The sequence below is a fragment of the Streptomyces sp. AP-93 genome, from assembly GCF_022808175.1.
Taxonomy (GTDB): domain Bacteria; phylum Actinomycetota; class Actinomycetes; order Streptomycetales; family Streptomycetaceae; genus Streptomyces.
Map to the genome: position 1 here is coordinate 145,446 of NZ_JALGBX010000004.1, position 113,415 is coordinate 258,860.

At 72.3% G+C, this 113,415-nt stretch carries 98 protein-coding genes, 1 tRNA gene, 3 pseudogenes and 1 riboswitch (1 of these 103 cut by a window edge); of the genes and pseudogenes, 50 read left to right on the forward strand and 52 right to left on the reverse strand.

Annotation, left to right across the window (positions count from 1 at the left end; translation table 11 throughout):
- The first annotated feature begins 110 nt into the window (after positions 1-110).
- Positions 111-983 (forward strand): ABC transporter permease, encoded by an 873-nt coding sequence (locus MTF69_RS08445; protein WP_243332640.1) that lies wholly within the window; start codon positions 111-113, stop codon positions 981-983.
- A gap of 153 nt (positions 984-1,136) precedes the next feature.
- A complete protein-coding gene (locus MTF69_RS08450) occupies positions 1,137-1,988 on the forward strand; it encodes a carbonic anhydrase (protein WP_243332144.1) in 852 nt (283 codons plus the stop codon).
- A 13-nt stretch (positions 1,989-2,001) separates the two neighbouring features.
- On the opposite strand, the gene MTF69_RS08455 is transcribed toward MTF69_RS08450, so the two are convergent.
- Positions 2,002-2,952, reverse strand: coding sequence for an aldo/keto reductase (locus tag MTF69_RS08455; RefSeq protein WP_243332145.1), 951 nt, complete (start codon positions 2,950-2,952; stop codon positions 2,002-2,004).
- A gap of 188 nt (positions 2,953-3,140) precedes the next feature.
- On the opposite strand from MTF69_RS08455, the gene MTF69_RS08460 reads away from it, so the two are divergent.
- From MTF69_RS08460 to MTF69_RS43695, 3 genes and pseudogenes are all read left to right on the forward strand, one after another.
- On the forward strand, positions 3,141-4,241 hold the full coding sequence (locus MTF69_RS08460; protein WP_243332146.1) for a substrate-binding domain-containing protein: 1,101 nt from the start codon (positions 3,141-3,143) through the stop codon (positions 4,239-4,241).
- A gap of 403 nt (positions 4,242-4,644) precedes the next feature.
- Positions 4,645-5,613 (forward strand): annotated as a pseudogene (locus MTF69_RS08465) (hydroxyacid dehydrogenase); the annotation flags it as partial.
- A 218-nt stretch (positions 5,614-5,831) separates the two neighbouring features.
- Positions 5,832-5,939: pseudogene (locus MTF69_RS43695) on the forward strand (IS481 family transposase); the annotation flags it as partial.
- Positions 5,940-5,986: 47 nt separating this feature from the next.
- Here MTF69_RS43695 and MTF69_RS08470 read toward each other — a convergent pair.
- Entirely contained in the window at positions 5,987-6,775 is a 789-nt protein-coding gene (locus tag MTF69_RS08470; protein ID WP_243332148.1) for a sugar phosphate isomerase/epimerase, read from the reverse strand.
- Positions 6,772-7,899 carry a LacI family DNA-binding transcriptional regulator gene (locus MTF69_RS08475; RefSeq protein WP_243332150.1) on the reverse strand — a complete coding sequence of 376 codons (1,128 nt, stop codon included), beginning with the start codon at positions 7,897-7,899 and terminating at the stop codon, positions 6,772-6,774. Before MTF69_RS08475 ends, MTF69_RS08470 begins: the two co-directional genes overlap by 4 nt.
- A gap of 240 nt (positions 7,900-8,139) precedes the next feature.
- On the opposite strand from MTF69_RS08475, the gene MTF69_RS08480 reads away from it, so the two are divergent.
- The 6 genes from MTF69_RS08480 to MTF69_RS08505 all read left to right on the forward strand — a co-directional run bounded on the left by MTF69_RS08480 (position 8,140) and on the right by MTF69_RS08505 (position 15,990).
- Positions 8,140-9,264, forward strand: coding sequence for a Gfo/Idh/MocA family oxidoreductase (locus tag MTF69_RS08480; RefSeq protein ID WP_279345554.1), 1,125 nt, complete (start codon positions 8,140-8,142; stop codon positions 9,262-9,264).
- A complete protein-coding gene (locus MTF69_RS08485) occupies positions 9,261-10,418 on the forward strand; it encodes a dihydrodipicolinate synthase family protein (RefSeq protein ID WP_243332153.1) in 1,158 nt (385 codons plus the stop codon). Before MTF69_RS08480 ends, MTF69_RS08485 begins: the two co-directional genes overlap by 4 nt.
- The gene (locus MTF69_RS08490) at positions 10,415-11,269 is read left to right on the forward strand and encodes a sugar phosphate isomerase/epimerase (RefSeq protein ID WP_243332156.1); all 855 of its coding nucleotides are present in this window, start codon (positions 10,415-10,417) and stop codon (positions 11,267-11,269) included. Before MTF69_RS08485 ends, MTF69_RS08490 begins: the two co-directional genes overlap by 4 nt.
- Positions 11,270-11,376: 107 nt before the next feature.
- Positions 11,377-13,770 carry a polysaccharide lyase 8 family protein gene (locus MTF69_RS08495; protein ID WP_243332158.1) on the forward strand — a complete coding sequence of 798 codons (2,394 nt, stop codon included), beginning with the start codon at positions 11,377-11,379 and terminating at the stop codon, positions 13,768-13,770.
- 76 nt (positions 13,771-13,846) lie between these two features.
- Positions 13,847-15,472 (forward strand): N,N-dimethylformamidase beta subunit family domain-containing protein, encoded by a 1,626-nt coding sequence (locus tag MTF69_RS08500; RefSeq protein WP_243332161.1) that lies wholly within the window; start codon positions 13,847-13,849, stop codon positions 15,470-15,472.
- A 128-nt stretch (positions 15,473-15,600) separates the two neighbouring features.
- Positions 15,601-15,990, forward strand: a complete 390-nt coding sequence (locus tag MTF69_RS08505; RefSeq protein WP_243332163.1) for a VOC family protein — start codon at positions 15,601-15,603, stop codon at positions 15,988-15,990.
- Positions 15,991-16,055: 65 nt separating this feature from the next.
- On the opposite strand, the gene MTF69_RS08510 is transcribed toward MTF69_RS08505, so the two are convergent.
- The 5 genes from MTF69_RS08510 to MTF69_RS08530 form a co-directional block, all read right to left on the reverse strand.
- Positions 16,056-17,594, reverse strand: a complete 1,539-nt coding sequence (locus MTF69_RS08510) for a PE-PGRS family protein (protein ID WP_243332165.1) — start codon at positions 17,592-17,594, stop codon at positions 16,056-16,058.
- Positions 17,575-18,372 (reverse strand): ABC transporter ATP-binding protein, encoded by a 798-nt coding sequence (locus MTF69_RS08515; protein ID WP_243332167.1) that lies wholly within the window; start codon positions 18,370-18,372, stop codon positions 17,575-17,577. The genes MTF69_RS08510 and MTF69_RS08515 overlap by 20 nt, the downstream gene beginning before the upstream one ends.
- The gene (locus MTF69_RS08520; protein ID WP_374322473.1) at positions 18,369-19,424 is read right to left on the reverse strand and encodes a FecCD family ABC transporter permease; all 1,056 of its coding nucleotides are present in this window, start codon (positions 19,422-19,424) and stop codon (positions 18,369-18,371) included. The genes MTF69_RS08515 and MTF69_RS08520 overlap by 4 nt, the downstream gene beginning before the upstream one ends.
- On the reverse strand, positions 19,421-20,410 hold the full coding sequence (locus MTF69_RS08525; protein ID WP_243332169.1) for an ABC transporter substrate-binding protein: 990 nt from the start codon (positions 20,408-20,410) through the stop codon (positions 19,421-19,423). The genes MTF69_RS08520 and MTF69_RS08525 overlap by 4 nt, the downstream gene beginning before the upstream one ends.
- A gap of 36 nt (positions 20,411-20,446) precedes the next feature.
- Positions 20,447-20,584: riboswitch (cobalamin riboswitch) on the reverse strand.
- Between the two features lie 9 nt (positions 20,585-20,593).
- The gene (locus MTF69_RS08530) at positions 20,594-21,634 is read right to left on the reverse strand and encodes a helix-turn-helix domain-containing protein (RefSeq protein ID WP_243332172.1); all 1,041 of its coding nucleotides are present in this window, start codon (positions 21,632-21,634) and stop codon (positions 20,594-20,596) included.
- A gap of 263 nt (positions 21,635-21,897) precedes the next feature.
- Between MTF69_RS08530 and MTF69_RS08535 the strand changes: the two genes are divergently transcribed.
- The gene (locus MTF69_RS08535) at positions 21,898-22,356 is read left to right on the forward strand and encodes a hypothetical protein (RefSeq protein ID WP_243332174.1); all 459 of its coding nucleotides are present in this window, start codon (positions 21,898-21,900) and stop codon (positions 22,354-22,356) included.
- A 209-nt stretch (positions 22,357-22,565) separates the two neighbouring features.
- Here MTF69_RS08535 and MTF69_RS08540 read toward each other — a convergent pair whose 3' ends face one another.
- The 3 genes from MTF69_RS08540 to MTF69_RS08550 all read right to left on the reverse strand — a co-directional run bounded on the left by MTF69_RS08540 (position 22,566) and on the right by MTF69_RS08550 (position 24,030).
- Entirely contained in the window at positions 22,566-23,075 is a 510-nt protein-coding gene (locus tag MTF69_RS08540) for a GNAT family N-acetyltransferase (RefSeq protein ID WP_243332176.1), read from the reverse strand.
- A gap of 90 nt (positions 23,076-23,165) precedes the next feature.
- Positions 23,166-23,241 (reverse strand) — tRNA-Trp (locus MTF69_RS08545).
- 54 nt (positions 23,242-23,295) lie between these two features.
- Positions 23,296-24,030, reverse strand: coding sequence for an ankyrin repeat domain-containing protein (locus MTF69_RS08550; RefSeq protein ID WP_243332178.1), 735 nt, complete (start codon positions 24,028-24,030; stop codon positions 23,296-23,298).
- Positions 24,031-24,295: 265 nt separating this feature from the next.
- On the opposite strand from MTF69_RS08550, the gene MTF69_RS08555 reads away from it, so the two are divergent.
- The 4 genes from MTF69_RS08555 to MTF69_RS08570 all read left to right on the forward strand — a co-directional run bounded on the left by MTF69_RS08555 (position 24,296) and on the right by MTF69_RS08570 (position 31,323).
- Positions 24,296-27,646, forward strand: a complete 3,351-nt coding sequence (locus tag MTF69_RS08555) for a S8 family serine peptidase (protein ID WP_243332180.1) — start codon at positions 24,296-24,298, stop codon at positions 27,644-27,646.
- 196 nt (positions 27,647-27,842) lie between these two features.
- Positions 27,843-29,174: a glycoside hydrolase family 18 protein gene (locus MTF69_RS08560; protein ID WP_243332181.1), complete on the forward strand. Its 1,332-nt coding sequence runs from the start codon at positions 27,843-27,845 to the stop codon at positions 29,172-29,174.
- Between the two features lie 80 nt (positions 29,175-29,254).
- On the forward strand, positions 29,255-30,439 hold the full coding sequence (locus tag MTF69_RS08565; RefSeq protein ID WP_243332184.1) for a serpin family protein: 1,185 nt from the start codon (positions 29,255-29,257) through the stop codon (positions 30,437-30,439).
- Positions 30,439-31,323, forward strand: coding sequence for an aldo/keto reductase (locus MTF69_RS08570; protein ID WP_243332186.1), 885 nt, complete (start codon positions 30,439-30,441; stop codon positions 31,321-31,323). Before MTF69_RS08565 ends, MTF69_RS08570 begins: the two co-directional genes overlap by 1 nt.
- A 22-nt stretch (positions 31,324-31,345) precedes the next feature.
- Here MTF69_RS08570 and manD read toward each other — a convergent pair whose 3' ends face one another.
- The 4 genes from manD to MTF69_RS08590 form a co-directional block, all read right to left on the reverse strand.
- Positions 31,346-32,584 carry a D-mannonate dehydratase ManD gene (gene manD / locus MTF69_RS08575; RefSeq protein ID WP_243332189.1) on the reverse strand — a complete coding sequence of 413 codons (1,239 nt, stop codon included), beginning with the start codon at positions 32,582-32,584 and terminating at the stop codon, positions 31,346-31,348.
- A gap of 38 nt (positions 32,585-32,622) precedes the next feature.
- The gene (locus MTF69_RS08580) at positions 32,623-33,639 is read right to left on the reverse strand and encodes an MFS transporter (RefSeq protein ID WP_243332191.1); all 1,017 of its coding nucleotides are present in this window, start codon (positions 33,637-33,639) and stop codon (positions 32,623-32,625) included.
- Between the two features lie 279 nt (positions 33,640-33,918).
- Positions 33,919-35,079, reverse strand: coding sequence for a PfkB family carbohydrate kinase (locus MTF69_RS08585; RefSeq protein WP_243332193.1), 1,161 nt, complete (start codon positions 35,077-35,079; stop codon positions 33,919-33,921).
- Entirely contained in the window at positions 35,076-35,720 is a 645-nt protein-coding gene (locus MTF69_RS08590) for a bifunctional 4-hydroxy-2-oxoglutarate aldolase/2-dehydro-3-deoxy-phosphogluconate aldolase (protein WP_243332194.1), read from the reverse strand. Before MTF69_RS08590 ends, MTF69_RS08585 begins: the two co-directional genes overlap by 4 nt.
- Before the next feature lie 86 nt (positions 35,721-35,806).
- On the opposite strand from MTF69_RS08590, the gene MTF69_RS08595 reads away from it, so the two are divergent.
- Positions 35,807-36,607, forward strand: coding sequence for an IclR family transcriptional regulator (locus MTF69_RS08595; protein ID WP_243332196.1), 801 nt, complete (start codon positions 35,807-35,809; stop codon positions 36,605-36,607).
- 25 nt (positions 36,608-36,632) lie between these two features.
- On the opposite strand, the gene MTF69_RS08600 is transcribed toward MTF69_RS08595, so the two are convergent.
- Positions 36,633-38,765 (reverse strand): tetratricopeptide repeat protein, encoded by a 2,133-nt coding sequence (locus MTF69_RS08600; protein WP_243332197.1) that lies wholly within the window; start codon positions 38,763-38,765, stop codon positions 36,633-36,635.
- Between the two features lie 173 nt (positions 38,766-38,938).
- Positions 38,939-39,982 carry a S66 peptidase family protein gene (locus tag MTF69_RS08605; RefSeq protein ID WP_243332200.1) on the reverse strand — a complete coding sequence of 348 codons (1,044 nt, stop codon included), beginning with the start codon at positions 39,980-39,982 and terminating at the stop codon, positions 38,939-38,941.
- Positions 39,983-40,097: 115 nt separating this feature from the next.
- On the opposite strand from MTF69_RS08605, the gene MTF69_RS08610 reads away from it, so the two are divergent.
- From MTF69_RS08610 to MTF69_RS08625, 4 genes are all read left to right on the forward strand, one after another.
- Positions 40,098-40,601, forward strand: a complete 504-nt coding sequence (locus MTF69_RS08610; RefSeq protein WP_243332202.1) for a helix-turn-helix domain-containing protein — start codon at positions 40,098-40,100, stop codon at positions 40,599-40,601.
- Positions 40,594-41,004, forward strand: a complete 411-nt coding sequence (locus MTF69_RS08615; protein WP_243332203.1) for a DUF4180 domain-containing protein — start codon at positions 40,594-40,596, stop codon at positions 41,002-41,004. The genes MTF69_RS08610 and MTF69_RS08615 overlap by 8 nt, the downstream gene beginning before the upstream one ends.
- Before the next feature lie 76 nt (positions 41,005-41,080).
- On the forward strand, positions 41,081-42,781 hold the full coding sequence (locus MTF69_RS08620; RefSeq protein ID WP_243332206.1) for a sigma-70 family RNA polymerase sigma factor: 1,701 nt from the start codon (positions 41,081-41,083) through the stop codon (positions 42,779-42,781).
- Between the two features lie 170 nt (positions 42,782-42,951).
- Complete coding sequence (locus MTF69_RS08625) at positions 42,952-45,495, forward strand: Helicase associated domain protein (protein ID WP_374322480.1); 2,544 nt, start codon at positions 42,952-42,954, stop codon at positions 45,493-45,495.
- Between the two features lie 66 nt (positions 45,496-45,561).
- Here the strand turns inward: MTF69_RS08625 and MTF69_RS08630 are convergent, their stop codons facing one another.
- Positions 45,562-46,953, reverse strand: a complete 1,392-nt coding sequence (locus MTF69_RS08630; RefSeq protein WP_243332208.1) for a glutamate decarboxylase — start codon at positions 46,951-46,953, stop codon at positions 45,562-45,564.
- On the opposite strand from MTF69_RS08630, the gene MTF69_RS43700 reads away from it, so the two are divergent.
- The 3 genes from MTF69_RS43700 to MTF69_RS08645 are packed head-to-tail and all read left to right on the forward strand — an operon-like array spanning position 46,942 to position 48,689.
- Positions 46,942-47,382, forward strand: a complete 441-nt coding sequence (locus MTF69_RS43700) for an ATP-binding protein (protein WP_374322481.1) — start codon at positions 46,942-46,944, stop codon at positions 47,380-47,382. The two genes, MTF69_RS08630 and MTF69_RS43700, sit on opposite strands and share 12 nt — an antisense overlap.
- A gap of 39 nt (positions 47,383-47,421) precedes the next feature.
- On the forward strand, positions 47,422-47,826 hold the full coding sequence (locus MTF69_RS08640; protein WP_243332210.1) for a tyrosinase cofactor: 405 nt from the start codon (positions 47,422-47,424) through the stop codon (positions 47,824-47,826).
- A complete protein-coding gene (locus MTF69_RS08645) occupies positions 47,826-48,689 on the forward strand; it encodes a tyrosinase family protein (protein ID WP_243332212.1) in 864 nt (287 codons plus the stop codon). The genes MTF69_RS08640 and MTF69_RS08645 overlap by 1 nt, the downstream gene beginning before the upstream one ends.
- On the opposite strand, the gene MTF69_RS08650 is transcribed toward MTF69_RS08645, so the two are convergent.
- Positions 48,629-49,351 (reverse strand): response regulator, encoded by a 723-nt coding sequence (locus MTF69_RS08650; RefSeq protein WP_243332215.1) that lies wholly within the window; start codon positions 49,349-49,351, stop codon positions 48,629-48,631. The genes MTF69_RS08645 and MTF69_RS08650 overlap by 61 nt on opposite strands.
- Positions 49,348-50,949: a sensor histidine kinase gene (locus tag MTF69_RS08655; protein WP_243332217.1), complete on the reverse strand. Its 1,602-nt coding sequence runs from the start codon at positions 50,947-50,949 to the stop codon at positions 49,348-49,350. The genes MTF69_RS08650 and MTF69_RS08655 overlap by 4 nt, the downstream gene beginning before the upstream one ends.
- A 31-nt stretch (positions 50,950-50,980) precedes the next feature.
- On the opposite strand from MTF69_RS08655, the gene MTF69_RS08660 reads away from it, so the two are divergent.
- Positions 50,981-52,429, forward strand: a complete 1,449-nt coding sequence (locus MTF69_RS08660) for a cation:dicarboxylate symporter family transporter (protein WP_374322485.1) — start codon at positions 50,981-50,983, stop codon at positions 52,427-52,429.
- A gap of 228 nt (positions 52,430-52,657) precedes the next feature.
- Positions 52,658-54,469: a S8 family serine peptidase gene (locus tag MTF69_RS08665; protein ID WP_243332221.1), complete on the forward strand. Its 1,812-nt coding sequence runs from the start codon at positions 52,658-52,660 to the stop codon at positions 54,467-54,469.
- Between the two features lie 67 nt (positions 54,470-54,536).
- Here MTF69_RS08665 and MTF69_RS08670 read toward each other — a convergent pair whose 3' ends face one another.
- The 4 genes from MTF69_RS08670 to MTF69_RS08685 form a co-directional block, all read right to left on the reverse strand.
- Positions 54,537-55,217, reverse strand: coding sequence for a (2Fe-2S)-binding protein (locus MTF69_RS08670; RefSeq protein WP_243332222.1), 681 nt, complete (start codon positions 55,215-55,217; stop codon positions 54,537-54,539).
- A gap of 1 nt (position 55,218) precedes the next feature.
- Positions 55,219-55,791, reverse strand: coding sequence for a hypothetical protein (locus MTF69_RS08675; protein WP_243332224.1), 573 nt, complete (start codon positions 55,789-55,791; stop codon positions 55,219-55,221).
- Between the two features lie 107 nt (positions 55,792-55,898).
- Positions 55,899-56,951, reverse strand: coding sequence for an SIS domain-containing protein (locus MTF69_RS42820; RefSeq protein ID WP_279345533.1), 1,053 nt, complete (start codon positions 56,949-56,951; stop codon positions 55,899-55,901).
- Between the two features lie 79 nt (positions 56,952-57,030).
- Positions 57,031-58,287 carry a PTS transporter subunit EIIC gene (locus MTF69_RS08685; protein ID WP_243332226.1) on the reverse strand — a complete coding sequence of 419 codons (1,257 nt, stop codon included), beginning with the start codon at positions 58,285-58,287 and terminating at the stop codon, positions 57,031-57,033.
- A 176-nt stretch (positions 58,288-58,463) separates the two neighbouring features.
- Here MTF69_RS08685 and MTF69_RS08690 point away from each other — a divergent pair, with 176 nt between their 5' ends.
- Positions 58,464-59,255, forward strand: a complete 792-nt coding sequence (locus MTF69_RS08690) for a GntR family transcriptional regulator (RefSeq protein ID WP_243332229.1) — start codon at positions 58,464-58,466, stop codon at positions 59,253-59,255.
- Positions 59,256-59,428: 173 nt separating this feature from the next.
- Here the strand turns inward: MTF69_RS08690 and MTF69_RS08695 are convergent, their stop codons facing one another.
- Complete coding sequence (locus MTF69_RS08695) at positions 59,429-60,235, reverse strand: alpha/beta fold hydrolase (protein ID WP_243332230.1); 807 nt, start codon at positions 60,233-60,235, stop codon at positions 59,429-59,431.
- A gap of 140 nt (positions 60,236-60,375) precedes the next feature.
- Here MTF69_RS08695 and MTF69_RS08700 point away from each other — a divergent pair, with 140 nt between their 5' ends.
- Complete coding sequence (locus tag MTF69_RS08700) at positions 60,376-61,062, forward strand: GNAT family N-acetyltransferase (RefSeq protein ID WP_243332231.1); 687 nt, start codon at positions 60,376-60,378, stop codon at positions 61,060-61,062.
- A gap of 95 nt (positions 61,063-61,157) precedes the next feature.
- On the opposite strand, the gene MTF69_RS08705 is transcribed toward MTF69_RS08700, so the two are convergent.
- A complete protein-coding gene (locus tag MTF69_RS08705) occupies positions 61,158-62,186 on the reverse strand; it encodes a TolB-like translocation protein (RefSeq protein ID WP_243332645.1) in 1,029 nt (342 codons plus the stop codon).
- 260 nt (positions 62,187-62,446) lie between these two features.
- Here MTF69_RS08705 and MTF69_RS08710 point away from each other — a divergent pair, with 260 nt between their 5' ends.
- Positions 62,447-63,673 carry an alpha/beta hydrolase-fold protein gene (locus MTF69_RS08710; RefSeq protein ID WP_243332232.1) on the forward strand — a complete coding sequence of 409 codons (1,227 nt, stop codon included), beginning with the start codon at positions 62,447-62,449 and terminating at the stop codon, positions 63,671-63,673.
- On the opposite strand, the gene MTF69_RS08715 is transcribed toward MTF69_RS08710, so the two are convergent.
- On the reverse strand, positions 63,651-65,198 hold the full coding sequence (locus MTF69_RS08715; RefSeq protein WP_243332234.1) for a carboxylesterase/lipase family protein: 1,548 nt from the start codon (positions 65,196-65,198) through the stop codon (positions 63,651-63,653). The two genes, MTF69_RS08710 and MTF69_RS08715, sit on opposite strands and share 23 nt — an antisense overlap.
- A 121-nt stretch (positions 65,199-65,319) precedes the next feature.
- Between MTF69_RS08715 and MTF69_RS08720 the strand changes: the two genes are divergently transcribed.
- A complete protein-coding gene (locus MTF69_RS08720) occupies positions 65,320-65,718 on the forward strand; it encodes a hypothetical protein (RefSeq protein WP_243332235.1) in 399 nt (132 codons plus the stop codon).
- Positions 65,719-65,873: 155 nt separating this feature from the next.
- On the forward strand, positions 65,874-66,158 hold the full coding sequence (locus tag MTF69_RS08725; protein WP_243332236.1) for a chaplin: 285 nt from the start codon (positions 65,874-65,876) through the stop codon (positions 66,156-66,158).
- Between the two features lie 119 nt (positions 66,159-66,277).
- Here MTF69_RS08725 and MTF69_RS08730 read toward each other — a convergent pair whose 3' ends face one another.
- Together MTF69_RS08730 and MTF69_RS08735 are read right to left on the reverse strand one after the other, a co-directional pair.
- Complete coding sequence (locus MTF69_RS08730; protein ID WP_243332237.1) at positions 66,278-67,141, reverse strand: tyrosinase family protein; 864 nt, start codon at positions 67,139-67,141, stop codon at positions 66,278-66,280.
- 6 nt (positions 67,142-67,147) lie between these two features.
- A complete protein-coding gene (locus MTF69_RS08735; RefSeq protein ID WP_243332240.1) occupies positions 67,148-67,534 on the reverse strand; it encodes a tyrosinase cofactor in 387 nt (128 codons plus the stop codon).
- Between the two features lie 221 nt (positions 67,535-67,755).
- Between MTF69_RS08735 and MTF69_RS08740 the strand changes: the two genes are divergently transcribed.
- Positions 67,756-69,039, forward strand: coding sequence for a hypothetical protein (locus MTF69_RS08740; protein ID WP_243332241.1), 1,284 nt, complete (start codon positions 67,756-67,758; stop codon positions 69,037-69,039).
- A 10-nt stretch (positions 69,040-69,049) separates the two neighbouring features.
- On the opposite strand, the gene MTF69_RS08745 is transcribed toward MTF69_RS08740, so the two are convergent.
- The 3 genes from MTF69_RS08745 to MTF69_RS08755 form a co-directional block, all read right to left on the reverse strand.
- Positions 69,050-69,874 (reverse strand): YhjD/YihY/BrkB family envelope integrity protein, encoded by an 825-nt coding sequence (locus MTF69_RS08745; RefSeq protein WP_243332243.1) that lies wholly within the window; start codon positions 69,872-69,874, stop codon positions 69,050-69,052.
- A 129-nt stretch (positions 69,875-70,003) separates the two neighbouring features.
- Positions 70,004-70,615 (reverse strand): trimeric intracellular cation channel family protein, encoded by a 612-nt coding sequence (locus tag MTF69_RS08750; RefSeq protein ID WP_243332245.1) that lies wholly within the window; start codon positions 70,613-70,615, stop codon positions 70,004-70,006.
- A 167-nt stretch (positions 70,616-70,782) separates the two neighbouring features.
- Positions 70,783-71,385, reverse strand: a complete 603-nt coding sequence (locus MTF69_RS08755; RefSeq protein WP_243332247.1) for a sigma-70 family RNA polymerase sigma factor — start codon at positions 71,383-71,385, stop codon at positions 70,783-70,785.
- Between the two features lie 100 nt (positions 71,386-71,485).
- On the opposite strand from MTF69_RS08755, the gene MTF69_RS08760 reads away from it, so the two are divergent.
- The gene (locus tag MTF69_RS08760; protein ID WP_243332249.1) at positions 71,486-72,313 is read left to right on the forward strand and encodes an alpha/beta fold hydrolase; all 828 of its coding nucleotides are present in this window, start codon (positions 71,486-71,488) and stop codon (positions 72,311-72,313) included.
- A 14-nt stretch (positions 72,314-72,327) separates the two neighbouring features.
- Here MTF69_RS08760 and MTF69_RS08765 read toward each other — a convergent pair whose 3' ends face one another.
- Genes MTF69_RS08765 through MTF69_RS08775 form a run of 3 tightly spaced genes read right to left on the reverse strand, consistent with a single transcriptional unit; the run spans position 72,328 to position 75,670 of the window.
- On the reverse strand, positions 72,328-73,452 hold the full coding sequence (locus MTF69_RS08765; protein ID WP_243332251.1) for an acyl-CoA dehydrogenase family protein: 1,125 nt from the start codon (positions 73,450-73,452) through the stop codon (positions 72,328-72,330).
- A complete protein-coding gene (locus MTF69_RS08770; RefSeq protein ID WP_243332253.1) occupies positions 73,449-74,675 on the reverse strand; it encodes an acyl-CoA dehydrogenase family protein in 1,227 nt (408 codons plus the stop codon). Before MTF69_RS08770 ends, MTF69_RS08765 begins: the two co-directional genes overlap by 4 nt.
- Positions 74,672-75,670, reverse strand: coding sequence for an NADPH:quinone oxidoreductase family protein (locus MTF69_RS08775; protein WP_243332256.1), 999 nt, complete (start codon positions 75,668-75,670; stop codon positions 74,672-74,674). The genes MTF69_RS08770 and MTF69_RS08775 overlap by 4 nt, the downstream gene beginning before the upstream one ends.
- A gap of 245 nt (positions 75,671-75,915) precedes the next feature.
- On the opposite strand from MTF69_RS08775, the gene MTF69_RS08780 reads away from it, so the two are divergent.
- From MTF69_RS08780 to MTF69_RS08790, 3 genes are all read left to right on the forward strand, one after another.
- Positions 75,916-77,079 (forward strand): hypothetical protein, encoded by a 1,164-nt coding sequence (locus tag MTF69_RS08780; protein WP_243332259.1) that lies wholly within the window; start codon positions 75,916-75,918, stop codon positions 77,077-77,079.
- A gap of 64 nt (positions 77,080-77,143) precedes the next feature.
- On the forward strand, positions 77,144-78,043 hold the full coding sequence (locus MTF69_RS08785) for an SDR family oxidoreductase (protein WP_243332261.1): 900 nt from the start codon (positions 77,144-77,146) through the stop codon (positions 78,041-78,043).
- A gap of 149 nt (positions 78,044-78,192) precedes the next feature.
- On the forward strand, positions 78,193-78,795 hold the full coding sequence (locus MTF69_RS08790; RefSeq protein ID WP_243332263.1) for a TetR family transcriptional regulator: 603 nt from the start codon (positions 78,193-78,195) through the stop codon (positions 78,793-78,795).
- 147 nt (positions 78,796-78,942) lie between these two features.
- Here MTF69_RS08790 and MTF69_RS08795 read toward each other — a convergent pair whose 3' ends face one another.
- Positions 78,943-79,776 (reverse strand): enoyl-CoA hydratase/isomerase family protein, encoded by an 834-nt coding sequence (locus MTF69_RS08795; protein ID WP_243332265.1) that lies wholly within the window; start codon positions 79,774-79,776, stop codon positions 78,943-78,945.
- A gap of 23 nt (positions 79,777-79,799) precedes the next feature.
- Positions 79,800-80,564 carry a PIG-L deacetylase family protein gene (locus MTF69_RS08800; RefSeq protein ID WP_243332267.1) on the reverse strand — a complete coding sequence of 255 codons (765 nt, stop codon included), beginning with the start codon at positions 80,562-80,564 and terminating at the stop codon, positions 79,800-79,802.
- Positions 80,565-80,582: 18 nt separating this feature from the next.
- On the opposite strand from MTF69_RS08800, the gene MTF69_RS08805 reads away from it, so the two are divergent.
- Both MTF69_RS08805 and MTF69_RS08810 read left to right on the forward strand, forming a co-directional pair.
- Positions 80,583-81,404 carry an MBL fold metallo-hydrolase gene (locus MTF69_RS08805; protein ID WP_243332269.1) on the forward strand — a complete coding sequence of 274 codons (822 nt, stop codon included), beginning with the start codon at positions 80,583-80,585 and terminating at the stop codon, positions 81,402-81,404.
- A gap of 84 nt (positions 81,405-81,488) precedes the next feature.
- Positions 81,489-81,977 carry a DUF3887 domain-containing protein gene (locus MTF69_RS08810; protein ID WP_243332271.1) on the forward strand — a complete coding sequence of 163 codons (489 nt, stop codon included), beginning with the start codon at positions 81,489-81,491 and terminating at the stop codon, positions 81,975-81,977.
- A gap of 53 nt (positions 81,978-82,030) precedes the next feature.
- Here the strand turns inward: MTF69_RS08810 and MTF69_RS08815 are convergent, their stop codons facing one another.
- The gene (locus MTF69_RS08815) at positions 82,031-83,362 is read right to left on the reverse strand and encodes an alpha/beta fold hydrolase (RefSeq protein WP_243332274.1); all 1,332 of its coding nucleotides are present in this window, start codon (positions 83,360-83,362) and stop codon (positions 82,031-82,033) included.
- Positions 83,363-83,586: 224 nt separating this feature from the next.
- On the reverse strand, positions 83,587-84,495 hold the full coding sequence (locus MTF69_RS08820) for a TetR/AcrR family transcriptional regulator C-terminal domain-containing protein (protein ID WP_243332276.1): 909 nt from the start codon (positions 84,493-84,495) through the stop codon (positions 83,587-83,589).
- 115 nt (positions 84,496-84,610) lie between these two features.
- On the opposite strand from MTF69_RS08820, the gene MTF69_RS08825 reads away from it, so the two are divergent.
- Positions 84,611-86,173 (forward strand): MFS transporter, encoded by a 1,563-nt coding sequence (locus tag MTF69_RS08825; protein WP_243332278.1) that lies wholly within the window; start codon positions 84,611-84,613, stop codon positions 86,171-86,173.
- Between the two features lie 9 nt (positions 86,174-86,182).
- Here MTF69_RS08825 and MTF69_RS08830 read toward each other — a convergent pair whose 3' ends face one another.
- From MTF69_RS08830 to MTF69_RS08840, 3 genes are all read right to left on the reverse strand, one after another.
- Positions 86,183-87,109 carry a hypothetical protein gene (locus MTF69_RS08830; RefSeq protein ID WP_243332280.1) on the reverse strand — a complete coding sequence of 309 codons (927 nt, stop codon included), beginning with the start codon at positions 87,107-87,109 and terminating at the stop codon, positions 86,183-86,185.
- 14 nt (positions 87,110-87,123) lie between these two features.
- Positions 87,124-88,209: an S-(hydroxymethyl)mycothiol dehydrogenase gene (locus tag MTF69_RS08835; protein WP_243332282.1), complete on the reverse strand. Its 1,086-nt coding sequence runs from the start codon at positions 88,207-88,209 to the stop codon at positions 87,124-87,126.
- 330 nt (positions 88,210-88,539) lie between these two features.
- Positions 88,540-89,556, reverse strand: a complete 1,017-nt coding sequence (locus MTF69_RS08840; RefSeq protein ID WP_243332284.1) for a LysR substrate-binding domain-containing protein — start codon at positions 89,554-89,556, stop codon at positions 88,540-88,542.
- 70 nt (positions 89,557-89,626) lie between these two features.
- Here MTF69_RS08840 and MTF69_RS08845 point away from each other — a divergent pair, with 70 nt between their 5' ends.
- Entirely contained in the window at positions 89,627-90,667 is a 1,041-nt protein-coding gene (locus MTF69_RS08845) for a dihydrodipicolinate synthase family protein (RefSeq protein ID WP_243332286.1), read from the forward strand.
- A gap of 806 nt (positions 90,668-91,473) precedes the next feature.
- Positions 91,474-92,163 carry a LysM peptidoglycan-binding domain-containing protein gene (locus MTF69_RS08850; RefSeq protein WP_243332288.1) on the forward strand — a complete coding sequence of 230 codons (690 nt, stop codon included), beginning with the start codon at positions 91,474-91,476 and terminating at the stop codon, positions 92,161-92,163.
- A gap of 74 nt (positions 92,164-92,237) precedes the next feature.
- Here the strand turns inward: MTF69_RS08850 and MTF69_RS08855 are convergent, their stop codons facing one another.
- Positions 92,238-92,882, reverse strand: a complete 645-nt coding sequence (locus MTF69_RS08855; RefSeq protein WP_243332290.1) for a MerR family transcriptional regulator — start codon at positions 92,880-92,882, stop codon at positions 92,238-92,240.
- A 98-nt stretch (positions 92,883-92,980) separates the two neighbouring features.
- On the opposite strand from MTF69_RS08855, the gene MTF69_RS08860 reads away from it, so the two are divergent.
- Entirely contained in the window at positions 92,981-93,514 is a 534-nt protein-coding gene (locus MTF69_RS08860; RefSeq protein WP_243332292.1) for a DUF4188 domain-containing protein, read from the forward strand.
- Here MTF69_RS08860 and MTF69_RS08865 read toward each other — a convergent pair.
- Complete coding sequence (locus MTF69_RS08865; protein ID WP_243332294.1) at positions 93,502-95,175, reverse strand: serine/threonine-protein kinase; 1,674 nt, start codon at positions 95,173-95,175, stop codon at positions 93,502-93,504. The two genes, MTF69_RS08860 and MTF69_RS08865, sit on opposite strands and share 13 nt — an antisense overlap.
- A gap of 200 nt (positions 95,176-95,375) precedes the next feature.
- On the opposite strand from MTF69_RS08865, the gene MTF69_RS08870 reads away from it, so the two are divergent.
- Complete coding sequence (locus tag MTF69_RS08870) at positions 95,376-95,528, forward strand: hypothetical protein (RefSeq protein WP_243332296.1); 153 nt, start codon at positions 95,376-95,378, stop codon at positions 95,526-95,528.
- Positions 95,529-95,899: 371 nt separating this feature from the next.
- On the opposite strand, the gene MTF69_RS08875 is transcribed toward MTF69_RS08870, so the two are convergent.
- Positions 95,900-96,349: a hypothetical protein gene (locus tag MTF69_RS08875; RefSeq protein WP_243332297.1), complete on the reverse strand. Its 450-nt coding sequence runs from the start codon at positions 96,347-96,349 to the stop codon at positions 95,900-95,902.
- 76 nt (positions 96,350-96,425) lie between these two features.
- A complete protein-coding gene (locus MTF69_RS08880) occupies positions 96,426-102,602 on the reverse strand; it encodes an RHS repeat-associated core domain-containing protein (RefSeq protein WP_243332646.1) in 6,177 nt (2,058 codons plus the stop codon).
- Positions 102,603-103,113: 511 nt separating this feature from the next.
- Here MTF69_RS08880 and MTF69_RS42825 point away from each other — a divergent pair.
- The 6 genes and pseudogenes from MTF69_RS42825 to MTF69_RS08910 all read left to right on the forward strand — a co-directional run.
- A pseudogene (locus MTF69_RS42825) lies at positions 103,114-103,182 on the forward strand (proprotein convertase P-domain-containing protein); the annotation flags it as partial.
- A gap of 46 nt (positions 103,183-103,228) precedes the next feature.
- Complete coding sequence (locus MTF69_RS08890; protein WP_243332299.1) at positions 103,229-103,756, forward strand: proprotein convertase P-domain-containing protein; 528 nt, start codon at positions 103,229-103,231, stop codon at positions 103,754-103,756.
- A complete protein-coding gene (locus MTF69_RS08895) occupies positions 103,753-104,256 on the forward strand; it encodes a hypothetical protein (protein WP_243332301.1) in 504 nt (167 codons plus the stop codon). The genes MTF69_RS08890 and MTF69_RS08895 overlap by 4 nt, the downstream gene beginning before the upstream one ends.
- Positions 104,257-104,278: 22 nt before the next feature.
- Positions 104,279-105,274: a hypothetical protein gene (locus tag MTF69_RS08900; RefSeq protein ID WP_243332303.1), complete on the forward strand. Its 996-nt coding sequence runs from the start codon at positions 104,279-104,281 to the stop codon at positions 105,272-105,274.
- A 2-nt stretch (positions 105,275-105,276) separates the two neighbouring features.
- Positions 105,277-105,789, forward strand: a complete 513-nt coding sequence (locus MTF69_RS08905; RefSeq protein WP_243332305.1) for a hypothetical protein — start codon at positions 105,277-105,279, stop codon at positions 105,787-105,789.
- Positions 105,790-106,078: 289 nt separating this feature from the next.
- Positions 106,079-106,252: a hypothetical protein gene (locus MTF69_RS08910; RefSeq protein ID WP_243332306.1), complete on the forward strand. Its 174-nt coding sequence runs from the start codon at positions 106,079-106,081 to the stop codon at positions 106,250-106,252.
- 31 nt (positions 106,253-106,283) lie between these two features.
- On the opposite strand, the gene MTF69_RS08915 is transcribed toward MTF69_RS08910, so the two are convergent.
- From MTF69_RS08915 to MTF69_RS08930, 4 genes are all read right to left on the reverse strand, one after another.
- Positions 106,284-106,721, reverse strand: coding sequence for a hypothetical protein (locus MTF69_RS08915; protein ID WP_243332308.1), 438 nt, complete (start codon positions 106,719-106,721; stop codon positions 106,284-106,286).
- Complete coding sequence (locus tag MTF69_RS08920; RefSeq protein ID WP_243332310.1) at positions 106,718-108,877, reverse strand: integrase; 2,160 nt, start codon at positions 108,875-108,877, stop codon at positions 106,718-106,720. The genes MTF69_RS08915 and MTF69_RS08920 overlap by 4 nt, the downstream gene beginning before the upstream one ends.
- Entirely contained in the window at positions 108,874-110,664 is a 1,791-nt protein-coding gene (locus tag MTF69_RS08925) for a hypothetical protein (RefSeq protein WP_243332312.1), read from the reverse strand. Before MTF69_RS08925 ends, MTF69_RS08920 begins: the two co-directional genes overlap by 4 nt.
- 86 nt (positions 110,665-110,750) lie before the next feature.
- Positions 110,751-112,382: a site-specific integrase gene (locus MTF69_RS08930; RefSeq protein ID WP_243332315.1), complete on the reverse strand. Its 1,632-nt coding sequence runs from the start codon at positions 112,380-112,382 to the stop codon at positions 110,751-110,753.
- A 68-nt stretch (positions 112,383-112,450) separates the two neighbouring features.
- On the opposite strand from MTF69_RS08930, the gene MTF69_RS08935 reads away from it, so the two are divergent.
- Positions 112,451-112,786 (forward strand): NUDIX domain-containing protein, encoded by a 336-nt coding sequence (locus MTF69_RS08935; protein ID WP_243332318.1) that lies wholly within the window; start codon positions 112,451-112,453, stop codon positions 112,784-112,786.
- A 90-nt stretch (positions 112,787-112,876) separates the two neighbouring features.
- On the opposite strand, the gene MTF69_RS08940 is transcribed toward MTF69_RS08935, so the two are convergent.
- The gene (locus MTF69_RS08940) at positions 112,877-113,197 is read right to left on the reverse strand and encodes a hypothetical protein (protein ID WP_374322506.1); all 321 of its coding nucleotides are present in this window, start codon (positions 113,195-113,197) and stop codon (positions 112,877-112,879) included.
- A gap of 5 nt (positions 113,198-113,202) precedes the next feature.
- Positions 113,203-113,415, reverse strand: the end of a protein-coding gene (locus tag MTF69_RS08945) for a hypothetical protein (RefSeq protein WP_243332322.1). It continues 660 nt past the right edge of the window; only the last 213 of its 873 coding nucleotides appear in the window; its start codon lies beyond the right edge, outside the window; the stop codon is at positions 113,203-113,205.

Sequence of the window (113,415 nt, forward strand, 5' to 3'; positions counted from 1 at the left end):
GCTCGGGCTCGGGCTCGGGCTCGGGCTCGGGCTCGGGCTCGGGCTCGGGCTCGGGCTCGGGCTCGGGCTCGGGCTCGGGCTCGCCCGCGGCTTCGCACACGAGCGGCGACGTGACGCCGGACGGCATCGGCCGCGAGGTCGCCCACGGCTACCGGGCGAACCGGACGCTGCCGCTGCGCGTGGAGGCGCTGCGGCAGTGGCGCCGGCGGCGGACGCTGGTGATGGGCGGGATCCTGGCCGCGCTGCCCTTCATCCTGATGATCGCCTTCGCGGTCGGCGGCGGCCCGGGCAGCCGGAGCGGCGGCGACGGCCGGATCACCCTCATCGACACGGCGACGGCCTCGGGCGCGAACTTCGCGGCCACCTGCCTGTTCGTGTCGGCCGGGTTCCTGCTGGTGGTGCCGGTGGCGCTGTTCTGCGGGGACACGGTGGCCTCGGAGGCCAGCTGGTCTTCGCTGCGCTATCTGCTGGCCTCGCCCGTGCCCCGGGCGCGGCTGCTGTGGAGCAAGCTGGTGGTGGCGCTCGGGTTCAGCCTGGCCGCGATGGTCCTGCTGCCGCTGGTGGCGCTCGCGGCGGGCACGGCGGCCTACGGGTGGGGCCCGCTGGAGCTCCCCGCGGGCGGCTCGCTGCCGGCCGGGGACACGGTCGGGCGGCTCGCCATCGCCGTGGGGTTCGTCTTCGTATCGCAGCTGGTCACGGCCGGTCTGGCGTTCTGGCTGTCGACGCGGACGGACGCGCCGCTGGGCGCGGTGGGCGGAGCGGTCGGACTGACGATCGTCGGCAACGTGCTGGACGCGGTGACCGCGCTGGGGTCCTGGCGGGAGTTCCTGCCGGCGCACTGGCAGTTCGCGTGGGCCGACGCCTTGCAGCCGCAGCTCGAATGGGGCGGGATGATCAAGGGGACGGTGGTGTCGGTGTCGTACGCGGTGGTGCTGTTCGCGCTCGCGTTCCGCGGGTTCGCGCGCAAGGACATCGTGTCGTGAGGTCCGGGGTCCTCTGAACGGTCCCCGTTCGGCCGTCGGGGGCCAACCGGGTCGGGCCTGCGTGTGCCTGCCGTCCCGGCGGCCCGTACCCCCCAACAATCGCCTCGGTCAGGACGTACGGACGCGTCCGAACGGCACCGAGGGGTACGACGGATGGACAGAGCAGGACTTCCGCCTCGCAGGTTCGTGCTGACGGGCGGCCTCACGGCCGCCGCGGCCCTGCTCACGGGGTGCTCGGCGAAGACCGCCCCGAAGGCGACGACCGCCGCGCCGGAACCTCGGCCGAGCACCCCCGAAGGCGCGTACAGCCGCCTGATGGAGGGCAACAAGCGCTGGGTGAGCGGCAGCCTCAACCACCCCGACCGGGATCCGGACCGGCGCGAGCTGGTGGCGCAGGCGCAGGATCCGTACGGCGTGATCCTGGCGTGCATCGACTCCCGGGTGCCGCCGGAGCTGCTCTTCGACACCGGGCTCGGCGACCTGTTCGTGCTGCGCACGGGCGGGCAGGCGGTCGGTCCGGTGGTGACCGGGTCGGTGGAGTTCGGGCCGATGACGGCGGGCACCCCGCTGGTCATGGTCCTCGGGCACCAGCGCTGCGGGGCCATTGACGCCTCGTACAAGGCGTTGCGGGACGGCGAACCGCTGCCCGGCAACCTGCAGGCGATCGCCAAGGCGCTGGTGCCGGCGTACGAGCTGACGGTCAAGGACCCGGGCGCCGACCCGGTCGACACGATGATCCGCAATCAGATCAAGGTGACGGCGGAGGAGCTGCGGGCCAACAGGGATCTGGCGCCCCTGGTGCGGAAGGGCTCGCTGTCCGTGGTCGGCGCGTACTACTCGCTGGACACCGGCCAGGTGGAGGTCCTGACCGGGGCGCCGACGGGCAGCGCTTCCGCCGGCCCGTCGCCATCGGCGTCCGCGTCCCCATCCGGATCCGCGTCCCCGTCCGGATCCGCGTCCCCGTCGGAGTCTGCTTCCGTCAGTCCGTCGCCCGACGCCTCCTGACGGTCGGATCCGGTCAGCCGGCGGCAGCTGTCGCGACGGCGTCGACCTCCGCCAGGAGTTCGGCGTCGAGCGGCCGGTCGGCGACGGCCGCGTTGGCCCGTACCTGCTCGGCCGAGGTGGCGCCCGCGATGACGGAGGCGCAGCCGGGCTGGGCGGAGAGCCAGCCGATGGCGAGTTCCAGGACGGTGCGCCCGTGCTTGTCGGCGAGCGCCGCCAGGGCTTCCACGATGTCGAGGCGCTCGTCGGTGAGGTAGGCGTCGCGCCCTTCGAGGCGGGAGCCCGCGGGGACGGGGGCGCCCCGGCGGATCTTTCCGGTCAACAGCCCGTTGGCCAGCGGGAAGTACGGCAGCACGCCGACTCCGTAGTGGAGGGCGGCCGGGACGAGCTCGCGCTCCGCCGACCGCTGGAGCAGCGACCATTCGTTCTGGGCCGATACGAAGGGTGCCGCGCCGGTCTCGCGGGCCACGTGGGCGGCTTCGGCGAGCTGCCAGCCGCTGAAGTTGGAGTGGCCGATGTAGCGGATCTTGCCCTCGGTGACGAGTTCGGTGAGCGCGGCGAGCGTCTCGGCCACGGGAACGGCCGGGTCGGGGCTGTGGAGTTGGTAGAGGTCGATGTAGTCGGTGCCCAGGCGGGTCAGGGACGCTTCGACCGCGCGCCGGATGTAGGCGCGGCCGGCACGGGAGCCCGCGGCGGGACCGTAGCCCATGTCCACGCCGTCGTAGCCGAACTTGGTGGCGAGGACGACGTGGTCCCGGCGTCCCTTGAGGGCCTCGCCGAGGTGGGTCTCGGAGCCCCCGGCGCCCCCGTAGATGTCGGCGGTGTCGAGGAGGGTGATGCCCGCGTCGAGGGCGGCGTCCACGACGGTGCGGGTGGCCCGGGCGTCGAGGCGGCCGCCGAAGTTGTTGCAGCCGAGCCCGATCGCCGAGACCTGAAGACCTGAACTGCCCAGGGAGAGATGGCGCATCCTTTTCGTTCCTCCGCACTCGTCCGGCACATGATCGACCGAACGGCAGTCTAGGTCGTCCTGGATCGCCGCAGGCCTCCTGGAGCGAGCGGGCTGGTTGCCTGATGCGATCGAATCGATCGTTTCGGTTTCTGTGGTGAAATCGAGCCGCACGCGCACCACGGACCACGCAGACCGCAGGGGGATCCTTGAGACCGCATGTCGACCAGCGCCAGGCCCGGGTGCTCGCCCTCGTCCGAGCCCGGGGCAGTGCGCGTGTCGTGGACCTCGCCGGGGAGCTGGGCATCTCCCCCGTGACCCTGCGGCGGGACGTCGAGGCGATGGCGGCACGGGGCGAGATCCGGCGGATGCACGGGGTGATCAGCCGGCTGGAGTCCGTCCCGGCGGACGCGGCACCCGGCGCCACGGGCCCGGACCCGGCCACGGGCCGGGGCGCTGGCGCTCTGGTGATCGGGATGGTCGTGCCGACCACCGAGTACTACTACGCCGATGTCGTACGGGGTGCCCGCGAGGTGGTCGAGGCGCGGGGCGCGCGGCTCACCGTGGGGCTGACCCGGTACCTGGCGGGCGAGGACCGCACCCAGGCGGACCGGTTGCTCTCCACGGGGGCCGACGGACTGCTGCTGACCCCGAACTGGGAGGCCGGAGCGCCCGGACCCGGCGAAGGCGCGTGGACGGCCGAACTCCCGGTGCCGACCGTCCTGGTGGAGCGGTGGGCACCGCCGGGGCATCCGGCGGCCTCCCTGGACCGGGTGGCCTCCGACCACGCGGACGGCGCGGCGCAAGCGGTGCGGCACCTGGCGGAACTGGGGCACAAGCGGATCGCACTGGCCAGCCGGGAGACCCCCACGTCGGGGCGGCTGCGGACCGGCTTCGCGGCGGCCGTGGCCTCGCTCGGGCTGGAGCCGGCGCCTGCGTGGCCTGCGGCCGGGGCGGCGTCGCTCGCGGAGGCGGAGGCTTTCGCGCGGACCCTGGACTACTTGTGCGCGGCGGTGGCCGACGGGGGTGTGACCGCCGCCTTGATCCACAGCGACACGGACGCGATCATGCTGATCCCGCGGCTCCAGGCGCGGGGAGTGCGCGTGCCCGAGGACCTGGCGGTGATCACGTACGACGACGAGGTGGCCGAGTTGGCCGACGTACCCCTGTCGGCGGTGGCGCCGGCCAAGCACGAGGTGGGCGCGCGGGCGGCCGGAATGCTGCTGGACCGGCTGCACGACCGCGGGGCGGGCCGCGACGGGCCGCGGCAGCATCTGGATCTGCTTCCCCGGCTGACCGTCCGGCCGTAGCCGGGGATACGAGCCCGGGACGCGAGCCCGGGATACGAGGCGCGGGATGCGTACCCAAGCGCCCGTTCCTCGTGTGCGTTTCGATCGGATTGCGCATTCACCCTTGACTACATGATCGTCCGCACAAAAGGATGAGTTTCGCGAACACCTCAGGGGCCGCCTCTTTGGGGAGCGGCGGCCCCGGGACAATCCACCCCGTGGGGACCGGCTCGCTCCCGCCCACGCCGCACCGTTGCCGACCGCCCACCGTTCACGACCCCGTGTCGTTCCCGGCGCCGCGGCCGGGGTTTGTGACCATCGGGACTCCGGATCTCACCGCAGGAGCCGTCAAGTGACCCACCCCGTCTCCCACTCCGCCCCCTCCCCTCTCACACCGCCCCGCCGGCCGGTCACCGTGCTCGCCATGAGCTCCGGGACCCGGGATGCCGTCCTCGGCGACCGGATCCTTCCGGAGCTGGTCCGGGTCGCCGATGTGGACCCCGGGTTTCTCGTCACCGACTTCGGCGCCGCCTGCTCCGAGGAGGCCCTGCGGCAGCGACTGGCCGTGGCCGAGGTCCTGTTCACCGGGTGGGGCTGCCCTCCGCTGGACGCGCGGGCGCTGGAGCTGATGCCGGACCTCCGCGCGGTCGTGCATGCGGCCGGCAGCGTCAAACACCATGTCACCCCGGCCTGTTGGGAGCGGGGCCTGCTGGTCTCCAGCTCCGCCGCCGTGAACGCGCTGCCGGTCGCCGAGTACACGCTCGCCGCCATCCTGTTCGCCAACAAGCGGGTCCTGGACTCCGCGCACGCCTACCGGGCCGCCCGCGGCCACGTCGACCCGCTGCGGCACTATCCCGCCGTCGGCAACTACCGCCGTACCGTCGGCCTGGTCGGCGCCTCCCTCATCGGCCGGCGCGTACTGGAGCTGCTGCGCCCCTTCGACCTGCGGGTGCTCGTGCACGATCCGTACGCCGATCCGGCCGAGCTCGCCGCCCTCGGTGCCGAGGCCGTCACCCTGGACGAACTGCTCTCCCGCAGCGACGTGGTGAGCCTGCACGCTCCCGAGCTGCCGCAGACCCGCCGGATGCTGGACGCGTCCCGACTGGCCCTGATGCCGGACGGGGCCACCCTCGTGAACACCGCGCGCGGCTCGCTCGTCGACACCGCGGCGCTGACCGAGGAGTTGGTCTCGGGGCGGCTGCACGCCGTGCTCGACCACACCGAGCCTGAGCTGCTGCCCGCCGGCTCCCCGCTGTACGACCTGCCCAACGTGCTGCTCACCCCGCACGTGGCCGGCTCCCTGGGCGGGGAGCTGGACCGGCTGGCGGCCTCGGCCGTCGAGGAACTGGAGCGCTACGCCCGGGGCCTCGGCTTCCGCCACACCGTCGGACCGGGCCCAGCTCGGCTACTCGGCCTAGGGTCTGCTGCGAAGGCCTGGTCCTCGAAGGGGACGAATCCGGCAAGCGACGTCCAGTCCAGGGGATGCACGATCGTGGCTAGGCGTGCGGGAAGGGATGCTGCTGGCGTCCCTTCCCGCATGCCTTCACGGTCGTCACTTAACGCGCGCGCCCGAAGCCCGGCGCGCACTGGTCCCACCCGATCAGCCACGCAATGCGCCGTCGGCGGCCGTTGGTCGAACGAGTCCGTTCCGGACGTCCGGTCGCCCGTGTCACGGCCGGGAGGGGCATATCGCGGGCCACCGCCCATCGGGCCTGTCGTCACACTCCCGTCTGCCTCGGGCGACGACGGGAGCGTGACGACGGGCCTTAGGCCGCCGCGCGGATCAGCCGCTCCAAGTGCTCCCGGCCCGGGCCGAGCCGCTCCGGCAGGTCGCTGGCGCCGGGATACCAGCGTTTCTCGTACTCCCAGCAGAGCCAGCCCCGCGAGGGCAGCAGGGCCACCGCCTCGGCGAGGGGCAGCGCTCCTCCGCCGAGCCCGAGCGGGGTCAGCTCGTGCGCGGACGCCACGTCCTTGACCTGCGTGTACCCCAGGTGCCCGGCGAGTGCCCGGCTCGACTCGGCCGGCGACTCTCCCCCGAGCCAGGTGTGCAGTACGTCCCACAGCGCGCCCGCGCCCGGATGCGCGACCCGGTCGAGGACCCGGGCCGTGGCGGTCGCGGTGCGGTGCGAATCGTGGGTCTCCAGCAGGATCCGCACCCCGTGCCGCTCGGCGAAGGGGGCTGCGGCCCGGAGCCTGCGGACCGCCTGCTCGTCGGCTTCGGCCGGGGGCAGGTCACCGCCACCGGGGAAGACCCGTACGTAGGGGGCTTCGAGGTCGGCGGCGAGCCGGATCAGGGCCTGCACCTCGGCGAGGACAGGCTCGTCGGGGCCGGGCGCGGCCACCCGGGCGTAGCCCGCGACTCCCAGGACGGCGACGCCGGCGGAGGTCAGGGTGCGCAGTCCGGCCGTGCGGTCGCCGGCGGGGCTGTCGGGGTGCAGGGGTTCCTCGGGGTGGGCCCGTAGTTCGAGGCCCTCGTAGCCGTGCGTGGCGGCGAGCTCCGCGCTGCGCTCCAGCGGGGTGCCGGGCAGGCCGAGGGTGGAGAAGGCGAACCTCACGGACGGCCCCCTTCGGTGGCGGCGGACGGTCCGGCGGCGGACGGTCCCGCGGCGGGCCGTCCGGCGGCGGGCGGCGGCGCGGTGGAGGCGCGCACCGTCAGCTCGGCCGGCAGCGTGGTGATGCCGCCGGGGGGCAACGCTCTGCGGCCCGTGACGAGCTGGGCCGCGAGCACCCCGGCCTCCCGCAGCGGCACCCGGACGGTGGTGAGGGCGGGGGCCGTGTCGACACAGACGGGCAGGTCGTCGAAGCCGGCGACGGAGACGTCCTCGGGTATCCGCAGGCCCGCCTCGCGCAGGGCCGCGGCGACCCCGGTGGCGACGGTGTCGTTGGCGGCGGCCACGGCGGTGAAGGGCGCTCCGCGGCGGAGCAGTTCACGGGTGGCGTCGTATCCGGCGGAGCGCTCGAACCCCGCGTGCACGGTGAGGCCGGCACAGAGCGCGGGCAGTGCGGGGTCGTGGTCGCGCAGGGCGTCCTGGTGTCCGGCGAGGCGCTCCCGGGTGGTGCTCAGTCCGGGCGGGCCCGCCACGTAGGCGATGTGCCGGTGGCCGAGCGTCAGCAGGTGCTCGGTGAGCCGGAAGGCGCCGCCCCGGTCGTCGAACATGACGGTGGCGACGGGGAGTCCGGCGGGCATGGGCAGCGGGGGCCGCCCGCACAGCACCACCGGGGCTCCGGTGGCCGCGATGCGGGCGAGGCGGGCGGCGAGCGCCCGGGTGTGCTCCGGCTCCTCCACGGCGCCGCCGGTCAGGACGACCCCGCCGGCCCGCTGGCCCTCCAGGAGGGCAAGGTAGTCGAGCTCGGCGGCCGGGACCCCCTCGGTGTTGCAGACGACGGCGAGCCGGCGCGCACCGGCGTGTCCGCCGGGGGCCAGGGCGCTCTGCAGGGATCCGGCGAGGATGCCGAAGAAGCTGTCCGCGACATCGTGCACGAGGACGCCGATCAGGTCCGAGGTCGCGGCGGCGAGGGCCCGCGCGGGGCCGTTGGCGATGTAGCCGAGGTCCTCGACCGCTTGCTCCACGCGGGTCCTGGTGCCGCCCGCCACCGGGTATCCGCCGTTCAGTACGCGCGAGACCGTGGCGGGCGATACGCCCGCGTGCGCCGCCACTTCGGCGAGTGTGACCGCCATCATCCCCTCCTTCCGATCCGTCCCGGGTCATCGTCTCACCCGGTGTGTGGATCTCCATACTCGCCGATGAAGAAAGCGCTTTCTATCACTCGTTAGAGTCTTGCACCGCGGCATCGGGCGGCCCTAGCCTGATCGAAGAGAAAGCGCTTTCTATCCGGCCTTCTCGGTCACTCGGCACAAGGAACACGCAACAAGACGAAGGAGGGGGACACCGTGCAGCGCAGGACGATCAAGATCGCCATGAACGGCATCACCGGGCGGATGGGATATCGCCAGCACCTGGTCCGCTCCCTGCTCGCACTGCGCGAGCAGGGCGGGCTCGACCTCGGCGACGGCACGGTGCTGTGGCCGGAGCCGGTGCTGGTCGGACGCCGCGAGGAGGCCCTGCGGGCCATCGCGGAGCGGCACGGCCTGGAGCACGTGAGCACGGACTTGGCGGCGGTGCTGGCCGATCCCGAGGTCGAGGTCTACTTCGACGCCCAGGTCACCAGCGCCCGCGAGGCGGCCGTGCGGCAGGCAGTGGCGGCCGGAAAGCACGTGTACTGCGAGAAGCCCACCGCCCTCACCTTCGAGTCCTCGCTGGAGATCGCGCGCCTGGCCGACGCGGCCGGAGTCAAGCACGGGGTGGTGCAGGACAAGCTGTTCCTGCCGGGCCTGCTGAAGCTCAAGCGGCTCATCGACGGCGGCTTCTTCGGCGAGATCCTGTCCGTCCGCGGGGAGTTCGGATACTGGGTCTTCGAAGGCGACTGGCAGTCCGCCCAGCGCCCGTCGTGGAACTACCGCTCCCAGGACGGCGGCGGCATCGTCGCCGACATGTTCCCGCACTGGGAGTACCTGCTGCACGAGCTGTTCGGCCGGGTCCGCACCGTGCAGGCGCTGACGCGCACCCACATCGGCCGCCGCTGGGACGAGGACGGCAAGCCGTACGAGGCCACCGCGGACGACGCGGCGTACGGGATCTTCGAGCTGGAGGGGGGCGCCGTCGCGCAGATCAACTCTTCCTGGGCGGTACGGGTCAACCGCGACGAGCTCGTGGAGTTCCAGGTGGACGGGACGCACGGCTCGGCGGTCGCCGGGCTGCGCGGCTGCCGGATCCAGCACCGCGCGGCGACGCCGAAGCCGGTGTGGAATCCGGACCTGCCCCTGACCGAGAAGTTCCGCGACCAGTGGCAGGAGGTCCCGGACAACAATCCCGCCGACAACGGCTTCAAGGCCCAGTGGGAGCTGTTCCTGCGCCATGTCGTCCGGGACGAGCCCTGGCAGTGGGACCTGCTGGCCGGGGCCCGCGGGGTGCAGCTCGCCGACCTCGGACTGCGCTCCTCGGCGGAGGGCCGGCGGCTCGTGGTCCCGGAGGTGGCGCTGTGAGCATCCGGCTCCCCTCCGCGGACGGCGGGCTGCGCCTCCACACGCCGGCCACCGCTCCGCTGGCGCCGTTCACCTGCGGCCCGGCCCGCAGCCGCACCTTCTACTCGGCCGCGCACGTGGTCGCCGATCCCCTCCGCGCCTCGGCCGATTCCGGCGCGGTGATCGACTGGGAGAGCACGCTGGCCTTCCGGCACACGCTGTGGGCGCAGGGCCTCGGGGTCGCCGAGGCCATGGACACGGCACAGCGCGGGATGGGGCTGGACTGGCCGGGCGCGGCGGAACTGATCCGCCGTTCGACCGCCGAAGCCCGGTCGGTGGGCGGCCGGATCGTCTGCGGGGCGGGCACCGACCAGCTGGCTCCGGACACCACGCACTCTCTGGCCACCGTCACCGCGGCGTACGAGGAGCAGCTGGAGCTGGTCGAGGAGTGCGGGGCGACGCCCGTGCTGATGGCCTCGCGCGCCCTGGCCTCGTCGGCGCGCGCCCCGGAGGACTATCCGGAGGTGTACGGGAGGCTGCTGCGGCAGAGTTCCCGGCCGGTGGTGCTGCACTGGCTGGGGCCGATGTTCGACCCGGCGCTGGAGGGGTACTGGGGTCACGCGGACCTGGACGAGGCCACGGACGTCTTCTTGAAGATCATTTCCGAGCATCCGGAGAAGGTCGACGGCATCAAGGTCTCGCTGCTCGACGCGGGGCGCGAGGTGGACATCCGGCGGCGGCTGCCGGCGGGTGTGCGCTGCTACACGGGCGACGACTACCACTATCCGGAGCTGATCGCCGGTGACGGCGAGCTGGCCAGCGACGCCCTTCTGGGCATCTTCGATCCGATCGCCCCGATCGCGGCGCGGGCGGCGCTCGCCCTCGACCAGGACGACACGGCCGGGTTCCGGGAGCTGCTGGATCCGACGGTGGCGCTGTCCCGGCACCTGTTCGCGCCGCCCACCCGCTACTACAAGACGGGTGTCGTGCTCCTGGCCTGGCTGGCAGGGCACCAGGAGCACTTCGCGATGGTGGGCGGACTGCACTCGGCCCGCTCGCTCCCCCATCTGGCCACCGCGTACGAACTGGCCGACAACCTGGGTCTGTTCCCGGACCCGGAGCTCGCCGAGGCCCGGATGCGACAGCTGCTCGCGCTGCACGGGGTGGCGTCATGAGCCCGGCAACGCCGCCGGCGGCGCCGGCGCCGGCCCGGTTCAGCCTGAACCAGGAGACCATCCGCCAGTGGTCGATCCCCGAGCTGGTGGCCGGGTGCACCGCCGCCGGGGTCGGCGCGGTCGGTCTGTGGCGCGATCCCGTGCAGCGGTTGGGCGTGCGGGAGACCGCGAAGCTGGTCGCCGGTGCCGGACTGCGGGTCAGCTCGCTGTGCCGGGGCGGCTTCTTCACCGCCGCCGATCCCGTGGGGCGCGCGAGCGCCCTCGAGGACAACCGCCGTGCCGTGGAGGAGGCCGCCGAGCTGGGGGCCGACACCCTGGTCCTGGTCTCGGGCGGCCTGCCTGACGGAGACCGGGACCTGGCGGGAGCCCGGCGACGGATCGTCGACATCCTGGGCGACCTTGTCCCGTACGCCGCCGGGCACGGGGTGCGCCTGGGCATCGAGCCGCTGCACCCGATGTACGCGGCGGACCGCTGTGTGGTCTCCACCCTCGGTCAGGCCCTGGACATCGCCGAGGAGTTCCCGGCGTCGCGGGTGGGGGTGGTCGCCGACTCCTACCACCTGTGGTGGGACGAGCGGCTGCCTTCCGAAGTGCGGCGGGCCGGTGAGGCCGGCCGGATCGTGTCCGTCCAGGTCGCCGACTGGGTGACACCGCTCCCCGAGGGCGTGCTGCTGGGGCGGGGACAGCTGGGCGCCGGCTCGATCGACCTGCGGGCCTTCCGGGAGCTGACCGACTCGGCTGGGTACCTGGGGCCGGTCGAGGTGGAGATCTTCCATCCCGGGCTGTGGGCCCGCGACGGCGAAGAGGTACTGCGGGAGGTGATCGACCGCTACCGCGAGCACGTCGCATGAGGTGAAGGGGGGAAGAGGGAGGGGGAGGGGGGAGGGGGGTGCGTGAAGCGAAAACACGGGGCCGCAGCGTTTCAGGCGAAGCAGCGTTTCAGTCAAAGGAGACTGTGATGACAGATGTGTGGAGCCGCCGTGCCTTCCTCACGGCGGCCGGTGGCAGCGTGGTGCTGCTCGGAACCCCCGCCTTCCCGGCGACCGCCGGGACGGTGACCTCGGTGCACGCCGCCATGCGGGCGGTGTGGCAGGGCCTCGTCCTGGGGACCGTCTCCTCCCCCACGGCGGAGCCGTTCCGCACCCGGCTGGCCGCGCTGGGCGCACAGGCCGGCCAGTGGCGCTCTTCGATGGCCCCCGCGACCGGTTCGCTCTGGCCCGACCAGGTCTTTACCACCAACCCCGAGTGGATGGCGCAGAGCTACTACCGGCTGCGGAGCATGGCGGAGGCCTACGTCAGGCCGGGGACGGGGCTCACCGGCGACGCCGCGCTGCGCACGGCCGTGCTGACGGGGCTGGACCATCTCCACGCCCAGGTCTACAACGCCGGCCAGGCGCGGTACGGAAACTGGTGGTGCTGGCAGATCGGCGCACCCCAGGCGCTGCTCGACACCGTCGTCCTGATGTACGGCCAGCTGTCGGCGGCCCAGCTCGCCGGATACTGCGCCGCCGTCGACCACTTCGTACCGGATTCGTCCGTCGGCTCGTACACCGGGACCAGTACCGGAGCGAACCGCGTGGACCTGTGCCGGGTGCTCGCGCTGCGCGGCGTGGCGGGAGGTGACGACGCGAAGATCGCCCTGGCCCGGGACGCGCTCACTCCGGTGTTCCCGTACGTCACTTCCGGCGACGGGCTCTACCGGGACGGCTCCTTCATCCAGCACACCTACGTCGCGTACACCGGTTCGTACGGTTCGGTCATGCTCGGCGGACTGGGCATGCTGTTCGGCCTGTTGAAGGGGACGGCCTGGGAGGTCACCGACCCCGGCGCGCAGATCGTCTTCGACGCGGTGGAGCACGCGTGGGCGCCGTTCCTCTACAACGGGCTGATGATGGACGCCGTATCGGGCCGGGCCCCCAGCCGGGGGGTCCAGGTCGCCGATCCCCTCCAGGCGCAACTGGACGACCACACCCGCGGGCACTCGGTCCTCGCCGCGATCCTGCTCCTCGCCGAGGGTGCGAGCACAGCCGAACGGACTCGCTGGCGTGGCCTGGTGAAGGGCTGGACGGCGCGGGACTACTACGGCCCGCCGCTGGCGGACGCCACCCAGAGCTTGTCGGCCCTGGCCCGCCTCTCCGAGGTCTCGGCGGACACCGCGGTCACGGCCGCGCCCGAGCCGGTGGCGCACCGGCTGTTCCCCTCGATGGACCGGGCCACGCACCGCAGACCGGCGTGGGCGGCCTCCTTGTCCATGGCCTCGAAGCGGATCACGCACTACGAGACGGGCAACGGCGAGAACCTGCGCGGCTGGCACACGGGCAGCGGCATGCTCTCCTGGTGGGGCTCCACCTACGGGAACGGCCAGTACTCGGACGCGTTCTGGCCCACGGTCAATCCGTACCGGCTGCCCGGGACCACCGCCTCCCGCAAGGCGCTGGCCGACGGAGCCGGGGGCGACTGGGGCGCTTCCCGGCCGGACGTCACCTGGGTGGGCGGCACCACCGACGGGGAGTTCGCCTCGGTGGGCCAGCACCTCAAGGGACTGGGCAGCACCCTCACGGCCCGCAAGTCCTGGTTCTTCCTCGACGACACGGTGGTCTGCCTGGGCGCCGGGATCAGCTCCACCGACGGCGCCGCGGTCGACACGGTCATCGACAACCGGAACCTGGGCGCGACCGGCGCCCACGCCCTGACCGTGGGCGGCACGGTCCAGCCGGCCACGCTGGGCTGGACCGCCTCCTTCCCCGGGCCAGGCTGGGCGCACCTGGCGGGCTTCGGCGGCTATGTGATGTCGGGTCCGGGCACCTTCCGGGCGCTGCGGGAGGCCCGCACCGGCCGGTGGAGCGATATCAACCGGAGCGCTTCCACCACGGTCCTCACCCGGCGCTATCTGACCCTCTGGTACGACCACGGGACGAATCCGGCCGCCGGCAGCTACGTCTACCAGCTGTTGCCGGGCGCCTCGGCCGCCCAGACCTCGGCGCGGTCCGCCGCCACCGGATGGCTCACGGTGCTCGCCAACAACCCGGCCGCCCAGGGGGTCACGGTGGGCTCGCTCGGCTTCACCGGGGTGAACTTCTGGCAGTCCGCGACGATCGGCGCCCTGCAGGCGAGCGCACCGTGTTCGGTCACGGTGCGGGAGCCCGGCGACGGCACGGCCGTGGTCTGCGTCTCGGACCCGACCCGCACCCTGCCGGGACTGACCCTCGTGTGGAACCGGCCCGTCACCCAGGTGCTGTCCCAGCCGCCGAGCGTGGTCTCGGCGAGCACCGGGAGCACGCTCCGGCTCGGCTTCGGCAGCCTCACCGCCCTGGAGAGGGCGAGCCAGGTGGTGAAGGTCAAGCTGGGGTGATTTCCGGGCAAGCCGATCCCGGACATCCCGCGGGGCGGTAAAAGCGGAGCCCACAGGCTGACATAGCGTGACCTGCATGGATCAGGAGCACATATCCGGGGACGGCGAAGGCGCGGGCAGGCGGCGGTTCCTCGCCCTGGCGACGGGGGCGGCGGCCACCGCCGCCGGGCTGGGAGCCGTGGCCGGCTGCGCGAGCGGGGACGCCGGGGACGCGGACGGGGCGGACGGGGCGGGGCCCGGCGGGAGCCGGGAGCCGTCCGGTCACCCGGAGAAGCAGGAGGGGCCGCGCGGCTTCGACGTCCGGGCCGAGAACGCCCGCCCGGGGAACGCCGACTGGCAGGTCGCCAAGGCCGGCCCGGCCCGCGCCATCGAGGGCTTCGCCGACCGGGTCAGCGTGCTGCCCGGCGAGTCCTTCGGCCTGCACGTCTCCACCACCGCGCCCCGGTTCACCGTCTCCGCCTACCGCATGGGCTGGTACGGCGGCGCCCGGGCCCGCCTGGTCTGGCGCTCCGAGGCCCTGCCCGGGGTGCGCCAGCCCGACCACACGGTGGACACCGCGACCCGTACGGTGCACACCCGGTGGGCCCGTAGCACCACCGTCGAGACCAAGGACTGGCCCGAGGGCTGCTACCTGCTGCGCCTCGACGCGCAGGGCGGCGAGGGCCAGCGGTTCGTCCCCGTCACCGTACGGTCCGCCGCCACGGCCGGACGTACCGTCGTGGTCAACGCGGTGGCGACCTGGCAGGCCTACAACCGCTGGGGCGGATACGGCAGTTACGACGGCCCCAGCGGCGGATACGCCTCGCGCTCGCTCGCCGTGACCTTCGACCGGCCCTACGAGTACGACGACGGCGCGGGCCTCTTCCTCGTGTACGAGGCTCCGCTGCTCGCGCTCGCCGAGCGGCTCGGCATCCCCCTGGCGTACACGACGACCACCGACGTGGCCCGGGAGAAGCGCCTGCTGGAGGGCGCGTCGGCGGTCCTCTCCCTCGGCCACGACGAGTACTGGTCGCCCGAGCAGCGCGCACACGTCACGGCGGCCCGGGACGCGGGCACCAACATCGCGGTCCTGGGCGCGAACTGCTGCTACCGCCGGATCCGGCTGGAGGCCTCCGAGCTCGGACCGGACCGTACGCTGGTCTGCTACAAGTCCTCCTACGAGCAGGATCCCGGCTTCAAGCGCGGCCACCCCGCCACCGTCGACTTCCGTTCCCCACCGGCCGCCGACCCGGAGAGCACGCTGCTCGGCGTGATCTACGACGGCTACCCGGTGGACGCCCCCTACGTGGTGACGAACCCGGGCCACTGGCTCTTCGAGGGCACCGGCGCGAAGGCCGGCGACAGCTTCCCGCACCTGGTCGGCGTGGAGTACGACAAGGTCAACACCGGTTTCACGACCCCGCGCCCGATCGAGATCCTGGCCCACTCCCCCGTGGTCTGCGAGGGCCGTCCCAGCCACCAGGACACGGCGTACTACACGACCCCGAGCGGCGCCGCCGTCTTCGCGACGGGGACGATGCGCTGGGTGGAGGCCCTCGACGCCAAGGGCGACGGCCGCAGCCGGGCCAACCACGGCCTGGACGCACGCTCGGGCGCCCTGACCACCCGGGTGACGGAGAACCTGCTCCGCACCTTCGCGGCCGGCCCGGCGGGGCGGACGCATCCGGCGCAGGACAACGTGAAGGCGGTGTACGGGGGTTGAACCCCACCTCAAAGGGGCTGGACTCCACCCGTAAGGGGTGTTTAGGATCATGTCGCGGCATCGCGTGTCGGTCACCGACCGGGTGAGACATGGAGGTGCCGGGACGTGCCTTTCGGAGGCATCCACTCATGACGGTTCAGCTCAACCACACGATCATCCACTCCCGTGACCGCCGGGAGTCGGCCGAGTTCCTGGCGTACTTCCTCGGCCTGGAAGTCGGAGCCCCCTGGGGCCCCTTCATCCCCGTCGAGGTCGCGAACGGCGTCACCCTGGACTTCGCGACCATCCCCGCCGAGTCCATCACCGCACAGCACTACGCGTTCCTCGTCTCCGAGGCCGAGTTCGACGAGGCCTTCGAGAAGATCAAGCGGGCGAAGATCACCTACTTCGCCGACCCGCACGGGCAGCGCCCCGGCGAGATCAACCACAACGACGGCGGTCGCGGCGTCTACTTCGAGGACCCCTCGGGCCACGGCATGGAACTGATCACGGTTCCGTACGGCGGCTTCAAGGAGTAGGACCGGCCCGGCAGCGGGGGCTCGCGCGCCCCCGCTGCCGGATCCCGTGCACACCGCGGTGGCGTTCAGTCGAGCATGCGCCGCATGACCCACACCGGCAGCGCCGGGTTCCGGGCCGCCGCCCCCGCCGTCTCCTCGTCGCCGAGGAGCGCGACCAGCGCGGGCACCGGAAGCCGCGGATGTTCCGCGGCTTCCCGGCGTACCAATGGGGACGGGTCGCCGAGCAGCCGCCGCGCCGACTCCCCGGACAGCCGGGGGTCGGTCGCCGCCCGGGCCCGAACCTCCTCGTCCTCGTCCCGGCTGAAGCGTTCCACCAGCTCCGCCGTGGAGTGCGGGTCGTCCAGTGCGAGCTGACGCAGCCGCCGGTCAGGGTCTTCGGCGTAGCGGAGCAGGTCGCGGCCGGGGAAGTTCGGATGGCCGTAGGGGCGGTTCGGCGTGGACAGGCTGCCGGTCCACCAGGTGAAGACCTCCAGCAGCATGTCCGCCGGGGCGTCGTCGCAGCGCTCCGCGAGGAACAGCCGCACGGTCCGGTCCTCGTCCCGGGCCAGCCGCTCCACGACATCGGCCGGCAGCCGCCGGGCCATCGCCACGCTGCTGCGCAGCACCGGGTGCACGGAGCCGGCGAGCCGCCGCAGCGCCTCGGGATCGCCGTGCAGGGCCGTCACCCACGGAGCGGGGCGGCGCATGCCGTCCAGTTCCAGGCCGGGCAGGAACTCCGCCCGCTGCTCCTCCGTCAGCTCGGGCCGCAGTGATACGGCGAGTCGTACGGAGTGTTCGGGATCGGCGGCGAGCGCGGCGACCTGATCGGGTTCCAGGTACGGGTTCTCCGCGAGGAACCTCCGCCAGGTGGGGTCCGGGCTCCCGGTCAGGCGCAGCACGAGGTCCCGGTCCAGCCGCCGGGTCTCCACGAGGTCGTACGTCGCCCTCACCCGGTCGAAGAGCTCGCACGTGACCGGGATCTCCTCGTGCCGGGCCAGCGCGACCGCCGTCCGCACCGCTTCGGCGGGGTCCTCGGCGAGTCGCTCCCGGATCCCGTCGTCGAGACGCGCCCAGGCCGCCTCGGCCGCCGCCGCGCGCACGGTGGCCGCCGGGTCTGCGGCCAGGGCCCGGAGCAGCCGCTCCGGCATGCCGGGCAGGCTCGCGGCGTCCGCCCGGGCCGCGTCGGAGCGGGCCGCGGCCAGCGCTTCGTACACGTCCTCCGTCAACAGGCCCCCGGCGGCGTCCGCCCAGTACGCCAACTGGTAGCGGCGCCGGTCGGCCGGTTCTCCCCGCACGAGCCGGGACCACTGTTCGGTGGTCAGCGCGACACAGGTCCGGGTGCCGGTCCTGGAGAACGCAAGCGTGACGCCCCGATGCTCGGCCAGGCTGCCGCGCACGTTCCAGTCCGGGTGCGCGATCGCCGCCTCCACCACCGCCTGCGGCAGGTCGGCCCGGTACAGGAGCTGGTCACTGATGCCGAGCATCGCCACCAGGATCCCGTCGGGCGCGGCACGGTTCATGCTCAGGCCCTCCAGGCGCTCCTGGCGCAGGCGCCGGCCCACCGCCTCCCCGAACTCCAGCCCGTCCCAGCCCGCCGTCACGCCACTACCCCGTTCGCTCCCCATCCTCCGGAAGGTAGACGATGTTGGGCACGCCCGTCGTCGGGTGGGTGCCGATGCGGGTGCGGACCCCGTAGACCTCGGCCAGCAAGGACTCCGTCAGCACCTGGGCCGGGGTGCCCGAGGCGGCCACCCGGCCGCCCGCCAGGACGTACAGGCGGTCGCAGTACATCGCCGCCAGGTTGAGGTCGTGCAGGACCAGCAGCGCGGTGGCGGGCAGGGCGCGGACCAGGCCGAGGATCTCCAGTTGGTAGCGGATGTCCAGGTGGTTGGTCGGTTCGTCCAGGGCGAGCAGGCCGGGGTCCTGGACGAGGGCGCGGGCCACCAGGGCGCGCTGGCGCTCGCCGCCCGAGAGCCCGTCGAAGCGGCGGCCGGCGAGGGCGCCCGCGCCGACGGTGTCCAGGGCCTGCGTGACGCGGCGTACGTCGTCGGGTCCGTCCTGCTCCCAGAACCGTTTGTGCGGGCTGCGCCCCATGGCCACCACCTCGCGCACGGTCAGCCCGAAGGTGCCGGCCGCGTCCTGGGGCACCACCGCCACCCGCCGGGCACGGTCCTTGACGCCCAGCGAGGCCGCGTCCACACCGTCCAGCAGGACACGCCCGCCGGTCGGGCGCAGGGTGCCGTAGACGCAGCGCAGCAGTGTCGTCTTGCCGCTGCCGTTGGGGCCGACGACTCCGACCGTCTCGCCGGGGCGGGCGGTGAGGTCGATCCCGTGCAGAAGCGGCTGCCCGTCGATCTCGTAACGCACGGCCTCGACGGCGAGTTCCGTTGCCCCGGCCGTCATCCCACGACCCCTTCGGTACGGGTGGACCTGCGCAGCATCCACAGGAAGAACGGCCCGCCGACGAGCGCCGTGACCACGCCCACGGGGATCTCCTCCGGCGCGGCGGCGGTACGGGCGATCAGGTCGGCCAGGGTCAGGAACACCGCCCCGCCCAGCGCGGCCACGGGCAGCAGCGCCCGGTGCCCGGCGCCGACGACCATCCGGGCGGCGTGCGGCACCATCAGCCCCACGAAGCCGATCGCCCCGCTGTAGGCCACCAGTACGCCGATGACGAGCGAGGTGAGGACGAACACGGCGGCCCGGAACCGGCTCGTGTCCAGGCCGAGCGTCTGGGCGCCCTCCTCCCCCGCGAGCAGCAGGTCGAGCGGCCGGGCCAGGGCGACGAGCAGCCCGGTGCCCAGGAGCAGGGCCCCTGCGGGCAGGGCCAGTTCGCCCCAGCGGGCCCCGCCGAGCCCGCCGAGGGTCCAGAAGAGCACGCTGCGGATCTGGTCCGGATGGGCGGCCAGCACCAGGATCAGGCTGGTCAGGGCGGACAGCACGTACTGGACGGCGACTCCGGCGAGGATCAGCCGGCCGGTGGTCATGGCGCCGCCGCGCCGGGCCATCGCGTAGACGGCGACGAGTGCGCCCATCGACCCGGCGAACGCGGCGAGCGGTATCGCGGCGCCGCCCGCGAAGCCGAGGAACCCGGCGCCGAAGACGATCACCAGCACGGCTCCGGCGGAGGCCCCGGAGGAGGCTCCGAGCAGGAACGGGTCGGCGAGCGGATTGCGCACGAGGGCCTGGAGCACGGTTCCCGCGACGGCGAGTCCCGCGCCGACGACGGCCCCGAGCAGGACGCGCGGCATCCGGACGTCCCACACGATCGCCCCGAAGGCGCCTGCTCCCCCGCCGGGTCGCGGCCCCGCGAGCACGATGTCGAGCACCTGGCCCGGAGGGATCCGTACCGGTCCCAGGGCCAGCCCCGCCAGGGCCGACGCGGCCAGCGCGGCGGCGAGCAGGGCCAGTACGACCGGCGTACGGGTGAACGCGCGGGCGGCCCGGAGGCTCACGCGGCGTCGGGGTGGAGCTGGCCGCCCAGCGATTCGACGGCGTCGGCGACGCGTACGCCGAGCACGGCGGAGGACAGCGGCAGCACGACGAACCGCCGGTTCTTGATCGCGGGTACCTGGGCCAGCGCCGGATCGTTCAACAGGCGCTGCTTCTTGGCTTCGACGGTGGTGCCGCCGTAGTCGTAGATGAGGACGACCTCGGGCCCCCGCTCGATGACCTTCTCCCACGACACGTCGCCGAAGGTGTCGTCGAGGTCGGCGAACACGTTCGTCCCGCCCGCCAGCGCGACGATCTCGTTGCCGATGCCCTTGCCGCCCGAGGTGAAGGCCGATGCCTCGCCCGAGTCGTAGACGAAGACGGCGGGCTTGGCCTTGTCCTTCACGCGTGCGCTGACGGCTTCGATGCGGCGCTGTTCGTCCGCGAGGAGCCGCTCGCCGCGCTCGGGCACGCCGAAGGTCCGTGCCACCTCGGTGATTTCGGTCCTGAGCTGGTCGAGGCCGACTTTGCCCTCGGTACAGTACTCCACGCTGAGGCGGGAGTTGATGCCGGACTTCGCGAGTGCCTCGCGGTCGCGGCCCTGTGCCTTGTCGAAGGCGCTGGAGTAACCCCCGTACACGAAGTCGGGGTTGGCGCCGAGGAGGATCTCCTTGGCGGGGTACTCCTTCGCCAGCACCTTGATCTTGTCGTACGCGGGCCGGTACGCGGGCAGCACGGCGTCGTCCAGGTAGGCCGTCCCGACCGTCTTCCCCTCCAGCCCGAGGGCCAGGAGGATCTCGGTGGCGTGCTGGTTCATGGCGACCGCACGCTGAGGCGGCGCCTGATAGGTGCTGGTGACACCGCAGTTGGTGACCGTGTACGGGAAGCCGGGCGCGGCTCCCGCCGCCTTCGCGTCCTGCGGTCCGGGAGATCCCCCGCACGCGGCCAGCGGTATCAGGAGGGGGACGGGCAGGAGCGCGCGCAGCAGCGCACGGGAGTACGAAGACATGGCGAAGCCTCTCCGGGGGATCCGCGTCCCCTGGTCGAACCGAAAAGGCGGTGCGTCAGTGTCTGACTCCCGGGTCCCCTCGCGGGGGCGTCCGGTCACAGTGGCGGGACCGCACCGGATTCGCACCGGTTTCCTGTCCTGCACCGCCTGGATAACCCGGCCAGTCTGCCAGAAGGCGGGGCGTCAGCGTCCCGGACGCCCCGTGCCGGCCGCCCGGGACGCCCGCGGCGCCCGGGACGCGAGGGTCCGCAGCGCCTCGTCGGAGGGTGATCCCGGCTCGGCCGTGTAGAGGTAGAGGGTCTGGTCGGGGTCGTCCGGGAAGGTGAGGGACTCGTACTCCAGGGCCAGTTCGCCGACGGCGGGGTGCCGGAAGCGCTTGGTGCCGTGGGTGTGCTCGAGCACGTCGTGCCCGGCCCACCAGCGCCGGAAGTCCCCGTCGAACGCGGCCAGTTCATCGACGAGGGGCCTCATCCCCGGATCGTACGGGTGCCTGCCCGCGTAGAACCGCAGCGCGGCGACGGCTCCGCGCGCGGCGCTCTCCCAGTCGGCGAAGAGCGTGCGGGCGGCGGGATCCAGGAAGAGGAACCGGGCCAGATTGCGGCGGCGTTGATCCGGTGTGCCCAACACCACTGCGCCCGAACCCGCCGTGCCCGACGCCACCGCCTCCGGCACCGCCGTGCCCGAACCCACCGTGCCCGGCACCGCCACCTCTGGCACCACCGTGCCGAAGCCGGCGTAGAGGGCCTCCGCGAGCCGGTTCGCGGCCAGGACGTCGAGCCGGCGCCCCATGATCATCGCCGGGGTGCCGTCGTCCAGGGCGTCCAGTACCCGGCAGAGGCCCGCCCGGACCCGCTGCGGGCCGGCGGTCTCCACGGGGCCGGGGGCGCCGGCCGCCGTGTCGGTGGCCCGCCCGGGCCCGGGGGCCCGCTGCGGCCGGGCCAGGTCGAAGAGGTGGGACCGCTCGGTGGCATCGAGCCGCAGCGCCCGGGCCACGGCGTCGAGGACCTCGGCGGACACGTGCAGGGTGCGCCCCTGCTCCAGCCGGGTGTAGTAGTCCACGCTGACCCCAGCGAGCTGCGCGACCTCCTCGCGCCGCAGCCCGGGCACGCGGCGCCTTCCCGGATGAGCGGCGACGCCCACCTCCTCGGGACCGATCCGGGCGCGGCGGGAACGCAGGAAGTCCCGCAGGTCGGACTGGGGCACGCGCCCGGCGGTGGCGGTCATCCCCCCAGGCTAGGCCCTGTCGTCACACTCCCGTCTGCCTCGCCCTTCGGGCGACGACGGGAGTGTGACGACAGGCCCTGGCCATCTCTTCCGGATCTTGCCCGGCCCGCGCCGCCCGGCAAGGTCCGAAAGGGCGCCTGTCGCCACGGTCCGGAAGGGCGCCCGCAAGGTCCGGAAGGGCCGGCCCGGGCGCTTCGGGATGCCGTGTCGCAGCCCCGTCACAGCGGCCCCCGTAGGTGCCGGACCCGGGCTTCCATGGCCCGATGCGCAGACACCACGTGATCATCGCCCTCACCGGCGCCGGACTCCTCGCCCTCACGGGGTGCGGCAGCGACTCCGACGCGCCGGCTCCCGGCAAGACCTCCGGCCCGGCCCCGGCCTCGACCGTGCCGAGCGCCGATCCGAGCAGCAGGCCCAGCGCCGATCCGAGTGCGGCCCGTCCCGACAGCGGCCTCCCGCCGAGCCCCGCACCCGCGCAGCGCGCCGCCTACCCGGCCGCGCTGAACCCGATCGACCCCGAGATCGTCAACGGCAAGGACGACAAGGCCGTCTCGCGCGGCCTCGACCAGTGCCAGTCGATGAAGGGCGGGAAGGACCCGGCCAAGCGAGTGGCCGGTGCGAACCAGCGCTTCATCGAACCCAACCACCCCGAGGGCTTCGGCCCCGTCAAGTCCGCCCTGATCGTCGCGGCCGTCCAGGCCAACCTCTGCCCGGCCTACTGAGTCCCTCCGAGCGTGAGGGCAGGGCCGGCCCGGCCGGCGCCTCATGCCGCCCCGTCCTCGGCGGTGGCCAGGGTGGTGAGTTCGCCATCGGACGGGCGCAGGCAGCCGGCGGCGACGTTCTCGCCGAGGTGGCTTCTGCACGCAGACCCACCGGCGCGATGCCCTGCGCCTCGGCGAGCTGGTGAGGGCGGACGTTGGACAGGCCCAGGCTAAGGCATGCCCGAATCCGATGCGCCTTTCCCGGTCTTGAAGGTGCGGAACCCGCGGCGGTGGTAGTTGGGCAGCGCGTTGGGGTTGTCGGCCGACGAGGTGTGCAGCCATACCCGGCGCACGCCCGGCACCAGTTTCCAGCCCTGCCGGATCGCGAGCGTCAGCGCATGACCGCCGAGCCCCTTCCCGGTGAACTCCGGCAGGAGCCCGAAGGTCCTGATCTCGACGTCGGCGCCCGGGTGGAGGTCGTAGCAGACCATGCCGGCGGGCTCGTCCGCCAAGGTGAGCAGCCAGCACGTCCGGTCCGGATGCGCGGCGAACCATGCCTGCCACTCCTCGGGGCCTCGGCGGGCGCTGCGCCACTGGTACGGCGCGCCGATCCTGGCCATCAGGCCGGGAACCGGCGACAGGTCCTCGCCAACGGCGACGAGCTCCAGTCCCGGGACCGGAGCACCGGGAACGAGCTGACTCGGGTCGGTCATCTCCACATACGTCACGGTCTTCGCCACCCGAGGAAGGCTACGCCCCGGGGGCAAGCGAAAAGGGACTCCGGGAGAGTTCTCCCGGAGTCCCTTTTCAGTGAAGTACCTGGTCACGTTTGGCAGGGGTGGCAGGGCTCGAACCTACGACAACCGGTTTTGGAGACCGGTGCTCTACCAACTGAGCTACACCCCTTCGGTGAGACCAACCATGTCACGGCGCACGCCGAAGATCCACTGAATTCGGGGATCAACCGCGAGGAATTTCATCCCGGGTCCGGGCTCCGGCCGACCCGAGCCAGTCGATGAGCGGGCCGTCGCCGCTGGTCAGGGCGATGTCGAGAGGGGTCAGGCCGCCGTGGCCGATCCGGTTGATGTCCGCCCCTCGAGACAACAAGTATTGAGCTGTGGACAGTTGACCCCCGTGGCAGGCCCCCCAGAAGGCTCTGGTGACCTCCTCCGGGTCCGCCCCCGCGGCGACGGATCCCTCGACCGCGGCGAGCAGTCCGAGAGCGGCCGCCTCCTGGAGGGAGGGGCGGGCGCCGAGTTCGAGGAGCCTGCGCGCCGCCCTCCACTGCCCGAAGCCGGTCGCGTCGGCCAGGGGGCCGCCGCCGCCGAGCACCGAACCCGGGGCCTCGATGTCGGCCCCGGCCTCGACGAGGGCGTCGATCGCGGTGACGTCGTCGTTGCTCGCGGCCCAGTGCAGCGGGGTTTCCCGGTGCGAGCCGACGAAGCGGGCCCCCGGATCGGCTCCGGCGGCGACGAGGGTACGGATCACCTGCGCGGTCCGCGGGTAGTGCCCGGGCCAGTCCACGGCGATGTGCAGCAGGCTCCGTTCGCCCGCCGCTTCGCCCCGCTTCAGGATCCGGCCCCCCGCCAGCCCGGGGTGCCGGGCCAGCAGCCGCCGGAGTCCGGCCAGGTCACCGTCCCGGATCGCGGCCGTGACGGCTACGGCGAGCGGGTCGTCCGATGCGAGGGAGAGCATGCGCCCAGGCTAGTACGAGGCCGAGGTCCGGAAGCACCGGTTCCTCCCACCAGGGGAGGCGGCCCCGACGGCCGTCCGGCCCCACCCCGGCTGCATTACTCCGGAACGCGCCCTCCCTCTTGCGGCCGTGGAGAACCGGATCCCGTCATGGATGCGTGGTACCGGCGAACGCGCTGGCGCTCACGCCGAATTGGGGGAAACGGTGGCATCCAGGACAAGGGCGGGAACGGCGGCACTCACAGCCGCTGTGGCCGGGACGCTGATCATGGGGACGGCCGCGGCCGGCATCCAGCCGGCACTGGCCGCGAACTCCACCGCGCAGGACACGCAGCAGGACACGTATCAGGACACGCAGGATACCCAGGACACCCAGGACACCATGGGGAGTTCGACCGGCGCGAAGCCGACGGCCGACGCGACGGTGACGCTGATCACCGGTGACCGCGTGGTCGTCGGCGGCACCGACGGCGCCGTCGTCGTCCGGATCACGCGTGGTGCGGGCCGCGAGAAGACCACCTTCTCGGTTCGGCGCGAGGCCGGGCACACGTACGTCATTCCGATGGACGCCCTGCGCCTGGTCGGCGACGGCGTCCTGGACCGGCGGCTGTTCGATGTCGCCCAGCTGGCCAGGGACGGGTACGACGACGCGCGCCGCGGCGCGCTGCCCCTGATCGTCGGCTACCGGAAGGGCGGCGCCCCGGTGGGCGCCTTCGCGACCGGTGACCCGCTCGCCCGGGTCGCGCGCGAGCGCCGTCCGCTGCCCTCCGTGGACGGCGAGGCCTTCGAGGTGCCCAAGGCCGAGACCGCGGCCCTGTGGTCGGCGGTCGTCGCCGGCACGGACGCCCGTACGCGGGGAGCCGCTCCCACCACGCCCATCGCCCACGTGTGGCTGGACGGCAAGGTCCGCGCCGCCCTCGACACGAGCGTGCCGCAGATCGGCGCGCCCGTCATGTGGAAGGCGGGCTACACCGGCAAGGGCGTCAAGGTGGCGGTCCTGGACACGGGCGTCGACCAGGACCACCCCGACCTCAAGGGCGTCGAGGTCGCCGAGAAGAACTTCAGCGACTCCCCCGACTCCCTCGACCGGTTCGGGCACGGCACCCACGTGGCCTCCACCGTCGCCGGGACCGGCGCGCGCTCGGGCGGCCGGTACAAGGGCGTGGCGCCCGGGGTGCGGCTCCTGGACGGCAAGGTCATCAACGACGACGGCTGGGGATCCGAGTCGGGCATCATCAGCGGCATGCAGTGGGCCGTCGACCAGGGCGCGAAGATCGTCAACATGAGCCTCGGGGGCCAGGACGACCCGGGCGTGGACCCGAAGGAGGCGGCGGTCGCCCGCCTCTCCGCCAAGGCCCTCTTCGTGATCAGCGCGGGCAACAGCGGCGACCGGCCCGGGACCATCGGCTCGCCCGGAAGCTCCCCGGCGGCGCTCACGGTCGGCGCGGTCGACAAGCAGGACCGGATCGCGGACTTCTCCAGCCGCGGCCCGACGGCCGACGGGGTGTCCAAGCCGGACATCACCGCTCCGGGCGTCGACATCATGGCCGCCCTGAGCACGCACGGCTGGAACCCCGACGACAAGAGCTACACCACCCTGTCGGGCACGTCGATGGCCGCCCCGCACGTCGCGGGCGCCGCCGCCCTGGTGCTCCAGCAGCACCCCACCTGGAGCGGCGCCCAGCTCAAGGCGCTGCTCACCGGATCCGCCCGGCCCGACCCGGCGCTGGGCGCCTCCGACCAGGGCTCCGGCCGGGTCGACCTGGCACGGGCCGCCACGGCCGTCGTCGTCTCCGAGTCCGGCTCGCTCGACTTCGGTACGCGGCTCTGGCCGCACACCGACGACAAGCCGGTCGGCAGGTCCCTCACCTACCGCAACTACGGCACCAAGCCCGTCACCCTCAAGCTGAGCACGACCACGACCGGCCCCGGGGGCGGCCCGGCCCCGGCGGGGATGTTCACCGTCAAGGACGCCCAGCTCACCGTCCCCGCCGGGGGCACCGCGACCACCACCGTCACCGTCGACACCCGCAAGGGCACGGCCGACGGCACGTTCGGCGGCAGCGTACGGGCCGATGGCGGCGGCCAGTCGGTGCGCACCGGCATGGTGGTCGTCCGCGAGGTGGAGTCGTACGACGTCGTCCTGCGGCACACCGATGTCGACGGCGCGGCTCCGTCGGGCTACGCCAGCGTGCTCACCAAGATCGACCGGGAGGTGCCGGGACGCATCGAGTTCCCGGTCGTGCCGGGCGGGACCGTGGTGAAGCGGATACCCAAGGGCGACTACCAGTTGGAGAGCGTCGTCTACGGCGCGGGCGGCCGGATGGCCGTCTTCGTCCAGCCGGTCGTGAAGGTGACCGCGAAGACCACGATCGCGCTCGACGCCCGCAAGGCCAAGCCGTTGGCCGTCACCACCCCGGATCCGGCAGCACGGCTGGTCGGCGGCACCCTCGGGTACACCGATCCGAACGCGCGGGTGGGCAGCTCCTGGACCTTCGACGGACAGACACAGGTCCGCACCGCCGCGCTCGGCACGACGAGCACCCGCATGCAGGCGCAGTTCAACGGGTTGTGGAAGAACCCCGGTGCGGCCGGCAAGAACGTCGACTACCGGCTCGCCTTCAACCGCACGGGCAGCCTGTTCACCGGCCTCACCAAGACCGTCACCCGGGCCGAGGTCGCCGAGTTGAAGCTCGGCTTCGCGGCGTCCGTCACCGGGGCGAAGGGCCTGATCTGGATGACGCCCTACGACGTGACCGGCACGTCCGCCTTCGGCATGCGCGACCCCATCGAGCAGGACCTGCCGATGTCCGGCACCCAGTACGTCAGCGCCATCGGGGTCCGCTGGACCTGGAACGTGTACCAGCTCAACGCCCAGGGTGACTCGCGCCTGGGCTACGACACCGACCTCGTCACCTACAAGCCGGGCGGCAGCAAGGCCGTGAAGTTCAACTTCGGCGTGGTCGGCCCCAGCATGGAGAGCGGGTTCCAGGGGGTCGGCGTCCACCGGACCGGCGACAACATCTACGCCAACCTCCGGCTGTTCAACGACGGCAGCGGCCACGTGGGCGGCTCGTACGTCACCGGGGGCTTCACCCGGCTGGAGTCCGGCGGCAAGGTCATCGCCGAGGGGGCGGACAGCGGCCAGGTCAACGCAGACGTTCCGGCCGGCTCGGCGGCCTACCGCCTGAGCGCGGAGTCGAGCCGCTCCCCCCTGGACACCACGACGAGTACGAAGGTGGCCGCGGCCTGGACGTTCACCTCGGCCCGGCCTCCCACGGACGAGTCGGTCCGGCTGCCGCTGTCCACGGTGCGGCTCTCCCCGACGCTGAGCCTGCGCGGGACGGCGCGGGTGGGCGCCGCCCTGAAGGTTCCGCTGCACCTGGGCGGGCCGGCCGCGGGGGCCGGGCAGGTCGCCGCACTGACCGTCCGGGTCTCCTTCGACGAGGGGAAGACCTGGAGGCTCCTCGCGGTGGCGACCGACGCGAAGGGGGCCAGCTCGGTGGTCGTGCAGCACCCGGCGACGGCCAAGTCCGTGTCCTTCCGGGTGTACCTGAGGGACAAGGCCGGCAACACCGTGTGCGAGACGATCACGAACGCCTACCGGCTCGTGCCGTGAGGTGACCGCAGCACCGGTCCGTCCAGCCTGACGTGACCGTGGCGAACACGGTGGGCCCCGCCGGCGGCGGGGCCCACCCGCGTTTGCCCACCACGTTTCACCCCGCCCCCTTGACCCGCTGTGGTCCAGACCAATAGTTTCCGCATGCACAGCGCACGCGCCCCGGCACCACTCACCGCATCCGCAAAGGAAGCCCATGCGCCGCAGCATGCTCGGCAGGCTGGCCATTGCCGCCTGCTCCCTCTCCCTGCTGACCGCCTTCGCCCCCGCCCACGACGGGGGCGGCCACGACGGCTCCGACCGGGGCCGCTCGTACAAGAGGGTCGGTTACTTCACCCAATGGGGCGTCTACGGACGGGACTTCCAGGTCCAGGACCTGGAGAAGAACGGCAGCGCGAGCAAGCTCACGCACATCAACTACGCCTTCGGCAACATCAGCGCGGACGGCAAGTGCTTCACCGGCAACGTCCCCGGTGAAGCCGACGCCTGGGCGGACTACGTCCGTCCGCTGGACGCCGAGAACTCGGTGGACGGCGTCGCCGACGACTGGGTGCAGCCGCTCGCCGGCAACTTCAACCAGCTCCGCGAGCTCAAGGCCAAGCACCCGGACCTCAAGGTCCTGATCTCCCTGGGTGGTTGGAGCTGGTCCACGCACTTCTCGGACGCCGCGCTCACCCCGGCCTCGCGCAAGGCCCTCGTGTCCTCCTGCATCGACCTGTACATCAAGGGCAACCTCCCGCAGGACGGCAGCCGCGGCGGCGCCGGTTCGGCCGCCGGGATCTTCGACGGGATCGACCTCGACTGGGAGTGGCCCGGCTCCTCGGGCGACGCCGACACCACCTTCCGCCCCGAGGACAAGAAGAACTTCACGGCGCTGGTGAGCGAGTTCCGCACGCAGCTCGACGACTACGCCCGCAGCCAGAAGCGGAAGGCGAAGTACGAGCTGTCCGCCTTCGTCCCGACCGCCCCCGCCAAGATCGACGCGGGCTTCGACGTCCGCCGGATCATGCGCGACCTCGACTTCGTGACCCTCCAGGGCTACGACTTCCACGTCTCCGGCGAGGCGACCACCGCCCAGCAGTCCGCGCTGTACGCGAGGAACGACTTCAGCGTCGACGGCACCGTGGACGCCTGGGAGCGGCGCGGCGCGCCCGCGCACAAGCTCGTGATGGGCATGCCGTTCTACGGGCAGGGCTGGACCGGCGTCAGCGGCGGCGGGGACGGCATGGGGCAGCCCGCGACGGGCCCGGCTCCGGCCGCCTGGGCAAACGGGTACGCGGACTACAAGGAGCTCAAGCAGCTCGCGGCGTCCGGCAGTTACAAGCTCCACCGGGACCGTCGCAACGGCAGCGCCTGGCTCTTCGACGGCACCACCCTGTGGACGTACGACGACCCGCAGGTGCTGCGCACCAAGACCCGGTACATCCGCGAAGAGGGCCTCGGCGGCGCGATGTTCTGGTCACTGGACGCGGACACCGCCGACGGTGAGCTGATGACCGCGGTCGACGAGGGCCTGCGCGGCCGCTGACGGCCCCGCCCCCGAACAGCGCCGCCGGGCCGCGGAAAACGACCCGTCCCGGCGGCGCCCCAACCCTTACGCTCCCCCGCATGAAGACGAAGACGGTACGGGCGGTCAACGCGCTCACTTCCCGCTGGGCCGGGCAGGCGGCGGCTGACGGCACGGGCACGGTGTTCACGGCGGCCGGGCTCTGGCCGCTGCTGGCCCTCCTCGCGGACGGCGCCGACGGCCCGGCCCGCACCGAACTGGCCGACGCCCTCGGCATACCCGCCGACACCGCGGCCGAAGCCGCCCGGGAGCTGCTGACCGCCCTGGACGGCGTACGGGGCCTGCGCGCCGCCACCGGCGTGTGGGCGCGGCGGGACCTCCCGCTGGAGGAGGCGTGGTCGGCCCGGCTCCCCGCCGGGACCCGGTCGGTCCTGACCGGAGACGAGGACGCCGACCGCAAGGCCCTGGACGCCTGGGCGGCCGAGCGCACCGGCGGCCTCGTCGAGCAGATGCCGGTGGAGGTCGGTCCGCACGTCGACCTGGTCCTCGCCTCCGCGCTCGCGCTGAACCTGACCTGGGAGCAGCCCTTCTCCGAGCGGCGGGTGCAGCCGCCCCACGGCCCGTGGACCGGCCGCTCCCTGCGCGGACTGGCCGTCACCCACGCCCTCCCCGAGCGGATCCGGGTGGCCCGGGGACCCTCCGGCCCGGTCACCCTGCTGTCCGTACCCGGTGCGCCGGGCGCCCACGGCGTGGACGTGCACCTGCTGCTCGGCGAGCCCGGGACCGCGCCGGGAGACGTCCTGACCACCGGGATCGCCGAGGTCACCGGCGCGCTGGCCTCCTCGACCGCGAGCGGGCTTCCCGACGGCGCCGCCGGTCCCGGGCTGTCGCTCCGCACAGTGGACTCGACCAGCCCCGACCCCGTGGTCCGGATCGGCACGGTGGCCTTCGACATCCGCGCCGAGCACGACCTGCTGCGGCACTGCGGGCTGTTCGGGCTCACCTCCGCGGCCGCCCGGCCCGGCCACTTCCCCGGCATCTCCCGCGTCCCGCTGGCCGTCGGCTCGGCCCGCCAGTCGGCCGTGGCCCGCTTCCACGCCGAGGGGTTCGAGGCCGCGGCCGTCACCGCCGTCGGCATGTTCCGCGGGGCCGCGAGCGTCCGGTCGTACCGGGTCCGGCAGGCCGATCTCGAGGTGGACCGGCCCTTCGGCTTCCTCGCCGTCGACCGGGAGTCCGGTCTCGTGCTGTTCGCGGGCTGGGTCACCGACCCCGATACCCTCCTCTGATGACTTCCGACAAGATCACCGCGGCCGATTCCGGCACCTGGCTGCTCGGCGACCTCCCGGTCCGCCGCATCGGGTTCGGCGCGATGCGCCTCACGCACCTCGCCGACGGCTCCCCCAGCGACCGGGACCGGGTGACCGGGGTGCTGAGGCGGGCCGTCGAACTGGGCGTGAACCACATCGACACCGCCGCCTTCTACTTCTCCGCGACCCGCTCCGCCAACGAGCTCATCAACCGGGCCCTCGCCCCGTACGCCGACGAGCTGGTCATCACCACGAAGGTCGGGCCGGGCCGCGACGCCGCCGGCGACTGGTGGTGGGCCACGCCCGGGCAGCTGCGCGGGCAGGTCGAGGAGAACCTGCGCCAGCTCGGCCGCGACCACCTGGAGGTGGTCAACCTGCGCGTCCCGCGCCAGGCGGAGAGCGGTTCGATCGCCGAGCACTTCGGCGCCCTCGCCGAGCTGCGCACGGCCGGGCTGATCCGGCACCTGGGCGTGTCCAATGTACGGCCGGACCACCTAGCCGAGGCGCGGGCCATCGCGCCCGTGGTCTGCGTGCAGAACGCGTACGGGATCGGTTCGCCGGCCGAGGAGCACGCCTTCCTCGACGCGTGCGGCGAGCAGGGCATCGCCTTCGTCCCCTTCTTCGCGATCGCGGGCGCGGGCAAGGAGGCCGGAGGGGTGACCGAGGAGGGCCCGGCGGTACGCGATCTCGCGCGGGCCCACGGCGTGTCCCCGGCCCAGCTCCGCCTGGCGTGGACCCTGAGCCGGGGCGCGCACGTCCTGGCCATCCCCGGCACCGGGAACCCGGAGCACCTGGCCGAGAACGTCGCCGCCGGCGCGCTGCGGCTGTCGGCCGGGGAGAGCGCCCTGCTCGAAGCCGCGTAGCCGGGCGACGGGGACCCGCTCCCTACCAGTCGTGGACCGAGCCGTCGGCGAGGGTGTTGACCGGCAGGTACTTGCGCTCGTACGGGAAGCGGGCCGCGGCCTCCTCGTCGAATTCGACGCCGATGCCGGGGGCGTCGCCGGGGTGCATGAGGCCGTCCTCGAAGGTCCAGGAGGTGGTGAACACCTCCTGGTAGGGCGGCAGGTGCTCCATGTACTCCTGCATCCCGAAGTTCTGGACGGAGAGGTCCACGTGCAGCGCGGCGGCGAAGGAGACCGGCGAGAGGTCTCCGGCGCCGTGCGAGCCGGAGCGGATCCCGTACAGCTCGGCGAGCGAGAAGATCTTGCGGAGGTGGCTGATCCCGCCCGCGTGGGAGACCGAGGTGCGGATGTAGTCGATCAGCCGCTCGGTGATCAAGTGCTGGCAGTCCCAGATGGAGTTGAAGATCTCGCCCACGGCCAGCGGGGTGGTGGTGTGCTGCCGGATGAGGCGGAAGGCCTCCTGGTCCTCGGCCGGGGTCGGGTCCTCGATCCAGAACATCCGGAAGGGTTCGAGGGACTTGCCCAGGTGCGCGGCCTCGATCGGGGTCAGCCGGTGGTGGACGTCGTGCAGGAGGTGGAAGTCGTAGCCGAACCTCTCCCGTACGGCGGCCATTTTCCGGGGCACCCAGTCCAGGTACTTGCCGGTGTCCCAGCACTCCTCCGAGGGCAGTTCGCCGTCGGCCGGCTCGTAGGTGTTCCCGTCGCCCTTGCGCATGCCGTAGACCTTGGCGACGCCGGGCACGGCCGCCTGGGCCCGGACGGCGCGGAAGCCGCGGTCACGGAACTTCGCGACGTCGTCGAGGAGTTGGGGGATGTCGTTGCCGCTGGCGTGGCCGTAGACGGTGACCCCCTCGCGGGCGGCGCCGCCGAGGAGCTGGTAGACGGGGAGCCCGGCGACCTTGCCCTTGATGTCCCACAGGGCCACGTCGACCGCGGCGATGGCGGTCATGGTGACCGGGCCGCGCCGCCAGTAGGCGCCCTTGTAGAGGTACTGCCAGATCCGCTCGATCGCCGCCGGGTCCTTGCCGATGAGCAGCGGGCAGACGTGGTCCTCCAGGTAGGAGGCGACGGACAGCTCGCGGCCGTTGAGGGTGGCGTCGCCGATGCCGGTGACCCCGTCGGAGGTGGTGATCTTGAGGGTGACGTAGTTCCGGCCGGGGCTGCTGACGATGACCTTGGCTTCGACGATCGTGCTCGTGGTGGTGCTCGTGCTGGTGCTCATGGTGGTGTTTCCTCGCTTCTTCGAGAGGGGGGACGGGATCAGGAGGAGGGGACCGGGAGCGGCTCGACCTTCTTGATCACCAGGCCGTACGAGAGGGCGCCGACGACGGCGAGGGCTCCGGAGAGGGCCAGGGCGAACATGAAGGACCCGGTGGCCGCGACGATCGCTCCGGTGATGATCGGGCCGAGGAACCCGGCGATGTTGGAGGCGAAGTTCTGGATGCCGGCGAGGGAGGAGACCTGGCCGGGCTCGGGAGCGACGTCGGCCGGCAGCGAGGCCACCGAGGCGCCGGCGAAAGCGAGCGAGGCGCAGCAGACGGAGAGCAGCGCGATCATGCCGGCCGCGTTCTCGACGAAGACGGCGGGAGCGATGGCGGAGGCGCCGGTCATGCCCGCCACCAGGCAGGTCTTGCGGGCCCGGTTGACGCTCCAGCCGCGCTTGAGGAGGGAGTCGGCGACGGCTCCGCCGCCGAGGCTGCCGCCGATGGCGATGAAGCCCGGGATCATTCCGAAGAGGCCGAGTTCGGCGAGGTTGAAGCCGCGGTCCTTGACGAGGAAGGCGGGGAACCAGGTGATGAAGAAGAAGTTGGTGTAGTTGAGGCAGAAGAAGCCGATCATCATGCCCCAGACCGTGCGGTATCGGAACAGCTGACTCCACTTCACCTTCGAGACGGTGGTGCTGCCGTCCTCGTTCACGTCCTCCAGGCGCGCCCCGCCCTTGCGGATGTAGTCGAGTTCGGCCGCCGTGGCCTTCGGGTGGTTCTGCGGGTCGTGGTAGGCCTTCCACCAGAGCAGGACCCATCCGATCGCGAGCGCGCCCGCGACGTAGAAGGCCACGCGCCAGCCCGCCCAGGCGATGAGCGCCGTGATGATCGGGAGCGAGATGACCGCGCCGATCCGGGAGCCGGAGTCCCAGATCGCGTTGCCCATCGTGCGCTCGTGCTTGGGGAACCAGCGGGAGACCACCTTGGCCGAGGCGGGGTAGGCGCTGGCCTCTCCGACGCCGAGGCCGAGGCGGGCGAGGACCAGTTCGACCGACCATCCCTCAACTTGCATGTGCCTCCCCGGTTTCCGTCGGGGAGGCACATGTCCCCCGATGCCCGAAACCACGAAGTGGCCTGATACGCTACCCACTTGCTCAGGCAGCGGTCAGGGCTTGGCCGTCACGACGCTCGTTGGAGCCAAGTGAGAAGCCCCCTCGTTCGCGAGAGGGAGGAGTCACGTAATTGAAGATGAAGGCCAGAAGGTACAGGCCCGTCACAGTTCAACACCGGTTGCTCTCGCAACCTTCGGGATGAGGCGGCGGCGCGCCCGACGCACCGCCGCCGTCCCCTTTCACCATCGACCTGGCAGTCCCCTTGACGGCCACGATGCTCGTACCGTCACCCGCCCTGCCCTGAGGATGTCTTCGCGGTGGGCGGCCACCAGGGCGGCCGTGTCGGTGAAATCGGGGATGCGTCCGGTGCCGCCGCGGCCGGACACGGAGAGGGATGCGGCCGCCATCGCGTACGCGACCGCGTCCGCTAGGCCGTCGCCCAGCGCGAGCCGGGCCGTGGCGGTGCCGGTGAAGCAGTCCCCGGCGCCGGTCGCGTCGACGGGGTCGGGATTGACCGGGACCGGCAGGTACGCCGCTGCCGTGCCGTCGTCCAGCAGCAGCCGGTCGGCGCCCGCGGTGACCGCGACCGTACGGGCGCCCAGGGCCCGGTAGCGGGCGGCGGCCTCGGCCGGGTCGTCGGTGTCGACCATGGCCAGCGCATCGGCCGGGCAGGAGGTCTTGAGCAGCCCTGTCAGCGGGGCGATGCGGGCCAGCAGCGTGCGGGCCTCGGCCCGACTGGTCAGCCGGGAGCGGAAGTTGGGGTCGTAGGAGAGGTGTCCTCCGGCTTCGTGCACGGCCTTGGCGGCGAGCAGGACGGCTTCGCGGCTGCTCGGTGACAGGGCTCCGGTGATACCGCTGGTAATGAGGGCCTTGGTGCCCGTCAGCAACTCCCGCCAGGACTCGACGTGTTCCACCGAAAGGGTGGAGCCGGCGCTGCAGGTGCGCCAGTACACGAACTCGCGGTCGCCCTCGGTGTCGGCGCAGAGCAGGTAGGCGCCGTTCGGGCGCGGGGAGCGGCGTACGTGGGAGACGTCCACGCCGAGCTCGGCCGCGCGGGCCAGCAACGGGACGCTCAGTTCGTCCTCGCCGACGACGGCGAGCAGGGCGGTGCGGGCTCCGGCGGCGACGGCGGCGGCCGCGGCGTTGAGGGCGTCCCCGGAGAAGGAGACCCGGGCGGGGGTGCCGTCGGCCGCGTCCCGCAGGGCGGTTTCGGCGTGGATCTCGACGAGGACCTCGCCGAGGACGAGGACGTCGTAGCCCTGCGGTACGGGCCCGGCCGCGGTCGCGGGCCCGGCCCCGGTCAGGGGCCCGGCCCCGGCCAGCGGCCCGGCCAGAGGTCCGGCCCCGGCCAGCGGCCCGGCCAGAGGTCCGGCCCCGGCCCCGGTCACAGCCCCGGTCACGGTCGCCGCTCCGTACCCGCGCAGTCGCCGCAGCAGGGCTGAGCGAGGGCGGCGAAGACGGCGGCCAGCTCGCCCGGGTCGGCGGGCAGGCCGCCGCCTATCCCGACGGCGGCCGCGCCGGCGGCGAGCCAGTCCCCGACCTCGCCGGGCTCGATCCCGCCGGTCGGGATGATCAGGGCGTCGGGGAGGACGGCCTTGAGGGAGCGGATGAACCGCGGGCCGCCCACGTGGGCCGGGAACACCTTCGCCGCACCGCCGGACCGGACCGCGGAGGCGATCTCGCCGGGGGTGAAGCCGCCTTCGATGAAGACGGCCCCGCGCTCCCGGGCGACCTCCCGGACCTCGGGGGCCGGGTAGGGGGAGATGAGGAAGGCGGCGCCCGCGTCGAGTGCCGTCCGCGCGGCATCGGCGGTGGTGACGGTGCCGACGCCGATGAGGGCGGGGCGCCCCTGCACGTCGGTGAGCGGCACGGTACGGGCCACCGCCTCGGCCCAGCCGGGGGTGGAGGTGGTGAGTTCGACGGCGCGGCAGCCGGCGGCGAGCAGGGCGGTGGTGTGGCGGACGGCCTCGTCCGCGTCGGCGTTGCGAAGGACCGGCAGCAGTCGCTGCGCGGTGATGGCCGCATACGGGTGACAGGACAAAGGACCCTCCATTTGTTCCACGTAGCGGAACTTGGTATCGTGTAACGGAACTTCTGATGCAGACCATACCCACCCCTGGAGATCCCTTGTCCACGGACGAAAGGCCCGAGTTCGCGGAGGCCGAAAGCACTGCCCGAGGCGGCCGGACCTCCGCCGCGGGTACGGCGCTGGAGAAGTCGATGCGGATCCTGGAGGCCGTGGCCGCACCCGGCGGCCCGCACCGGCTCACCGATGTCGTGGCCGCGGCGGCCGTGCCGAAGTCGAGCACCTTCCGCATCCTGGCCTCGCTGATCGAGCAGGGCTTCGTACGCTCCGAGGGCGAGAGCCGCTACGGCGTCGGCCCCCGGCTGCGCGGACTGTCCGCCCTGGTCAGCGGCGGGGAGCCGGCCAGCATCGAGCAGATCCTGCGGGAACTGCAGGAGGCCACCGGGCAGGCGGTCCATCTCGCCCTGCACAGCGGGGAGACCATCACCTACATCCGGAAGCTGGAGAGCGAGCAGCCCTTCCAAACGGCCTCGCGGGTCGGCATGCGGATGCCTCTGCACACGACCGCGATCGGCAAGAGCATCCTGGCCCGGCTGCCCGGGGAGGAGGCCCGCGAGCTGGTCGCCGCGGCCGGGCTGCCGCGCCGCACGCCCAGGACGCTCACCACACCTCAGGCCCTGGAGGCGGAGCTGGAAAGGGTGCGGGAGCGGGGGTTCGCCCTGGACGACGAGGAGAACGAGGCGACCATCCGCTGCATCGGCGCCGCGATCACGGACGCCCACGGCCGCCCGGTCGGCGGCGTCAGCATCACCACCGTGACCTTCCTGGTCTCCCGCAAGGAGATCGAGGCCTACGCGCCCGCGCTGCTCGCGGCCACCCGGGCCCTGGCACCGCTGCTGTAGCCCGCCACCGGGGGCCGTCAGCCGGTCAGCCGGGGTCGGCCGCGCGCCGCGAGTCCTCGGGCCGGTCGGCCGCCGGGGCCCGGCCGGCGGTCCGCGTCAGCAGTTCCCGGGCCGTCCGCAGGTGCCGGTGGCCCGGTTCCAGGACGGACTCGGCCCGCGCGAGGGCGCCGGTCAGCACCTCGGCCGCCTCGGAGGCCCGGTCCCGGGCGAGCAGGGCGCGGGCCCATTCCAGGCGGGAGTAGAACACGTGCGGGTGGTCCTCGCCGAGGACCCGGGTCCGGTCGGCGGTGAGCTCCGCCCAGGCCCCGGCCGCCTCGGCGGTGCGCCCGGCGCGGGCCGCCATCGCCGCCAGGCTCCCCCGGATGGCGAGCGTGTGCGGATCGTCCGGCCCGATCCCCCCGGCACCTTCGGCTTCGGCCAGCAGCCGCCTCAACTCGGCTTCCGCGTAGGCCGGTTCACAGGGCCGGAACCAGATCAGGCTGCGCCGGGTCGCCAGCACCTGCGGATGGCCGCCGCCGTGGACCCGTAAGCGGTCGGCCAGCAGCGCCTCCAACTGGCGTGCCGCAGCCCGGGGATCGCCGCCCTCGCCGGTGAAGTAGGCCAGCTGATGGCGGGCCGCCAGGGTGTCCGGGTGGTCGGGCCCCAGCACCTGCGCCACGTCGGCGAGCAGCTCCGCGAACTGGGCCGCGGCGGCCAGATCGTTCCCCGACTCCCCTACGAAGAAGGCCAGTTGATGCCGCGCCGCCAGGGTGTCGGGGTGCCTGGGCCCGAGCCGGCCGGCGCGCCTGCGGGCGATCCCGGCCAGATCGGCGGCGGCCCGCCGCGGCTTCCCGGAGTCCCCGATGGCGATGGCCAGCGGCAGTTCGGCGCCGGGGACCCCGCCGCGGGAGGCGAGGCCGAGGGCTTCGACGGCCCGCGCGAGACGGCCCTCCTGATGGGCGACGAGCCCCATGTCATAGGCGTCGGCGGGCTCCACCAGCGGCAGCAGCCCGCGCCACAGGTGGTCGGGCACCGGCCCGTCGCCCGGGGCGTTCAACAGGTAGTCGAATGCGGTGAGTCCGGCCCCGAAGTTGCCGATGAGCAGCCCGCTCGTGGCGTAGGCGGCGGCGCAGGCCCAGTCCATCGCCTCCGCGAACGGCTCGGGCTGGAGGTCCCCGCCGCCCCGGGCCGCCAGGTAGGGGGCGTGCAGCTCGCGCAGCCACGCGCGGCTCACCGGGCGGCGCAGTCCGGCCCGGCGGCAGTCCACCGCCGCCGCGACCACGGCGGCGCCGCGTGGATTGGCGCCCGGGGCCCAGGCGTTCTCCCAGGCCGCCAGGAGCTCCGGACCGGCCGCGAGCACCTCGGCCACCCCGAACCGCTCGCCCGCGCGCAGCGCGGCCCCGATGCGCGGATCGCCCTGGTGGGCGGCGGCCCGGCCGCGCTCCGACGCGGACCAGTGCCGGGGCAGCCTGATGACGGTGGCCTGGTGGAGCAGGTCGCGCTGGGCCCGCCAGGCGTCCCGGTCGGAGCCGGTGAGCCGGCTCTCCTCACGGGCGTCGTAGCGCCGGTACTCCTGGACCCGCATCGTCGCGATGACCACCGCCGTGCGCAGCGAGGCCAGTTGCGCGCCGCTGAGGCCGCCCGCGCCGAGGAAGTCCTCCAAGTCGTCCAGCCAGAGCACGGCGCGGCGCCGCCGCCCGGCGATCCGTACCGCTTCGGCCAGCGCGGCGCGGGAGAGCGGGCGGACGAAGGCGTGGCCGGGGTAGCGGGTGCGGGCCACCTCGTAGGCGAGCCGGGTCTTGCCCGCCGTGGACTCCCCCACCACGAGGACGAAACGGGTCCGCTCCAGGGCGGCGCGCAGCCCCGGTTCGGCGTCGCGGCGGATGTACGCGGGCGGGGCCGCGGCGGTCTCCGCCGGGTGGGCTCCGGCCAGTTCGGGACGGTCCACGTGGCGCAGCAGCGGGATCCTGCCCGCCGCCGTGCGCAGCACCTCCCCGGCGGGCCGGGGGTCGGCATCCTCCCCCCTAGGGTGCGTCTTTCGGGTCAGGCCGGGCCCGCGCTGACCCGAAAGACACACCCTGGGCCGCATCCGCTCGGCGGCCAGTCCGAACAGCGTGGTGACGGCCGCGCCGATCCCGGCGGCCCAGGGCCCCGAGGTCCACACCGCCGCCAACGCCACCGCACCTGCTCCGAGCCCTACCGAACCGAGGTATCCGGCCCAGCCCCGCGCCCGGCCGGATCCCCTGAAGAGCAACGCCGGCATGCCGCCCCCAACACGTCCCGTGGGAGCCCCATTGTCACCCCGTACCCGGTCGGCGTAACCCCAACGGAGCTACTGCGCTGGGATGTTCGTCAGTACGTGACGAAGACGCGGCGGGCCGGGCCGTCCACCCGGATCCGGCCCCCGACGGGAATCACCAGCTGCGGGTCGGTGTGCCCGAGGTCCACGTCGAAGACGGCCATGGTGTCGGGGGCGTACTCGCCGAGGGCCCGCAGGACCGCCTCGCGCTGCTCGTGGCGGTAGCGCTCCCGGCTCTCGGTGTCGAAGGGCTTCTCGAAGGACCAGCTCTTCGCCCGGCCCATCAGGAGGGCGGGGAACTGCCGCAGCAGTCCGCGCTCGCCCATGCTGCGCAGGATCCAGTAGACGTCCTGGGCGCGCGGCATGTCCTCCGAGGTCTCCAGGAAGAGCACCTCACCCGCGTGCTCCTCGACGGGCCGTACGATGCGGTCGGCCATCAGGAGCCAGGAGATGATCTCCAGGTTGCCGCCCCAGCTGTTGCCCTGAACCACCCGGTCGGCGTTGTGCCAGGTCCAGCCCTTGGCCGGTTCGAGATCCGGTTCGGCGTCGAAGGTGCGGGGGTCCTCCCAGGGGCCGTTGACGTCCCCGCTGGCGCCCGCGGCGGTCAGCTCGTACTCGCCCGAAGTGAACAGCGCCGCCCGCAGGGACCCGGCCGTCAGCGGATGCAGGGCGCCGGGCCGTCCCAGCTCGACCATCACCGAGCTCCCGTGATAGCCGACCAGCCCGAGGTCCCTCAGGTGCAGGAGCAGGTTGGTGTTGTCGCTGTAGCCGATGAACGGCTTGGGGTGGGCGCGCAGGAGCTCGGCGTCGAGGTGCGGGAGCACCGTGATCTGGTCGTCGCCGCCGATGGTGGCGAACACGGCCTTGATCTCGGGGTCGGCGAAGGCGGCGTGCAGGTCGGCGGCCCGCTCCTGCGGGCTCGCGCCCATCTTCCGGGTGGTCGGATACTCCACCGGTTCCAGCCCGAACTCCTCCCGGAGCCGGCGCAGGCCCAGCTCGTAGGGCTGCGGGAAGAGCGCGGGCAGACCGGCCGAAGGCGAGAGCACCGCGACGCGGTCTCCGGGGCGGGGCTTGGCGGGGTAGCGAGGATCCGTCATCGCCTGATCTTAGGAGCGGGCCCGGCCGCCACCGTAGGGGTTTTCCGCACCCCTCCCCTTCCCTAAAATTCCCTATCACGCCGCATCGGCACTCCTTGGGGTAGGATCCAGATGTATGAGTGACGAAGGACGTGAGCTGTACTCGGTCGGCGAGGTCGCCGAGCTGCTCGGGCTGCACGTGCGCACCGTCCGCAACTACGTGCGCGACGGCCGGCTGAAGGCCGTCCGGATCGGCAAGCAGTACCGGATCAGCCGGGCGGACTTCGAGGCCCTGACCAGCCTCCCCGACCCGGGCGCCAAGGATCCCTCCGCCGCCGGGGCGACGCCGCGGCGGCACCTGGAGGTGTCGAGCATCGTGCAGATCGACGCGATCGGCCCCGACGCGGCGAACCGGCTCGCGAACCTCGTCACGGCGAGCGCGCAGTCCCCGCGGGCGACCCCGGCCGCGCTGCGCGTCCAGACGGTCTACGACAGGGAGCGGGCCCGCATGAAGATCGTGATCCTCGGAGACGCCGCCACCACCGCCGATCTGCTGCAGCTGGTCGACGGGGTGCTCGGCCCGGGCAACGGCATGGGGAACGACCTGGACCACGACGCGGAGCCGGTGCACCGTGGCTGACCTCCTGGTGGAACACCACGGCGTTCCGGTCCTGGTCTGCGCCGCCGACGGACCGCCGGTCGCCACCGAGCAGGACGCGCTCGACCAGCTGATCGGCGGCGCCTTCTACCGGACCGACATCGTCGCCGTCCCGGTGGAGCGGCTGGACGCCGGATTCTTCGACCTGCGCACCGGGCTCGCCGGGGCGATCATGCAGAAGTTCGTGAACTACCGGGTCCGCCTGGTGGTCGTGGGCGACCTCTCGCGCCACCTGGGGGAGAGTTCGGCCCTGCGCGATCTCGTACGGGAGTCGAACGAGGGCCGCCACATCTGGTTCCTGCCCGATCTCGACGCCCTGGCCGCCCGGCTCGCCCCGGCCGGGGAGGCTCCTGATCGCGCATCCGCAAAACCGTCCGGCGGATAAGCGTTATCAAAGTCCCCCTCGACGGTCTCCCAGGTATTGGGCATCATCGAGCGCCGGTACGGACAGGGACTTTTCTATGAGCACTCAGCACACGGCAGCGCTGGTCGCCGCGGCCCGCGCGGGCGATCCCCGCGCTCAGGACGACCTGGTCAGCGCCTATCTGCCGCTGGTCTACAACATCGTCGGGCGAGCCCTGAACGGCTCCGTCGACGTGGACGACGTGGTCCAGGACACGATGCTGCGGGCACTCGACGGGCTGGGCGGCCTGCGCGACGACCACAGCTTCCGGTCCTGGCTGGTGGCGATCGCCATGAACCGGGTGCGCGCCCACTGGCAGGCCCGCCGGAGCGCCCCCGGCGAGAGCGGACTGGAAGCGGCCTGGGAGCTCGCCGATCCCGGTGCGGACTTCGTGGACCTGACCGTCGTACGGCTCCAGCTGGAGGGCCAGCGCCGCGAGACGGCCCGTGCCACGCGCTGGCTGGAGCCCGACGACCGGGCGCTGCTGTCGCTGTGGTGGCTGGAGTGCGCCGGGGAGCTGACCCGCGCGGAGATGGCGCACGCGCTGGAACTGTCCGCGCAGCACACGGCGGTACGGGTCCAGCGGATGAAGGCCCAGCTGGAGGCGGCCCGCGTGGTGGAGCGGGCGCTGGGCGCCCAGCCGCCCTGCGAGGACCTGCGGGTGGTGGTGGCGAGCTGGGACGGCCTGCCCTCCGCGCTGTGGCGCAAGCGCATAGCCCGGCACGCCCGCGCGTGCCTGCGGTGCGGCGGGCTGTGGAACGGCCTGGTCCCGGCCGAAGGACTGCTGGCCGGGCTGGCGCTGCTGCCGGTTTCGGCGGCGCTGCTCGCGGGCGTACGGGCGGCCACGGACCCCGGCTTCACCTCCGCGGGCCTGGCCACCACCGCTTCGGCGTACGACGCGGGCGGCTCCTTCGCCCCGGGCGCCGGCCCCTCCGACGCGGGCGGCTCCTTCGCCCCGGGCGCCGGCCCCTCCGACGGCGGCGGGGCGCAGTTCGCACCGGCGGGCGTCCCCGGGGACGGGCGCGCCTCGCTGCGCAGGCAGCGGCGCACCCGCGGCCGGCGCCGGGTGATCGGCGGCGCGGTGCTCGCCGCCTGTGTCGTGGGAGGCGGGGTGACCTACCTCGCCACCCGGCCCGACGCCGCCTCCCCCGAGGCGCCCGCGGCGGCGCTCGTGGCTCCGGAGTCGGGGACCGCGCTGCCCCCGGAGCCGGCCTCCCCCACCCCGAGCCCCTCGGCGTCCGCCTCCGCGACGGCCTCGCCGAGCCTGAGCCCGAGCCCGACTCCGAGCCCGACTCCGAAGCCGACCCCCACGCCCACCCCGAAGCCGAGCCCGAAGTCCACCCCGCCGAAGAGCCCCGCTCCGGCCCCGCCGGGCGGCAGCACCGTCTCCCAGGTGATATCCCTGGTCAACTCCGAGCGCGCGAAGGCCGGCTGCGGGCCGCTCAAGGACGACGCGAAGCTGCGTACGGCCGCCCAGGGCCACTCCGACGACATGGCGCGGCGGGACTTCTTCTCGCACACCAACCCGGACGGCGCGGACCCGGGCCGACGGACCACCGCCGCCGGGTACCGCTGGTCCACCTACGGGGAGAACATCGCGAAGGGGCAGCGGACCGCGGTCTCCGTCATGGATTCCTGGATGAACAGCCAGGGCCACCGCGAAAACATCCTCAACTGCGCCTTCAAGGACATCGGCGTGGGCATCCACCAGGGCGACGGCGGCCCGTGGTGGACGCAGAACTTCGGTGCCCGGATGTGACCCTCCCGGCCCGGTCCCCGGGCCCGGTCCGCCCGCCCTCCCCGTCGGCCCTCTGCCCCGGTCCCCTGCCCCGGCGCGCTCCGCCGCACCCCGTCGGTGCGATCTCCCCGCAATGATTCAAACTGAGGGCAAGATAGGAGCTGGAAGCAAACCGGCAGATCACGGTGGAGGTGGGGCGCATCAGCAGGCAGAAACTCCGTCCGCACCAGCGCGAGGCCGTCGACGCCGCCGTGCGTGCGCTGGAACTGCCCGCCGGGCGCAGGGTCGCACGGACCGGGCTCCGTACGCAGGTCATCATGGCAACGGGCTCCGGCAAGTCGCTGGTGGCCGTGCACACGGCCGAGGAACTGCGGGCCGGCCGCGTCCTGGTGCTGGTGCCCTCCCTGGACCTCCTCGTGCAGACCGCGGCCGCCTGGCGGGAGGGCGGCCGGACCGGCCGCGCCTTCGCCGTGTGCTCGCTGCGCGGCGAGGACGCGGGGGTGCCCACCACCACCGACCCGGCCGAACTGGCCGGCTGGGCGGGCCCGCCCGTCGACCGGGTCACGGTGTACGCCACGTACGCCTCGCTGGGCCTCGGCACCATCGAACGCGCGCACCGCGGGGGGCTGCCCGGCTGGGACCTGATCGTGGTCGACGAGGCGCACCGCACCTCGGGACGGATCGGCAAGCCCTGGGCGGTGGTGCACGACAACCTCCGGATCCCCTCGGTCCGCAGGCTGTACATGACGGCCACGCCCCGGGTCTGGCAGTCCCCCGAGGATTCCGCGTCCGCCGGGAGCTACGAACCCGCCGGGGGAACCGGCCGGCTGGAAGCGGTGCGCGGCCGGGGCGACCTGGTGGCCTCCATGGAGGACGATGCGGACGGGCCGTTCGGCGCGCGCTGCTACACCCTGACCCTCTCGGAGGCCGTCGACCGGGGCATCTGCGCGCCCTACCGGGTGGTCTGCGTGGACGTCAGCGATCCGGAGTTCCAGGCGGCCGTACTGCTCGGGCCGGACGGACGCTCCGACGCCGTGCGCGGGGTCCGGCTCGCGGCGCTCCAGACGGCGCTGGTGACGGCGGCCGTGCGGCAGGGGTTCCGGCGCACCCTCGTCTTCCACCACCTGACCAGGGAGGCCGAGGCCTTCGCCGCCGGGCTGCCGGCGGTGGCCGCCCGGCTGCGCGCCACGAGCTGGGCCCCGCGGCCGGTGTACCCCCGTACCGTCTGGGCGGACTGGCTGTGCGGGCAGCACACGGCGGCGCACCGGCGCCGGGTGCTGGGCGCCTTCGCGGACGACCGGGTCGCGGACAAGGCCTTCCTGGGCAGCGTCCGGGTGCTGGGCGAGGGCGTGGACACCAAGGAGTGCGACTCGGTCTTCTGGGCCGACGTACGGGGTTCCATGCCCGACCTGGTCCAGGCCGTCGGCCGGGCGCTGCGCATCCGGCCCGGGGAGGGCAAGGTCGCCTCCCTCGTGGTGCCGGTGCTGCTGGGGCCCGGCGAGTCCCCCGAGACGATGCTGACCTCACGGGCGTACGGGGACCTCGCGCGGCTGCTCGAGGCGCTACGGGCCCACGACACCCGGCTCGTCGAGGCCCTGGCGCAGCCCCAGGCCCCGAGCCGGCGCGCGGCCGCGGGCACGGGCGGCGCGGAGTCCGTGGGCGGTTCCGGTCTGCGCGGCGGCGCGCAGTCCCTGCTGAGCTTCTCCACCCCCCGCGACCCGGCGCTGCTGGCGGCCTTCGTCCGGCTGCGCGTCCTGCACCCGGAGCACGAGCACTGGCGGCGCGGGGTGGAGGCAGCCCGGATCTACGCCGGGATCGCCGGGGACCTCAAGGTTCCGTTCGCGTTCAAGGTGCCCTCGGCCGGTGGAGCCCCCGGGGCGGGCGCGGCCGGTGAGGGGGCCGGCGAGGCCGCCGGTGAGGCCCTCGGCGCCGGGGCTCCGTGGCCGCCGGGGCTGGCCCGGTTCCCGCTCGGTCAGTGGATCGCCGATGCCCGGCGCACGTACCGCCGCGGGGCGCTCGGCCGACAGCGGGTGGCGCAGCTCGACGAACTGGGCATGGTGTGGAGCCACTTCGACGTGGCCTTCGAGGAGGGGCTGGCGGCGGCGAGCGGCTGGGCGGCCGAACACGGCCACCTGCTGCCTCCGGTGGACGCCACCTGGCGCGGCGCCCCGGTCGGGGTCTGGGTCAAGAACCAGCGGGCGGCGGCCCGCCGGGAGGGCCCCGGAGCCCTGTCACAGGAGCGCCGGGAGGCCCTGGAGGCCATCGACGCGTCCTGGTGTCCGGCCTGGGACATCTCCTGGCAGCGGGCCTTCCACCTGACCCGGGTTCACCTGGACGCGGGCGGCCGGCTCCCGGCGCGCCCCGGGGAGGCCGTCGTCCAGGGCGAGGACCTCGGCGTGTGGCTGCGCGGCCAGCGCGCTTCCTGGGAGCGCCTCGCATGGGCCCAGCGCTGGCTGCTGGAGCACACCCTCGGGGTGACCCCCGCCGAGGGCGCGGACCGGCCGAAGCCCCGGGTCGCCCACGCGGACGCGTGGGCGGCGCACCTGGAGGCGGCCCGGCGGTTCCACGACCGCGAGCGGCACCTGCGGGTGCCCCGTACGCACGTGGAACGGGTCGGCGACCGGGACCTGCGCCTCGGTTCCTGGATCGCCAACCAGCGCTCCCGCGCCGCGACCCTCACTCCGGAGCGGACGGCCGCGCTGACGGAGCTGGGGATGCGCTGGCCGGCGTCCTGAGCGCCGGACCCGCCCGCGGGCGGCGCGGACCCACCCGCCCGGGCGGGCCCGGGCCCGGGCGCCGCGTCAGTGGTGGAAGCCGGACCGCGGCGCGGCCGCGGGCACGGGCTGCGGATGCGCGATCAGGTGTTCCACGGCGAGGCGCAGGTCGGAGACGAGCAGCGCGATCTGGTCCCGGGTCACCCCGTGCCGGATCAGGACCCGCTGGATGACCGTGTCGTCGCGCTCGGCGGGCAGCGGGTACGAGGGCACCTGCCAGCCGCGCATCCGCAGCCGGTCGGAGAGGTCGTAGAGGGTGAAGCCCGCGCCCTGCGGGTCGGTGAGGCGGTAGGAGACGGCGGGCAGCGCGCCCTGGCCGTCGTAGAGCAGGGTGAAGGGGCCGATGGTCTCGATCTCGCGGGCCAGGTACTGGGCGGTGTCGGCGCAGGCCTGCTGGACCCGGCGGTAGCCGCCCCGGCCCAGGCGCAGGAAGAGGTAGTACTGGGCGATGATCTCGCCGCCCGGCCGGGAGAAGTTGAGGGCGAAGGTGGGCATGTCCCCGCCGAGGTAGTCCACGGAGAAGACGAGGTCGGCCGGGAGCAGGTCGGCGGTGCGCCAGACGATCCAGCCGACGCCCAGCGGGGCGAGACCGTACTTGTGCCCGGAGGTGTTGACGGAGGCCACGCGCGGCAGCCGGAAGTCCCAGACCACGTCGGGGTGGAGGAAGGGGGCCACGAAGCCGCCGCTGGCGGCGTCCACGTGGATCGGCACGTCCCAGCCGTGCTCGGCCTGGATGCGGTCGAGTTCGGCGGCGATCTCGGCGACGGGCTCGTAGACGCAGGTGTAGGTGACGCCGAGGATGGCGACGACGCCGATGGTGTTCTCGTCGACGTGGGCGGCGAGCTGACCGGGGCGCAGGCCGGTGGCTCCGGGCTCCAGCGGAACCTGGCGGAGCTCGACGTCGAAGTACCGGGCGAACTTCTCCCAGCAGACCTGCACCGGCCCGCACACCAGGTTCGGCCTGTCGGTGGGCAGTCCGGCGGCGCGGCGGCGCTCGCGCCAGCGCCACTTGAGGGCGAGGCCGCCGAGCATGGCGGCCTCGCTGGATCCGGTGGTGGAGCAGCCGGTGCCGGTGGTGCCGGCGGGGGCGTTCCACAGGTCGGCCAGGATGTTGACGCAGCGGGACTCGATCTCGGCGGTCTGCGGGTACTCGTCCTTGTCGATCATGTTCTTGTCGAGGCACTCGTTCATCAGCCGGTGGACCCCGTCGTCCGACCAGGTGGTGCAGAAGGTCGCCAGGTTCTGGGCGGCGTTGCCGTCGAGGAGCAGCTCGTTGTGGAGGAGCTGGTAGACCACCTCGGTGGGCGAGTGGTCTTCGGGCATCCGGTACTTGGGGAGGATCTCGCCGCTGAGGGCGGACGCGAACACGTCCGTCTCGGCGTCGCGGGCACGCGGGTCCTTCGTCTCGTGGAGAGCCATATCGGGACTATAACGGGATGGAACAGGACAGATCACCCTGAAGCCGACTTCAGGGAGGTCCGCGACGGCGGCGCCGGGGTCCCGGAGGCCGACCGGGAACGGATCTTCACCCGTTCCACCCGGCTCGACGCCTCGCGCAGCCGGGACGCGGGCGGGACCGGGCTCGGGCTCGGGCTCGGGCTGGCCATCGCGCGGGACATCGCAGCGGCGCACGGTGGCACGCTGAGCGCCGGACCGGGCGGTTCCGGCTGCGGCTTCCAGCCGACTCTGCGGTGTGATCCCTTCCATACCCACCCCGCGCGACCGCAGGATTTCCCGTCAGTTAATCTTTTTCTCACAGGTCTTCCCGTCCGGGCCGCTGGAGTCAGTCCGGACGGGAAGATCATCCAAAGAGTTCGACCTGCCAGTTATCCGCGCATGTCCGGATAACGGCCCTGTGTTCTCCGCACCCTGATACCTCTTCGGGGCATGAACAAGATCACCCGCCGTCAGGCCTTAGGCACCACCGCCGGCGCACTCACCGTCCTCGGCCTCGCCGGCGCCACCGCGCACGCGGCCGTCACCCGATCCCGTTCCGCCGCACCCGCCACCCCCGCGGGCACCGTCGACGAGGTCTACCAGGGCCGCCGCATACGGATAGTCCCCGCCTCGGGCGGCACGGGCGACCACGGCGGCCACCACGGCGGCCACCAGTCCCCCGGTCAGCCGACCGTCCTCATAGACGGCCGTGAACTGCACGTGATGCGGAACGCCGACGGCAGCTGGATCAGCGTCGTCAACCATTACGAGACCTTCTCCGGCCCGCTCCCGCTCGCCCGCGCCGCCGTGCGCGAGCTGCAGGGCGCCTCCCTCGTCCCGATGGGCGGCATGTGATGACGATCCGCAAGAACCAGGCCTCGCTCACCCCCGAGGAGAAGCGGGCGTTCACCGCGGCGCTCCTCGAACTGAAGCGGACCGGCCGCTACGACCGCTTCGTCACCACGCACAACGGCTTCATCATGAGCGACACCGACTCGGGCGACCGGGTCGGCCACCGCTCCCCCTCCTTCCTGCCCTGGCACCGCCGGTTTCTGCTGGAGTTCGAGGCGGCGCTACAGGCGGTTGATCCGGCGGTGGCCCTGCCGTACTGGGACTGGACCGCGGACCGGACCGCGCGCTCCTCCCTCTGGGCCGCCGACTTCCTCGGCGGCACCGGACGGGCCCGGGACGGGCAGGTGCTCGACGGGCCGTTCGCGTACGCGGCGGGCAAGTGGGAGATAGCCGTACGGGTGGACGGGCGCTCCTACCTGCGTCGCGCCCTGGGCACCGGGGTGGCCCAACTGCCGACCAGGGCAGAGGTGGACTCCGTCCTCGCGATGCCGGTGTACGACGCGGCGCCCTGGAACAGTTCCTCCGGCGGTTTCCGCAACCACCTGGAGGGCTGGCGCGGGGCCAACCTGCACAACCGGGTGCACGTGTGGGTGGGCGGCCAGATGGCTACCGGGGTCTCCCCCAACGACCCGGTGTTCTGGATGCACCACGCCTTCATCGACAAGCTGTGGGCCGACTGGCAGGCGCTGCACCCGCAGTCGGCGTACCTGCCCGCCGCGGGCACGGCGAACGTCGTGGACCTGCACGACACCATGCGGCCGTGGAACGACGTGACCCCAGCCGACATGCTGGACCACCGGAAGTTCTACACCTTCGACACCGAGCCGGTCCCGGCGCCGGCCGGGGCCGCCGCCAGCCAGCGGTAGTGCAGTTCGGGGCGGCCGACCTGGCCGTACCGGGGGGTGCGGTCCGCGCGGCCGGTGTCCACCAGGTGCTCCAGGTACCGGCGGGCGGTGATCCGGGAGATCCCGGCCGCCTCGGCCGTCCCTCCCGCGGTCAGCCCCTCGGGGGCCGCCCGCAGCAGCGCGGCGACCCGGTCCAGGGTCGGGCCGCCGATTCCCTTGGGGAGTTCGGCCGGTCGGGGTGAGCGCAGGGCCGCCATCGCGCGGTCCACGTCGTCCTGGCCGGCCGCCTCGCCCGCCGCCGTCGCGCGGAACTCGGCGTAGCGCAGGAGCCGTTCGCGCAGGGTGGGGAAGGCGAAGGGCTTCAGTACGTACTGCACGACCCCGAGCGAGACGCTCTCGCGGACGACCCCCAGGTCCCGCGCCGAGGTCACCACGATCACGTCGGCGGGATGGCCCGCGGCCCGCAGACCGCGGGCGAAGCGCAGCCCGTGGCCGTCGGGCAGGGTCAGGTCGAGCAGCAGCAGGTCGATCCGGGTCCGTTCCAGGACGCGGGTGGCCTCGGCGAGGGAGTGGACGACCGCGACGGCGGTGAAGCCGGGCACCCGCCCGACGTACAGCGCGTGCGCGTCGGCGGCCACCGGATCGTCCTCCACGACGAGGACCCGCACCTCGGGCGTGCTCATGCGTCCGCCTCCCCGCGCGCCGGCAGCCGTACGGTGAACCGGGCTCCCCCGTCCGGCAGTTGGTCCGCGTCTGCGCTGCCCCCGTGCCGGTGGGCCACCTGCCGCACCAGCGCGAGGCCCAGACCCCGCCCCTCGCCCTTGCCCGACCAGCCGTGCCGGAACACGTCCTCCCCCTCGGGGAGTCCGGGCCCGTTGTCGGCCACGCTCAGCAGCAGTCCCTGCCCGTGGGGGCCGGACGCGCCGTCGGGGCGGATGGTCACGGAGATCCGGCCGCCGGGCACACCGGTGAGGGCGTCGACGGCGTTGTCGACGAGGTTCCCGAGCACGGTGACGAGGTCCCGGGCGGGCGGGCCGCCGGGCCCGGCGCCGATGGCTCCGCTGTCCGGGGTGACGACCAGCTCGACCCCCCGTTCGTGGGCCTGCGCGGCCTTGCCCAGCAGCAGGGCGACGAGCACGGGCTCGCCGACGGCGGCGATCACTTCGTCGGTCAGCGCCTGGGCGAGGGAAAGCTCGGCGGTGGCGAAGTCCACCGCTTCCCGGCTGCGGCCGAGTTCGATGAGCGAGACCACCGTGTGCAGCCGGTTGGCCGCCTCGTGGGCCTGCGCGCGCAGCGCTCGGGTGAATCCGCGTTCCTGGTCCAATTCACCGGTCAGCGACAGCAGTTCGGTGTGGTCGCGCAGGGTGATCACGGTGCCCCGGCGGCCACCGCCGGCGACGGGTGCGCTGTTGAGCACGAGCACCCTGTCGGCGGTCAGGTGCACCTCGTCGACCCGGGGCCGGTCGGCGAGCAGCGCACCGGTGAGCGGGGCGGGCAGACCCAGGCCGTCGACCGCGGCCCCCTTGATCTCCCCGCGCAGGCCGAGGAGTTCGCGGCCCGCGTCGTTGACGAGGGTGATCCTGCGCCGGCCGTCGAGCATCAGCAGCCCTTCGCGGACCCCGTGCAGGGCGGCCTGGTGGTAGTCGTACATCCGGCTCAGCTCGGCCGCGTTCATCCCGTGGGTGTGGCGGCGCAGCCGGGCGTTGATGACGTAGGTGCCCGCCCCTCCGAGGGCGAGGGCCCCGCCGGCCACCCAGGCGAGGGCGGCGAGCCGCTCGGCGAGGCGGTCGCTGACCGAGCGGACGGTGATGCCGGCGGCGACCATCCCGATGACCCGGCCGTCGTCGGTGATCGGGGTGACCACGCGCAGGGAGGGGCCGAGGGTGCCGGTGTAGGTCTCGCCGAAGGTCTCGCCCCGCAGGGCGGGGGCGGTGTTGCCGAGGAAGGGTTCGCCGATGCGCATCGGGTCGGGGTGGGTCCAGCGCCGTCCGTCCGGAGCCATGATCGTCACGAAGTCCACGCCCGCGTCGACGCGGACCCGCTCCGCGTAGGGCTGCAGGGCCGCACGGCCGTCCCCCCGCGCCGCGTCCCGTACCGACGGGGAGACGGCGACCGCGCGGGCCACCGCCCCGGCCTGGCGCCGGGCGGCCTCCTCGGCCTGGTCGCGGGCGGTCGCGTACGCGAAGACGGCGCAGCCGGCGACGACCGCGGCGACCAGCACCACCTGCATGGCGAAGAGCTGGCCGGCGAGGCTGCGCGGCGGCCGGGGGAAGCGGAACATGGCGCTCAGTGTGCACCCGGGCGAGAACTCAATGAACGCAAGGGTGACCGGGGTCACAGCGACGGGCGATGGTCCTCCCGGGACGCCTTCGCCATCGGGGAGGCGAAGGGCACTACCGGGAGGCATCGTGGCCGCCAGGCGCGACAAGACGCATTATCTGTACATCGCGGTGATCGCAGCGGTGCTGCTCGGCATCGCCGTCGGGTTCGCCGCGCCCGGCGTGGCCGTGGAGCTCAAGCCGCTGGGCACCGGATTCGTCAATCTCATCAAGATGATGATCTCGCCGGTCATCTTCTGCACGATCGTGCTGGGCATCGGCTCGGTGCGCAAGGCCGCCAAGGTCGGCGCGGTGGGCGGGCTGGCGCTCGGCTACTTCATGGTGATGTCCACGGTGGCGCTGGCCATCGGACTGCTCGTGGGCAACCTGCTGGAGCCGGGCAGCGGGCTGCACCTGACCGAGGCGGCCCGGAGCGCGGGCGAGGCGCAGGCCAAGGCGGGCGGCGCCGAGAGCACCCCCGAGTTCCTGCTGGGGATCATCCCGACCACGCTGGTGTCGGCCTTCACCGGGGGCGAGGTGCTGCAGACGCTGCTGGTGGCGCTGCTCTGCGGGTTCGCGCTCCAGGCCATGGGCACGGCGGGCGAGCCGGTGCTGCGCGGGATCGGGCACGTGCAGAAGCTGGTGTTCCGGGTCCTCGCGATGATCATGTGGGCGGCGCCGGTGGGCGCGTTCGGCGCGATCGCGGCGGTGGTCGGGGCGACCGGAATGGACGCGCTGAAGTCCCTCGCGGTCATCATGATCGGCTTCTACACGACCTGCCTGCTCTTCGTCTTCGTGGTCCTGGGCACGCTGCTGCGGCTGTGTACGGGGATCAGCGTCTTCGCCCTGCTCCGCTACCTGGGCCGGGAGTTCCTCCTGATCCTGTCCACCTCCTCCTCGGAGTCGGCACTGCCCCGGCTGATCGCGAAGATGGAGCACGTGGGCGTCTCGCGGCCGGTGGTCGGCATCACGGTCCCGACGGGCTACTCCTTCAACCTGGACGGGACCGCGATCTATCTGACGATGTCCTCGCTCTTCGTCGCGGAGGCGATGGGCACGCCCCTGGCACTGGGCGAGCAGGTCTCCCTGCTGCTGTTCATGATCATCGCCTCGAAGGGTGCGGCCGGGGTCACGGGCGCGGGTCTCGCCACCCTCGCCGGTGGACTCCAGTCGCACCGGCCTGAACTCGTCGACGGCGTCGGCCTGATCGTGGGCATCGACCGGTTCATGAGCGAGGCGAGGGCGCTGACGAACTTCGCGGGCAACGCGATCGCGACCGTGCTGATCGGCACCTGGACGAAGGAGTTCGACCGGGTCCGGGCCACCGAAGTCCTCGCCGGACGACTGCCGTTCGACGAGAGCACGCTCACCGACGACGGACACGACCAGGCCACGGCGGTACCCGCCCAGCCGAGCGCCACCAAGGACGGCGTACCCGTCTGACGGGCACGCCCCGCGGACCGGCCGGGCAGGGCTCGCCCCCACGGTGCCCAGCCCGGTCGGTCCCAACATCTCTGGCGATAGTCGTTTTCCAGCCAAGATCGGATGAACCGTCTAGCTGCAAAAGGTACTTCCATATCGGGGCACGCTTCTGACATCTTGCGTCCACCACTCGTTTCGTACGGCCCGGTAGGTGCCACCCGCACCGCAGGGCCGTTCTCGGAGGACGCATTGATACCCCACATATCCAGCCGACCTCGACGCACCCTCGTACTGGCGGCCGCCCTGGCCGCCCTGGCCTTCGGGGCACCGGCCGCGCTCGCCGGCACGGCGCCCGTATCCCCCGCCGGGATCCCCGGTACCTCCGCACCCGCCGCCAAGGCCCAGGCTCCGGCGCCGACTTCCCAGAGTGCGACCTGGGCTGCCGGCACCCGCGCCTACGTAGTGATCACCGCGGCCGGTGACAGCTCCGCGGTCCGCTCCGCCGTCACGGCGAACGGCGGCACGGTGTTCTCGTACTACGACCAGATCGGCGTGATCGTCGCCCACTCGACCTCCTCGGCCTTCGCCGCCACCATGCGCGGGGTCAGCGGGGTCCAGAAGGTCGGCGCGACGCGCACCTCGGACGTGCCGGCCGACGCCTACAACCCGGCGCTGCCGGCGAACCCGTCCCAGTCGACGACTCCCGCGGGCGAGACCGTGCGCGCCGACATGAGCCAGATCAAGGCCGACCAGGCCTGGGCCGTGAACCCCGGCTCGCCCTCCGTCAAGGTCGGCATCCTGGACACCGGCGTGGACGACCAGCACCAGGACCTGGCACCGAACTTCAACGCCGCCGACTCCGCCTCCTGCGCCTACGGCAAGGCGGACACCCGGGTCGGCGCCTGGCGCGACGTGGGCACCCACGGCACGCACGTCGCGGGCTCCGTCGCCGCCGCCAAGAACGGCAAGGGCGTCGTCGGCGTGGCCCCGGGCGTGAAGATCTCCTCGGTCCGCGTGGCCGAGCCGGGCACCTCGCTGTTCTTCGCCGAGAACACCATCTGCGCCTTCGTTTGGTCCGGCGACCACGGCTTCAAGGTCACCAACAACAGCTATTACACGGACCCGTGGCAGTTCAACTGCCCGGACAACGTCGACCAGGCCGCGATCATCGAGGGCGTCAAGCGCGCCCAGGAGTACGCGGAGAGCAAGGGCTCGCTCCAGGTCGCCGCGGCGGGCAACGAGAACTACGACCTCGCCAACAAGACCACGGACTCGGCGAGCCCCAACGACTCGACGCCGACCACCCGGACCATCACCAACGCCTGCCTCGACATCCCGACCGAGCTCCCGGGCGTGGTCACGGTCGCGGCCAACGGCACGGGAACCACCAAGGCCTCGTTCTCCAACTTCGGCCAGGGCGTCATCGACGTCGCGGCGCCGGGCAGCAACGTCTACTCCACCGTTCCGGGCGGCTCGTACAGCTCCATGAGCGGTACGTCGATGGCGTCCCCGCACGTCGCGGGCGTCGCGGCGCTCATCGCCAGCGCCAACCCGACCTTCACCCCGGCGCAGATCCGCACCGCGCTGGCCACCCAGGCCAACGACACCGCCTGCCCGTCGGACAACCGCTGCAAGGGGACCACGGCCAACAACGGGTTCTTCGGCGAGGGCCAGGTCGACGCACTGAAGGCGGTCGGCGGCTCGACCCCGCCGCCCACCGGCAAGTACTTCGAGAACCTCACCGATGTCACCATCCCCGACAACACGACCGTGAACAGCGCCATCACCGTCAGCGGGGTGACCGGCAACGCGCCGACCACCCTCAAGGTGGGTGTGGACATCAAGCACACCTACATCGGTGACCTCAAGGTCGACCTCGTGGCTCCGGACGGTTCGGTCTACGTCCTGAGCAACCGGACCGGCGGCAGCACGGACAACATCGTCCAGACCTTCACCGTCAACGCCTCCTCCGAGGTGGCCAACGGTGTCTGGACGCTGCGCGTGAACGACAACGCCAACCAGGACACCGGCAAGATCGACGCCTGGAACCTGACCTTCTGATCGTCGGCGCCCACGGGGGCCATCGGGGAGCGGAGCGGTACGACCGCGCCCCGGTGGCCCTTCGCGCTCACTTGGTCCGCAGTACGCAGTCCCCGCAGAGCCCGCCGCCCGGCACCTTGTAGTACAGGCAGCAACTGCGGCGCACGAAGGCCACCCCGAGGCCGGGTTCGTGGAGATAGGTGCCGGTCCCGCCGAGCGGGCCGCCGTCGGCGAGGAGTTCGGCGGCCAGCAGCGCCGCCGCTTCCCCCGGCACCCGGTCCGTGAGCACCCGGACGGCGCCGACCAGCCCGGAGGCGGCGTTGCCGCGCAGCACCTGCGGCGAGACTCCGAACCGTTCGCGCAGCGCCGTGTCGAGCACCGCGAGGTTGCCGAGCACGGTGTCCGCGAGGGCCCGCGCCGGGGTTTCCCCGGGGAGTTCGGCGGGCTCGGGCAGCCACAGCTCCAGCGAGCCCGCGCCGGGCAGCCGCCACCACAGGCGGCCGGGCCCGAGGTCCGGGACCCGCCCGGAGAGCACGGCGCAGCCGAGCCCGAGCGACCAGAGCCGCGAGACGATCCCGAACTGCGCGGTCGAGGCCGCCACCCGCCCGGGGCCGCTCCCGATCCGCCGGCCGACCTCGGCCACGTAGGCCCCGAGCTGCTTCCCGTACAGCTCGTCGAGCGGCCGGAAGCCGGGGGCGGGCGGCTCCTTCCCGTACGCCACGGTGAAGAAGGGGCCGACGGAGGCCAACTGCCGCAGTACGCCGTCCACGTCAGGCGCCGTAGCCGTCGTCGGGGCGGAAGCCGGCGGGATCCGGGCATGCGTGGCCGCGCAGGACGGCCGTCGAGGCCTTGTACAGCACCCAATCCGCCCCCTTCGCCGCCTGCGGCCCCTCCGGGCTCCCGCCGTCGTCCGCGACGGGCGGGGCGAAGAGGAAACCGGTCATGATCCCGGGCGAGGGCTCGGTGACCAGGGTCCGCTGGTCCGGCAGGTTCTCGTACGTCTGGGTCTGCCACACCAGACCGGCCCGCGTGAACGCGGCGGTGAGCCGCGGCTCGGTGACCCGGGTCCGCACGGTGTACGCCGCGTCCCGGCCGGTCCCCGGCACTTCCAGCTCCGCATGCCATGCGGGGACGTACATCCGCTCCAGCAGCCGGCACTCGCAGAAGACGATCTGAAGATCGCCGTAGCAGTACCAGTGCGGCCAGGGACTCGCCTCGTCCACACGGTCCGACCATTCGGGCTCGCCCTTCGCGGCCACCAGGTCGTAGAGGTGCGCGCCCACGTGGAAGTCACCGAGGCGGCCGGTGGCCGCGAAGCGGGTCAGTTCCGTCACGAAGTCCATCCCCAGATGATCTCAGGCACGCGGAACCCCACGGCCCTCGGGATCCGGAGGATCCGCGGGCCGTGGGGCCGGCGGCCGGCGGCCGGGGCTCAGGCTTGGGCTTGGGCTCAGGTTTGGGTGAAGGCCGCGACCTCGAAGTCGGACATGTCGAGGCCGCCCTGCTTGGTGTCGTCGTTGGCAAAGACGAAGGACTCGATCGGGACGTCGCGCTCGGCGCTGAGCTGGGCGACCAGCTCCTGCAGGACCACCGTCTCCAGGACCACCCGGACCGCGTCCGCGACCTCGGGCAGGCGGACGACCCACAGGCTGTCCGCCGGCTCCACCTCGGCCGTGGTCATCAGCAGCGTGAGGTGGCCGGCGCCCGCCAGCGAGCGGGCCAGCTCGATCTCGCGGCCGTCGCCGTAGACGAGGTGGAGGGTGTTGCCGGCCGACTCCATCTCGCCGTGCAGGTAGTTGCGGGTCGCCGAGTGCGCCGCGGTCATCCGCACCACCTCGCGCAGCAGGAGCGCACCCTCCTCGGCGGAGGCCCGGGAGGCCCCGGCCGCCACGCCGTCGGAGGCGATGCAGCGGGCTCCGCGCTCCCGCAGCCCCGCCACGGCCTCAGTGGCCTGCGAGTGGATCGCGGTGGTCTGCTCGGCGATCTCGCCCCACGGGTCGCCCGCGCGCCCCGCGACGGCCCCGGCGATCAGGTCGAGGGCCACGATGGTGCCGGTGTAGCCGATGGTCGAGGCGTACGAGTCGGGCTCGTTGCCGAGGTCCACGGTGAGGTCGGCGAGGTCGCCGAGCGGCGAGGGGACCACGTTGAGCAGCGCGGTCCTGGTGATGCCGGGGGCGGCGCACTCGAAGGCGGCGATGGTCTCGGAGCTGCGGCCGCCCTGGGAGACGGCGATCAGGCAGTCGGTGTCGAAGCCGGTGGTGCCGGTCTCGATCTCGCTGGACAGCACGCGCTGGGTGACGATCCCGGCCTCGCGGAGCTGCTGTACGGGGACGGCGAGGGCTGCGTACGAGGCTCCGATGCCGGTGAACAGGGGGCGCTCGGCGGCGCGCAGCCCGGCGAGCTCCGGGGAGGCGAGCTGGGTACGGACGCGGTCGGCGATCCGGGCGAGGGCCGCGCCCTGGCCGGCCTGGCCTTCGAGGAACGTGATGCGGGATCCGGACATGGTGGGGGGTCCTTAGCGGGTCTGGGGATGCCTGGGCGGGCGGTACGGGGAGGAGCGGGACGGGAAGGAGCGGGACGGGCTAGGCGCTGACGCCTGCCTTGGTGTCCGGCTGCGACTCCTCGTCGCGTTCGCGGCCCGGGGTGGGGAGGTCGAACTTCACGATCGCCCAGCGGAAGAGCACGTAGTAGACGGCGGCGAAGGCCAGGCCGATCGGGATGAGCATCCAGGGCTTGGTGGCGATGCCGTAGTTCACGACGTAGTCGATGGCGCCGGAGGAGAATCCGAAGCCGTCGCGGATGCCGAGGGCGTAGCAGACGGCCATCGAGACGCCGAAGAGGAGGGCGTGGACCGCGTAGAGCAGCGGGGCCACGAACATGAAGGCGAACTCGATGGGCTCGGTCACCCCGGTGACGAAGGAGGTCAGGGCGACGGAGATCATCATGCCCTTGACCATGACGCGGTTCTCGGGGCGGGCGGTGTGCGCGATGGCCATGGCGGCCGCCGGAAGCGCGAACATGTAGATCGGGAAGCCGCCGGTCATGAACTGGCCCGCGGTCGGGTCGCCGGCGAGGAAGCGGGCGATGTCCCCGTGCACCTCGGTGCCGGTGGCCGGGTTGACGAAGGTGCCCGCCTCGAACCAGGGGAAGACCGAGAAGAAGTGGTGCATCCCGATCGGGATGAGGGCCCGGACGACGAGGCCGAAGAGACCTGCTCCCCAGGCGCCGGTGCCGACCAGCCACTCGCCGAAGTGGAAGAACCAGCCTCCGACGGTGGGCCAGACCACTCCGAATACCACTCCGATGCCGACGCCCGCGAAGGCGCTGAGGATGGGCACCAGCCGGCGGCCGCCGAAGAAGCCGAGCCACTCGGGCAGCTTGGTCCGGCTGAAGCGCTGGTAGAGGAGGGCCGCGACCAGGCCCATCACGATGCCGCCGAAGACCTTGGCGTCGAGCGGCTCGCCGTCCACGCCCTTGGGGAAGGCGGGGCTGGCGAGCACGGCCTTGAAGACCAGGTAGCCGACCACGGCCGCCAGTGCGGTGGAACCATCCGACTTCTTGGCGAAGCCGATGGCCACGCCGACCGCGAAGAGCAGCGGCATGTTGGCGAAGACGGTGTCACCGGCCGCCGCCAGGACCATCGCGAGCTTCTGGATGATCAGCGGGAAGCTTTCGCGGCCCAGCAGGTCGGCGCCGCCGAGGCGGGTCAGCAGGGCCGCGGCCGGCAGCGTGGCCACGGGCAGCATCAGGCTGCGGCCGATGCGCTGCATGACCGGCATGATCCGGCCCGGCTTCTTTTCGGCAGCCGGCGCGCCGGCCCGAACTGTGGCCGTACTCATCTCGGGACTCCTCGTCGAGCGGGGTGGTGGGGACGACTCGAAGGTAGTCAGTGGTTTTGGATTGGTCAACGGTGGTCTCTTGTGGTCTTACGGAAAACATCAAGATGAGGGCTTAGGTCCCGACTCCCCCGGGACGGAAGCCGGAGGAAGTGGTAGCAAGTGGTATGGTTTGGCTCATGACCGACGATGCCGCCCGCGCCGCCGCCTCCTCGATCGCAGCGACCGCCCTCGCGGCGAACGCCCGCGCCGCGGACCCCCTGTGGGCCCAGGCCGCGGACCGCATCCGCGAGGAGATCGCCCGCCGCGGCCTGTCCGAGGGCAGCAAGCTGCCGCCCGAGCGCGAGCTGTGCACCCGGCTGGACGTCTCCCGCGTCACCCTGCGCCGCGCGCTCGCCCGCCTCGTCGAACAGGGCCTGGTCACCGCGTCCCACGGGCGCGGCTGGTTCGTGGCGGCGCCGGTGGCGCCCGCGCCCGCCCGCGAGTGGCCCAAGGACCTGGAGTCCTTCACCGCCACCGCGCGCCGCAAGCACATGCGTGCCAGCTCGGTGGTGCTGCGCCACGACACGGTCACCGCGTCCCTGGACGACGCCGACCGTCTCGACGTGCCCGCCGGCACCCCGCTCCTGCGCCTGGAGCGGATCCGGCTGCTCAACGACGTCCGGATCGCCGTCGACCGGACCCTGCTCGTCGCCGAACTCGCGCCCGACCTCGCCCGTACCGACTTCCGCGAGACCTCCCTCTTCGAGGAACTGCGCCGCTGGGGCGTCGAACCCGACCGCGCCGAGGCGACCATCGAGGCGCGCAACGCCGACGGTGAGCTCGCCGGGCACCTGGGCATCGCCGAGGGCGCGCCCGTGCTCGTACTCGACCAGACGGTGTACACCAAGGACCAGCGGCCGCTGCTGCTGTCCACGGTGGAGTACAGCGGGGACCGCTACCGGCTGCGCACCACCCTGCAGACAGACTGACACCGGCCGTCAGCCGCGCGGTAGCCCCGTTCGGCACGCTCCGGGCCAGCCGAAAGCCCCGGCCCGGGCGGTCCTCCGCCCGTCCGGGGCCCGGTGGTGCCCGGTGGTGCCCGGTGGTGCCCGGTGGTGCCCGGTGGGGCCCGGCGGGGCCCGGCGGGGCCGGTGCGCGCCGGTCAGATTCCCTCGAGGAACTCCAGCAGCGCCCGGTTGAAGGCCTCCGGCTGTTCCACGCCCGGCAGGTGCCCGGCCCGCTCCACCACGGCGAGCACCGAGTGCGGGACCAGTGCGTGCAGGGACTCGGCCTCGGCGACCGGGGTGTAGACGTCGTCCCGGCCGACCACGATCAGGCAGGGCACCTCGGCGGGCAGCGCCGCGAGCACCGGGGCGTAGTCGGGCCGTTCGGCCCGCCCGCGCAGGGCGGCGGCCGCGCCCTCGGGGTCGGTGGCGTACATCATCCCGGTGACCTCGGCCGCCGCGTCCGGCATCCCGGTCACGTTGTAGGGCGCGAGCATCTTGTCGATGACCTCGTCGGCATAGGGCTTCATTCCCTCCGCGAGGAGCCGCTCGGCGAGGTTCCGGCGGAAGGCTTTGCCGTCTTCCGTTTCCGGCTGGGAGGAGGTGTCGGAGAGAACGAGGGCCCGCACCCGGCCCGGGTGGCGCAACCGCATCTCCATGGCGATCTGGCCGCCCATGGACACACCGCCGACGACCGCCTGTTCGACGCCCAGACGGTCGAGCAGAGCAGCCAGATCATCGGCGAAGTCCGCGAGCAGCGTTTTGCCCGGCAGCACCGGGCTTTGCCCGTATCCCCGCAGGTCAGGGGTGATCACACGGTAACCGGCCGTGGTCAGTGCCGCCGCCTGGGGAGCCCACATCGAGTGGCGATGCGGATGTCCGTGGATCAGGATTACGGGGGCTCCGTCGCGGGGACCCAAGTCCGCGAAAAAGAGTGTCACGCCATTGCCAATTTGGGGGTTCATGAAAGGAGTCTAAGGAGCTACATTGAGCCACTCGCGTTCACCTGACAGCCCGTTGCCTTTCACTCGTGTTTTGCACGGGGGGCGACGTCAGGGACGCAGACTGTGCAACCACCCCACCGCCTAGAAGGACCGAAGGCTCCGTGCCCGTACCCGTACTCCTCGCCGGCCGCTCCGTGCGGCTTGAGCCCCTCGCCCCCCACCACACCGAGGCCTTGGCCCTGGCCGGGGCCGAGGATCGTACGACTTACGCCTTCACCCCCGTGCCCCACGGGCTGCAGGCGTCACACGAGTACATCGACCGTGCCCTCGCCGATCAGGCAGCGGGTCGATCGCTCCCGTTCGCGGTGGTCAGAGCCACCGACGATCGGGTGGTCGGTTCGACCCGGTTCCTGGAACTCGACTACTGGCAGGGGCCTCTGGTGTGGCCCGCCGTGCCGGGGGTCCCGTTCGGCGATCCGGCGACGGCGATCCCCGATGCCGCCGAGATCGGCAATACCTGGCTGTCTCCGGCGGCCCAGGGCACCGGCATCAACACCGAGGCGAAGCTGCTCATGCTCCGCCACGCCTTCGAGACCTGGGGGGTCCGGCGGATCTCGCTGCGCGCCGACGCCCGCAACGGACGCTCGCGCGCCGCGATGGAACGGCTCGGCTTCACCAGCGAGGGGGTCCGCCGGGCCCATTCGCGGGGCCTGGACGGCGCCGTGCGCAGTACGGCCTTCTACTCGATCCTCGACGAGGAGTGGCCGACCGTGCGGTCGGTCATCGAGCTGCGGCTGTCGGCCGCTGCCCAGCGCAAGCGGCGCCGCAAGACGCTCATCCCGGCGTAACGGTCCTTCTCGGAAGATCCGCACGCCCCGCCCCCGCCCCTGCCCCCGCCCCTGCCCCCGCCGCCGCCCGGTCCTCCGTCCCCGTCCTCCCGGTGTCAGCCGAGGAAGGCGGGGGCGAGGGCCGCGGTCATCAGCCGGGCGGGGGCCCCGCCGCCGTCGGCGGGCAGGGAGTACAGGTCGGCGCCGAAGTCTCCGGGCAGCGAGTAGACGACGGTCCTGTCGTCGGTCCACACCACCTGGTCGTCGACGCTGCGCTCCTCGGCGAGCGGGGCCTCGGCCATCGTCGCGAGGTCCAGGACGTAGAGGCGCCACGGCGCGTCCGGCGACAGGCCCGGCACCCGCTTCTTGAACACCAGCCGGGTCCCGTCGGGTGACAGGGACGGGCATTCCAGGTTCTCGCGCAGCGTGGTCACCGTGCGCGCCGCGAGGTCGCCGCGGACCAGGTGGGTCCGGCCGCCGGTGGCCAGCGTCGCGTAGAAGGTCCGCTCGTCGGCGGCGAAGGTGACCCCCCAGAAGTTGACGTCCGCGTTGCGGTACGTCGTGCCGTCCTTGTGGATGGTGAAGTCCTCCAGCGAGGCGTCGTACGTCCCGCTGCGCAGGTCCAGCAGGGAGGTCCGGGTCGAGAAGTTCGTACCGGCGTACGAGTCCCCGCCCACGAAGACCGTCCAGGCGACGAGGTGGCCGGCGGGCGAGACCCGGGCCCGGGTCGGGATGCCGGCCAGCGGGCGGGAGGCGACCTCCTTCAGCCGGGCGTCGAGGACCACCGCCTTGTAGCTGTCCTGCACCCCGCCCTTGTCGGCCTGGAGGCAGACCCCGGTGCCGGCGGACGCGTGGAAGCGCAGGCAGCTGATCCCGGAGGCGGTACGCGGACCTTCGGGCTCACCGGCCGCAGCGGTGGCGAGCTCGTCGCGGTGCGGCCCCCAGGCCATGTTCCGGAACACGATCCGCCGGCCGCCGACGCCCGGGGCGAGGGACACCGGGCCGGGGGTGATCTGCGGCCCGCCCGCCTGGACCCGGTTCTTCTCCTCGGCGTGCGAGGAGGCCCGCACGACGGCGAGCGCACCGATGGCGGCGAGCAGGACGACTCCGCAGACGAGGATCAGGATCCGGCGCTGGAGGGGCATACCGAACACGGACGTTACCTCCGGACAGAGGGCTGGGGCGGCGCGGAGGTACCGTACCGATCGGCATGTGCAGAGGCCAGGGACAGCCGGCGAACAGACCGGAACTCGGCGGCACCCATTTCGCGCCGGGCAACGCGCTCCCCTCCGGAACCCCAAGAGACGTAAAAGTCGGGAACCCCTGGGCACGTACGCTCATCTTTCGATCGAAAGCAGTCCCACTCCGCCCCCACGGGGCAGCACCAGCCGGAGAGCAACCGCACATGTCGCACGCACCCGACGGACAGCAGCAGCCGTACCGCTCGGAAGGGCCCTACCCGCAGCAGCCCTACGGCGAGCCGTACGGGCAGCCGTACGGACAGCCGTACGGACAGCCGTACGGGCAGCCGTACGGGCAGCCCCCCGCGGAGCCGCGCCGGCCGTCCCGGGTCCGGCGGTGGGTGATCGCGGGTGCCTCCGTCCTCGCGCTCGCGGCCGTCGCCTCGCTCGTGATGAGCCACTACGAGATACCGCCCTTCACCGACAAGGGCGACGCCGTCTCCTTCGGGCAGCTGCCGCCGTCCGGCTCCGCCGGGGGCGACACCGGCGGAGCGTCGGCCGCGACGCCGCCGCCGAACTCGAAGATGTCGATGCCCACCGGCCCGGCGGCCGCCTTCAAGAACTCGATGACCCTGCCCGACGGCACGCACGTCGCCGTCACCACGCTGGACGGCAAGAAGTCCGGGTTCAAGGGCAAGGTCTGGGTGTGGGCGCCCAAGGAGTACAACGACCCGAAGTTCGCCAAGAGCGGCTTCCCGGTCATGATCGCGCTGCCCGGCGGCGCCGGTTACCCGAACAACTACTGGATGGGCACCGACCTGGGCCTCCAGACCAGCATCAGCAAGTGGTACTCCCAGGGGAAGAGCAAGCCCTTCATCCTGGCCATGCCGGTGCTGAACCCGGGCCCGGACGACAAGGGCATCTACTGGGACGGCTCCGACATCCCGGGCCAGCCCAAGATGGGCACCTGGCTCACCGACGACGTGCCGGACCTGATGCGGCAGAACTTCCGCACGGTCAAGTCCCGTGACGGCTGGGCCTACATGGGCTCCTCCACCGGCGGGTTCGCCAGCCTGAAGGCCGTGCTGAAGCACCCGGAGAAGTTCAAGGCCGCGATCTGCTCCGGCCCCGACATCGTTCCCGACTCCTCCCTGTGGAAGGGCCACGACAAGGAGAAGGCGGAGAACAACCCCGAGCTGCTCGCCAAGGCGCTGATCGGCAAGAAGGGCAGCCCGGACGTCTACCTGGCCTTCCAGGTCGGCACCAACGAGAGCAACAAGAACACCCTGCCGAACGTGCAGAAGTTCATCGCCGACTACGGCAAGGGGCCGATCCACACCAACCTGAGGATCATCCAGGGCGGCCAGCACAACGCCAAGACCTACGTGCCCAACATGGGCGAGGGGCCGATCCAGTTCATCAGCAAGGTCATGGAAGGACCCGTCGAGTAGTCGCCCCGCCCACGCGCACCGGCTCCTCGCGCCCCTGCTCCTCGCTCCCGGGCTCCGCACCCACCGGCTCCCCGTGCACCGGCCCGCCGAACACCTTCGGCGGGCCGTCGCCGTTCCAGGGCGCCCAGCCCGGGTCCCCCTCGACGGCGAAGCGCACCCAGGCCGCGTGCATCTGCGCGGCCAGTTCCCGAGGGGCGTCCGGTCCGGCCAGCCAGGACGCCTCGGGCACGTCCAGGGTGTCGAAGACGAAGCCCAGCTCCAGGGCGTGGCAGGACCCGAGGCCCGCGACCCCGGACGGCCACGCGAACTCGTACACGAAGCTCGGCGCGCTCCGCCCGGCGGCGCCCGCCAGCACGCGCAGCGGATCGCGCAGCAGCCGGTCGGTGAGCAGGTGGCCGAGGAGGTCGGCCGGTCCCGCGCCCGGCCGCTCGGCGCGCAACGCCCGTACGGCGGCCCGGTCCTTGCCGGAGCGGATCCGGCCCAGGGCCACGGACAGCGGCCCCAGCCGGTCCAGCAGCCGCATCGTGCCGGTCGGGGCCAGCCAGAGCCGGTACTCCTCGGCGGTCCAGCCCAGCAGCAGCGGTACGTCGCCCCGCGCGGCCGCCGCTTCGAGCGGATCGAGCGGCAGTGTCTGCGGGTCGGCGACCAGGCCGAAGGCGGGCCCGCCGAGCAGCGGTGAGGAACGGCGCAGTACGGCCGCCTGGGCGGCGAGCAGGTCGGGCAGGGCCGTCCGGGTGAAGGCCTCGGCGGTGGCGGGCACCTTGAGCAGTGCGGCCATCCGCCGGACCATGGTGCGCACCCGGTCCCGCGGCAGCGCTTCGGGGGCGCCGCTCTGCAGGACGGCCTGGTGGAAGAGGCCGGCGGCCCGGGGTGCGGCGAGCAGGGCGCCGATGCTGATGGCCCCGGCGGACTCCCCGAAGACGGTGACACGGGCGGGGTCGCCGCCGAAGGCCGCGATGTTCTCCCGTACCCAGGCCAGGGCGGCGATCTGGTCGAGCAGCCCGCGGTTGGCGGGGGCGTCGGGGAAGAGGCCGTAGCCGAGGACGCCCAGGCGGTAGTTGACGGAGACGAGCACCACCCCGTCGCGGGCGAAGGCGGAGCCGTCGTAGACGGGCACGGCCGAGGAGCCCCGGGTGAGGGCGCCGCCGTGGATCCACACCATGACCGGCAGCCGGGCCGCGGGCATCTCCTTCCCGACGGGGGCCGGGGTCCACACGTTGAGGTTCAGGCAGTCGTCCCCGGGAACGTCGGGGTCCGGCAGCAGCGCGGCGAACGCCTCGGGGTAGGGCACCTTGGGCGCGGTGGGCCCGTACGCTCCCGCGTCGCGCACGCCGTCCCAGGCCTCGGGGGGCTCGGGCGCGGCGAACCGGAGGGGCCCGACGGGCGGGGCGGCGTAGGGGATCCCCCGGAAGACGGCGATGCCGCCCGGCCCGGTCCTGCCCTCGACCTCGCCGTAGGCGGTCCGGACCCGAGGGCGGGGACGGGGACGGGGACGGTCCGGGGTCTCGTTCGCCGCTGCGGCCATCGCGTCCTCCTGGTGTCGGGGCTCCTCGGGGTCGGGGCTCCCCGCCGGTCGCACGGTCGCACAGGCATGCGCGGGGTGACAAGGCGTGACCCCGCCGGGGGCGCGCCGGGTTGGGCGGGGCATGCGATCCCTGTCTCTCCCCCACACCATGCGCAGCCTCGTCCGGGCCGGATCGGTCCCCGTCCTGCTGCTGGCGGCCACGGCCGCGGCCGGAGCGGCGGCCGGCGGCAGCGCGTACGCGGCCGACGGCCCGACCGCCGCCCTCGGGACCCCGACGGCCACCGGGCCCGCCTTCCAGTACCTGGGCACGGACGACCGCCCGCACGGCATCGACTCCGCCAAGGGCTGTGTGGAGGCCCTGGGCGGCGGCGGGCGGGCGGTGACGAACAAGACCGGGAGCTCGGTGGCCCTGTACCGGGAGCCGGGCTGTGTGGGCACCCCGGTGGCGGAACTGGCACCGGGCGCGGTGATGCCGGTGCGCCCCTACTTCTCCTCCGTCCGCTTCTCGGCCACCTCGTAGTCCGGAATCGGCCGGTGGTCCTGGACCACCGGGCCGTCCGAGATCACCAGCGGCTCAGCGACCGTGACCCTTGGGCGCTCCCCGCGTTGTATGCCATGTCAAACGCCGCAGTTTCTGTTTCCTGTGGCACCCCCGTTCCTCTCTAGGAGATCTTGATGTCGCGTATCGCGAAGGCATTCGTCATCACCGCTGCCGCCGGTAGCGCCCTGGCCGCCGGTGCGGGTCTGGCGGCTGCCGATGCCGGAGCGCACGGTGCGGCGGTCGGCTCCCCCGGTGTCCTGTCGGGCAACCTGCTCCAGGTTCCGGTGCACGTCCCGGTCAACGTCTGCGGCAACACCGTCAACGTGATCGCCCTGCTGAACCCGGCGTTCGGCAACACCTGTGTCAACGCGTCGGGCGGCGGCGGCGGCCACCACACCGAGGGCAACTACGGCGGCTGAATCGCCTGGTGACCCGAAGGGCCCCCGCCGACGGCGGGGGCCCTTCCTCGTGTCGCGTTCCTCGTGTCACTTCCGCTGCCGCCGGCTCCGCCGGGGCTCGCCCGTAGCGGCGCCGGGGCTCACTCGTAGCGGTAGATCCCCTGGTGGCCGAGCATCTCGCGCGGGGTGACGTCCCACGGCGGCATCGGCTCGTCGAGGGAGATCACCCGGCCGCGCTGGAGGTCACCGAGTGCGAGCGGGGCGGCGGGCAGGTAGCCGGAGTCCGGGTGCCGCTGCTGCCAGCGGTCCCAGAGCAGGTCCACGAAGGCGTGGTGCAGCCAGAAGGCCGGGTCGTTGGGGGCCGTGCCGCCGGTCATGTGGCCGCCGATCCACTGGTGCACCTTGTTGTGGTTGCGCCACTTCTCGCTCTTCGGGGCGGCCCAGCCCTCCAGTTTGTTGCGGAAGCCGCCGCGCCCGGCCGTCGAGTCCCAGGGCGAGCTGTCGTACAGCGGATCGTCGATCGCCCACTGGAGTTCGGCCCGGGTCGGCAGGCTGATCGGGTTCAGCGGCCGGCCCAGGTTGCGGGTGAGGAAGGCGGCCTCCGTGATGCCGACCGTGACCGTCCAGTTGCCCTTGCCGTAGGCGAACGGGCCGGTCATCACCTGGCGGTCGCTCTCCCGGCCGGTCCCGCCGAGGAAGTCCTCCGCCCACAGGGAGGAGGCCGGGCTGTTGTCGGTGGTCCAGTCCCAGTAGGGGACGGTGACGCCCGCGTCGACGCTCTGGAGCCGGCGTTCGAACTCCAGCAGGTAGCGCCGGTGCCAGGGGAAGAAGGACGGCGACATGTGCCCGACGCGCAGTTTGCTGTCGCGGTCGGGGACGAAGTACTTGTCGTGGGTGCGCACGAACGCGTCGTAGGTGCCGTTGCGCTTGAGCTCGATCACGGCCGCCGTGAAGCGCTTCTTCTGCGCGCTGGTCAGGTTCTTCTGGTTCTGCCGGGTGTACACGCCCTGTTACTCCTGTCCCCCGTGGTGTGCGGCGGCGAACGCCAGCTGGGTGGTGCCCAGTTCGTCGACGGCCGCGCGGGCGAGTTCCAGCGGGGTCGCGTAGGACTGGAAGTGGTTGATCCCGCTGAGGTACGTGCCGTCGGAGCGCCGCATGACGTGCAGGGCACGGCCGTCGATGCGGACACTGGTCCCCGCCGGATCGACGGCGATGTGCCGGCCGCGGTACGTCTCCTCGTCCGCCGGGGTCAGCGGGGCCGGTGTGAGGGTCTGCCGGGGACGGCGGGCGCGCAGTACGGGGGCCAGCGCCGCGGCCGTGCCGGCGAACACGGCCGCGGTGAAGGCCGTACGGAGGACCGCGCGGCGGGTGAGTGGTGCGGCGGGTGCTGCGTACATACGGTCTCCCTCGCTCGGTGGCCGGTGGCTACGGGTCTAACGCGGCGCGGCGGGCGAGGTCACCGGGGAGGCCCCCGCCGCTTCATGTGGTTGTAGGAGGAGCCGCTCGCCACCGGCGGCGCGGATCACCCGGTGAGCCCAACCGAACGCGCGGAGCCGGCGGCCCTGTGTGTCCCATGGGACACAAGCACGTCTTCGCGTGCGTCGTCCCCGGGAGTGCCATGAGCGTGCCGTCCGATCTCCCCGACGAAGTGCCCGCACCGGGTCGGACGGGTGCACCACGTGCCGGGCGGATCGCCCTGAGCTCGGTCTCGGCGGTGCTGATCACGCTCACGTGCGTCCTCGTGCCGGTCTCCCTGCTCACCGTATGGGTGCACGGCATCGTGCTGGACACCGGCCGCTACGTGTCCACGGTCTCCCCGCTCGCCTCGGATCCGGCGATCGAGGCGGCGGCCGTCCACCGCATCACCGAAGCCGCCGACGTCAAGGTCGACGGCGCTCAGGTCACATCGGACCTGGCGAAGTGGCTGGAGGCCCAGGGGCTGCCGCCCCGCGTGGGGACGGCGGTCAAGGCGCTGGGGCCGCAGCTGGACTCGGCCGCGGACGCGGCCGTCTCCAAGGTGGCGACCCGGTTCGTCGAGAGCGACCGGTTCGAGACCGTGTGGACCACCGCCAACCGCGCCGCCCACGCCGCGGTGGTGCACGCGCTGACCGGTGAGGGCCGCGGTGCGGTGGGAGTGGAGGGGGGCACCGTCACCCTCGATGTCGGCGCCGCCGTGGAGACCGTCAAACAGGACCTCGTGGAGGCCGGCCTGTCCCCGGCCGAGAAGATCCCCGACGTCGACAAGCAGATGGTGCTCCTGCAGTCCGAGAAGCTGGAGAAGATCCGGGGTGCGGTCCGCCTGCTCGACGTCGTCGGCAACTGGCTGCCCGTGCTCACGGTGGTCCTCGGTGCCGCCGGAGTGCTCCTCGCCCGGCGCCGTCGACGTGCACTGGTGACCACGGCCCTCGGCGCGGCCGCCGCTTGTCTCGTCTTCGCCATCGGGCTGGCCGTCGTTCGCCACTACTACCTCGGCCACCTGCCGGCGCAGGTCCAGTCACCGGCGGCGGCAGCGGCCGTCTTCGACACTCTGGTGCAGTTCCTGAGGGTCGGCATCCGGACCGCGCTGGTCCTCGGCGTCGTCGTGGCCCTCGGCGCCTACCTCTCCGGCGCCGGCCGCCTGCCGCGCGGCCTGCGCGGCGGTGCCGAGCGCGCGGCCGACTCCGCCGCCGGGTGGGGCGCCGCCCACGGAGTGCGCACCGGGCGCGTCGGCACCTGGGTGCAGGCGCACCGGAGCCGGCTCACCATCGGCCTACTGCTCGTCTGCGCGCTCGTGTTCGCGCTGTGGAACCACCCGACGGTGCTCACCGTCCTGCTGCTGGCCCTCGTCCTGCTGGCCGTGCTCGCCGTCCTCTCCCTGCTCGCGGCCAGTGGCCGCTGCGCCGACCGTGCCGGACAGCGGTAGCCGCGCAACGTCACGGCGTTGCAGGGTCCACGGGCGTGCGGAGCAAGGCCGCCGGGCGCGGTTCGTGGGCCACCACGTAGCCGACGGCGATGGCGAGGGTGATCACGATGAAGAACGCGATGAGCCAGGACAGCAGGACGAAGACCGAGCCGAGGCTGCCGAACTGCTGCATGCTGCGATCGACGGCATGGGGCATGTAGACCCGCGACGCCACGGTCAGGAGCTGCTGCCCGAACCCGGCCAGCACCGCACCGGGCAGCAGCGGCAGCCACGGGATGCGGGAGCCGAGCAGCAGGTGCTGCGTCCACCACCACAGGAGTGTTCCGCTGGCCGCGGCGAGGGTGAAACCGGTGATCCGGCCGGTGCCGAACGCCGTCTGCACCAGCCCCTGGAACAGCAGGGCGACGAGCCAGACGACGAGCCAGGCCAGCCACCGCCAGGCGGCGACCCGGGCCTTGGCCTTGGGCAGGTGCCAGGAGCGTTCGCACGTCTTCTGAAGGGCCCGGCTGCACGCGGTCGCCGACAGCAGCGTCACCACGATTCCCACCCCGCCGGTGCTCGCGACGGCCGTGGCATCGGCGGCGGAGTAGACCGACTGCACCTGGTCAAGTGCGGCGTCCGTGAGCCCCAGTGTCGTACGGATGGACGTGACCAGCTGTTGCTGGAGCCAGTCGGGTGCGAGTGCCGCGATGACGAAGACGGCCGGCACCGCGCCGAGGAAGGCCTGGGCTGCCAGCCTGGTCGCACAGTCCAGGACCCTGACCGCCCCGAGCTGCTCCAGGAGGCGGCCCAGCAGCGGGGTGTGCTTGCGCATCCACCCCGGGACGACGCGCATGTGAGGGATCGTCTCCGGTCCGGACACGGTGAGACTCCTCGGGGCGCGGTTCCCGGCGGCTGTGAACCGCCCTTCCCGAGAACAATGACGGAAGAGCCCGTTTCCGGCATTTCGCCACTCCCGGCGGCGTCAGCCCGTGGTGCGCTGGAGCCGGGGCAGGTGCAGATCGCGGAAGACCGCGGTCATGCGCAGGGCGAAGACCAGGGAAGCCGACACGGTGATGTTCGCGGTGTCCGGAACTCCGGCCCAGTGCAGGCCGAGGTAGGAGAGCGCCCCGGCGAGCGCGGCCGTCGCGTACACCTCCTCGCGCAGGAGCAGCGGCGGGAACTCCCCGCAGAGCACGTCGCGGACGACCTCGCCGGTGACGCCCGTCAGGACGGCCAGGATGAGCACGGCGGCGGGGGTGACGTGCGCGTCGATCGCGGCGCGGGCGCCGATCACGGTGACGACGGCGAGGCCGACGGCGTCGACGACCATGAGCGCGCGCTGCGGGAGCTCCCGGCGGCGCAGGTAGAGCATGGTGGCGACGGCGACCGATCCGATGAGGACGAGCAGCAGCCAGTCGTGCGTCCAGTAGAGCGGGTGCCGGTCGAGGATGAGGTCGCGCAGGGTCCCGCCGGAAATGCTGGCCGCGAAGGCGAGGACGAGCCCGCCGAAGGGGTCCATGTTGGCGCGGTGTGCGGCGAGGACGCCGGATGCGGCGAAGGCGGCGATGCCGAGGAGGTAGAGGGCGTGCAGCATGGCGCCTCCTTCGGGGGGCGGAGCGGTACGAGGGGCCCCGTAGAGGTTGCCGGATCCGCCCCGGCGCCCGCATCGGCCGTTCGGCCAGGGCGGGACGGGCCAGGGCGGGACGGGACGGGACGGAGGTACGGATGCAGCCCCCTTGGCCCCGTCCCGGAGCCGGCGCGTCAGTCGGCGCCGCCGAGCCGGTCGCGCTGGATCCGGTGCGCGAGGGTACGGCGCACGCCGGCCGGGGTGTCCGTAGTGGCCCCCGAGGGGACGTCGAGGCCTCGGCTGATCGCGTCGTACGCCTCGCGGTAGGCGGCGGGCAGCTCGTCGCGGTGCAGCCTCAGGTCCTCCTCGACGAGGCGTCGCAGCTCGTCCACGTCCCGGGGCGTGAAGCGCTTCTTTCCCCGGGCGACGGCGTCGACGTGGCGGGCACAGCGCGCGGTCTGCGGGTACGCCTCGGCGATCTCCTCGGCCAGGCCCCACAGGCGGCCTTCGAGCCACGGCGCGTCGCTCTGGTCCAGGGAGAGTCCGATCGGCGGGAGCGGGTCCTCCTCCTTGTACTTCGCCACCTGCTTGGACACGGCGGGCTGGCTCATGGCGGTGAGCTGGGCGATCTTGTCCTGCGTCCAGCCGAAGCCCGCGAACACCTTGATCATCTCGGTGCGCAGCTTGCGCATCTCCTCGCCCGCGCGGATGACTTCGTTCATCTCCGCGAGCATCCGCGCTGCCTGCTCCTCCGTCAGTGACTCCGGGACCCGGCGCACGCCCTCTTCACCTGTCATAGCTCGGTTATACACCGGAAGCACGCCGCGGCGACAGACTTCCATAACCAGGTTGTACAACCGGGTTGTACAACTGGGTTATGGATGGCAGGCTGCACTCATGCCCACCTTTTGCGCACCCGACGGCACCCGGCTCGCCTACCGCACGACCGGAGACGGCGACCCGCTCCTCTGCATCCCCGGAGGCCCCGCGGACTCCCAGTACCTCGGCGACCTCGGCGGCCTGTCCCGCCACCGCCGGCTGATCTTCCTCGACCTGCCCGGCACCGGCGGGTCGGCGGTTCCCGAGGACACCGCCTCCTACCGCTGCGACCGGCTCGTCGAGGACGTGGAGGCGCTGCGCGAACACCTCGGGCTCGCCCGGACGGACCTGCTCGGCCACTCCGCCGGGGCGAACATCGCGATGGGGTACGCGGCCCGCCACCCGCAGAACATCGGCAAGCTCGCCCTGATCGGCCCCAGCACCCGGGCCGTCGGGATCGAGGTCACCGGCGACATGCGGCTCGAACTCGCACGGCTCCGCAAGGACGAGCCCTGGTTCCCGGCCGCGTTCGCCGCCCTGGAGGCCGTCTCCGCCGGCACGGGCAGCGACTGGGACGCCCTCACCCCCTTCTTCTGCGGGCGCTGGGACAGCGCGGCACGGGAGCACCACGCCGCCGGCCTCCCGGTCAACCGGGATGCCGTCGCCCACTTCGGCGCCGACGGCGCCTTCACCCCGCAGACCACGCGGGCGGCGCTCGGCGCCTTCGAGGCACCCGTCCTGCTGCTCACCGGGGAGTTCGACCTGAACAGCCCCCCTCGGTCGACGGCCGAGCTCGCGGGACTGTTCCCCGACGCCACGCTCTCGGTGCAGCCCGGAGCGGGCCATTACCCCTGGGTCGACGATGCCGGACGGTTCGCGGCGGCCGTCTCGGCGTTCCTGGGGTAGTGACCGCCCGCCCCCTACGGCGCCGGGAGCTCCGCGAAGTCCGCGACCAGGCCCCGGTGGTGGCCCGCCGTACCCAGGGCCAGGGAGTCGGCCTTGGCGCGCTTGAGGTACAGGTGCGCGGGGTGTTCCCAGGTCATGCCGATGCCGCCGTGGAGCTGCACGCACTCCTCGGCGGCCCGGACCGCCACGCCCGAGCAGTAGGCCTGGGCCACCGCCACCGTGAGCGGCGCGTCGGCGGCGCCGGTCGCGAGGGCGTCGGCCGCGGCGCGGGCCGCCGCGCGGGCGGAGGCCACGTCGAGCCACAGCCGGGCGAGGCGGTGCTTGATGGCCTGGAAGGAGCCGAGGGGGCGGTTGAACTGGTGCCGGGTGCGCAGGTACGCCACCGTCTCCGTGAGGCACCACTCGGCGGTGCCGAGCTGCTGCGAGGCGAGCAGCCCGGCCCCCGAGAGCAGTGCTCCGGCGATGGCCGCGCGGGCGGTGGCCGGGTCGGCGAGCCTGGTTCCGGTGGCTCCGTCGAGGGTGACGCCGGCCAGGGGGCGGGTCAGGTCCAGCGCCACGAGCGGGGTCCGCGAGACCCCCGCCGCGTCGGCCGGGACGGCGTACAGCCCGGTGTCGGCGAGGACCAGCAGCACGTCGGCGCAGACCGCGTCGGCGACCGATGTCACGCTCCCGCTCAGCGACCCCGCGCCGGAGTCCCGGACCGGCGCGGGCAGGGGTGCGCCGGGGGCCAGGGTCAGGGGCAGTGCGGGCACGCAGATGCGGCGGCCCGCCGCGAGCTCCCGTAGGAGGTTGGCAGACTCCGCGCTCTCGCAGCCGAGCAGGATCTCCGTCGAGAGGACCGCGCTCGTGAGGTACGGGACCGGCGCCGCGGCCCGCCCGAGCTCCTCCAGCACCACGGCCGCCTCCCGGTGGCCCGCCCCCTGCCCGCCCAGCTTCTCCGGTACGAGGAGCCCCGCCGTGCCGATGTCGGCGGCGAGCACCCGCCACAGGCCGGGGTCGTGGGGGCTGCCGCTCTCGATCCGGGCGAGGACGGCCGCGGGGGCGCAGCGGGCGGCGAGCAGGGACCGTACCGCCGTGCGGAGTTCCTCCTCCGTCTCGGAGTACAGCAGGTCCAGGGGGGCTGCGGCGGGAGAGCTCATCGGGCCAGGTCCTTCCACGCGAGGTCCTTGTCGTCGCGCGGCTCGGCGGGCAGGCCGAGGACGCGTTCGGCGACGATGTTGAGGAGGATTTCGCTGGTGCCGCCCTCGATGCTGTTGCCCTTGGCGCGGAGGTAGCGGTAGCCGGCGTCGCGGCCGGTGAAATCGACGATCTCGGGGCGGCGCAGGGTCCAGTCCTCGTACAGCAGGCCCTCCTCGCCGAGGAGTTCCACCTCCAGTCCGCTGATCTCCTGGTTGAGGCGGGCGAAGGTCAGCTTCATGCCCGAGCCCTCGGGGCCGGGCTGGCCCTGGGCGAGCTGCTGGCGCAGCCGCTCCCCCGTCAGCCGGGCGACCTCGGCCTCGACCCACAGCTCCAGCAGCCGCCCGTGCAGGTCGTGCGTCCGCAGCTCCGGCCGCTCTCGCCAGGCGGCCGCGACCGGGGCGATCATGCCGCCCTCGCGCGGGATCCGCATGCCGCCGATGGAGACGCGTTCGTTCATCAGGGTGGTGCGGGCCACGGCCCAGCCCTGGCCCACCTCGCCGAGGCGGTGGGCGTCGGGGATCCGGACGCCGGTGAGGAAGACCTCGTTGAACTCGGCCTCGCCGGTGATCTGGCGCAGCGGACGCACCTCGACGCCGGGGGCGGTCATGTCGCACAGGAAGTAGGTGATGCCCTGGTGCTTGGGCAGCGCCGGGTCGGTGCGGGCGATCAGGATGGCCCAGCGGGCGGTGTGGGCGCTGGAGGTCCACACCTTCTGGCCGTCCACCACCCACTCTCCGCCGTCGCCTGCGCCGTCGTCTGCGCCGTCGTCGGCGACGCGTACCGCACGGGTGCCGAGGGCGGCCAGGTCGGAACCGGCGCCGGGCTCGCTGAAGAGCTGGCACCACACTTCCTCGCCGGTCCACAGCGGGCGCAGGAAGCGCCGCTTCTGCTCCTCGGTGCCGTACGCGAGGATCGTGGGCGCGGCCATGCCGAGCCCGATGCCGATCCGGCGCGGGTCGTTGTCGGGGGCTCCGGCGGCCTCCAGCTCGGCGTCCACGACGGCCTGCAGGGAGCGGGGCGCGCCGAGTCCGCCGAGGCCCTCGGGGTAGTGCACCCAGGCGAGTCCGGCGTCGAAGCGGGCCCGCAGGAACGCTCCGGTCCCGGTGGTGGCGGGCGGGTGCGCGGCGAGCAGTCCCCGTACGCGGGCGAGGAGTTGGTCGGCGGTGACCGCGGCGGCCGTCATCGGGAGCACCCCGCGGGCGAGCCGGGCAGCGTGGCGTCCAGGGCCGGTACGACGACCAGCCGGCCGGTGGTGGTCCCGTCGGCGAGGCGCTGCACGGCGTCCGCGGCTCCGGCGAGCGGTACCCGCTCGCTGACCAGCGGTTTGATGGAGCCCTCGGCGGCGAGCCGGGTCAGCTCGGCGTGGCAGGCGGCGATCGCGGCCGGGTCCTTGGCCGCGTACAGGCCCCAGTGCAGGCCCAGGACGGCGTAGTTCTTGACGAGGGCGTGGTTCAGCGCGGGCGCGGGGATGGTGCCGCTCGCGAAGCCGACCACGACGATCCGGCCCTCGAAGGCCACGCACTTGGCCGAGGCGGTGTAGGCATCGCCGCCGACCGGGTCGTAGACGACGTCGGCCCCGCGGCCGCCGGTGAACTCCTTGACCCGGGCCACCAGTTCCTCGCTGGTACGGTCGATGACGAGATCGCAGCCGAGCTCCTCGGCGGCACGCACCTTGGCCTTGCCGCCGACGACCCCGATGACGGTGGCCCCGGCGGCCTTGCCCAGCTGGACGGCGGCGCTGCCGACCCCGCCCGCGGCGGCGTGCACGAGGAGGGTCTCGCCGGCCTGGATGCGGGCCCGGCGGTGCAGGCCGAACCAGCCCGTCTGGTAGCCGATGTGCAGGGCGGCCGCCTCGGCGTCGTCGAGGGTGTCCGGGGCGGGGAGCAGGGCGCGCGCGGGGGCAGTGACGTACTCGGCGAAACCGCCGTGCGGCAGGCTCGGGTTGGCGATGACGCGGCGGCCGTCGTCGGTCTCGCCGCAGATCTCGACGCCGGGGGTGAAGGGGAGCGGCGGGCGGATCTGGTACTGGCCGCGCACGAGCAGCGCGTCGGGGAAGTTGACGTTGGCGGCGAGCACCTTGAGCCTCACCTCGCCCTCGCCGGGCACCGGTTCGGGAACCTCTTCGAGGCGCATGGCCTCGCGGGGCTCGCCGGGGGTGTGTACTCGCCATGCCTGCATCCGGGGCCTCCAGCCGCCGACGGGAACCACGCCTCGCGGGCATACTAAGCGGTCGCTTGCAGCTCTGTGAACCGGTGGGAGCCCATGGGAACGGGTGGGTCCGCAACGACACGCGCCGATCCGATCACATCCCGCCTCCTTTCGGGCAACATATGACACGGTCACGTCACGAACAGCCGTGACTGACGGGTACGGGGACCCCGCCTTCGGGGCGGGGCGTTTCACACATCCTGGGGGAACACCACATGAGCAGAAGCATGTCCGCAGCCGGAGCCGCCGTCGTCCTGGCAGGCCTCATCACGGCCGCCGCTCCGGCCTCGGCCGCGCCGGCCGCGACCGCCGCCTCCGCCACCGCGTGCGTGCCGGACGTCGTCAGGCTGCCGGCCCTGCCCTCCGGCCCCTGGACCTCCGGGGTCGTGAACGGCCTCGGAGCGGACGGCCTCGCCGTCGGCGAGAGCCGCGGCCTCCCGGCGTACTGGACCGCGGACCGCGCCGTCCACGCCGTCCCGCTGCCGGCCGGTTTCCAGAACGGCAGGGTCACGGCCGTCAACGCCAAGGGCCTGATGGTCGGCACCCTGGAGCGCTCCTCGGACCGTGCCCGCGCCGCCTTCACCTACCGCGCGGGGGACGCGGCAGTGCGGTTGCTGACCGGCGCCGCCACCGGCACCGGCGTGTCGGACGTCAACGACGCGGGCCGGATCGTCGGCATGGACGCCGGCGTCCCCAAGGAGTGGGCGAACGGCACCCTGGTCCGCGAACTGCCGGTGCCCGATGACGCGCACCCCAGCACCCGGATCGTGGCGGTGGACGGCATCAACAAGCGCGGGGACGTGCTCGGAACCGCCCACACGGAGTACGTGGACCTGGAGAACGACCAGGTCGTCAGCAAGACCTTCCCGGTGGTCTGGCCCGCCGGCGGCGGCTACCCGCCCTACAGCCTGCCCGTCTGGAACGAGACGGACTGGACGACGGGCACCCAGGCGAGCGGAATCGACGACAAGGGCCGCGTCGTCGGCTACGAGGCGGAGAACTACCACGGGCTGCGGCGCCGGACCCCGGCCGTCTGGAAGAAGCCGTACGACGCGCCGCCCGCCAGCCCGGGACTGGTCACCGGCTACGAGAACCTGACCTTCGAGGACGTCAGCCCGACCACGAACGTGACGGTCGGCACCGCCGTCACCTTCGTCGAGGGCTATGCCCGCTACGTGCAGGCCGCCTACTGGCCGGGCACGGGCACCCCGCTGGTCCTCCCGAACCCGGCGGGCGTGGGCGCCGACGTCAACACCGAGGCCCGCACCGTCTCGAACGACGACCGGGTGGGCGGCTCCTTCCGCGATCTGCTCACCTTGACGGACAGCGCGACGATCTGGACCTGCGCGAGCAAGCAGGCGTACGCCCCCAAGAAGTAGCGGGAAGCAACTGCCTCCGGCACGGCCATGGTGATCTCGGCGCCCGCACGCTATCGATGGGCGCATGGAGACCCCCATGCGCGGCCTGCCCGCGCCGCCCCCGCTCGGTTCGGCCGCGCTGCCGCCCGGCACGTTCACCGGCCGGGCGGTGCTCGTGACCGGCGGCGGGACCGGGCTGGGCAAGGCCATCGCCGCCGAGTTCGCGCGGCTCGGCGCGGATCTGGTGATCGCCGGCCGCCGGATCGAGCAGCTGAAGTCGGCCCAGGAGGAACTGGCGGCCGTCCCCGGAGCGGGCCGGGTGACGGCCGCCGTCTGCGACATCCGTGACCCCGAGCGGGTCGCGGAGGTCTTCGACGCGGCCGCGGCGGCCTTCGGCGGGGTCCCGGACGTGCTCGTCAACAACGCGGCCGCCAACTTCCCCTGTCCGGCCGAGGACTTGTCCCCCAATGCCTGGCGGGCGGTGGTCGACATCACCCTGACCGGCACCTGGTTCGTGACCCGGGAGTTCGGCCGCCGCCACCTCGCCGCGGGCAGCGCCGGGTCCATCGTGAACATGGGCGCCTCGTACGCCTGGACCGGCGGGCCGGGCTACGCGCACAGCGCCGCCGCCAAGGCGGGGGTGAAGAACCTCGTCGAGACCCTCGCCGTCGAGTGGGGCCCGTACGGCATCCAGATCAACGGCCTGGTCCCCGGGCTGTTCCCGCATGCGGACATGACCGAGGACATCCGGGGCGGCCTGGAGCGGGCCGCCCCGGACGACAAGGACACCAGGCAGCCCGCCCTGCGGGTCGGCGCACCGCGTGAACTGGGCTGGGCCGCCACCTTCCTGGCCTCGCCCTATGCCCGCTTCATCACGGGCCACACCCTGGTGGTGGACGGGGCGAACTGGCAGCGGCGCTCGCTCGTCAACCCCGAAGTGATCCCGGTCCGCGAGCAGTTGGGTAGGGGACCCTTCATCCCGTGACGTGGTGGGGGTGGTGGGGGGAGGGAAGGGGGACGCGCCCTGTCCGGCCCGTTACGTCATTTCGGCACGATGCGCCATGGTGCGATCGTGTGGCACATTGGCCCCGTCCACAGCCCCAGCCGGCCCCAACCACCCCCGGAGGCGTTGCAGTGAGCACGGTGAGCACGGGCCGCCCGTCGTTGACGGCACGGCGCAGGGAGGCCACCTGGTACGAGATCGCGGAGGCCGCTGCCGACCTGTTCTCCGAGCGGGGGTTCGAGGCCACCACGGTCGACGACATCGCGCGGGCGGCCGGCATCTCGCTGCGCACCTTCTACCGGTACTGCCCGACGAAGGAGGACGCGCTGACCCCCGTCCTGACCGCCGGAGTCTCCACCCTGGTCGAGGAACTCGCCCTGCGCCCCGCGCCGGAGCCCCTCACCGAAGCGGTCCAGGCCGCCTTCACCACCGCCACGGCGGGCACGCGCTACGAGGGGCCGGGCCAGACGGCCCGCCTGATCCAGGTGATGGGCGGCGTCCCGGAGATCCGCATGCGCTGGCTCGCGGCCGCACGCGCGATGCAGGACCGCCTGGTGCCCGTCCTCGCGGTCCGCACGGGCCGCCCGGAATCCGCCCTGGAGACCCGTGTCCTGGCGGCCGTCCTCATCGACGCGGTCACCGTCGCCCTCGAACACTGGGCCGCCGAAGGCGGCCGCGAACCGCTCCCGGCGGTCTCGGCGCGCGCTCTGGCCCTCCTGCGCCTGGAGGAGTAGCAGGGACCGCGTGGCCGGCGGAGCGAGGGCGGGGCCCGGTTGTCGGTGGTCCGGGGCACCATGGGCCTCATGTGCCCGCGATGGCCGAGTTCGTGTACGGCCCGGAGGGCGAGTCCGCGTGGGAGGCGTTCTCCGTCCGGCCCGTGCTCAGCCTCCGGTGAAGTGCGGGGGCCGGCGCTGCGCCTTGGCGGTGTAGCCCTCGCGGGAGTCCTCCGAGGTGAGGGTGAGGGCCGCCGTCATCGCCACGCGGTCGAGGGCCGCGGGCAGGGCGGCGTCCGCGTAGGAGTCGATCGCGCGCTTGATGCCCTGGACGGCGAGCGGGGCGTTGGCCGCGATCTCCGCCGCGAGCGCGCGGGCGACCGGCTCCAATTCCTCGGGCGGCACGACCTGTTGGACGAGGTTCAGCCGCTCCGCCGTCCGGGCGTCGATGCGGCGGCCGGTCAGGGACAGGAGTTTGGCCCAGCCGGCGCCCGCCTCGCGGGCGATGCGCAGGTCACCTCCCGCGTCCACCGCGACGCCCAACTGGGCTTCGGGCAGGGCGAAGAGGGCGTCCTCGGCCGCCACCCGGATGTCGGCCATCAGGGCCAGCTCGAAGCCGAAGCCGAGGCAGTAGCCCTGCACCGCGGCCACGACGGGCTGCGGCAGCCGGGCCAGGACCGCGAAGCGTTCGTGCACCCAGCGGATGCCCTCGTAGTAGTTGCGGTTGCGTTCGGCCGCCGAGGCCCCGGTGATCGCACCGCCCGGGGCCGTCACGTCGATGCCCGCGCAGAACGCCCGCCCCTCGGCCCGCAGCAGGACCACCCGTACGGCGGGGTCGAAGCGGATCCGGTCCGCCAGCAGGCCGAGCTGGCGCGTGGACTCCCAGCTCCAGCCGTTGAGCTTCTCCGGTCGGCAGAGGGTGAGTTCGGCGATCCCGTCCGCGACGTGCAGACGGATCCGTTCCTCACCCTCCGCGATTTCCGTGCTCAGGGTGTCGATCACGCGGACACCCTAGGGCGCCCCGCTCAGCGCGGGAAGACCTCGAACGGCACTGCCGGACGGCCTCCGAACCGGGCCGCCGCCTGCTGGGCGTAGCCCGTCAGGAAGGAGCGTACGTACGCCTCCGGGTCGCCGTCCGTCAGCGCCGCGATGTACGCCTTGTGTTCCATCAGGGACTGCACCGAACGCTCCATCCCGGGACCGGCATCGGCCGCGTGCGTGGGTGTCGTGGTGCCGGACACCGCCACCCAGCGCACCCCGTTCCACGGCTCCAGGCCCTGCTCCGTGAGGAGTTCGGGGAAGATCCAGCGGTTGCCCGCGTCGCCGGCCGCGTCCAGGGTGGCCCGGCCGACCGCCTTGTGGTCGGGGGTGTTCCAGTAGCCGCCGCCCTCGGCCCCGCCCCACGTGTCGCGGTGGTTCATCGTGATCACCAGCTCGGGGCGGTGGCGCCGGATGGCGGCCGCGATGTCCCGGCGCAGGTCCAGGCCGTACTCGAGGACCCCGTCGCGGTGGTCGAGGAACTCCACCGTGGGGACCCCGACGACGGCCGCGCTCGCGCGCTGCTCCGCCTCGCGCAGCGGGGCGCATGCGGCGGGGTCGATGGTGTCGATGCCGGCCTCGCCGCGCGTGGCGAGCAGGTAGACGACCTCGCGGCCGCCGTCCGTCCAGTCCGCGATCGCCGCGGCGCAGCCGTACTCCAGGTCATCCGGGTGCGCCACGACGGCCAGCGCACGCTGCCAGTCGGTGGGCATGGGCTCCAAGGGCGGGGGCCCGTCCAGTCGTTGGTTCATACGTCGCACAATAGGCGCATGGACACTCAGGGGCAGGTGGTGGCCCTGCTCGACGCCACCGGGTCGTTCTTCGAGCCCTCGGCCACGGCGTTCCCGGGGGCCGGCGCCGCCGCCTGGGAAGGGGCCTCGCTGCTGGATCCGGGCGCGGCCGGGCCCGAGGGCTCCTGGCGGCTGGGCTTCCGGTGCTTCGCCGTGTCGCGGCCGGGCGGCCGCTGGGTGCTGATCGACGCGGGGGTCGGCCCGGCACAGGGCCCGGCGGCAGGCTGGGCGCCGGTCCCGGGCCGGCTGCCGGCCGCGCTCGCGGAGGCGGGGATCGCCCCGGCCGACGTGGAGTCGGTGGTCCTGACCCATCTGCACGAGGACCACACCGGCTGGACTCAGGACGAGGCCGGCCGGCCGTTCTTCCCCGACGCGCGGTACCTCGTACAGAGCGCGGAAGTGGCGGCCCTGGACCGGGCGGATCCCGTGTCGGACTGGACGGTTGCCCCGCTGCGGGCCACCGGACAGCTCCACGAGGTGACCGGGGAGCACCGGCTCGCTCCCGGCATCACCCTGCTGCCGACCCCCGGGCACACGCCCGGCCATCAGTCGGTGCTGGTGGAGGGGACGGCCGGGCCCGGCGGCGGGGGCCGGGGCCGGGACGTGGTGGTCACCGGGGACGTACTGGTCCACGCCGTGCAGCTGGCCGATCCGGCGGTCCCGTACTTCCACGAACGCGACCGGGCCGCCGCCCGTGCCTCGCGGGAGCAACTCCTGTCCCTGGCCGTCCGCCGCCGCGCCCTGCTGGCCACCGCCCACCTGACCCGGGCCTTCGTGGAGCCGCCCGGACGGGGTCGCTGAGCACCCGCACAACTGCCCGCGGCCGACGTGCGACCACTTGGCGGGCGCCCTAGCATGAAAGATGGTGTTCCCAAGGAGGAAGCCATGGTCCTGCTGTCGGACAAGCTTCGGCTCGTACCCGCGGTCGTACTGGCCTCCGGTGCCCTGCTGCTGACGAACGGCTCCCTGCCCGCGGCGGCCCAGGTCCGCGCGGTCCAGGTCCGCGTCGCCGCGGAGGTCACGGCCCCGGCTCTGACGGCCCTTGCGGGTCAGGCCGATGACGAGCGGCTCGCGCTCGACACTCTCGACGAGGTGGTGCGGGGCGACTTCGCCGCCGTCTCGGCCCGCTTCGACGAGACGCTCCGCCACCAAGCGTCTCCCGAGGCGCTCGCGCAGTCCTGGAAGGACTACCAGGAGCAGTTCGGGCCCTACCGGTCACACGGGGACCCCCAGCAGGTCACGTCCGTCCACGGATCCGTGGTGAACGTGCCTCTCCACATGGAGAACGGGACCGGAGACTTCCGCGTCACCATCAACGAAGGCGGACACCTCATCGGCCTGTACTTCCTCCGCGCGGGCATCCCGATCCCGTAACTCCCCTGGGCTCAGGGAGGTCAGGGAGGTCAGGGGGCAGGGAGGCAAGGGGCTCAGGCCTCGTCGCGTAGCAGCGCGAGCAGCCGGTCCAGGACGCGCGGGCCTCCGGCACGTACCCCGTCGTGCTCGAACTCGTCCGTCACCCAGGTCTTCAGGCCGCGGATCGCCCGGGCGGTGGCCAGGGAGTGCGCGGTGTCCACGTACATGTCGTCGTGGTAGACGGCCGCGGCCACCGGCACCTCGTTGGCGGCGAGCCGCGCCGGGTCGTAGAGCGGGGTCCAGCCGGTGCGGGCCAGCAGCAGTTCGGCGGTCTCGCGCAGCGGGGCGAGCGCCGGGTCGCAGTCGAAGTGCCAGGGGTGGATGGTCTCGCCGGTGAAGTACAGCGGTTCCGCGCCCGCGAGGGTCTTCGCGGCGTCGAACCGCGGGTGGCCGGAGCGGACCCGCTCGGCGGCCCAGCCGATGGGCGCGCCGGGGTCCTGGGCGTAGATCGCCTCGTGGATCAGGGCGTAGAGCGGATGCCCGGCGAAGGAGAGCTGGGCGTGCACGGCCTCCAGGAAGGCGTCGGAGAGGGCGGGCCCGTCCGGGGTGGGGACGAAGGCGTCTTCCAGCAGGTAGTGCAGCTGGTGGCTGCCGTCGGAGACGCCGAGGAGCAGGCCCAGGGACTGGAAGGCCTCGGCCGTCAGCAGGTACCCGCCGGGGAGTTCGGCCGGGCGCTCGACGAGGTGGGCGGCGATGCGGCGGGCCCGCTCCACGTCCATGGGGTAGCGGGCGTAGTGCGCCCGGTTCTTCCGCTCGACACGGGGGTACGCGGCTTCGTACACCTCGGCGGCGGTCGCGTCGAGGGAGGGCAGCCCGCCGGTGATGAGGGCGGCGGCCAGCCCCTCGGGGGCGGCGCCCAGGTAGTGGGTGACGCAGAAGCCGCCGAAGCTCTGGCCGAGGACCGTCCAGGGCGCGCCGCCGGTGAGGAGCGGGCGGATGGTCTCGGCGTCGCGCACGATGGAGTCGGCGCGGAAGTGGGCGAGGTACTGGGCCTGCTGCGCGGGGCCGCCGCGCAGCGGCAGGGTCTGCCGGTTGACCGGGGTGGAACGGCCGGTTCCGCGCTGGTCGAGCAGCAGCACCCGGAACTCGGCGAGGGCCCGCTCCAGCCAGGCCTGCCGCCCGACGAACCGGCGGGCGCCGAAGCCGGGTCCGCCCTCCAGGTAGAGCAGCCAGGGCAGCGACTCCGGGTCCTTGCCGCCGGCGACCAGCTCGCGCGCGTACAGGTCGATCCGCTCGCCGTCGGGGCGGGCGTGGTCGAGCGGGACGCTGAAGTGGTGGTCGGTGAGGACGACACCGGGCTGGCGGTAGCTGCCGGCGGCTGCGATCTCGGAGGTCACGGGGTTCACGGGGGTCACGGAAGGTCCCAGGGGTCGGCGCGGTCCGGTGGTGTACGCGGCAGCCGTCCCGGGGCCGGTGGGTGATGACGACCGGGACGACGGGCCCGCCCGAGCTTACGCGAGGCCCCTGGCGGGGGTCGGTCCCCTGGGCTCCGCTCGTACCGGGCTCCGGGCCGGGACTCCGGGTGCGGCTCCGGAGCCGGGCCGGGACTCCGGGTGCGGCCGCAGAGGTCCTAACCTCCGGATCGCTCGACGAGTGCTTCGACTCCGTCCAGCATCCGCGTGAGCCCGAACTCGAACAGAGTGCCGAGTTCGAGGTCGAACCGTTCCCCTTCGAAGAGGGTGGACAGGATCGGAAAGGAGCCGGTGGTCTGGATCGATTCCATCCGCGGTTCGTTCGCGGCCATCCATTCCTCGGGGGTCATGCCGGTGTCCTGCCGAGCCTGCGACTCCAGCTCGACGGCCGCCGCGACGCCCTGGGCGTACCCGAGCAGAGCGAGGTGGATGTGGATGATCTGGGTCGGCGTCAGCCCCAGTCCGTTCAGCGCACCGAGGACCCGCTCGGTGTACCGCATCGCGTGTGGCGAGGCCATCGGCCGGGTGAGGGCGGCCATGGCTCGTGCCAGCCAGGGATGGCGCTGGTACAGGCCCCACAACCACCGTGCCTCCCGTTCCAGTTGCGCACGCCAGCCGGGCGGTCGCGAGCCCGGTGGTTCGCCGCCGAAGACCGCCTCCGACATCAGCCGTACGAGCTCGCCCTTGCTCGGGACGTGGCGGTAGAGCGCCATGGTGGAGACGCCGAAGTCGGTGGCGACCCGCCGCATGGAGAGCGCGGCGAGCCCTTCGGCGTCCACGAGGGCGATCGCGGCGCGAATGATGCGATCCCGGGTGAGTCCCTGAGGGGGAGCCGGAGGCCGGTCTCGTCCCGACTCGGCGACGACGGTTCCGACGCCCGGTACGGCCCGCACCAGACCCTCCTGGTTCAAGGTGGCGAGCGCCTTCGACGCGGTCGCCATGGCGACCCCCCACTCCTGGGTGATCCGCCGGGTGGAAGGGATGCGGGCACCGGGCGCAAGCTCGCCGGAGGCGATCCGCCGGCGGATGTCGCCGGCGATGCGGAGGTAGGGCGGTTCCATGGCCATGAGCGCACTGTACTAGTGCGCCTTCAGGGCGTTCAGCCCGCTCAAAGCCGCAGGATGAGGGAGTGCACTAGGCATCTGTTTGCGGCGTACACCACGGCCCGGTTCTCTGCCGTTCATGGAAAACACACCCGGCCCCCGCGCGGGGCGCAAGGAATGGACCGCCCTCGGCGTCCTGATGCTGCCCCTGCTCCTCGTCTCGATGGACGTGTCGGTCCTGTACTTCGCGATTCCCTACATCAGCCGGGACCTGGAGCCCAGCGCGACGCAGCAGTTGTGGATCCTCGACATGTACGGCTTCGTCCTCGCCGGACTCCTCATCACGATGGGCGCGCTCGGCGACCGGATCGGCCGGCGCAGGCTGGTGCTCGCGGGAGCGGCCCTCTTCGGAGCGGCCTCGGTCGCGGCCGCGTACGCGTCCACGGCCGAACTGCTCATCGCCGTGCGGGCGCTGCTGGGGCTGGGCGGCGCCGCCCTGATGCCCTCGACGCTCGCCCTGATCCGCAATCTCTTCCACGACGAGGAACAGCGCGGCAGGGCGGTGACCCTGTGGACCGCCGTCATGACGACGGGCATTTCGCTGGGGCCCGTGGTCAGCGGTCTGCTGCTGGAGCACTTCTGGTGGGGCGCGGTCTTCCTGATCAACCTGCCCGCGATGGTGCTGCTGCTCGTGCTGGTGCCGTTCCTGGTGCCCGAGTTCACGTCGGCGAAGCGGGAGCGCTTGGACCTGCCGAGCGCGGCGTCGTCGCTCGGCGCGGTGCTCCTGGTCATCTACGGCATCAAGGAATGGGCCCGGCACGGGTACGAGCCGCTGCCCGCACTCGCCATCGCCACGGGGCTCGTGCTCGGCCTGGTCTTCGTACACCGGCAGGGTCACCTCGCGCATCCGGTGATCGACCTGGGCCTGCTCGGCCGGCGCGCCTTCGGCGGCCCGGTGTTCGCCAATCTGCTCGCGATGTTCGCCACGGTCGGGATGGCCGTCTTCCTCACCCAGTATCTGCAGTCGGTCCTCGGCCTGAGCCCCTTCGACGCCGCCCTGTGGAGCCTGGTGCCGGCCGTCGGAGTGGCCGTCGCGGCCCCGGCCGGAGCCGCGCTCGCACGGCGCGTCGACCGCGCGTACGTCATGGGCGGCAGCTTCCTCCTCTCCGGTTGCGGCTTCCTCTGGCTGACCCAGGTGAGCACGGACACGGCGCTCTGGTTCACCCTCGCGGGTGTCTCCCTGTACGCAGGCGGCCTGGTCGCCGCCATGACCCTCGCCAACGAACTCGCCCTCGGCGCGGCCCCACCGGAGCGCGCGGGATCAGCCGCGGCCGTGCTGGAGTCGGGCCAGGAGCTCGGCGGAGCCTTGGGCATGGCCATCCTCGGATCCATCGGGGCCGCGGTCTACAGCCGGGACATGGCGGACGCGCTGCCCCCCGGCGTGCCGCAGGCCGAAGCCGTACGCGAAACACTCGGCGGGGCGACGGCCGCCGCATCCCAGCTGTCCGCAGGGACCGCGGATGCCGTCCTGGCGGCCGCGCGCGACGCCTTCACGCACGGGATGGGCTTCGCGGCCGTCGGCTCGGCCATCGTGATGGCCGGTGCCGGGCTCTTCTCGTTCACATGGCTGAGGGGTGCGGGTACGACGGGGCGCCCGACGCCATCACCGACCGGCCCGCGGCCCACCACGCTCACGCCGTGACGGCCCGCTTCATCGGGCGTGGCGCCACCAGTAGCGCCCGACGATGAGTTCCTCCAGCGCGTGGAGCCTGTCCGCGGCCATGCGTGCGTGGACGGCGGGGCGCTCCAGTGCGACGCGGAGGTCGGCTGCGAGGTGGGTCGCTTCGCGCAGCTCGCAGGCCGCTCGGAGGGATTCCGGAGGAGTCGCCGTCGCGCGGGCGATGACGTCGAGGACGGTTTCCATGTGCGGGCCGCTGAACCGGGCCAGGAAGAACCAGTCGTCGGCCGGTTCTCCGTAGCGGGCCCATTCGAAATCCAGCAGGGCCGTCACGCTTCGGCCGTGCGCGAGCCAGTTGCCCCAGTGACAGTCCGCGTGAACCGGGACGGCCGTACGGGCGTGCGTGGGTGCGTCCCGCGCGATCGCCCTCAGGCCGTCGAGCAGACGGGGAGGCACGGCTGCGTGCCGGTCGCGATCGGCGAGGCCTTCGATCTCGGCGTAGAGCGCGGCCCGACCGGTGAACCCTCCGTGGTCGAGGGTTTCCCTCAGCGTCCGGTCGGCGTGGCCCTCGGGCACCCAGTCGTGGAGTCGGCTCAGCCGCTTGACCGCCTCCCCCGCCCACGCGCGCGCGGTCGCCCCGTCCACGCCGGGCATGCCCATGCCGGGGGCCTCCCCGGGCACGCGGGCGTAGCAGGCATAGCGGACCTCGCGCGTCTCCAGCCGGTGGCTCCCGCTGTCGAGCAGCGGGGCCGTGAGGCCGGCGGGCAGGTGGGGCGCGAGCGCGATCTCCCTGTTCAGCCGTGTGTGGGAAGCGGCATCGATGATCTTCACGACCACGTCCGAGCCGACGTACACGTGGTGGGAACCGCTCTCGGCGGTGGCCATGGGGCCGGGGTCGCGCCCCAGGGCCGCCGCCGCGATCGCGCGAGCGGCGGCGTGGGCCTGCCCCGGCTCGGCCATCAGTCCGTGGGTGGTCAGAACTCGACCACCGATCGGAGCACCTCGCCCCGCTCCATGCGCGCGAAGGCCGCCTCGACACCGTCCAGGGCGATGCGCTCGGAGACGAACGCGTCGAGGTCGAGCCGGCCTTGCAGGTAGAGGTCGATGAGGAGCGGGAAGTCCCGCTCGGGCAGGCAGTCCCCGTACCAGGAGGACTTCAGGGCCCCGCCGCGTCCGAAGACGTCCAGCAGCGGGAGTTCGAGCTTCATGTCCGGCGTCGGGACGCCGACCAGCACCACCGTGCCGGCCAGGTCGCGCGCGTAGAACGCCTGCTTGTACGTCTCGGGGCGGCCGACCGCCTCGATGACCACGTCCGCGCCGTTCCCGCCGGTCAGCTCCTGGATGGCCTTGACCACGTCCTGCGTACCGCCGTTGACGGTGTGCGTGGCGCCGAGTCCCCGCGCCCACTCCAGCTTCCGGTCGTCCAGGTCCACGGCGATGATGCGGGAGGCTCCGGCCAGCCTGGCCCCGGCGACGGCGGCGTTGCCCACTCCCCCGCAGCCGATGACGGCCACGGAGTCGCCGCGCCCGACGTTGCCGGTGTTCAGGGCGGCGCCCAGGCCGGCCATCACCCCGCAGCCGAGCAGCCCGGCGGCGGCCGCCGAGGCGGCCGGGTCCACCTTGGTGCACTGGCCGGCGGCGACCAGGGTCTTCTCTGCGAAGGCGCCGATGCCGAGGGCCGGGGAGAGCGGGGTGCCGTCCTCCAGGGTCATGGGCTGGGTCGCGTTGTGCGTGGCGAAGCAGTACCAGGGGCGGCCGCGCTTGCAGGCCCGGCAGCTCCCGCACACCGCGCGCCAGTTGAGGACTACGAAGTCACCGGGCGCGACGGAGGTGACGTCCGGGCCGACCGATTCGACGACCCCGGCGGCCTCGTGGCCGAGCAGGAAGGGGAACTCGTCGTTGATCCCGCCCTCCCGGTAGTGCAGGTCGGTGTGGCAGACCCCGCAGGCCTGGACCCGTACGAGCGCCTCGCCGGGGCCCGGGTCGGGCACGAGGATCGTCGTGGTCTCCACCGGTGCGCCCTTGCTCCTGGCGATGACCCCTCGTACGCGATGCGTCACGTGCTACCCCGATCTCGATCACGGTCTCGTCGACTGCACCGGAGGTCCCGTCAGGGCTCCCCCGGTCCCGCCAACGTACACGCGCTGTCCCGTGTGCGGGAGTTGCCCCGCACCCCGGTGCGGTGGCTGCCGCCGGCTCGTGGGGTGCGGGCGAAGCGCACTTTCCGTTCTGCGTGGCCTGGCCTCCGTTCCCGGCACAGAGGCCGTGCGCCGGTCGGCCGTCCAGGGTGACGACCGTCCGCCGTGGCGGGATCACGCCTGCTCCCGCGACGGGCACTTCCGGCGGTGCGCGGAACGGCTGCGCCGCAACACCGTGTTCTGCGACACCCCTTAGAGGTGCCGGCCGGACAGCTCGGGCGGCAGCGCCGCGCGCAGGGCCGCGCTGAAGGCGGCGACGGCGGGGTGGGCGGCGGCGCCGCTGCGGAAGGCCACGTTGGTGCGGCGCTCCATGACGAGGCGGGTGAGCACGACAGCCGGCTCCGCGTGCCCGGTGATCCCGAGCTGCGGCACCACGGCCACCCCCTGACCGGCCGCGACCAGGGCGAGCACGGTGGCGAACTCGTCCAGCTGGTGGCGGATCCTCGGCATGAACCCTGCGTCCTCGCAGGCCCGTACGGTCATCGCGTGGCAGAGCGTGCCGGGCGTGGCGGTGATCCAGGGTGCGTCGGCATGCGTACGGAGCAACGCGCGCTGCCCGGCTCCGACCACCCCACCCGCCCCGCCGACCCCACCCACCCCGCCGACCCCGGCGGCACCGGAGCCCGCGGGGCGGCCCTCCCCCGCGCTCCCGGGCGCCCACGGTGTCGGTGCCCACTCCGACGGCGTCGCCAGGTACATCGCCTCACGGTAGAGCGGCTCCGTGGCGAGCCCCGGCTCCTGCGGCGCGGGGACGAAGTCGTACGCGTGGATCAGGGCCACGTCCAGGTCCCCGGCCCGGAGCGCGTGTGCGACCGCCGCCGGGTCGGTTTCGGACACCATCGGCTCCAGTCCCGGGTGCCGGCGGGCCAGCTCGGCCAGGGCCGCGGGGACGATGGCCCGGGTCGCGGTGGGGAAGGAGCCGATCCGCAGCGCGCCGGCCAGTCCGCCGCGCGCCTCCGCGAGCTCGGCGTCGGCCCGCTCGAGCAGCTCCAGCACCGCGTCGGCGTGCCGGACCAGGTTCTGGCCGGCCGGCGTGAGCCGGACCCGGCGTCCGGTGCGCTCCAGCAGGGGCAGACCGGCCTCGCGTTCGAGGACCGAGAGCTGCTGGGACACCGCCGAAGGGCTGAAGGAGAGCGCCTCGGCCACGGCGGCGATGGTCCCCCGGCGGGCGAGTTCGCGCAGGAGGCGCAGGCGTCGTACATCAAGCATCGGATCAGCTTACGGTTCAGGTAAGAAACGCGAACTGGATTCGATGCTCGCAGCGGGCCAGGCTCGACCCATGACCCAGACGCCGAGCACCGCCACAGCCACAGCCACAGCCACAGCCACAGCCACAGCCACACCCGCCGCACAGCGCCCGTACGCCCCGCACGGGATCCACGTACCGCTGATCACCCCGTTCAGCGCCGACGGCGAGGTCGCCGCCGAGGCCCTGGAGGCGCTCGCGCACGGCGTGCTCGACGCGGGAGCCACCGGGATCGTGGCGCTGGGCACCACCGGCGAGCCGGCCGCCCTCGACGAGGCCGAGCGCGACCTCGTCACCGACGTCTGCGCCCGGGTCTGCCGGGAGCGCGGGGCGGCGCTCACCGTGGGCGCCGGAGCGAGCGGGACCCGGGCCGCCGAGGAGTCGCTCGGCCGGCTGAAGCGGTGGCCCGAGGCGCGGGCCGCGCTGGTGACCGTGCCCGCCTTCGTACGGCCCTCGGCCGCCGGGGTGCTGGCGCACTTCGAGCGGCTGGCCCGGGTGAGCCCCGTACCGCTGATCGTCTATCACGTCCCGTACCGGACCGGGCAGCCGCTGGACGCGGCCCTGCTGCGGGAGGTCGGGGAGCTGCCCGGGGTGGCCGCGGTGAAGTACGCGGTCGGCTCGCTCGACGGGGAAGCGGTGGCGCTGCTCGGTGATCTGCCGGACGGTTTCGCGGTGTTGGCGGGCGACGACGCCTTCCTGTCGCCCCTCCTCGCGCTCGGTGCGGCGGGCGGGGCGCTCGCCTCGGCCCATCTCGCGACGGCCCGGTTCGCCGAACTCGCGGCCGCATGGGAGGCGGGCGAAGCGGACCGGGCGCGCCCCCTGGGCCACGCGCTGGCCCGGCTCTCCGCGACGCTGTTCGCCGAGCCCAACCCGGCAGTGATCAAGGGCGTGTTGTACGCGCAGGGCCGCATCCCGACCCCGGACGTACGCCTCCCCCTGCTGCCCGCGCGCACGGAAACGGTCACGGCGGCACTGCGGGAACTGGCACTCCTGGAGCCGGCGCGCGCCACCGGTGAGGGATGCAGCCGACCCGACCACCACGAGAAGGGCACGAAGCCCCGGCTAACCGGATGAACCGGATGAACCGGATGAACGACAAGAACGGCAGACGGGAGCCCCTGGGCTCAGGACTCGCCGCACTACTGGGCGCCGCCATCGCCTCCGCCACCACCCTCGGGGCCGCGATCCGGACCCGACCTCCCCGGTGTCGACTGGCCCGCCCTGGACGAGCTGCCGAAGGCCGGACTGCCGGAGGCCGGGCTGGCGGGTGCGGGCGGGCGGGCGGGCGGAGGGTCCGGGCCGCCGGGGGGCACGAATGCGGCGTGCCTCGACGACCGCCGGGAGCTGCTGATCGTCCGGGTGCGCCGCCGGCTGGTGCGGATCGGGCCGGGCGGGCCGTAGGGTCCGCGGCCGTCCGACGAGGTCGGAGAGGACGACCAGGTCGGGGGGGGGACAAGAGGGGGCGGCCAGGAGCCACCCCGCGACGGACGGGGGCGGCAGCACGATCACGCACGAGGGCCAATTGACCCAGGATGGGCGATTCGCCACCAACGGGCGGGTCGCCCGAATCGGCCCTACCGAGGGGCGACTTGCCCGGATTGGGCCGTCGCCCGCCGGTCCGTGATGTGAGTCACGCCGACGGCGTCAACATCATTTCCCCGCGAGGGGTGATTCCCTTTTCCCGGTTGGATATTCGGGAATTCCCCGACCTCTTTTCAAGGTCATCCGCCGGGACGAATGCGGGAAGTTGATCTCCCGGGCGAATTCATGTCTTGTTCCGGCCCGCCGGACTCGCCTACGGTCGCCTCATTCCAGGTGGTCAGCAGCCGAATCCGGTCGCCGCCAGGGCTCTTCCGTACCCCCACGTGAGGAATTCCGCCATGCCCGCACAGGGAAAGCACCGCCGGCCGAAGCAGCACCACGCACTCACCCGCAAGCTGGCCCTCGCCGGCACGGGCAGTGCGGCGCTGGCCCTCCCGCTGATCAGCGCGACCACGGCCGGGGCGGCCGAGGCGACCCTCGCCCCCACGACGTACTCCGTGGTCAGCGGCGACACCCTGAGCAAGATCGCGGCCGAGCACTCCATCGGCGGCGGCTGGCAGAAGCTCTACGAGGCCAACAAGGGCATCGTCGGCGCCGACCCCTCGGCCATCCGCCCGGGCCTGAAGCTGAACCTGAACCTCACCAAGTCCGCCGCCCCCGCCGCCGCGCCGGCCGCGGCCAAGGCCGCCAAGGCCGCAACCGGCTACGCGAACAACCTCGACGGCTGGATCCGGGAGTCGCTCGACGTCATGGCGCAGCACGGAATTCCCGGAAGCTACGAAGGAATTCACCGCAATGTGATGCGCGAATCCTCGGGGAACCCGATGGCCATCAACAACTGGGACTCCAACGCGGCCGCCGGGATCCCCTCCAAGGGGCTCCTCCAGGTCATCGACCCGACCTTCAAGGCCTATCACGTACCCGGCACCCCGCTGGACTCCTACGACCCGGTCGCCAACATCACGGCCGCCTGCAATTACGCGGCGGCCCGCTACGGTTCGATCGACAACGTCAACGGCCCCTACTGAGCGAGCTCGCGGCACGCCGCGGCCCAGGCCGCGGGCGCCCCGTCGACCCCGTACCGCCGCGCCGCGCCCCGGCCTCACTCCAGCCCGTAGCGCCGCGCCGACTCCTCCTCCTGCGCCAGCCGGTGCAGCGCCTTCAGTACCGGCTGGACGAGGACGACCGCGGCGACCGCCGTCTCGACCTTCTCCTCCTCGGAGGGATACGTCTCCATGAAGTCGAGGTCGCGCACCGCCGCCTGGTGCATCAACTCGGCGTACGGAGCCATCAGCTCGGCGTCCCACGGGTAGCCGAGCCGGATGAGGGTGGACACCGCCGAGACGAGCGAGCGGTGGACGGGCGACAGCTCTCCCACCTCCCGGGCCGTCGACCAGCCCAGCGTCTCGAGCAGCCGGTCCACCTCGCGCCGAGCGGTGATCACCGCCGGATCCCCGTCGTCCGGCTCGGGCCCCTGCGGAAGTGCCCACAGCGCGGCACCTATCCGCATCGTCCGCCCCAGGGACTCGTCGTCCACGTGCGCGAGCACTTCCCGGGCCGTGGCGACCGGAATCCCGCCGACCTGGATCAGAGCGCGGACCAGCCTCAGCCGCCGCAGATGCCCTTCGCCGTAGTCGGCGGTCGTCGCGCTCACCCGTCGGCCCGGAGCCAACAGGCCTTCGCGCAGGTAGTACTTGATGGTCGCCGTGGAGACGCCACTGCGCTCGCTCAACTCCGCCAGTCGCATCTCTTGAGCCTTTCTTTGGAGAGTGTCACTATCCAAGTGTGACCGGACGGCACAGCCAGCCAGTGCCGCCATCCAACCAGGCCGTACCTGGAGGCAGAGTGTCCGCCAAGCCGATACCGGGCCGCACCACCGCGGCCGCCGAGGGCGACGTCGTCGTCCTGCTGCTCGGAATGCGCATCAACCACTTCTGGGCCCCGCACCACTGGGTCCCGGTCGTGCTCGCCATGCCCCGCATGCTCCGCGAACTGGCCCGGGACGAGGGCCGGGGCCTGCTCGGCCACGTCATGCTCACCGCCTCGCCCCGCACGTACTACGTGGTCCAGTACTGGGAGTCCAAGGAGAAGCTCTACGCGTACGCCGCGGCCCCCGACATGCTCCACCACCGGATCTGGGCGATCATCAACCGCAAGGAGCGCGCGGGCAAGCTCCGCCGGCACGTGGGCCTGTGGCACGAGTCCTACATCGTGCCCGAGGGGTCGTACGAGTCGATCTACGCCGACATGCCGCCCGCGGGCCTGGCCGCGGCCACCGGTGTCCTCCCCCTGGAAGCCCGTGGCCGCCGCGCCGCGGACCGCCTGCGCCACCGCTCCGGCCCGGTACACGAAGGCGAGGCCGGCGATCAGCTCCGGTAGACCTTCTTGATCTTGAAATCGGTGCCGGCGAGGACGAAGCCGCCCTGCCCGTACTCGTCGCTCAGATAGGGCCGGATCGCGGGGGCCGACATCCAGGGCGAGACGTTGAGGTAGCGCGAGCTGGGATTGTCGACGCCGAGCTCCTTCGTCGACTCGGCCAGCAGGGCGGGCAGGGCGTCCCAGTCGAGCGCGGCCATGTCCATGAGCGGCTCGTCGGGCTTCACGGTGCCGGACGGGCCGGTGCGCTTGGCGACGCCGCCGCGGTACTGCCAGGAGTCGACGGTCCTGGCTCCGGGCGCGGTGGGGATGCCGGCGAGCACGTAGCCGTCGTAGACCCTCAGGTCGACGAAGGTGGTGGTGCCCGTCTGCTGCTTGAGCGCATCGACGGCGGTACGGATGTTGGCCGGGTCGATCATGCTGCCCTTGGGCGGGGTGACCGGCTTCTGCGAGCTCGCCTTCGGGGTGGGGGCGGGGGCGGGGGTCAGGGCCACTGCGGTGCCCGGGGCCGGGGAAGCCGGTCCGGAAGCGGACGGGGTGCCCGAGGACTTGGTGTCGCCGCCCTTGCCCGCGGCGCGGCCCGCGTTCCCGTCGGGCAGCCAGTTGACGAGGCCGACGACCCCGGCGGCCAGGGCCACCGCGAGGAGGCCGGCGAGCAGGACGGGCCGGCGGCGCCGGCGCGGGGCGGGCGGCGGGAGGAAGGCCACGGGGACGGTGGACCCGTACGGGTTGCCCGCGCCCGGAACGAACGGCGCCGGGGTCGCGGGCCCGAAGCTCCCGAGGGCGGGCGGCGCTACCACCGGAGCGGCGCCGCCGAGAGCACTGCTCGCACCGCGGAGCAGCGCTTCCAGTTCCTCGGCGTCGGGCCGCACGGCCAGGTCCCGTACCAGCAGGCGTTCCAGTACGGGCCCCAGCGGGCCGGACCGCACCGGCGCGGGGATCGGCTCGTCGAGCACCGCGACCACGGTGGCCAGGCTGGTGGCCCGGCGCAGCGGGTGCACCCCCTCGGCGGCCACGTAGAGCAGCATCCCGAGCGACCACAGGTCGGAGGCGGCCAGCCCCTCCGCGCCGCGCGCCCGCTCGGGCGCTATGTACTCCGGCGAACCGATCAGCGCTCCGGTCGAGGTCAGCCCGGTCGCGCCGTGCAGGGCGGCGATCCCGAAGTCGGTGAGGACCGCGGAGCCGCCCGGCCGCAGGAGCACGTTGGCCGGTTTCACGTCACGGTGCAGCACCCCCTCCGCGTGCGCGGCCCGCAGCGCGGAGAGCAGGTCGAGCCCGAGGCGCAGCACGTCCGCCACCGGCATCGGCCCGCCCTCCAGCCGGTCGGCCAGGGAACCGCCCCTGACGAGCTCCATCACGATCCACGGATGGCCGTCGGAGCCGGGCTCGGGCTCCACGATGTGGTGGATGGTGACCACGTTCGGGTGGGCGAGCCGGGCGAGGGCCCGGGCCTCGCGGACGGCGCGTTCGCGCAGTTGGACGACGAGTCCGGGCTGCGCGGCGGCAGTCGCCGGGTCCGGCGGCCGCACCTCCTTGAGGGCGACTTCCCGGTCCAGCGCGATGTCGCGGGCGCGCCACACCGTCCCCATCCCGCCACTGCCCAGGGGCCGTGCGAGTTCGAAGCGCCCGTCGATCAACCGTCTGCCGGCCTCGCTGCTGTCCATGGCCGGTCATCGTAGGCGCCACCACCGACGCCGGCCCACCCGTACCGGGACGCGGACACCACTTGCCCGGGCCCGAGCGGCTCGCGACGCGGCCCGGACGCTCTGCGGCGCCGCCCGCACGCGGCGTGGCCGGCACGCGGCGTGGGTAGGGTGCCTGTCCGATGTCCCCGAGGGGCCCAGCCCCGGACGGAGGTGGAACGGTGTCCGCATGGCTCCCGCCCGCCGAGTACGTCAACACCATCCCCCGGGCGACCGGTTACGCCTGCCTCTACTTCACCGACACCGCCGGCCGCCCGGTGCAGCTCCGTGCGACGTACTCCACGGAGACCTGGCAGTGGCCGGGCGTTCATTAGGCAAGTCATCTGTCGGTAGGCCGGTTGTCGGTTCACTGGGTAGCGCCGCTCACGCGTCCCGTTGTCCGCGGCGTTCCCGAACCGGTGCGCGAGACAGTCGCACGGCGGGGCGACCGGACTGGACCCGGCCTGCACAAAGACGTAGAATTGCGACAATAGGGCCTCCTGGAACACTCGTTGGCGTAGACACCTACCGAGCTACCAAGAGGCCCTGTTCTCACGCCCGGCACCCGCCGTGATCACCCGAACGGGACTCCCGTTCGACCAACACCGCTCAAGATCGGAACGACAACAGCCACTCAGCGACACAGGCACCTTGGCATGCTTCAGGCCCCTCCGGGCGATGCCCGGAGGGGCCTGAAGCATGCCATTCACCGCCGATTGCTCTCCCACCAGTCGGTCAGCTCCGTCACTCGGGCGTCGAACCGCCGGTCGAGGAACGACATCGGGGCCGCCAGGGTCAGGCATTCGCCGGTCACGAGGCGAACACTCACGGACCGCACTCCGGCGGTGCGGTGGACGTCGATGCCCAAGACGTTCGCCCAGGGGATGCGGCGCTCTCGTTGCCCGAAGGCTGTGAAGGCCGCCAGGTATTCGGGGGTCAGCCGGGCCCCCCTGAGGCGTGGCAGGACCAGCGCGCCCACGACCCCCGCGCCGGCCGCGTACGCGCAGTCCCGAAGTTCGGCGGCCGTCATGGGGTCCGCGGTCCACCGCAGGCCCAGCTGAAGCAGGCCCGTCGCCAGGGCGAGGCCCAGGACGACCGGGACGGTGACCTGTGCGGCGGTCAGCCGCAGTTCGACGTTTCCTTCCGTGTGCCGCACCGCGGCATCACCTGACTTTCCTTTGCTTTGGTTGGTGGGGCGTGGGGGCCCGACCGGGCCCCCACGCCCCACTCGGCTAACTCCTACAGTTGCGGTTTCCAGAGCTCACGTTGCCGGGCCGGGCCCAGCTCGACACCCAGCCGTAGCTGACGGTGGCACCCATCTGCCAGGTGAAGCACCCGCCGCGTTCCGTCGCGGCGTTAATGTGGTGGACCGACCACCAGGTGTAGGCCCAGGCGAGCGCGACGCACGCGCCGATCGCCACGGGGTGGGTGAGGCGCGAGCACAGGTAGACCTCGGCGATTGCCGCGCCGGCGGCGCCCAGGGTACCGAGGTCCTCCTTGAGTATCTTGGTGTGGAATCGGGTGACATAGAAGGTGCACGAGAACGAGTACCCCCACCATCTCCAGCTGGTTCCGCAGGTGCGGACATACGCCATCCGGCCCGAGGGGTCGAACTGGTTGCCCGGGTCCTGGTTGGCGTAGTCGTACGCGGTGGCCGAGCCGCCGTACACCGGGTCGGAGGTGAGGAAGCGCCCGGTTGCCGGGCTGTACATGCGCACGCCCATCAGCATGGTGCCGGTCACCGTCTCGGAGGAGCGCTGCTGGCCGCCGAGCCATCCGTAGCGGGCGGACTGCTGTCCGGTGCGCGGGTTTCCGAACTCGTCGGCGTCCAGGGCCACCGGGGCCTTGGACGTGTCGAGCGGGAGCAGCATCGCGACGTCGCCGTGAATGTTGGTGAGCTGGAGGATCACGTCACCGGTCTTGCCGGTGGTGGCCGCCAGCGCGCCGGTCGCGGAGGTGATGTGCCGGGTCACGGCGCTGGTGGTGATGTTCTCGGTGATCCAGCGCGGGCTGTCGCCGTCACCACTGTAGTGGTTGACCTTGGACGCGGTTTGGGTCCAGTTGGCGCCGCTGGCGGTCTCGGTCGTCCACGAGCGGTAGCGCAGCGCGGAGTCCAGCTGCCAGGTCTGGCGCAGGGTGCCGGCCGTTTGCTGGTGGGCGAGGTCGTTCGCGTAGTACGCGTTGGTGCTGCCCGGGGCGGTGGTGGTGCGGCCGAGGTTGTCGTAGCCGTAGCCGGCGTCGACGATTCGGTCCGCGCTGTCGTAGGTGAAGGTGGTGGAGGTGCCTCCGGTGGACGTGCAGTCGGCGCCGGGGGTGGCGCCTGCACGGGTGAGCAAGGTGCGGTTGCTGCGGTTGTCGAAGGCGTACGTGCGCCGGGTGCAGACCGTGTCGGCGGTGTCGTCCACCGTCTTGAGGCGGCCGGCCGCGTCGTAGCCGTAGGACTGTGCTGACCAGCCGGCATGGGTGGCGACCTGACCGTGCGCGGACTGGGCCACCGTGTCGGCGTAGACGGTCGTGCCGTCGCTGTCCCGGGTGTAGGTGCGGGCGGTGGTGGCGCCGGTGGAGTCGGTGACGATGCCGAGGGTGTATCCGCCGGGCAGCTTCTCGGTGCTGACCAGGCCGTCCGCGTTGTAGGTGATTGCGGTGGCGCCGGCGACGGAGTCGCTGGTCGAGGAGGCCATGCCCCGGGGGTCGGCCGTGGTGTCGTAGGTGAGGGTGGTAGTCGACGGTGCGTTGTCGGTGATCTTGACGGGGCGGCCGAGCAGGTCGTACTGGGTCGTCGTGATGCCGCCGTCGGCGTCGCTGTACGAGATCTGGCGACCCAGTTTGTCGTACGCCCTGGTGATCGTGCCCCCAGTCGGGGACGTGGTCTTCACCGGGCGGCCGGTGGCCGTGTCGTATTCGGTGGTCGCCTCGGGGACGGCCTGGCCGATGCCCGCCGTGATCGTGACCTTGGTCGGACGGCCCGCCGCGTCGTACGTGGTGGCGGTGGTCCGGGTGGTGCCGTTCGCGGTCTCGGTGCTCTTGGCCGCGTTACCCCACCAGCCGTACTCGGTGGTGGTGGTCGGCAGTTGCGAGGGGTTGGTGCCGCCGCCGGTGATGGCGCCCGCCGGACCGGTGGTGCAGACCTGGTCGGCCCACTCCGGGCGGCCCTGGCAGGTGCCGGTGCCGGTGGCGGACCAGTAGGTGGTCACTCGGGTCGCGGCGTCGGTGCCGGTGGCTCCGGGCAGCAGCTTCTTGGTGACGCGGCCCTGGGCGTCGTACTCGGTCTTCTCTGTGATGGCCAGTCCGGCCGGGTCCTTGATCTTCTGCGTGGGCAGGCCCTTGGCCCAGTCGTAGACCGACTGCGTGACACGGGCCTCGCCCTGGACGGTCGGGTGCTCACGTACCTGGGCGCCGGTGGTGACCTTGGTGATCTGGTTCTTGACCTTGGCGGTGCCGTCGGTGGGGCGGCCCGCGTCGTACTCGTTGACCGTCCAGGAGCGGGCGGTGACGGAGGTGCCGGCGGGGACGAGGACGGTGGTGCCGTCCTTCAGGTCCGCCGTGAGGTCGATCCGGTGCAGCGGGCCGAACTCCTGGAGTGCGCGGGTACCGCTGCCGTCGTACCCGGTGGTGGTGGACAGCAGATTCGCGCGCTCCCCGGGCGCCAGCTGCGCGATGCCCAGCTCGGCCTGCTTGGCTCGGTCCGAGGCGGTCAGGCCGAGGGCCAGTGCACGGTTGGCTGCAGTCAGTTCGCGCACGGTGTTGCCGAACCGGTCGTACTCGTGGCTGGTGACGTGCCCGCCGGGGGCGGCCGTGTTCACTTCCTGGCCGGACACTCCGAGGTAGTGGACTCCGGCGCGGCCGTAGGAGGCGGCGGTGAGGGCGTCGCCCGAGTGGGCCGCCGGGACGCTGTCGGGGGCGAAGACGGCGGTGGCGTCGGTGGGCGCCTCCACCTGGCCCCAGGTACGTACGTCCGTGGCGCCCATGGCGTACGGGGCCTTCGTGCCGGTCAGCGGCACTTCGTAGGCGACCGAGATGTGTGCGGTGCCCTGCTCCACATCGGCGCTGCCCTGGGCGAGCCCGGAGCGGGACACCTTCAGCAGCATGCCGTCACCGGCGGTGGCCGAGCTGCCGGCCTGGCCGTAGGTGAAGGTCCAGGGCAGCTCGCCGGCCGGGGTGAGGCCGGTGACGCGGCCCGCCGAGTCGTAGCCGTACTCGGTCTTCAGCGCGGGGCTGATCTGCGGGTTCCAGTACTGGCACAGTCGGCCCGCGTCGTCGTAGAGGTAGCTGGCAACGGTCTTGGCGGTCGCGGTGGCCGCACCGGGCTCGGTCGACCACAGCCTGATCTCCTTGACCTGGCCCGCGAAGTCGCCGAAGAGAAGGGAGGTCGCGGTGGTGGTGGTCGCGTAGACGTACTCCAGTACCCGGCAGCCCTTGGTGTCCGGAGCCGAGGTACACGTGCCTGCGCTCGCCGCCGAGGTGGGGGCGGCGATGCGCTTGGGGCGCGCGTACGTCTTGCCGTTGACGACTACGGTCTCGGAGAGCGTGGTCGTCGTGGAGTTGGTCAGGCCGTCCTGGACGATGCTGGAGACCTGCCAGGTGGCGACGGCCGGGACGGTCTTGGTGAAGGTGGTGACCGTGCCCTGGTTGTTGGTGAGGGTGAAGGAGCCGGTGACACTGCCGGTCAGCACCAGCTGCTCGGCGCCTGGCTCGGGGACCCAGCCGTTCTGCGCGGCGTTCGCGGTGAAGTGGATCGAGTCGCCGCCGGTGGTCACGACGTCCACGGCCGTGTCGGAGACGCGGCGGACGTAGGTGTAGTCGGACGCGACGCGCTCGGCGGTGGCTCCGGAGACCCATTCCTTGCCGAAGATGGCCGCCTGACCCTCCTGCTCTGCGCCCTTGCCGGGGGTGCGCGAGGAGGCCGTGCGGGAGACCGACAGGCCCAGGGCGGAGACATCGGTGCCGGAGAGTGTGTAGTCGCCGGTCAGCAGGTTGACCGTGCCGGGGCCGATCTCGTCCGAGTCGGCGCCTTCCGCGTTGCGGTCGATGACCGCGGTGAGCGGCTGGGTGCTGCCGGAGGCGCTGTTGGGTCCGGTGAAGTCGGCCTTGATCTGGACGGTGCCGTCGGGGTTGACGGTGTCGGTGGCGTTCCAGACCAACGGGGCGTTCTTTCCGCCGGCAAGCGGGACGGGCCAGGCGGTCAGCGGAGTACCGGCGGAGGTGACGTGCCCTGCCGGGATCTGCACCCAGGGGTCGGCCTCGGAGCGGCGCCAGGAGAAGGACACCTGGTCGTACTTGGTTGAGTCGGCCTCTGCGATCAGCGGGAGCCTGCGTGCCGTGATCTCGCCGTCACCGGGCTGGACGAAGCCACCGGGGCCGGCATGGAAGGTGTACTCGACAGGCTCGGACTTGTTGTCCGCCCTGTCGACCGTGCGGACCTGGAGGGTGTGGGTGCCGTCCCTGGGCGGCGCGACGGAGAGCGTCTTCACACCTCCGGCGCCTCCCGTCTCCGTCTTGGTCCACGTGGTCCCGTCCAGGGTCCATTCCAACCACTGGTGGTCGCCGGCCGGCGGAGTGACGGTGAAGTTGCCAGGCTGTCCGGCGCCCTTGACCCAGGCATTGGACGGGTAGTCCGTTGAGCCCAGGCCGGTCGGAGCGGAAGGTGCGGTGGTGTCGACCGTGAAGGTCTTCCACGCCGACCAGGTCAGGTTGTAGTGCGTGCCGTCGTGGGGAGACGTGCGGAACTTGTACGTCTTGCCGTTCGTCAGCACGCCCGCGGGCACGGTCACCGAGGCGACCTGTCCCGAGGGAACGTAGGCGGAGGCGAGGACGTTGCCGACCTGCGTATCGGTCCCCGAGTCGAAGATCTGGAAGGTGCCGTTGACCTTGTCGCCGTTGGCGTCGGTGAAGGTGTCCCGCAGCGTCGGGGTGGCGGTGTTGACCACGTAGTCGCCGCCGTAGGAGAAGAACGGCGGACCGGCCTCCTGGCGGGTGCCCGTCTTCGGCCGGTAGTTGTAGGTGACCGTCAGCTTCGGCGGGTTCGCGGCGGCGTTCGCGGAGTTGACCCGCTTCCACTGCGGTACGACGGCCTCATCCGACGCGCGGAGGCCCATGTGGCCGAGAGGCGCTTTGGCGGACGCCCACTCCTGCACCAGGGTGGTGACGTTGGCATTGATCCAGCCGTCGGGGGCCGCGGTACAGGCGGGGTTGCCGACCGTCTCGGTGGAGGTCGCCTTCTTCGCGTTCCACGCGGGCTGCGCGGCCCAGCGCGAGGACGTGGAGGACGCGCCGGCGGACCACACCTCCCACGGGTACGAGACGCAGTCGGTGTTCGCCGAGTGGAAGTTCCACAGGGAGAGCTTCGCGTCCATCACGAGGGCGTCGGAGACGGGCGCCGTGTTCCAGGTGACGAAGGAGCGCGCGGTACGCGGGGAGTTGTCGGCGTTCTTCGTGCCGGGGTTGCCGAGGTCCAGCTCCGTGTCGTTGGACCAGTCGACGGTCTCGCCCTGCTGGACGTAGGTGTCGAAGACGTTCGACAGCGCCGCGGTGGAGGGATCCACCGTGACCGGGTACTTCGTGGCCGGGTCCGCGAGGAACTCCGCGTCCGGGGTGATGACCAGGTCCACCCCGCCCTCGGCCTTGACGACCTTCATGCCGACCTTGGCCCGCCGGGTGTGCTCACCCGAGACCTTGTCGACCGTGGCGTCCCACATCACCGGCGCCGGCATCGTCGCGGTCTTCTTCGACTTCTTGTCGGTGAAGAGCACGCTGCCGTCGGCCTGCTGCTCGACCTTCAGACCCTTGGTCCTGAGGGGAAGCGTGTATGAGAGGGCCGCGGCAGGCTTGGCCTTCACCTCGACGAACTGTTCGAATCCCGTACGGGTCGCCTCGACCACGACGTCGGCGCCGGGAACGGCCTGCTCGTACGTGGCGCGGGTACCGTCCAGCTTCGGAGCCGGCAGACCGCCACGCCACTGCAGGGTGATCGCCTCGTCACCCTGCCCGAGCGTCACCAGATCGGTGGCCGGGGAAGACTGTGCCGCCTGCAGCGACGTGGCCTTGGCGCCGGGCTTACCGGAGAGCGTCAGCCCGCGCGGGTGGGCCTTCGAGACCACCGAGCCGTTCGGCGCGGCCGCCAGCTCGACATCGACATCACGCCATTCGCCGGTCGCCGCGTCCTGGAACCGGATCGGTCCGGCGGCCAGCTCAGTGGTGAGCGAACCGTCCTTGTTCGCCCACGTCGTCGACGTCTCGGTGCGCTCGGACAGTGCCTCGACGCGCTTTCCGTAGAGGCGTGCGGCCACGCGGGCGGACGTGATGTCCGCGGCCGACACCGGGACCTGCTTGGGCTCTTGCGTACCGGCTGCCGGCGCCGTCACGGGAGCCGCGAGTGCGCCTTCGGCGCCGAAGAGGGCGGAGACCGCCATCACGAGAGCCAGGCTGCCGGCGACGGACCGTCTTCGTCCGGAGACTCTTCGGAAGTTGCGGTCGCGCTCAGGAGCGGACCAGGGCATGCGGGAAGACAAACTACACCCCAAAGTTGGATCAATAATGGCTGGACGCCCGCCGCATCCTGTGCTGCGAGCATCAGGAAGTTAGCCCGGACGTAAAGATCCAATAGATGGCCAACGGGGCATAAAATCGGCTATTTCACAGCGAGGAGTTATTCGATCTTCACCAAACGGCGGCCCGGTGTCCCGAGTTGGGTCGGTTCTGGACTCAACATCGCAGGTCAGCGGCCCGGCCGGCGCGTTTGGTGAGATGCCGTGGTGCCACTGATCGTTCTCGTGGTCTACTGTTCGCGCCATACCGGAGTTGGGGCCTCCGGGGGCTGGTTTCGGCCGGAGTGACACCGAAGGACATGCAGAACAGTGCGAATGAGATCAATTCACCGGCGAATGCGCGGACGGGCGCACGGTCGGCCCGACTCAGGTGTGGGTGAACCTGACCCACACCCGGATCGGCAACCTGCGTCTGACGCTGGAGTCCCCCGACGGTAAGGCGTACACGCTCAAGCCCTACGACGCCGAGCCCGGCGGCGCCCTGACCACCTATGGGGCCGACGCCCCCGAAGCCGTCGCGAACAGCACCGAAGCTCAAGGTCACCGATGGCTACACCGGCGATCTCAAGGGCTGGTCGCTGGGGCTTCCGGCCTACGAGAACCAGAGGCAGATGGCCATCCCGGACGCCGCCGGCGCGTACGTGGAGCTGTGGACCAAGGCTGACGGCCTGGTCGGGTCCGCCTCGAACAAGCTCGAGGTCTACGTGGACGCCAGCCACCAGTACCTGGCCAACCTCAAGATCGACCTGGTCGCCCCTGACGGCTCGGCGCACCTGCTCCAGTTGTCCGGGCAGATCAACAGGGCCGGGGACCTGAAGAAGGTCTACACCGTGGGCACCTCCGCGGTCCCCGCCAACGGCTGGTGGAAGCTGCGCGTCGACGACGTACCGGCGGGCGACACCGGCCAACAACGTCGTCATCCGCTTCTGATCCTCCGAGGCACGAACAACGGCAACGGCGGGCCGCGCCCTCCCCGAGGTGCGGCCCGCCTTCCTCTGCAACGAAAGGCACGTGAATGAACAACCTGACGCGCCGCGCCGGCACGGCCCTGGCCGTGACCGCCGCGGCCCTGGCTCTGATGAGCCCCGCTGCCGCCGCGCACACAGCCCCGGGCACCGTCTCCGACAACTGCGACGTCCCGTGGATCAACTGCACCGAAGGCGACCTCTGGCTGTTCTACAACAGCAAGGAACTCGCGGTTAAGGACGGAATGTACGTGTCGGCCGCGGCCCGGTTCTGGGGCAACGTCAACAACTACGAGGGCTCCAGCGGTTACCAGGGCTCCACCCTGGTCACCTACCGCTACGTCTTCGACGGCGCCGCCAACGGCCACGGCCAGTACGTCAAGAACAACGCCGCGTCCGTCGAGAACTGCGCCGCCGCGGACAACTACCGCGTCTACTACAACTCCGGCTACGGCGGCACCTCCCAGTACATCGGCGCCGTCGGCTGGGGCTGCAACTGGGTCAACCTGATCTCCGCGCTGAAGAACAACAACGCCTCGCAGCACTTCGCCTGACCCGAGAAGGAACCTGCTCTCCATGAAGACCCGCACCCCCGCTGCCCTGGCACTCACCGCCGCTACCGCGGCCGTGCTGCTGACCGCGTGCGCCACCCCCGAAAGCCAGACCCCTGCCGCCGCCCCCGCCGCCCCCAGCCCGGTCGCCGACAGCAAGGTCTTCCCGCCCGCCGCACCCGAGCGGGGCCTGGCAAAGGGCCTGAACCTGCCTCTGGAAACCTACATGCAGGACTACGCCGACACCGTCACCATCGGCAACGGCAAGCGCCTGCTCGCCCAGGACTGCATGAAGACCTACGGACTTGACGTACAGCTCCCGGCACATGGGCTCAACCCCTCGCCGACCGAGAACGACGCCAACATGGAGCGTCGCTACGGGCTCACCAACCGCGAGACCGCTGCCACGTACGGCTACGGCCTGCCCGGGGACATGAAGCCCCGCACCAAGCAGCTGCTCCCCAAGCTCGATGCGGTCCAGACCGAAGTCCTCACCGGCCGCAAGGGCCCCACCGGGCATGGCGAGAAGGCAGCGCCGAACACGCCCATGGAAGCGGGCGAGAAGGCCCGCGAGAGCTACAACGGCAAGAAGATCCACGAACGCGGCTGCGGCGGATGGGCCGATCGGGAGATCAACGCGCCCACCGCCGACGAGCTGACCCGCGTCTCCGAGCTGAACGGCAACAGCTTCACCGAGTCGATGAAGGCCCCCGCCGTCGTCGCCGCGTTCAAGAGCTGGTCGGCCTGCATGACCGGCAAGGGCCATCCCAGCTTCAAGGACCCGTTCGAAGCCCCCCGCTCCGTCACCCGCCCCGAAGGCGCGCCCGCCGGCCCGCAGGAGATCGCACTGGCCCTGGCGGAGATCGACTGCAAGGCTGAGACCGGCTTGGTCGGAACCTGGTTCTCCGAGGAGTCGAAGAGCCAAACGGCGGTCATCGCGGAACAGCGGCCCGTCCTCGACTCCATCAAGAACAAGAGCGAGGCTGCCGTCAGCGAGGCCGGCAAGAGAATGGAAGGCTGATCGTGGCCCGTTACAAAGGCGTGGGAGCTGTTCTGCTCATCGGCGGCCTGATCGCCGGCGGCACGGTGTGGGGCGGGGTGACGTTCGCCAGAAGCATGGAATCCGAATTCGGCGACCCCGCAACGGTGGCCACAGCGGCGCCCGCCGAGCGGCCCGTCGGTGACGTCCTCACCGCTTCGGAGCGAGCCGACCTGGGGCCTGACGTCGCCACCGGCCGCGAAGGCGGGGAGACGGTCGCCACCGCCCACGTGGCGGTATGGGAGGACCAGGACATGCGCCTGGCGAAGATCCCCGTCGTGCTCACCAACCCCGGCGATGCGCAGCGGCGCATCGAGATGCGCCTGAGCGTGTACTCCTCACGCGGCGAGGGGGCGCACTCACTGTGGGAGGGAACGGTGGACTCCGACGGCGAGATAGCCCCCGGCAAGTCGGTGGTGACGCATGTGATCGTGCAGGGCGTACGTGACCTAGCGGCGTTGAGGATCGAGCTGCGGCGGACGTCCGGCGAAGGCTGATGTGAATGTGCGGGCTGGTGGCAGCGAGTGGGCATTATTGGCGGCGTGCGCGTCGCGCTTGGTGAAGTTCACCCCTGAACCTGGACAGCGGGTAATTACGCTGCAGAGGTGAGGTCTTGGGTCGCCAGGGCTTCCTCACCCAACCCGGACGAGGCCGCTACCAGAAACGGACTTAACGCCCTCTCAGGGCTTGCTCAACGAATCCGGAGCTGGCCTATAGGCAAGCGGTGGCCGCCTGAATAGGCATCGGCTACAGCTGATCGGGCAGCCCGAGTGCGAGGCTGGCGTGATGGCCGTCCGGCACGCGGCACCCGAGAAGGACCAGCTCGGCACTTTCCTCACCGCCGGGTGTCCAGGTCGTACCGTCGGCTTGTTGGGCCTGGCCGTCGACCACCAGCAGAACAGCGACGCCTATGCCGACCACACGGCGGCCGTCCCGGACACCGAGAGGACCGTCGTGTAGGCCCAGCCAACCCGCCGGTCCAAGCGTTCCCTCAGCGCCTGGATGGCCGTCGTCGCGGGGCTGGAAGGCGGGTCACGGCGGCGTCACTGCCTAGTTCCTCGCGGGCCTGGGTGAGCTCCAGGTCGAGCTCACAGACGATCCGCCGCAGGGCGGCAGAGATCTCGCGCTCCTTGCCGAGTACCTCCTTCGTTTCGGCGAGCTTGCGCTTGAGTTCGGCGTTGTCGTCGATGACCTTCTGGATGGCAGACGGGGTGGAGCCCTGAGCCCGGATCCGGGCTTGGAACTCTTCCACAAGGTCCTTGTGGTCGCGGTAGACCGCATCGCGGCGAAGCCCGGCTTCGGTCAGCAACTCGGTGGCGGTGAGCTTGCCCGAAAGCGAGCGAAGCGGTGTGCCGGCGAGCAGGCGGCTGGCGGCGGCCCGAAGAGCCGCCCGCTCGGCTTCGAGGTCGCGGGGGCGTCGAGTGGTCATGAAGCGTCCTCCTGAGGGGCCTCGCTCGCGGTGCGAGATCTGGTCTGTTCGTGCCGCTTGATCACGTAGGCGGCCTGGGCTGCCAGCGTGGCGGCGCGCTCCCGCCGGGGCTTCGGAGCCAGCGGGTCTTCCGCACTGTGGGTCAGGCGTCGAAGCCGCAGCCTCTGTTCCTCGATGTCACGGTCGCTGTAGGTGAGGTTGGTGCATGTCGACTGGCACTCGCCCTCGTCCGGCATGTCGTTCGCCGGCAGGCCGAGCTTGATCTTGTTGGCTCGACAGGCGGCGGTCGACGCCTTCCAGACACAGGTCATGCCCTCACCATGGTGGACGGCGGGGTCGTTCGTGTTCAGGATCCGCTCAACGTTGCGGCGGGTGGCGACCACGCGGCCGGCGAAGGACACGGCCTGCTTGAGCCGGGTGCGGTACTCGGTGGCGGAGGGGCCGCTGACGTGTTCACCAGCCTCCAGGAACTCGGCGTCCTCCCAGATCTGGTCGATGACCATCTCCAGCTGTTCCACCGCGAGGTCCGTGAGCCAGCCGGAATCGGGACTCCCTGCATAGCTCAGGGTTACTTTGGTTCGCAGGTGGCCGTATTGAAGTGCCGCCGCGATCAGCCCGCGTGGACGGCGGACGATGAATCGGGCGAGAGTACGGCGGAAGCGGCTGGCGTTGATGCGGCCGTGGGGGTCGGCGGGGATGGCGTCCTGGCCGTGGGCCCGGCGGAAGGTTGTGTTCACCCAGGTGATGAGGGCCTGGATGTCGTTGTTCATGCTGGTCCCGGTGCGGGCGTTCGTCGTCGGCGGGCGTTTCTCGTACGCGGCCACGAGGCTCGCGGGGAAGAGCAGCGGGAGGTCGTGCAGCCGCTCCAACAGGTCGATGGCGGCATGGACGGGAGTGACGACGACCCATGGCCGGGTGGGTTCGGTCTGGTGGGGAGCGTCGGGTGCACGGTTGTACCCCTTCCCTCGGTACCCGTGCACCAGCAGTTCGCCCGTCTCCTCGTCCGTGCCGCGGCAGCCCCTTCGCAGGTTCAGCACTTCTCCCGGTCTCATTCCGGACAAGTAGCAGATGACCGTGAAGCAGGCGGCGCTGACCATCAGCACCAGACGGTCGAGTTCCCCGGTGTCGATCGGTTCCTTCCGCCAGGGGATGCCGTTGACCAGGCCTGTGATGGTTCCCACCGGCTGGGTCCGGGCGATGGGCAGCCCGCTGTGCTCGATGAGGCCGCTTTCGGCGTCGCTCAGTCCGCTGCGAAGGCTCTTCTCGATGCCGATCAGACGCAGAATGTGGTTGCTGGCCTCAATCCCGCAGTCGGTCTCACGGCCTGGCAGCGCGAGGTTGTGCCGCTTGCAGTGGTCGAGGTAGGCCGTGAACCGCTCCCTGCGCGAGCCGGTGAACTGCCGCTGTGATGGATGCGCGCCGGCGTCAAGGGCCTTGTACTCCCGGTGGGCGGAGGCGATGTCCTGTCCGATCTGCTCGACGATCGTGATGGCCCAGTTCAGTAGGGCTTCAATCGTCTCGTCGGCGATCCGGGGCCTCTTGTTCTCCTTGCTCCGTGGGGAGGTGATCCCGGCGAGTTCGTTGGCGGTCTTGCCAGGCCAGGGGTATCCGCACCCCATGCGGCATTCGACGGGCAGGTGCTCGCGGAACAGCCACACGGTTCTGACGGCGCCGATCAGGTCGGCCTTGCGGTCATCGTGGTGAGACAGGGTCAGGACGTGGGAGAGGTAGGCGTCCAGGTCGCTGTCGTTGAACTCGGATAGGTCCTCAAGGCCGCGCTCGCCCATCCAGCAGGCGAGTACCCGGCAGTTCAGGAGCAGATGGGGGAAGCTGCCGATGCTGATCTGCGCGCCTGGTGTCTGCCAGCCGTAGGGACTGACAGGGCACGCGTGGTCGAGCGTGGCGAGGAAGAACGCCTTGAAGTGGCGCTGGAGTCGTTCGGGGAAGCCCGTCCAGTAGATCGCGGGGAGGGCGGTGTGCGCGTCCCGGTGGGCAGGTCTGACGTGCCAGACGTCGTCTCCGAACCGCGACAGTTGTTCCGGCGCGGTGCCGATGCGTACCGGGCGGTTGCGCAGGACGAGGACGTTGCTGTCCGGCCACAGGATGTCGCCGGGAGCATCGTCGTCGGGCGTTGGTTGGGGCAGTAGCGTGGTCACCGCAGGTCCATCCGTCCGTTCAACAGGTCGTCCACCAGATCGGCCTGGCGGTCACTCAGGTCAGCTCGTGCCTTCCGCAGCTCGGACGCGGTGTACGTGCTGAGGATGTCCTGCAGCTGGGCGACGGCCTCCCCGTAGCGCGCGTGCCACCCGGCGGGCTCCACGTGAGGCCGCAGGGCCAGAAGGCGGTCGTGGACGGCGGTCTGGATAGGCAGCTGGTGCGGCAGTGCCCGCGCGTTCTCGCAGCCCAGGCATGCCAGAAACGAGGCCGTGCATGGCTCACCGGGCGGCGATCCGGGCCGGGCGAGATGATCGACGCACGCGGTCGCCACCGTGTCGCTCTCCCCGGCCATCATGTCCTTGAGGACCTGCGGGGTCAGCCCCACCTCTGCCGCTGTCGCCTCCAGGTCGCGCAGAGCGCGCTCGAGGAGTTCCGCCCTGAACACCGGGACCTTCGTCACGGAACGGGCCTTGGTCACCTCCGCGCGGAGGGCCTCTGCCACCACCTGCTTGCTCTGCTTGCGCACCGTCGAACTCCGCCGAAGGTAATGGTCCCTCAGCGTGGCTCCGGTCTGTGCGACCGGCTGGCGACGCATCTCCAGCGCGGTCTGCCGGATCCGTCCGACGGTGACCGCAGGCTTCGTCCCCTGCACGGACTCCTTGGCGGATCTGATGGGGAAGCCGCGCGTCCTTGCCCAGTTGCGCCGGTCGACGATGGAGGTCCAGACCTCACCCGAGGTCTTGGCGGACCACGGCGCGTGGCTGACGAACGCTGCCCTGCTTCCGCTGAGCGTGCGTGCGACCTCGGTCAGTTCCAGCAGCAGCTCGTACACACGTAGAGGAGAGCGGAAGAGCCTGGCGTCCGGACTCTCGGTGTTGATGACCGAGGCGAGTCCGGACGGCAGATCCTCCAGCGCCACGATCATGTGCTCGCGTTCCGGGCCACGGCGCGGCTTCACCTCCTCGGCCAGAGCGACGTTGACGGGCCCGAATCCGCCATCGGGGCGGGTGTGTGCGGCTGGCCACGTGGCGACGGTGCCGAAGTTCTCGGCGGTCAGGGCGGCCAGCAGCAGGGCGAAGGCCGTCGCCTCGTGCTGGGACAGGCACAACCGTTGAGCGACCCCGATATAGCCGCCGCCATGGGCTCGTGTATGCGCGTCGGCGTTACCGAAGCCGTCGCGTGGAACGTCACCGGTCCGGGCGAACCCGTCCAGCAGCCGCCCCAGAGCCTCCTCATCACTGCCGACCGCAAGCTCTCCGGCCCTGAACCGCACCAGAGTGCGCTTCCCCGCACGGATACGGTCCCGGGCTGTTCGAACGTCACGCCGAAGCGCGGTCATGATCTGCTGCCACTCCCAGTCTGTGTAGGAGTCGAGCTCGGGAGCAGCCTCGGCAGCCGGCAGCCGGGTACGGAGCAAATCGTCCCGGAACGGTTGAGGCAGATCGGTGCTGCCCCTCAGCAGCAGCCGCAGGACCTTGATGTACTTGCGCGACGTCTCTGGGTTGTCTCTGTAGCGGTCCCGGAAAGCCTCCATGTGCGCGGGAGCGAGGTCCGCAGGGGTGCTCGCCGGTACGGCGCAACCATCGACGGTCTCGGCAAACCATTTGGCGACGAGGTAGGTGATCCTTGCCGTGCCGATGCTCTTGATGCCACTGCGGGCGCTGAAGCGATCGGCCATCAGTCGACACAACCACTCCAGCATCGGCTGTGGAACAGGGAAGGCCGAACAGTCGAATTCGCGCCTCTTGCCGGTCTTCTCCTGGTAAAAGACGACGGTTGTGCCCATCCCATCAGCCGTGGTGAGGAGCCGCTCGGGCGCCTGCCATCCGGACGGAGGCAGTGATGCCCGCCGCCCGCCTCGCCCCGGGGCGCTCACGATGACGCCTCGAGGCGAGCGGTGGAGACGCTTGCCGGTCCGAGCGTCGAGCCGCCCGCGGACGCGAACGCCCGCACGAGGGCGTCCACACCGGCTTGCTCCTCGTCGTCCAGCAACTCCATCAGATAGGAGACCTGCAGGCCGGTGAACGGCTCGAGGTAATGGTCGCGGGTGGTGTCCGGATGGCTGTGGCCCATCAACATCGCCAACTGCATCCAGAAGTCGCCGATCCGATCTCGCAGGTCAGCCGCCTCTTCATCGGAAAACCCCGTGAGCCTGCGCTCCTCGACGAGGCTGAGGATGGAGAACCACCTCAATGCGAACGAATGCCGCAGCATGTGTGGGGTCGCCCACAGAGGGCACTGGCTCCTCGCCCGCTCGCGGTTCTCCTCGGTCATCTGGCGATCAGGATCGGCTGACCGGACCCAGGCCTCCTTGACGCGCTCGTTGGCGGCGTCGAAGGTGTCCTCCCAGGAATACGGTTTCTTCGGCTGTCCGGTGATGGACAGCCAGACCCACAGCGGCTCCAACCCGTGCGGCGTACGCCGGAACAGTAGCTGCCGCTCATCCGGACAGAGCACATCGAGAGACATCGGAACCAGGCCGGCCGGTCCTTCGACGTGGATCGTCCGGCCGAGACCACCACGCCCGGAAACGATCCGGATGCCACGCAACTTCTCGTATGTACCGCGTCGTTGAGCACGGCGGATCACCTCGGTCCGCGACCCTTCCATCGTGTCCATGTAACCCAGGACCGACTGCAAGCTGCGGCGTGGAATCCAGTAATTGCGCCCCTCACCTCCGCCCTTGATGCACTCCGCGGCGAGCCAGGCTCGATGCAGTCCCGCCCTGCCCACCGTCGGCAGTTCGATGTCGAGGATGCTGGCCCATTCCCTGATTCGCAGCCCGGTGCCGTACAGCCCGTCGACGAAGGCCACGTCGCGGTCCTCGTTGAACCCCCGCCAGCCGGTCTTCCGGTATCCATCGAACCCGTAGCCGCGCAGACCGATGTCACGCCACTGCTCCAGCGCGGGCCGAAGCAGCCACTTCACCTGGCGGCGCTTCGAACCAGCGGGCCGCAGGGGATCGCGTCGCCGATTCGAGTACCGGTGGTCCTCGGCGCCGCCCGAGCTGTGGAGCGAGGCGTCGGCTGAATCGGTGCCGGCAGCGGGCACAGTCTTCACCGGGTTCGCGATGCCGTACCAGCCCGACGCCCACGTGTAGAAGGTGTTGAGTCCGGCGCGGTCCGTGTCGAACGAAGTCGCCTGAATTCGCTCATAGTTCCGCATGTCGGTCAGGCGCCAGCCCTTGAACGCCTCTACATCGCGAGCGGTTGCTTCGTTCCAGGAACGGCCTATCGCCGTCAGGAAATCCAGCCAGACAACTAGCGTGTAGGCGTACCGCCGCATCGTCAGTGGTGCTGCCGTAGCCATCTTCCCCGTACGGAAGAACAGATTAATCCGACTGTCCGGCCTTCCTGACGGCGGCAGGAGAACGGGAGTGCCATGGCGAGCCCTGTTGTTGGCCGCCCGCTCGTTCAGGTCTCCGAAACGGAGGATGTCGGGATCATCAAGTAGTCGAGGTGGAACCGTGAGGTCGTAGAAGTCCACCCGCCAGTGATCGAACACGTCCGAAGGGGCTCCCCCAGAGCAGTCTTAACCGACAACTCTGGACAGCCTAAAGAACCGGCGGGAACATGGACCACGGCGAGTCGCCCTGGGAGTGCGCGCTCCGGGAGTGCCTGGAGGAGACGGGCATCGCCTTCGAGGGCGAGCGGAAGCTGTTGGGCACGCAGTTCATCGCGCACCGCGGCGAGGAATGGCCCGCGAACCACATCGGCTTCCTCTTCGACGGCGGCACCCTCACCGACGAGCAGATCGCCGCCATCGTCCTCGACCCCGGGGAACACAGCGAGGTACGGGTCCACTCGGTGCGGGAGTGGGAGGCGCTCATGACCCCGTCGAACTTCGCGCGCCTGCGCGAGATCGATGCGGCCCGCCGTACCGGCACGGTGGCCTACATGGAGCACTGACCGGGGCCGCCGGTCAGTTGCGGGAGTTGCCGAGTCGCGACGTCCGTTCAGGTCTCGCAGAGGGAGACCCCTGAATGGGGGAAACGGTTCTCAGCCATGCCGCCGGGGCACGGGGACGGACCTGAGCGCGGCCACCGCCACCAAGCCCAGCACCGCGGCGCCCGCCGCCCCCGCCGCCAGGAATCCGCCGCGGGAGCGCCAGGACAGCACCGACCACGTCGACTGGGCGGAGGCGAATGAGCCCGCGCTCAGTACGGATCCCACCGAGGCGGCCGACAGGGCCGAGCCGATCGAGCCGACCGACAGCACGCTGCCGACCGACCCGATGGAGAGGACGGAGCCCACCGACCCGATGGAGAGGACCGAACTCTTGGAGCGGAGCGAGAGGAAGGAACCGTCGTCGGCAGCCATACGACTCATGCTGCCACACCGGCCATCGGCGCGGCCTGAGCCGGAACGGCCGCCGCCGTCTGCTGCGGGGTCCGCGTGAGCAGCAGCACGCCCCGGGCCGCCGCGAGCGCGCCCGCCGCGGCCAACAGGACCCCGAACGCGCCGCCTTGGATGCGTTCGCCGAGCAGGATCATCCCGATCGCGGCCGCGGCCAGCGGGTTGGTCAGGTTGACCACCGC

Coding starts and splice junctions, on each gene's coding strand:
- MTF69_RS08450 (WP_243332144.1), top strand. CDS start 1,137: ATGGACAGAGCAGGACTTCCGCCTCGCAGGTTCGTGCTGACGGGCGGC.
- MTF69_RS08455 (WP_243332145.1), bottom strand. CDS start 2,952: ATGCGCCATCTCTCCCTGGGCAGTTCAGGTCTTCAGGTCTCGGCGATC.
- MTF69_RS08475 (WP_243332150.1), bottom strand. CDS start 7,899: ATGGCGGTCACACTCGCCGAAGTGGCGGCGCACGCGGGCGTATCGCCC.
- MTF69_RS08480 (WP_279345554.1), top strand. CDS start 8,140: ATGAACGGCATCACCGGGCGGATGGGATATCGCCAGCACCTGGTCCGC.
- MTF69_RS08490 (WP_243332156.1), top strand. CDS start 10,415: ATGAGCCCGGCAACGCCGCCGGCGGCGCCGGCGCCGGCCCGGTTCAGC.
- MTF69_RS08495 (WP_243332158.1), top strand. CDS start 11,377: ATGACAGATGTGTGGAGCCGCCGTGCCTTCCTCACGGCGGCCGGTGGC.
- MTF69_RS08500 (WP_243332161.1), top strand. CDS start 13,847: ATGGATCAGGAGCACATATCCGGGGACGGCGAAGGCGCGGGCAGGCGG.
- MTF69_RS08505 (WP_243332163.1), top strand. CDS start 15,601: ATGACGGTTCAGCTCAACCACACGATCATCCACTCCCGTGACCGCCGG.
- MTF69_RS08510 (WP_243332165.1), bottom strand. CDS start 17,594: ATGGGGAGCGAACGGGGTAGTGGCGTGACGGCGGGCTGGGACGGGCTG.
- MTF69_RS08515 (WP_243332167.1), bottom strand. CDS start 18,372: ATGACGGCCGGGGCAACGGAACTCGCCGTCGAGGCCGTGCGTTACGAG.
- MTF69_RS08525 (WP_243332169.1), bottom strand. CDS start 20,410: ATGTCTTCGTACTCCCGTGCGCTGCTGCGCGCGCTCCTGCCCGTCCCC.
- MTF69_RS08530 (WP_243332172.1), bottom strand. CDS start 21,634: ATGACCGCCACCGCCGGGCGCGTGCCCCAGTCCGACCTGCGGGACTTC.
- MTF69_RS08535 (WP_243332174.1), top strand. CDS start 21,898: ATGCGCAGACACCACGTGATCATCGCCCTCACCGGCGCCGGACTCCTC.
- MTF69_RS08550 (WP_243332178.1), bottom strand. CDS start 24,030: ATGCTCTCCCTCGCATCGGACGACCCGCTCGCCGTAGCCGTCACGGCC.
- MTF69_RS08555 (WP_243332180.1), top strand. CDS start 24,296: ATGGGGACGGCCGCGGCCGGCATCCAGCCGGCACTGGCCGCGAACTCC.
- MTF69_RS08560 (WP_243332181.1), top strand. CDS start 27,843: ATGCGCCGCAGCATGCTCGGCAGGCTGGCCATTGCCGCCTGCTCCCTC.
- MTF69_RS08565 (WP_243332184.1), top strand. CDS start 29,255: ATGAAGACGAAGACGGTACGGGCGGTCAACGCGCTCACTTCCCGCTGG.
- MTF69_RS08570 (WP_243332186.1), top strand. CDS start 30,439: ATGACTTCCGACAAGATCACCGCGGCCGATTCCGGCACCTGGCTGCTC.
- manD (WP_243332189.1), bottom strand. CDS start 32,584: ATGAGCACCAGCACGAGCACCACCACGAGCACGATCGTCGAAGCCAAG.
- MTF69_RS08580 (WP_243332191.1), bottom strand. CDS start 33,639: ATGCAAGTTGAGGGATGGTCGGTCGAACTGGTCCTCGCCCGCCTCGGC.
- MTF69_RS08605 (WP_243332200.1), bottom strand. CDS start 39,982: ATGACGGATCCTCGCTACCCCGCCAAGCCCCGCCCCGGAGACCGCGTC.
- MTF69_RS08610 (WP_243332202.1), top strand. CDS start 40,098: ATGAGTGACGAAGGACGTGAGCTGTACTCGGTCGGCGAGGTCGCCGAG.
- MTF69_RS08620 (WP_243332206.1), top strand. CDS start 41,081: ATGAGCACTCAGCACACGGCAGCGCTGGTCGCCGCGGCCCGCGCGGGC.
- MTF69_RS08630 (WP_243332208.1), bottom strand. CDS start 46,953: ATGGCTCTCCACGAGACGAAGGACCCGCGTGCCCGCGACGCCGAGACG.
- MTF69_RS08640 (WP_243332210.1), top strand. CDS start 47,422: ATGAACAAGATCACCCGCCGTCAGGCCTTAGGCACCACCGCCGGCGCA.
- MTF69_RS08645 (WP_243332212.1), top strand. CDS start 47,826: ATGACGATCCGCAAGAACCAGGCCTCGCTCACCCCCGAGGAGAAGCGG.
- MTF69_RS08650 (WP_243332215.1), bottom strand. CDS start 49,351: ATGAGCACGCCCGAGGTGCGGGTCCTCGTCGTGGAGGACGATCCGGTG.
- MTF69_RS08655 (WP_243332217.1), bottom strand. CDS start 50,949: ATGTTCCGCTTCCCCCGGCCGCCGCGCAGCCTCGCCGGCCAGCTCTTC.
- MTF69_RS08660 (WP_374322485.1), top strand. CDS start 50,981: ATGAACGCAAGGGTGACCGGGGTCACAGCGACGGGCGATGGTCCTCCC.
- MTF69_RS08675 (WP_243332224.1), bottom strand. CDS start 55,791: ATGGACTTCGTGACGGAACTGACCCGCTTCGCGGCCACCGGCCGCCTC.
- MTF69_RS42820 (WP_279345533.1), bottom strand. CDS start 56,951: ATGTCCGGATCCCGCATCACGTTCCTCGAAGGCCAGGCCGGCCAGGGC.
- MTF69_RS08685 (WP_243332226.1), bottom strand. CDS start 58,287: ATGAGTACGGCCACAGTTCGGGCCGGCGCGCCGGCTGCCGAAAAGAAG.
- MTF69_RS08690 (WP_243332229.1), top strand. CDS start 58,464: ATGACCGACGATGCCGCCCGCGCCGCCGCCTCCTCGATCGCAGCGACC.
- MTF69_RS08695 (WP_243332230.1), bottom strand. CDS start 60,235: ATGAACCCCCAAATTGGCAATGGCGTGACACTCTTTTTCGCGGACTTG.
- MTF69_RS08705 (WP_243332645.1), bottom strand. CDS start 62,186: ATGCCCCTCCAGCGCCGGATCCTGATCCTCGTCTGCGGAGTCGTCCTG.
- MTF69_RS08710 (WP_243332232.1), top strand. CDS start 62,447: ATGTCGCACGCACCCGACGGACAGCAGCAGCCGTACCGCTCGGAAGGG.
- MTF69_RS08715 (WP_243332234.1), bottom strand. CDS start 65,198: ATGGCCGCAGCGGCGAACGAGACCCCGGACCGTCCCCGTCCCCGTCCC.
- MTF69_RS08720 (WP_243332235.1), top strand. CDS start 65,320: ATGCGATCCCTGTCTCTCCCCCACACCATGCGCAGCCTCGTCCGGGCC.
- MTF69_RS08725 (WP_243332236.1), top strand. CDS start 65,874: ATGTCGCGTATCGCGAAGGCATTCGTCATCACCGCTGCCGCCGGTAGC.
- MTF69_RS08735 (WP_243332240.1), bottom strand. CDS start 67,534: ATGTACGCAGCACCCGCCGCACCACTCACCCGCCGCGCGGTCCTCCGT.
- MTF69_RS08740 (WP_243332241.1), top strand. CDS start 67,756: ATGAGCGTGCCGTCCGATCTCCCCGACGAAGTGCCCGCACCGGGTCGG.
- MTF69_RS08745 (WP_243332243.1), bottom strand. CDS start 69,874: ATGCGCGTCGTCCCGGGGTGGATGCGCAAGCACACCCCGCTGCTGGGC.
- MTF69_RS08750 (WP_243332245.1), bottom strand. CDS start 70,615: ATGCTGCACGCCCTCTACCTCCTCGGCATCGCCGCCTTCGCCGCATCC.
- MTF69_RS08755 (WP_243332247.1), bottom strand. CDS start 71,385: ATGACAGGTGAAGAGGGCGTGCGCCGGGTCCCGGAGTCACTGACGGAG.
- MTF69_RS08760 (WP_243332249.1), top strand. CDS start 71,486: ATGCCCACCTTTTGCGCACCCGACGGCACCCGGCTCGCCTACCGCACG.
- MTF69_RS08765 (WP_243332251.1), bottom strand. CDS start 73,452: ATGAGCTCTCCCGCCGCAGCCCCCCTGGACCTGCTGTACTCCGAGACG.
- MTF69_RS08770 (WP_243332253.1), bottom strand. CDS start 74,675: ATGACGGCCGCCGCGGTCACCGCCGACCAACTCCTCGCCCGCGTACGG.
- MTF69_RS08775 (WP_243332256.1), bottom strand. CDS start 75,670: ATGCAGGCATGGCGAGTACACACCCCCGGCGAGCCCCGCGAGGCCATG.
- MTF69_RS08780 (WP_243332259.1), top strand. CDS start 75,916: ATGAGCAGAAGCATGTCCGCAGCCGGAGCCGCCGTCGTCCTGGCAGGC.
- MTF69_RS08785 (WP_243332261.1), top strand. CDS start 77,144: ATGGAGACCCCCATGCGCGGCCTGCCCGCGCCGCCCCCGCTCGGTTCG.
- MTF69_RS08800 (WP_243332267.1), bottom strand. CDS start 80,564: ATGAACCAACGACTGGACGGGCCCCCGCCCTTGGAGCCCATGCCCACC.
- MTF69_RS08805 (WP_243332269.1), top strand. CDS start 80,583: ATGGACACTCAGGGGCAGGTGGTGGCCCTGCTCGACGCCACCGGGTCG.
- MTF69_RS08810 (WP_243332271.1), top strand. CDS start 81,489: ATGGTCCTGCTGTCGGACAAGCTTCGGCTCGTACCCGCGGTCGTACTG.
- MTF69_RS08820 (WP_243332276.1), bottom strand. CDS start 84,495: ATGGCCATGGAACCGCCCTACCTCCGCATCGCCGGCGACATCCGCCGG.
- MTF69_RS08825 (WP_243332278.1), top strand. CDS start 84,611: ATGGAAAACACACCCGGCCCCCGCGCGGGGCGCAAGGAATGGACCGCC.
- MTF69_RS08830 (WP_243332280.1), bottom strand. CDS start 87,109: ATGGCCGAGCCGGGGCAGGCCCACGCCGCCGCTCGCGCGATCGCGGCG.
- MTF69_RS08840 (WP_243332284.1), bottom strand. CDS start 89,556: ATGCTTGATGTACGACGCCTGCGCCTCCTGCGCGAACTCGCCCGCCGG.
- MTF69_RS08845 (WP_243332286.1), top strand. CDS start 89,627: ATGACCCAGACGCCGAGCACCGCCACAGCCACAGCCACAGCCACAGCC.
- MTF69_RS08850 (WP_243332288.1), top strand. CDS start 91,474: ATGCCCGCACAGGGAAAGCACCGCCGGCCGAAGCAGCACCACGCACTC.
- MTF69_RS08855 (WP_243332290.1), bottom strand. CDS start 92,882: ATGCGACTGGCGGAGTTGAGCGAGCGCAGTGGCGTCTCCACGGCGACC.
- MTF69_RS08865 (WP_243332294.1), bottom strand. CDS start 95,175: ATGGACAGCAGCGAGGCCGGCAGACGGTTGATCGACGGGCGCTTCGAA.
- MTF69_RS08880 (WP_243332646.1), bottom strand. CDS start 102,602: ATGGCGGTCTCCGCCCTCTTCGGCGCCGAAGGCGCACTCGCGGCTCCC.
- MTF69_RS08890 (WP_243332299.1), top strand. CDS start 103,229: ATGGGGCCGACGCCCCCGAAGCCGTCGCGAACAGCACCGAAGCTCAAG.
- MTF69_RS08895 (WP_243332301.1), top strand. CDS start 103,753: ATGAACAACCTGACGCGCCGCGCCGGCACGGCCCTGGCCGTGACCGCC.
- MTF69_RS08900 (WP_243332303.1), top strand. CDS start 104,279: ATGAAGACCCGCACCCCCGCTGCCCTGGCACTCACCGCCGCTACCGCG.
- MTF69_RS08910 (WP_243332306.1), top strand. CDS start 106,079: ATGGCCGTCCGGCACGCGGCACCCGAGAAGGACCAGCTCGGCACTTTC.
- MTF69_RS08915 (WP_243332308.1), bottom strand. CDS start 106,721: ATGACCACTCGACGCCCCCGCGACCTCGAAGCCGAGCGGGCGGCTCTT.
- MTF69_RS08925 (WP_243332312.1), bottom strand. CDS start 110,664: ATGGGCACAACCGTCGTCTTTTACCAGGAGAAGACCGGCAAGAGGCGC.
- MTF69_RS08935 (WP_243332318.1), top strand. CDS start 112,451: ATGGACCACGGCGAGTCGCCCTGGGAGTGCGCGCTCCGGGAGTGCCTG.
- MTF69_RS08940 (WP_374322506.1), bottom strand. CDS start 113,197: ATGGCTGCCGACGACGGTTCCTTCCTCTCGCTCCGCTCCAAGAGTTCG.